This is a genomic window from Acidovorax sp. GW823-FHT02H02 (assembly GCF_058797075.1).
This window is the reverse complement of sequence record NZ_JBXAJH010000019.1, coordinates 1-96,799: the sequence shown is the minus strand read 5'-3', so window position 1 is coordinate 96,799 and position 96,799 is coordinate 1. Positions and strand designations below refer to the sequence as shown.

The following is a 96,799-nucleotide window of genomic DNA, read 5'->3' as shown; positions in this document are numbered from 1 at the left end:
GTGTGAAAGTAGGTCATCGTCAGGCTCTTACAGCCCAGTAACGCCCCGCTCAAATTTTGAGTGGGGCGTTTCTGCTTGCGGGCAGCAAACATATGCGTGTCTTATGGAGGCGGGAAACTGTCCGCACACGGTAATGCAACTTCAAGATATTTTGTATTCACAAGGGTTTGGTACCCGTCGTGTTTGTGCGGGCCTGGTTCAGCATGGCTGGGTGGAGACGGCACGCCTGGATCAAGGCGCTTCTTTTAGCCCCTGTACGGATGCGTCGCTGGATTTCGATACCGCTGATCTGCGTTTGCGGATTCAAGGTGTGGAGTGGCAGTACCACGCCAAAGCGTATGTGATGCTGCACAAGCCTGCAGGCACCGAATGCTCGCAGAAACCGTCCACTTACCCCAGTATCTACACCTTGCTACCAGCGCCACTGCGGCAGAGACCTTGCAAGAGTGCTATCCAAGGTGTGCAGGCAGTCGGTCGTCTTGACCAAGACACGACGGGTCTGCTGTTGCTCAGTGACGATGGGCAATTCATTCATCGCATGAGTTCGCCAAAAAAGCATGTCCCGAAGGTATACCGGGTAACGGCCAAGCATCCGGTGGACGAATTGCAAATTGCAAAATTGCTGGAAGGCGTGGTGCTCGACGATGATCCCAAACCCGTGCGGGCCGCCGCGTGCACCGTCGTGGACAGCCATAGCCTTGATCTCACCCTGACGGAAGGCAAGTACCACCAGGTCAAGCGCATGCTGGCTGCTGTGGGCAATCGGGTGGAGCAATTGCATCGCTCGCGCATTGGAGCGCTGGATCTTCCCTCTGATCTTGCACCCGGTCAGTGGAAATGGTTGTCGGATGAGGATTTGTTGAGGCTGACCTCCTTGCCTTGAACTCGTGTCTGCAGGACAACGTCAGGTGAGACGGTCATTTCGTTTGCTGGTTTTCTGCCGAGGTTGCCCAATTCATGCGTGGCCAGTACGCGCATTTTTTACGCCTTGGGTTGAATACATGGGGTTGCGCAGCGCTAAACTTCCTCGCAGCTTTGAAAGTGGGTTCCTGTGAAGATTTTTTCTTATGTGTGCGGTTGCGCCACGTTGGCATGGTTCACCTTGTCTTTCGCCCATGCTGCAACGCCTGCCCCTCCCCCTGTTTTTGTCCTGAATTCGCTGGAGGCCAATGTCAGCGTGATCGATCCTGTGACCTGGACTGAAACCGTGCGGATTCCCACAGGAAAGGAGCCGCACCATCTGTACCTGACCCCGGACGAAAAATCGCTGATTGTTGCCAATGCCCTGGGCGACACCCTGACCTTTGTGGATCCGAGAACGGCGCAGGTGCAGCGCACGGTCCGGGGCATCGTCGATCCCTACCATCTGCGCTTCACGCCCGACATGAAGTGGCTCATCACGGCGGCCAACCGGCTCAATCATGTGGACTTTTACCGTTGGGACGGAAGCGAGCCTGTGCTGGTGAAACGCGTGGCCACGTCTCGCACACCCAGCCATATGTGGATAGACAGCCGCAGCGCCACGGTTTATGTGTCGATGCAGGACAGCGATGAGCTCGTAGCGATGGACATCGCAACGCAAACGATCAAATGGCGTACGAAAACGGGTGCCATGCCCGCAGATGTGTATGGCAGCGGTGACGATCGGCGTCTTTTTGTCGGGCTGACGGGCAGCGACGGCGTCGAGGTGTTCGATATTTCCGGGCGCGAGCCGCGCAGCATCAAAAAAATCACCACCGGCAATGGCGCCCATGCGTTCCGGGCTGCGGGAGATGGCCGCCACCTCTATGTCAGCAACCGCGTGGCCAATTCCATCAGCAAGATCGACATGGGCACGCAAGAAGTGGTAGCAACCTATCCCGTGCCAGGAGGGCCCGACTGCATGGATGTGTCGGCCGACGGCCGCTGGATTTATGTGAGCTCGCGCTGGGCGCGCAAGCTTTCGGTGGTGGATACCCAGGCCGGCAAGGTGGTGCGGCAAGTGGCCGTGGGGAAATCGCCCCATGGCGTATGGACCTTGCAGCACGCACCGCGGTGACGTGATGTGCGGCGTGGTCATGCGGTGGTTGGGAAGGGCGTTGAATGCCTCTATTTTGATAGCTTTTAGCGCTTTACCTATAAACGCCAACGCTCAAAATGACTGCAAAAAACCGCTCTATCTCACCTTCGACACGGGCCACATGGAGGTGGCTCCATTGATTGCGGATGTGCTGCAACGCCAGCAGGTAAAGGTGACCTTTTTTGCCGCGCAGGAACCCACCAAGCAGGGCGATGGCAGTCTCGGATCGCACTGGGCTGCATGGTGGCGCGCCCGGGGGGGCGAAGGCCACGCCTTTGCCTCCCACACCTGGAACCACGTTTACTGGCGTGCCGACCTGGGCGATGCGGCCGCGCCTGCGTTTCGCGTGCGACCCTCGGCCGGTCCGCGCCAGGGACAGGAGTTCACCATGGGGGCGCCAGAGTATTGCGAAGAGCTGGCCCGTGCCGCGGATCGGCTGCAGGCCCTCACGGGCCAGAAGCCATTGCCCCTGTTTCGGGCACCGGGTGGCAAGACATCGCCCCAGCTGCTCGCCAGTGCCAAGGCGTGCGGCTACACCCATGTGGGCTGGGCGCCGGCGGGGTTTCTGGGGGATGAGTTGCCCAGCGAAAAATTCAGCAATGACGCACTGCTGCGCAAGGCCCTGCAAGGCATACGCAGTGGAGACATCCTGATGGCGCATCTGGGCATCTGGTCACGCAAGGACGCTTGGGCCCCTGCTGTGCTGGAGCCCTTGATCGTGGGCCTGAAGGCGAAGGGTTTTTGTTTTCGCACCTTGCGGGAGCACCCGGATTACGCGCTCGGGCAGGTGCGCTGACCTGGGCGCTGTCGCAGCATTTGCTCAGAACCATGCGCAGAACAACTACTGAGGGGTGAAATGATGGAGTGGTGGGCCGATGCCTTCGATGGGGTGCAGCAGGGCTTGTTCGAGTCCACGCTGCAGCCTTTGCTCTTTGCGTTGGGACTGGGCAATCTGCTGGAAAACGGGTACGAGGCCACGGGCTGGCTGCTGGTGGGCCTGCTTCAGCTCGTGGTCATTGTGGCGGTATTCGGTCCCTTGCAGCGCTGGCGTCCCGTGGAGCCCATCACCGACCGGGCGACCATTCGTACCGACATGCTCTACACCTTGCTGCACCGGCTGGGGCTGTTTCGGGTGCTTCTGTTCTTTGCCATTGCCCCATTGATGGACATGCTGTTTGGCGCGCTCCGGGTGGTCGGTATCAGCACGCTGCAGCTCGATGGCCTGTGGCCCGGGGTGACGGACATGCCATGGGTCAGCCTGCTGCTTTATCTGGTGGTTTTCGACTTCGTGGACTACTGGTTGCACCGGGGTCAGCACCATTTCGAGTGGTGGTGGCGGCTGCACTCCCTGCACCATGCGCAGCGCCAGATGACCATGTGGAGCGACAACCGCAACCACCTGCTCGACGACGTGCTCCGAGACACGCTTCTCGTGATCGTTGCACAGGCCATCGGTGTCGCACCGGGGCAATTCATTGCCATCGTGGCGATCACGCAGCTCAGCGAGAGTTTCCAGCACGCCAACCTGCGCATCTGGTTTGGCCGCTGGGGTGAACGGCTGTGGATCAGTCCCCGGTTTCATCGTCGGCACCACGCCATTGGTTTTGGTCACGAAACCAGGCCTGCGTTGCCGCCATCCACCCCGCGGGCCGACACGGCCCAAGGTCAGCTGCCGCCCGCGGTGCGCAAGGAGGTGTTGGGCGGGCATAACTTCGGCGTGCTGTTGCCGTGGTGGGACATGTTGTTTGGCACCGCTGATTTCGATCTCCGATACGATCCCACGGGTGTCAGGGACCAGGTGGAGCCCGATCCGCAGGGCCGCCTGCGCGACTACGGCAGGGGTTTCTGGTCACAGCAATGGCGCGGCCTGCTGCGGCTGGTCGGAAAGGCCTGAATCCGCGTTCAGACCACCGGTTGAACCGATTTTTGGGCAGTCAAGGTATGCTTGCCAACATGGGACTCCTGGTCGATTCTTTCTGGCGCGCGGCGGTGTATTGCCTGCGCCCCCGTGTGATCCTGCTGTCGATGGTGCCATTGCTGCTGATCGGGGTTTTGGGTGGCGCCTTGGGCTATTTCTATTGGGATGGCGCTGTACGGGGCATGCGTACATTGCTGGAGTCTTCGGCGCTGCTGGCAACCCTCTGGGGCTGGCTGCATGCCTGGGGCATCGGCGACGCGACTGCGGTGATGGCGCCGCTCCTGGTGATTCTGGCCGCCACGCCGGTGCTGGTCATGATCTCTCTGCTGGCGGTCGCCCTGCTGACGACGCCCGCCCTGGTCACCCTGGTCGCACAGCGTCGGTTTCCCCATCTTGAGCGCAAGCAGGGCGGCTCTTTCTGGGCCAGCGCCATGTGGTCATTGGGCTCCACCTTGTTGGCGCTGATTGCCCTGGTGGTGTCGGTGCCGCTGTGGCTGGTGCCACCCTTGGTGCTCGTGCTGCCGCCGCTGATCTGGGGTTGGCTGAGCTACCGCGTCATGGCGTTCGATGCCTTGGCCGAGCATGCCAGCAAGGAAGAGCGGCGGGAGATTCTGCGCAGCCACCGAGCCCGCCTGCTGGGAATCGGTGTGTTGACCGGCTATCTGGGCGCAGCGCCTAGCCTCGTATGGGCGTCCGGAGTGGTTTTTGCTGCTGCATTTTTCATACTGGTGCCGCTGGCGATCTGGATCTACACACTCGTTTTTGCCTTCTCGTCCCTGTGGTTTGCCCACTATTGCCTTGCCGCTTTGGAGCGCCTGCGATCCGAGGGCCGTGCGCCGTCGCCTCCGGCGGCGTCTGGCGGAGGTCAGGCTGCCCTGGCCATTGCCGCCACGCCGGATGCGCCCCCCGGCACCTTCATTTCGGAGCACAAATTGCCATGAGTTCGCATATCGGTCTGATCATCGTGGGTGACGAAATTCTTTCCGGCAAGCGTGCCGACAAGCACATGCCCAAGGTGATCGAGTTGCTGTCTGCGCGCGGGCTGGCCTTGTCCTATGCCGACTATGTGGGCGACAGCCCCGAGCGCATCACCAGCACCTTGCGGCGTGCATTCTCTACGGCCGATATCGTTTTCTCGTGCGGCGGCATCGGCGCCACGCCCGATGACCACACGCGCCAGTGCGCGGCGCGGGCGCTGGGTGTTGGGCTGATGCTGCACCCGCGGGCCGAGATCCTGATCCGGGAACGCATGCAAGACACCGCACGCGAGCAGGGCGTGCCCTACGAGGCAGACCGGCCAGACAACGTTCAGCGGCTCAACATGGGCGTGTTTCCAGAAGGTGCGCGCATCGTGCCCAACCCCTACAACAAGATCCCAGGCTTCAGCTGCCATGGAACCGGCGGCGGGGCCGTGCATTTTGTGCCAGGCTTTCCGGTGATGGCGTGGCCCATGATCGAATGGGTCCTGGACCACGAATACCCGCATCTTTTCAATCGGTCCCCCCAGACAGAGCAGTCCGTCATTGTCTTTGGCGCCATGGAGGCGGCGTTGACGCCGCTGATGGAGCGCATCGAGCTGAAGCACCCCGGAATCCGGGTCTTCAGCCTGCCCAGCGTCGATCATCCACAATATGGGCGCCACATAGAATTGGGCGTGAAGGGGCCTGTTGCAGCGGTTCCCGCCGCTTGGGCGGACTTGCAAGCAGAATTGCACAATGTTGGTGCAAATTGTGGCCCCGAATTGGTGCGAAATTTGCGTTGAGCGTATTGCGAATGCTGATGCGCACATTTTTGGTGATGCTGCGTGCCGAGGATTCTTGGGTTTTGCCCTGAATGCTCCGTCCGAGTGCAGGCATTGCACTTGCCTGGCACGCAAACTGCTTTTCGTTTGGCAGATTTTTTAACAAGCGCTTTACCCAGGAGAACCTGATGGCCAAGACCGTTGCAGACGTGATGAAGCTGGTGAAGGAAAACGAAGTCAAATTCGTGGATTTCCGCTTTACCGATACCCGTGGCAAGCAGCACCACACCACGGTGCCCGTCTCGCATTTTGACGAAGACAAGTTCGTTTCGGGCCATGCCTTTGATGGCTCTTCGATTGCCGGATGGAAGGGCATCGAAGCCTCCGACATGCAGCTGATTCCTGATCCGAATTCGGCCAATATCGATCCGTTTTTCGAAGAAACGACGCTGATCCTGACCTGCGACGTGATCGAGCCCAGCGATGGCAAGTCGTATGACCGCGACCCCCGTTCGGTTGCCAAGCGCGCCGAAGCCTATCTCAAGGCCTCTGGCCTGGGCGATACCGCATTCTTTGGTCCCGAGCCCGAATTCTTCATTTTCGATGGCGTGCGTTGGAGCACCGAACCCAACCATACCTTCTACGAAATCGAAGAGTACGAAGCACCCTGGAACACCGGCTCCAAGCTCGAAGGCGGCAACCGCGGCCACCGTCCCACCCTCAAGGGCGGCTACTTCCCCGTGCCGCCCGTCGACAGCACGCAGGACATGCGCGCCGAGATGTCGCTGATTCTCGAATCCCTGGGCATTCCGGTCGAAGTGTTCCACCACGAAGTGGCGGGTGCCGGCCAGAACGAAATCGGCACGCGTTTCAGCACCCTGGTCGAGCGCGCCGACTGGACCATGCTGCAAAAGTATGTGATCCACAACGTGGCCAACGCCTACGGCAAGACCGCCACCTTCATGCCCAAGCCCTACCATGGTGACAACGGTTCCGGCATGCACGTTCACCAGTCGGTCTGGAAGGATGGCAAGAACCTGTTTGCGGGCGACGGCTACGCCGGTCTGTCGGACTTCGCGCTGTACTACATCGGCGGCATCATCAAGCACGCCCGTGCACTGAACGCCATCACCAACCCCGGCACCAACAGCTACAAGCGCCTGGTGCCGCACTTCGAAGCGCCGGTGAAGCTGGCCTACTCGGCCAAGAACCGTTCCGCCTCGATCCGCATTCCTTACGTGGCCAACCCCAAGGGCCGCCGCGTGGAAGCCCGCTTCCCCGATCCACTGATGAACCCCTACCTGGGCTTTGCTGCCCTGCTGATGGCGGGTCTGGACGGCGTGGAAAACAAGATCCATCCCGGCGAAGCTGCCACCAAGGATCTGTACCATCTGCCTCCCGAAGAGGACAAGCTGGTGCCCACCGTGTGCCACAGCCTCGACCAGGCGCTGGAAGCGCTGGACAAGGATCGCGGCTTCCTGACCAAGGGCGGCGTGTTTTCTGACAGCATGATCGACGCCTACATTGACCTGAAGATGGGTGAAGTCACGCGTTTTCGCATGGCGGTTCATCCGGTCGAGTACGACATGTACTACTCGCTGTAATCGCCTGCCCGCAGGCCATTGCATCCCAAGGCGGCGCGAGCCGCCTTTTTTCTTGGAGCGGGTGATGCCAGAGGGCATGAGCGGGAGCTCCGCCTTCATCGGTGGCATCCTTCCACAATAGCCCGTGGGTCAGCGGGTGGTGAATTGGCGATGTATTGTGATTAGGGGATACTCAACAGCACACCCCTGCATTGCATGTGCGAGAGACCTCATGAATAAATCGCTCACTATCCTCCTGGTTTTTACCGTCATGGCGCCCGCGGCCTGGGCTCAAGACCGCATCTACCGTTGCGGCAATGAATACACCAATAACGCCGCCCAGGCCAAGGAGCGCGGCTGCAAGCTGGTCGAAGGCGGCAATGTGACGGTGGTGCAGGGCAGCCGCCCCAAGACTTCGGGCGCTGTCACGCCGACCACCACCACGGCCTCACCGGCCGGAGCACCACGCGTGGACAACAACGATCAGCGCGCCCGCGATGCCGATGCCCGTGCCATTCTGGAGTCCGAGCTGCGCAAGGCCGAGGCACGCCACGCCGAGCTGCTGAAGGAATACAACGACGGCGCGCCCGTGCGCAGTGCGCTGGAGCTGCGCAATCCCCAGGTTTACATGGAGCGCACGGCCGAACTCAAGGCGAGTGTTGCGCGCAGCGAGAGCGACCTGGCCGGAATTCGGCGCGAACTGGCCCGCCTCGCCCCCGCCACCAGTGCGAAGTAAACAGGGTGGAGCACTCGGTGCGTGATTCACGGGTGGCAGAAACGGAGCGCTTTCACTCACTGGACCTCATGTCCACCCTGGTGGCGGTGCTGCGCTCGGACGGTGCCGTGCAGTTTGCCAATGCGGCCCTGGAAAACACGCTGGGCCTGTCGCGGCGCACGCTGGAAGGCGTGGATTTTTCGACCTTTTTTACCGACCCCACCCTGCTGCAGATGGCATTGTCCGGTGCGCGTGGCAAGGATTTTGCCGCGCTGCGTTACGAGGCCAGCTTGAAGCGCCTGCACCAGGACCCTGTGCCCGTGCATGTCAATGTGGCCGATGCCGAACAGGTGGGTGAAATCCTGGTGGAGCTGTGGCCGCTGGAGCAACACGCCCGCCAGGACCGTGAAGAGCGATTGCTGGACCAGGCCCAGGCCAACAAGGAGCTGATCCGCAATCTGGCCCACGAGATCAAGAATCCCCTGGGTGGTATTCGGGGCGCTGCGCAATTGCTGGAGATGGAGCTCGAAAGCCGCGAGCTCCACGAATACACCCAGGTCATCATCCATGAGGCCGATCGCCTGCAAAGCCTGGTGGACCGGCTGCTGGCGCCGCACCGGCACCCGCATCTGGTGGGTGACGTGAACATCCACGAGGTGTGCGAGCGCGTGCGTTCGCTGGTGCTGGTGGAGCATCCGCAAGGCCTCAAGGTGCTGCGCGATTACGACACCTCGATCCCCGAGTTCCGCGGCGACCGTGCCCAGCTCATCCAGGCCTTGCTGAACATCGTGCAGAACGCCGCGCAGGCACTGGCAGAACGCATTGCGGCGGGCGATGCCGTGATCACGTTGCGCACCCGCGTGGCCCGCCAGGTCACGTTTGGCCGCCAGCGCTATCGGCTGGCACTGGAATTGCATGTCATCGACAACGGACCGGGCGTACCCGATACCATCAAAGAGCGGATTTTTTACCCGCTGGTGTCGGGACGGGACGGGGGATCAGGGCTGGGGCTCACGCTGGCGCAAACCTTCGTGCAGCGCCACCACGGGTTGATCGAATGCGACAGCGTACCGGGTCGCACCGACTTCCGCATCCTGATTCCCTTGCCCTGAGGTCCCCTGACACGCAACCACAGTGAAGGTATAAAAACACATGAAGCCGATCTGGATAGTAGATGACGACCCCTCGATCCGCTTCGTCCTGGAAAAGGCGCTGGCCCGCGAGAACCTGCCCACGCGCAGTTTCACGCACCCCCGCGAGGTGCTGGATGCCCTGGCAGATGTCACCGTTGGTGACTCCGCACGCCAGAGCCCCCAGGTCCTGGTGAGCGACATCCGCATGCCCGGGGGGTCGGGCCTGCAACTGCTGGAAAAAGTGCGCGAACTGCAGCCCGGCCTGCCCGTCATCATCATGACGGCGTACTCCGACCTGGACAGCGCCGTGTCGGCCTTCCAGCGTGGAGCGTTCGAATACCTGCCCAAGCCGTTCGACCTGCCCAAGGCGGTCGAGCTGATCCGCCGCGCGGTCGAAGAGAGCCAGCGCGAGGAAGTGACGGAAGAGCGCCAGGCCGAAACACCCGAAATGCTGGGCCAGGCACCCGCGATGCAGGATGTGTTCCGTGCCATCGGCCGGCTCAGCCAGAGCCAGGTCACGGTCCTGATCACGGGCGAATCCGGCTCGGGCAAGGAACTGGTGGCGCGTGCGCTGCACAAGCACTCGCCGGTCGCAGACGGCCCCTTTGTCGCCATCAACACAGCCGCCATCCCCAAGGATCTGCTGGAGTCCGAACTCTTCGGCCACGAACGCGGCGCCTTCACCGGCGCACAGACGCAGCGGCGCGGCCGCTTCGAGCAGGCCGAAGGTGGCACGCTGTTTCTCGACGAAATCGGCGACATGCCGTTTGATCTGCAGACGCGCCTGCTGCGCGTGCTGTCGGATGGTCAGTTCTACCGCGTGGGCGGCCATGCGGCCGTGAAGGCCCATGTGCGTGTGATTGCCGCCACCCACCAGAACCTGGAGCAGCGCGTCAAGGAAGGCGGCTTCCGCGAAGACCTGTTCCACCGCCTCAACGTGATTCGCCTGCGCCTGCCCGCGCTGCGCGAGCGGCACGAAGACGTGCCCATGCTCACGCGCCACTTCCTGCAGCAAAGCGCGCGCCAGTTGGGCGTGGAGCCCAAGCGCATTGCCGATTCGGCGCTGGCGCGGCTGGAGCAGTTTGCGTTTCCGGGCAATGTGCGGCAACTGGAGAACATCTGCCATTGGCTCACGGTGATGGCACCTGCCCAGGTGATCTCGCTGCAGGACTTGCCGCCCGAAGTGCTGGAAGCGCCGGTCTACCAGCCGCCCGTGCGGGCCGGTGGGGGCGAACTGTCTGTGGGGAAGATGGCAGCGCCGCTTGCCCCCCTGGTTTCCATGCCGTCATCCGAGATGGTGGAGGGCATGCACCCGGCGGTTGCCGTGCCTGCCGTCGCGCTGGTCCCGGGGGCTTACATGGCGGCAGGTGCAGCGATGTCTGCCCCCGCAGTGTCTTCCTGGCCGGCGGCCGATGCCGATGTCGACGCAACCGCTGCCGCGGACGCCGTGGGTGTCCGCGGCTGGGAGCAGGCACTGGAAGCCGAGGTGCAAACGCTGCTGGCTGGTGGCCAGTCAGACGTGTGGGATGTACTGACGCGGCGTTTCGAGTCGCGCCTGATCCGCACCGCCCTCCTGGCCACCCATGGCCGCCGCATGGAGGCCGCGCAGCGCCTGGGCATTGGGCGTAACACCATTACCCGCAAGATCCAGGAGCTGGGTCTGGAGTGAATCGGGCGCTAACGCCCTTCCACTCTGCACGGGATGCTATTAAAAGTGAATCAACCCGACGATCGCGACGCGCGCGCGGCCATCGGGTTGTTGCATGGGGTGAGGGATTCTTTACAAATCTTCATAAATATTTACAAACAGGCAAAATACCGGGTCGTTCCACAGCTTGCAGGACTCCCGGTGTCTTCTTCCACGCTTGTTTCGTCGCCCTCCACCGTACCTGTACCGGCTGCCCAAGTTTGGGCGCTGCGCTTTCCTGTGCTCGATGGGGCCGGGGTGGCCCTGTTGATGGCGGTATATGGTGCAGTCTGGGTGACCGCCTACTGGATGGCGACGCTGTCGCCGCCGGTGGACAACGTGGAGCAACTGGTCTGGCTGCGTTCGCTGGAGTGGGGCTACTTCAAGCATCCGCCGTTGCCCACATGGGTGCTGGGCGCCACAGCGGCAATTTTCGGCGCCACGGTGGAGCTCACCTACGTGATGGGCGCGCTGTTCACCCTCGGGGCGCTGGCGTTGTTCTGGCGCCAACTGCGCGCCATGCGTGGTGGTCGTTACGCGACGCTCGCCCTGCTGGCGGCGTTGTGCATTACCTTCTACTGCGGCCGCGTCTACTACTACAACCACAACGTGGTGATGATGCTGTGGGTATCGCTAGCGGCGGGCCTGAGCTGGCGGCTCACCTGGCGGCCCTCGCTGCTGGGCTGGGTGGCGATGGGCGTGGTCGCGGGGCTGGGCATGCTGGCCAAGTATCAATTCATCGTCGCGTTGGCCGTTGTGGGCATCTGGTGGCTGCGCCTGCGCGGCTGGCGCCACCTCGTCCATCGGGTGGGCGCGCCGTTGGCGGCGGCGGTGGCCTTGCTGGTTTGCGCGCCCCACCTGCACTGGCTGGCAACGCACGACTGGATGCCTCTCGGCTATGCCAACGCCAGCTCCCTGGGCCATGACCTGAGCCTGCCCCATCGCTTGCTCCATACGGCGCAGTTCTCGGCCGACTGGTTGCTCAACCGCGCCCTGCCGGCCTGGCTGGTGCTGGGCTGTGCCGTGTGGTGGGCACGGCGCCAGGGAGAGGCGCCCCAGCGGGGCGAGGAGGCGGCGCCTGGCGCCGGCTACGCCCAGCTGTCACGCCAGTTCCTGCTGCTGTGGGGCTTTTTGCCGCTCGCCCTGATGGCGCTGATGGGGGTAGTCGGCGGCGCCAAGCTGCATCTCCATTGGGGCACGGCGTTCATGCTGTGGAGCGTGCCGGCGGTGATGGAGTGGTTGGCCGCGCGCGCGGCCTGGACCTCCCTGCGCACCGTGCGGGCGGCGTGGGCGGGGTTCGCAGTGGTGCAGGCGCTGCTCATGGCGCAGTCGTGGATGGCCTTGCCCCGGGGGCCGCGCGGCTACAAATCCGACCACACCGACTACTTCCCCTCCGAGCGCGTGGCCGACATCATTGCTCGGCAGGCGCATGCGGTGCTGGGCGGTCCCATCGACATCGTCAGTGGCCAGCAGGCGCTGGCGGGCGCGGTTGCCGTGCGATTGGCCGAACGGCCGCGCGTTCTGATCCTGGGTGAGCTCAAGTACAGCCCGTGGATTCAGCCCGAAGAGCTGGAAACCGCACGCGTGATCGAAGTATTTTCCGCCCCCGGCAAGCTGCCGCTAGGCGCTTACCGCGCCGTGGGCCAACTGGCATGGCGGCCCGGAGTGTCGGCGCTGTCCATGCGCGACCAGGGTGACTGGCTGCGCGCGTCGCAGGAAGAGGCAGTGGACGAGCCCGAGGGGCTGGACGCGTCCGACCGCCGCTGAGCGGCCGAAGACGAAGCGGCGCCGCTCAGAGCGTGCTTACGCTCTTACAGTGTCACGACCACCGGTGCGTGGTCGCTGGGCTGCGGGTTCTTGCGCGGGGCACGGTCCACCACGCAGGCGGTCACGGTGGACTTGAGGGCATCGCTGACCAGAATGTGGTCGATGCGCAGGCCCCGGTTCTTCTGGAAGCCCAGCATGCGGTAATCCCACCATGAGTAGCTTTTTTCGGGCTGCTCGAACAGGCGAAACGCGTCGGTCAGGCCCAGGGCCAGCAGGGCCTGGAAGTGGTTGCGCTCTTCGGTGGTGTGGTGAATGGTCTCGCGCAGGCCCACGGGGTCGTAGGAGTCGCGGTCTTCCGGCGCCACGTTGAAGTCGCCCACCAGCATCAGGCGGGGGTGGGCCGCCATCTCGGCACGCACCATGTCCTGCAGGGCCTGCAGCCAGCGCATCTTGTAGGCGAACTTTTCCGAACCTGGCTCCTGGCCGTTCACGAAATAGCCGTTGAGCAGGCGCAGGGGGCCCGTCGGTGTATCCAGCGTGGCCGCGATAACGCGGGCCTGCTCATCCCCGAACCCGGGGATGTTGCGCACCACATCGCGCAGCGGGTGGCGGCTCAGGATCGCAACGCCGTTGTAGGTCTTTTGCCCGAATGCCACGGTTTCATAGCCAGCCTCTTTCAGCGCATCGTGCGGAAACTTGTCGTCGGTGAGCTTGAGCTCCTGCAGGCATAGCGCATCGACCGGATGGGCGGCCAGCCAGGCCAGCACCTGGGGCAGGCGCACGCTGAGGGAGTTGATGTTCCAGGTGGCAATCTTCATGAGTTTGTCTAACTTATTGATTTATAAGGTAAAAATTGATTATCAAGACCTGGAAAATTGGGCTAGCTACCAGCCTAGCTACCAGCAAAAGGGGTGGTAGGAACCAACCGTTCCCTCTTGTGTGTCATGAAGAGTCATAGTATGCAACTTCATCCCAAGGCCAAAGCCGGACATCGCGGGCCTCTGTCGCGAGAGGAGGAGTTCAAGCCCGGAAAGAACACACCCTGGCTGCAGACGCCCGCTGACCTGATCGGCCCGCTGTACTTCGGCGCCGAGGACGAAACCATCCCGCCGTTTCTTCTGGCAAGCTTCGACGGCCAGCCGCCACGTCGCCGTGAATGTGGCGCGGTGCTCCTGTCTTCGAACATCGCCGACGTCTACGAAGACGGCGCCTACGAGCGCTATGGATGCGTGCTCGAGGTGTGGCTCCACAAGCGCACACGGTGGCGCTACCGCCCAGATGTCGAGCAGCCCGGTGGTCTTCAAGGCAGCGAGCCTGCAGTTTGGCGCCGCCCAGAGGATCAGAATTCCCTCGACGCGATCCGTGCCGGATCGGGTGAGCAGTGGTACGTGTGGAATCCCAGAGCCGTTTCCATCGTGCGGCGCCTTGCCTATCACGAAGCAATCCCGCTGCTGTGCGTCGCCCTGGATGAGGCGGGGCCCGCGGCCAGCTTCAATGGGCTTGTTGTTCATGATTACTCATGCATCTGGTGGGGGCGCATTCAGGGCAGTCCTCGGCTTTCGGTTCTCGCCTATCGGCAGCAGCTTGAACGCGTACTGCGACGCTATGTGGGGCGTAAGCGATCGCTTCGGCTACGAGACGCGGCTGAGCCCATGGGTGCTGCGCGCCGCGCGGTACGTGCGCGGGAACCAAGCCCTTCGGCTCGAGGGAGCTCCGGCCGAAAAGTTGAGCATTCTTGAGGGGTCCTTCGGCATCTCGAGACCGAAATGCGGTGGCGGGTGCCGTGCTCGAGCGGTGCGGCCGGTGCCTAGCTCTTCGGCGTCGAGAGCTCCTTCGCGACAAACAGAGGTGTCACTCCCAGGGTCAGCGCGCCGTGAGTATATCGTTTTGGTAGAGATGGGCTGTTTTTCTAGGAGAATTGCCGAACCTATAGCGAAATTGCATCCCATGCCTGACACCCTATTGGGCTTCCACCGGCTTGCCGAGCTCTACGGCATCCAACTGGTACAGCCGCTTTTCTCCCGCAGCCGCCTGGGGCCGGTGCGCCAGCGCGAAGCGGCGGATGGACGGGAGACGCGAACCTGGACCGCCGCGTATCAGCCCGCGGACAACTTCCGCGGGCACTTCGAGTTCGGTTTGAAGTACGAGCGGCTGAGCTTTGAGTTCTTCTCGCGGCTGTTCCAGCGGGTCGATCCTCAGGACGTGGTGGCGTGGGTGAAGGATGAGCCCACGGGGAGCTATGCACGGCGCGCCGCGTTCTTCTACGAGTGGTTCACCGGCCGGCAGCTTGCTGTGCCGGACACGGCGCCCAACGTGGGATACGTGGACGCGATCGATGCCGCACAGTATCTGGTCGCCCAGCGGCCGGATCGCGTCCGGCGCTGGCGTATCAACGACAACCTGCCGGGCTCGCGCGACTTCTGCCCCGTGGTGTACTTGGGACCGCAGGAGCAGCGCGAATGGCTCTACGACGTGGCGGCGGGCGTCCAGTTGCTCGACGACACCTACGGGCCGGAGTTACTGCTGCGCAGCGCGGCCTGGCTGACGTTTAAGGAATCGCGGGCGAGTTTCGCCATCGAACACGAGGCGGACAAGCAGGATCGGGTGAAGCGCTTCGCGGCGGCCATCGGTACGTACAGCGGCCACATGGACGATCCGATGGCGCCCGAGCAATTGCTCACGCTGCAGCAGGCCGTGCTCGGTGAGGCCGCGTTGCGCGTCGGCATTCGCCAGTCGCCGGTGTTCGTCGGCGAGCGCGGCTTCGTGAGCGAGATCGTCCACTACATTGCCCCGTCCGAGGAACTTGTGGTTGGTATGCTCGATGCGCTGCGCTGCTTCGAGAACCGCACGCGGGGCGCAAACCCGGTAGCGCGCGCGGCGGCAGTGTCATTCGCATTCGTCTACCTGCATCCGCTCGCCGATGGCAATGGGCGCATCCACCGCTTTCTTGTCAATCACCTACTCGCGGCGGACAAGGTGGTGCCCGCCAACATCATCGTGCCGGTCTCGGCGACGATCGCCGGCTCGGCCAAGGGGCGCGCCGGCTATGACCAGGCCCTGGAGGGCTTCTCCCGGCCCTTCATGCAGGTCTATGTCGATGCCTACCGCTTCGGATCGAAGCGGCTGTGCCCCGATGGCGTCGAGACCAATTTCGAGTTCCTTCGGACCGAGGACGCGCAGCATGCGTGGCGCTACCTCGACCTGACCGAGCAGGCGCGCTACCTGAGCAGCGTGCTGCGCCAGACGGTCGAGCAGGAGATGGCGCAGGAGGCACTGGTCCTGCGCCAGTACGACGAGGCGCGCACGGCGATCAAGGACTTTTTGGAGATGCCGGACCAGGACGCGGACCGCATCATCCGGTCGCTCAAGGAAGGGGACTGGCAGGTGAGCAACAAGCTGCGCAAGACGCTGCCCCAGATCTTCGCGGAGGACGGTGCCTTCTATGCGAGGCATGCGCAGATCATCGCAGCGGTGCGCTCCGTCTTCGAGGGCGAATCGCCGGAGGCAGAGAAGGCCTAGTCGTGCCTCGCGTGCTCCTGCCCATCGCGTCCGCACCGGCGTTACGATGAAGGCCGAGGTCAGAGGAGGGTTGGCGTGATGCCACTACCGGATAGAAAATCAGGCGTGGTCAACGTGCCCGACGTCCAGATGCGCGTGCTCCCGTTGGGCGAGCGTCATTTCGTGCCGCGCGTGAGCAGAAACGTGCGGTTGCTCGGAGTCGTTCGACGAGGCTTGGAAACGGGCGCTCTCGCCTGGTTGCCAGACGGGCGCTACGCGCAGGTCAACGGCGACATTGTTCAGCCCTTGGATCCGGTGGAGGTCGAGGCCGCGCTGCAGTGCGCAGGGATCGCCGTTCCCGGTGCCGCGCGGGCGGCACGGCGGCCCGATTCCGCGTCGGAACGACCGATGTCCGGCACGCCTACGGTGGTGATCAAGCGGCGCCGCACGATCCGGCTTCCCGATGAAGGGCACGGCACAGGGGCTTAGTTGCGGCATGGGCGGTGTCGGCTTGGGGAAGCGACGCCAGAGGGGGTTGGACAGAAATGCAATTCTGCAGCCATGGCGTGTCCTCGCCATTCGCGCTGGGCGGCACCGACTCGACACTGTGACCGCGCGCGGGCTTGCGCCTCGTCTGCGCAAGCCCGCGTAAAGGCGAAGATCAGCCGAGTAACTCCAGCACATGCTCTTCCGGGCTCGGCCCTACCGACAGGCGGAAGGTGCGACCCACCATCACTGGAAACCGTTCCAGGTTGAGCCGTTCCAGCATCGCGCGCAGCGTGGACACGGGGTCGCTGGCGCGCATGCGATGGATGAGTTCGGCCAGCATGGCCGTATCGGCCTCCATGTCGTCCTCGTGCCAGTGGCCATCCGAATCCACAAAGTCCGATGCCTGCTGAACCGCGCAGCCAGAGCATTCGCCGGCGGGAATGAAAAGCGTCCCTTCATGGGCGAGGCCATCCTCTTCGAGCTCCACGGTCTCGCCGCCGGCCTCGAGGCGCACGCGTTCGCACAGAACCACGTCGGCCCATAGCCAGCGTCCCTCCAGCCGCGTGCGGAGTGTCTCGCCCACGGCCCGCACGCTGACGTCGCGGGCCGACAATTCGCGCACGTGGGCATGGACCCAGTGGCCCGGACCCAGGACATGCGCGTCGAAGACGACCATCTTCAACGACCATGCAAGCATCCAATCGGCCATCGATTCATCGGATGGCGCGTCGAGGCTCACCAGGCGGAGCCGGCCCGATTCGACCTCCTCGCGCGTCGGGGCCGAGGCCAGCGGCTCCATGAAGTCGCGGGAAGGGAACGCCTCCTGGACAGGGTACGTGATCGTGTCGCAGAGTACCCGCGGCAGCACCGGCACGTCGTCCAGAAGATCGAGGTGCTTCCACATGTGCATCGCCCCGTAGAACGTCTCGACGAACTCGGCAGCGGGAAGACTGCCTTTCCTGTGCAGGAGAATCCGCCGCCACAGGTGCGTGACCGCCTCGTCGACCGCCTTGAGCTGTGTGTCCTCATCGATCAGCCTGTCGCGGTCAGGCAGGCGAGCGAGGTGTCGAGCCGGGTCCAAATGGACCACGTTCGAATCGTCGTGCTCGTCCAAGTGGCTGGGCCGGCGGTTCACGCAGAAGCCCTGCAAGTAGACGCGCGTGCGCACCGAGCATCTGCCGTCGACGGACCCCGACAGGCGCACGGCACCGACAGGCGTGTCGTGGAACCCATCGCCGTTGCTGGCGTCGGTCGCGTCCGGTCTCGGGATCAGCCGCCCATTGAACTCGACGGGCACCGGGAAGCCTCGGCACATCGGGCCGATGCGCCGGTGCAGCCCTTCCAGGTCCACGCCGTACAGTTCGACGATGGTCCCGGGATGCACGCCGACAGCGCTCGGCCTCACTGGAACGGACGCGTGCGCCAGCGCTGCCGCCGTGTCGATGTCCGCTTCGAGGCCCCCGCTCGTGACGATGCAGCGCGTGGAGGCATAGAGGCACTTCGAGAAGCCGACCCCGAACGGCTGCTCCTGCCGCTGCAGGTCTTGGTCCCAGCCGGACTCGTGGAAGGTCAGCAGCTTCTGGAAGTCGCCGAGGCCTCGGCCGTTGTCGCGCACGCGCAGCGTGCGGCTCGGCTCGTCATGGCTCACCTCGATCAGTGTCGCGCCCGCGCGGCGGGCGTTCTGCAACAGTTCCGAGACGAGGGTGAAGCGGTCTGTGAAGGCATAGCGCTGGTTGCGCAGTGCGCCTTCGCTGTTGATGCGAACTTGGATCTCCATGGGTTTCTCCATCGGAAAGAAAGGCCACGGGCGACGAGGGCAGCCGTGGCGCGAGGAAGGGCCCGCGAGGAGCGGAAACTCTGCGGGTGCGATTCGAAGGACCGCGAATGTGCGGCCTGGGAGACGAACGACGCCGCGCGAGCCGGCGCCGCGGCCGGCTGGCTGGGAGCGCCAAGGCGCCCCGGACTCGCTCGCGTCACGTTCAGAAGAAAGGAAGTGCGTCGTCCCCGAGGGAGACGACGCACCATGGCCCTCGCGGCGCGATCAATGCGGCGCCGGCGCCACCATCGACTGCAGCCGGTCGATGACCCCAGGCTCGACGAAGACGCAGGCCTGCTTGTCAGGGATCGGCACATCGAAGATCTGCGAAAACACCGGCCGCCGCAGGTGGGCCAGCCGGCCCGTTCGGTACGCCTGCTCGGGCTTCAGGCGTCCGTCCGCCGGCGGGCCGCTGCGCTCTGGATCGCACTCGACCAGCGCGACGTAGCCGTCATCGAACAGCTTCTGGTGCTCGGGGCACAGGCCCCAGCCCGTGGTCGTGTGAGGCTCCATGCTCGCGCGCAAGCGCTTGTCCAGCAGGATGGCGCCGGTGTCGAACGTCGTGCCGCACACCAGGCAGGCGTGCTGCTCGAGAGAAACGTGGGACTTCTCGCTCATGATGCGCTCCGGCCGCAGGAATGCAACTGGCTGGAAGCGGCATCCCCGCGGCGCTTTGCCGCAGTCGTCCCCTCGGAGCGCTTCAGATGGCTCCGGAAAAGATGGGAACGGGTCTTGTGCGCGGGCCGTTGGCCCGTGAATGTGGTGAACATGCTCATCTCCAAAATGAGTGAGACGAGAGATGCCCTCGCCCCGCGGGGAAGGGATCCCCCGTCGGGTTGGTCTGCAGGCCGCAAGGGCCTCGGTTTTCGTGGCGGCGCGATTCGCGCCACCACCGTTGCACCGGCGTGGGCCTGTGCACGTTCAACGCGGCACGCGGTGGAAGCGCGGCGTCGTCAAGCATGCGAGGCGCAGCGCGATGAAGCCCGCCTCTCAGGTGCTCCGTAAGAGACGTTCCGGGGCAGTGGTGCCTCGGGCGGCGACGCCGCAGAGAGGTCGCTGCGGTTCGCCAGCAAGCTGCAGGCAAACGCGCGCGGCCTGCGCGGATGCGCGATCGAAGCGCTCATGCTTGTTGTCTGCGCTGCATCTGCGGCAACCGAGAGTGCAGCGGGACGCGAGGGCGGGTTTCGACCGCGACGCCAGCCGAGCAGGCTGGACTCCATACGCCCGTCGCGGGGGATGGAGGCTGGGCGGACCACGATGTCCGCTGAACGCAGGCACAGTATGGTCCCGCAGAGGCTGCGGGTCATGGCAGTTGCCTTTGCGGCCACACCGAAACGACGGAACTCGCCGCGCATTCGGCAGGAGAGGCGGCGGCGCTGGTTCAACGTGACAGCTGCGGCGTGGGATCATCGATCGCGCAAGGATGGGCGTGGAGACGCCTGACAGCGCCAGCGCGCGGCGCTCCCATGTCGGGGGTACCGTCGCACCGCAAAGGGGAAATACGTCCTATCTATAGTTTGCAGGTTTGCCCTGCATGCTGAGGTGGAGGCCTTGCCGCGATGCGGCCGGCTCCCGTTGGGCCATCGTTGCCGAGGGCTCCAACCGCTCGGCGGGAACCGCCTGCGGTGGCCGGGGCCTGGCGGCCGCGCCCTCCACCTTGCGATCCCTCGGGCGGTCCGGGCCCGGAGGGTCGGGGCCGCCATCGCGGCGTACCTGTTCATGTGCTGCACGAACGAAGGTTCGGGGCAGCGGGGAGTGAATCGATGATCGAAAGGAAGGAATCTGCGGTGCCGCCCTCAGGTTGGGAGTACGGCCATCGGCTGCGCGAGCCTGGATGCGACCAGCGGCGCTGCAGCGAACTGCTGAGCGCGCAGGCACGGGAGATCGAGCGCCTAAGCCGCGAGGCCGTGAAGCTGCGCGCTGCGGTCATCATTCGTGAGACCGCCTTGATGTGGGAGCGCGAGGACCGGGCGGCGCTCGTCCAGGCGGCTCCGGGCCTGCCTCGCAGGGTGACGCTCGCCAGGCATGTGGAAGCGTTGCTGGCGCGCGTTCAGGAACTGATGCGCGAGCGGGCGCGCTGGCAGCGGCCTCAGGATGGCAAGGGCGAGGGAGCGCTCGCCGCCGCTGGCATGGTGTCACAGGACACGTTTGGCGATGCGGGACTGGCGGCCGAAGGCGGCGCGGCCGTGCTCGAGGCCAGTCTCAGGGCGGCGGACCTCGTGATATGCCAGACGGGCTGCCTCAGCCACGGCGCCTACTGGCGGGTCCAGGACCACTGCAAGCGGACTGGCAAGGCTTGTGTGATGGTGGAGCGTCCTCAGGAACTGCGCATCGTGCGCATCGGCAAGGATGGGGATGGCGAGAGCCGTTCAGGAGCCGTACGGGTTCTGTAGTTGCCCGGCCATCGCCTTCGGCCATGTGCTGATTGCGCGGCGCAGTCGCCGCCGGCAGATCAGTCGATCACGCTGAGCAGAGAGGGATTCTGCGCCAGCAGCCCCCGCACACGCTGCAGGGCGATGGTGACGTCTTCCCGCGACGGGACCGCGCCGGTGGCGATGCGCACGGCGTTGGGCGCCGAGGCCGGGTCGAGCGAGAAGACCTTGGCCGGCGCCACCACCACGCCCGCTCGCCGCAGCCGCATCGCGAAGTCCGACGCGTCCCAGGGGACGGGCAGCGGCAGCCAGAAGAACAGCGCCTCGTCCGGTACGTGCGCGGCGTGTTCCCCCAGCAGCTGCCGGGCCAGCCCCTGGCGCTCCTGCGCCTCCGTGCGGACCTGCTTGATCAGTTTGGCCATCTGGCCATGGCGGATCAGGTGCGTGGCCAGCGCCGCCTCCAGCGGCGGGACTGTCTGCATGGTGGCGCGCAGGATCTCCGCGAGGCGCTCGGCCTTCTCGGCATCCGGCGCCACGACGTAGGCGACGCGCAGGCTGGGCGAGATGAGCTTTGCCAGCCCGAAGACCGAATAGGTGAGTTCCGGGGCCAGCGTGCCCAGCAGCGGGGGCGGGTCGCGGTGCAGGCCGCCGTAGGCATCGTCCTCCACGAGGGTGAGGCCGCGCCGGCGCGCGACCTCGACGAGCGCGCGGCGCCTGCGCAGGCCCATCACCGCGCCGCTCGGGTTCTGCAGCGTCGGCACGCAGTACAGCACCGTGGCCTGCGACGCCTGCGCCGCGGCGTCCAGGGCGTCCGGCAGGATGCCTTCGGCGTCCAGCGCGACCGGCACGAGTTCGATGCCCAGCACCGTGGCCAGGGTGCGCATGGTCGGCCAGCACATCGCTTCCACCAGCAGCCGGCCGCCGGTTCCCACGAGGCTGGACAGCAAGCCGATCAGTGCGTTGCGCGCGCCCGAGGCCATGGCCAGGCGGCCGCCCACCTCCAGGTCGAAGCGCGGCTGCAGCCAGTCGCGGCCGGCCGCGAGGTCCAGCGCCGGCACCGTGCCGGCGCGACGTGCCAGGAAGTCAAAGCTGCGGTCGCCGGTCAGCCGCGCCACCGCGGCCGCCAGCGTCGATGCGATCTCCAGGTTCGGCGGCCACGTGGAAGTGAGGTCGATAGGCTCGCGCACCCCCTCCTCGGGCGCCGGCTCGGCGACGGTGCGCGCGAAGCCCTTTTCCGCCGCCACGAAGGTGCCCTGCCCATGGCGCGACTGCACGAGGCCGATGCGCTTGGCCTCATCGTAGGCGCGCGTGACGGTCGTGAAGTTAACGCCCAGCTGCCGGGCCATGTCGCGCTGGGAAGGCAGCGGCGCTCCGGGCGAAAGCCTTCCCTCCCGGACCTCTTGGGCCAGCAGTTCAACGATGCGCAGATACAGCGGGCCGCCCATCGCTTCGATGGCGGCCTGCCAGCGCGCGGACTTCTCCTCTCCGCCTGCTTGCGGTCTACGTACAGATGACATACACTTCTTGTGCGATATAAGTGAACTGTACGGGAAATCTCCATACAGTTTGATCTCATGGGTGTCAGCGGACAAAGGAGCCAAGTATGAGTGAAGCGGGTGCGGTGGTGGTCGGCAGCGGAATCATGGGGCGGGACATCGCCGCGATCTTCCTGAATGCGGGTTGGCAGACGCAGGTCGTGGCGCCCGCGTCCGGGGAGTGGGACGCGGTGCGGCGCCACGTGGCCCAGTCGGTGTCCCAGATGGGCGGGCAACTGTATGGCGACCTGTTGCACCTGCGGCCGGCGCTGGATGCGGTGGACTGGTCCGGCGTGGAAATCGTCATCGAGTCCGTGACCGAACGGCTCGAGGTCAAGCAGGGGGTGTTCGCGCAGCTCGACGCGATGGTGCCCCGGCACGTGCCCATCGGTTCCAACAGCAGCGGCATGCGCATCACGGACATCGCCCGCGCCTGCAGCAGCCGGGAGCGCATGGCCAACGCGCACTTCTTCCTGCCCGCCCACCTCGTGCCGCTCGTGGAAATCGCGCGGGGCGAATTCACACGGGGCGAGACGATGGACCGCCTGATGCGGATCTTCTCGGACGTCGGGCGGATCCCCGTGCGCGTCAACCGGGACGTGCCGGGCTTCCTAGCCAACCGCATCCAGCACGCGCTGATGCGAGAGGCGTTCTCGGTCATCGACGAGGGCCTCGCGACGCCCGAGGACGTTGACGCAGCGGTGCGCTTCGGCTTCGGCTTCCGGTACGTGGCGGCGGGGCCGATCCTGCAGAAGGAGTTCGCGGGACTGGACACGCAGTTTGCGGCGGCCTCGTCGATCTACCCGACCCTGTGCAACGACAGCGTGCCCAGCCGCACGCTGCGCGAGAAGGTGGCCGATGGCCGCTTCGGCACCAAGAGCGGGCACGGCTTCTGGCGCTGGACGGACGAGCAGATCGCGCGCGAGCGGTCGCGCTACGAACAGGTGCTGCTGCAGGCACAGCGGCTGCTCGCGCCCTCGGCGCTGCCGGGCACGGCGGAGCCGGGCGAGGGCGGGGCGGCCCCGGCCGCATGGGCGCCGGCGGCGGCACAAGAAGTGGTGGGGAGCGGCACGCCATGACGACCCCCGTGATCCCGGAGACGGAGCGCTCCCCGGTCGACGTGCAGGCCATCCACCGGGCCGCCCAGCGGCTGCAAGGATGGGCCGTCACCACGCCGCTGTTGCGCTGCGATGAACTGGACGCGCATGCCGGCGGGCGCGTCTACCTCAAGGCCGAGAACCTCCAGCGCAGCGGTTCGTTCAAGTTCCGCGGCGCCTGCAACCGCATCCTGGCCTTGACGCCTGGCGCGCGCGCGCGCGGCGTGGTGGCCTACTCCTCGGGCAACCATGCCCTCGCGGTCTCGCAGGCGGGCCGGATGCTGGACGTGGCCGCCACGGTCATCATGCCGGCCGACGCGCCGGCCATCAAGATCGAGGGCTGCCGCGCGAGCGGCGCGACGGTGCTGTTGTACGACCGCGAACACGAGGACCGCGAAGCCATCGGCCGGCGGCTCGTGGTGGAGCAAGGCCTGACGCTGGTGCCGCCCTTCGACGATGCGCTGGTCATGGCGGGCGCAGGCACCGGCGCGCTGGAGGCCGTCGCGCAGATGCAGGGGCAGCGCGTGGACACGGCGCTGGTGTGCTGCAGCGGCGGCGGCCTCGCGGCGGGGTGGACCCTGGCGCTGCGCGCGGCATGGCCCGATGCCCGCATCGTGGTGGTCGAGCCCGAGGGATTCGACGACACGGGGCGCTCGCTCCGGTCGGACAGTGCGCAGACCAATGCGCGCAGGTCCGGCTCCATCCAGGACGCGCTGCTCGCTCCTGCGCCGGGCCAACTGACCCTGCCGGTGCTGCGGACCCACGCGGCGCAGGGCGTCACCGTCTCGGACGCCGAGGCGCTGGAGGCCATGTTCTTCGCCTTCGCCGCGCTCAAGCTCGTGCTCGAGCCGGGCGGGGCCGCACCGCTCGCGGCCGTGCTGGCGCGCAAGGTCGCGCTCGAGGGCCGCAACACCCTGGTGGTCTGCTCGGGCGGCAACGTCGATCCGGCGGTGTTCGCGCGCTGCCTGTCCCTGGGCACGGAGCGGGGAGGACGGGCATGACGACCGCAGCGACCCGCTCGCCCGAGCAGCGCGTGCGCGAGCTTGGCCTGGCGATCCCGGAGGACGTCGCGCCGGCCGCCCACTACGAATTGGTGACCGTGCACGGCGGCCTGCTGTACCTAAGCGGACAGCTGCCGCGCGTGGACGGCCGCGTCGCGGTGACCGGCTGCGTCGGCGGCGGCGTCAGCCTGGAGCAGGCGCGCGAGGGTGCGCGCCTGTGCACGCTGCGCGCCATGGCCGTGCTGCGGCAGGCGCTCGGCTCGCTGGACCGCGTCGAGCGCGTCCTCAAGCTGCAGGTCTTCGTGCACAGCGACCCCGCCTTCACGCGGCACAGCGATGTGGCCGACGCGGCCTCCGACCTGTTGGTCGAACTCTTCGGGTCCGCCGGCCGCGCCGCGCGCACCGCCATCGGCGCCGCCCAGCTTCCTCAGGGCGCCAGCGTCGAGCTCGATCTGATCGTCGCCTCCACGGCGGCGGTCCCGTCTTCCAAGGAGCCTTCTCACCATGCCATCCACCGCTGAAGCCTTCATGGCCCCCGGACCGACAGCCGGGGCCGCCCCGGAGTCCCTGACCCCGCCGTCCGGTGCCTGGACGCCTGACGAGCGCCTGCGATGGCAGGCCCGCTTCGACGCCTTCAAGGCACGCGGCCTGCGCATCGACATGACGCGCGGCAAGCCCTGCACCGAGCAGGTGGCGCTGTCGGACGCGATGCTCGACTGGCCCGGCGTCGGTGGCCACCGGACGCAGGAGGGGGGCGATGCGCGCAACTACTACGGCAGCCCGCTGGGCCTGCTGGAAGCGCGCACGCTCTTCGCGCCCATGCTCGATGCGCCGCCCGAGCAGGTCGCGGTGGCCAACAATTCCAGCCTCGCGCTGATGCACGACACGCTCGTGTACGCCCTGCTGCACGGGGTGCCGGGCGGCGCGGCGCCCTGGCATGGCCAGGGGGCGAGGTTCCTCTGCCCGGTTCCGGGCTACGACCGGCACTTCGCGATCTGCGAGGCCTACGGCATCGAGATGGTGCCGGTGCCCCTCACGGGGCACGGGCCCGACATGGATGCCGTCGAGGCGCTGGTCCGCGACCCGCGGGTCAAGGGCATGTGGTGCGTGCCGGTCTACAGCAACCCCACGGGCGAGACCTACGCGCCCGAGGTCGTCGAGCGGCTGGCGCGCATGGCGACCGGCGCGCCGGACTTCCGGATCTTCTGGGACAACGCCTATGCCGTGCACCATCTCACCGACGTGGAGGAATCGGTGCCGGGCATCCTCGCGCTGTGCGCGCAGGCCGGCCACGCGGATCGGCCGCTGGTCTTCGGGTCGACGTCCAAGATCACCTTCGCGGGCGGCGGCCTGGGCCTGCTGGCGGCCTCGCCGGCCAACCTCGCCTGGTACGCCCGGCATGCGGGCGTCCGCTCGATCGGGCCCGACAAGCTCAACCAGCTGCGCCACGTGCGGCTGCTGCGCGACCACGCCGGGCTGCGCGCGCACATGGCCCGCCATCGCGCCATCCTCGGGCCCAAGTTCGCCTTGGTCGAAGCCTGCCTGCGGCGCGAGCTGGCGGGCCGCGGGCTCGCCAACTGGACCACGCCGCGTGGCGGCTACTTCGTGAGCCTGCAGGTACGCGACGGCAGCGCCCGGCGCGTCGTGGCGCTTGCCCAGGAACTGGGCATCGCGCTGGTGCCGGCGGGCAAGGCCTTTCCCCTCGGGCACGACCCGCGCGACAGCCATCTGCGCCTGGCGCCGAGCTTTCCGGGCCTGCAGGAGCTGGAGCAGGCGATGGAAGGCATCTGCCTGAGCGTCCTGCTCGCCACGACCGAGGAGGTGCTGCCATGAAGGGCCACCTGATCGCCTTCGCTGACTACTTGGCGCGCACCGCCCAGCCCGTGGGCCGGCCCGCCATCTGGCGCAAGCCCGATGTGGGCGCGGCCCTGGCGGCCCAGCCGAGCAGCCCGCAGCGGCTCACGCGGGCCATGGCGCTCACGCGCAGCGACGAGCCCGGGGCCTTCGCCCTGAACGGCAGCATCTCCCTGATCGTCCAGGCTCTGGGGCCCGGCGAGCGCGGACGCATGCACAGCCATTCGTTCTGGCACCTGTACTTCGTGCTCAAGGGGCAGGGCGCCTCGGAGATCGCCGGCGAGCGCATCACCTGGTCGGACGGCGACAGCTTCTACGTGCCGGCCTGGGTCGCGCACGACCTGCAGAACCTCAGCGACACCGAGGACGCCATCGTCTATTCCGCGCAGAACCTGCCCGAGCAGGCCTTCAGCGGCGCCCTCATGCGCAGGGAGCCAGGCGGCGGCTACGCGCACATCGCCTCGGATCTTCCCGCGGAGGCCGCCAGGGACTGAGCGGCGCGGCGCCCGCGCATGCCTCGCTTCCGCCCTTCCTCACGCCGTCCCTTTCCCATCCCTCAACCCGTTTCAGGAGTTCCCATGCATCTCGCCCGATTCCTGCGCGCGGCCACGGCCGCCCTCGGCCTGTTCGCCGCGCTCGCCACGCATGCCCAGTCGCTCGGCGACCGGCCGGTGCGTCTCATCGTTCCCTTCGCCCCCGGGGGCGCCACGGACATCGTGGCGCGCGCGGTTTCGGACGCGCTGGGGCGCGAGCTCGGCCAGCCCGTCATCGTCGAGAACCGCCCGGGCGCGGGCGGCTCCGTCGGCGCGAACTTCGTCTCCAAGGCGCCGCCCGACGGCACCGTGCTGGGCCTGGCCACCGTCTCCACGATGGCGACCAATCCGGCCATCAACCCGAAGAACCCGTACGACCCGGTCACGGGCTTCACGCCGGTCATCACGCTCGCCACCGTGCCCGTGGTGCTCGCCGTCAACGCCGCCAGGCTGCCGGTGAACAGCCTCGAGGAGCTGGTCGCACGGCTCAAGCGCTGCCCGGTGCCCTGTACCTTCGCGTCGGCGGGCACGGGCGGCGTCGGCCACCTGGACGGCGAGCTGTTCAAGGCGGTGTCCGGCACCGACCTGGTCCACGTGCCCTACAAGGGCGCGGGCCCCGCCATCTCGGACCTGCTGGCGGGGCAGGTGGACATGATGTTCGACAACCTGCCGTCGATGCTCCCGCACATCCAGTCGGGTGCGCTGCGCGGCATTGCCGTCATGAGCGCGCAGCGCAGTCCCAGCCTGCCGCAGGTGCCCACGTTCACCGAGGCCGGCATGCCCGCGCTCGACAACACGGCGTGGATGGGGCTGGTCGCCCCGCCCAAGCTGCCGCAGGCGCTCCACGACAAGCTCCAGGCCGCGGCGGCGCGCGCGCTGGAGGATCCGGTCGTGCGCCAGCGCTTCGAGAAGGCCGGCATCCGGCCCGTCGGCGGCACCTCGGCCGCGTTCGCGGCGCTGATCGAGCGCGAACTGGCCGTGCGCCGCAAGATCGTCGCGGAACGCCAGCTCAAACTCGAGCCGTGAGCATGCCCATGGTCCACGCTGGCCCCGTGCGGGCCTATCCGCTGCCGCGCGACTTCCGGGTGGGCATGTCCGAGCTGCGGCCGGCCTTCGCGGGGCTCAGGAGCCCGGAGTGCATCCTCGCGAACCACGAAGGCGCGTTCCTGATGTCGGACCGGCGCGGGGGATTCACCGCCATCGCGCCGGACGGCCGCGCCCGGCTCGTCCGGGGCGCCACGCTGGCGGGTGGACCGCTGCACGCCAACGGCATCGCGCTGCGCGGCAACGGCTGCGTGCTGGTCGCGCACCTGGGCGACACCGACGGCGGCGTCTACGAGCTGGGCGCGGACGGACCGGCCGTCCCTGTCGTCACGGCGTTGGAGGGACGGCCGCTGCCGCCGACCAACTTCGTGCTGGAGGACGCCGAGGGCAGGGTGTGGTTCACGGTCAGCACGCGGCGCATCCCGCGCATGGCGGCCTGGTACCCGGACGTGGCGGACGGCTACATCGCGGTGCACGACGAACGGGGAACGCGCATCGTGGCCGACGGGCTCGGCTACGCGAACGAACTGGCGTTCTCGCCGGACGGGCGATTCGTCTACGTCAACGAGACCCATGCCCGGCGCCTGTCGCGGTTCCGGCTGCGGCCCGGGCCGCGGCTTACCGATCGCGAGACGGTGTGCGAGTTCGAGCCCGGCGACCAGCCCGACGGCGTGTGCTTCGATGCCTTCGGCGGCGCCTGGCTGACCTGCATCGTGAGCAACAAGGTCTACGTGGTGCGGCCGGACGGCGAGCGCCAGCTCGTGCTGGCCGACACCGACAACGCTCACGTGCGGCGCTACGTCAGCGACCTGGAGGCGCGGTGCCTGCAGCGCGACAGCATCTGGACCTGCGGCAGCAGCGGGCTTGGGAACGTCTCGAGCCTGTGCTTCGCAGGACCGGAGCGCCGGACCGTGTACCTCGGGTCCCTGCTGGGCGAGCGCGTGCTGAGCTTCGACAGCCCGGTGCCCGGCATGGCGCCGCTGCACTGGCAGCGCCGCTACGCCGCGGGTGTCGGACCGGGCGCCTAGCGCCCTGGGCGACGCGCGGCAAGGAAATCCCTGTCCCGCAGCGGCCCGAGCCGGGCCTTGCCTTCATGTTCACCATCACCCCATTGGAGAGACACACCATGCCACGTCTTCTGCACTCCCTCGCCGCCATGCTGGCGGCCCTGGCCACGCTGCTTCCGGCGGCAGCCAGCCGCGCCGAACAGCCCTGGCCCCGGGACACCATCCGCGTCGTCGTGCCGTTCGCGCCGGGCGGGCTCACCGATGTGATCGGGCGCACACTGGCCCAGGAGCTGGCTGTCTCGCTGAAGGTCCCCGTGATCGTCGAAAACAAGTCCGGCGCGTTCGGCCTCGTTGGCACCGAGCACGTGGCGCTCGCCAAGCCGGACGGCAACACGCTGCTCGTCGGCGGCGGCATCGTGGCGCTGGCGGATGCCCTGTACCCGAAGCTGCGCTTCGATCCGCGCAAGGACCTGACACCGGTCTCGATGATCGAGCGCAACGGCCTGCTGCTGGTCGCGACGAATGCCGACGAGCGCTGGCGCACGGCCGGCCTGCCGGACGTGCTGGCCCGGGCGAAGGAACGCCCGGGGAGCGTCGCGGTGGCGAGCTTCGGCTCGGGCAGCATCAGCCACATGGCGCTGGAGGCGCTCAAGACCGCCAGCGGCGCGGACCTGCTGCACGTTCCCTACCGCGGCACTGCGCCAGCCCTGCCCGACCTCATCGGCGGCCAGGTGCCGCTGATGCTCGACAACAGCGTGACGGCGCTGCCCCAGGTCCAGGCGGGAAAGATCCGCGCAATCGCCTACACGGGCAGCCAGCGGCTGCCCCAGCTGCCGGATGTGCCGACGTTCGTGGAGATGGGCATGCCGTCGATGCAGATCTACAACTTCTTCGGGCTGTACGTGCCGGCGGGCACGCCGGCGCCCATCGCCGAGCGGCTGAACGCGGAGGTCAACCGGATCTTCCGGGAGCCGAAGGTGATCGCCCGGTTCGCGGAGATGGGCGCGGAACTGTACCCCGGGACGGCGCGCGATTTCGCGCGTTTCCTGGAAGGGGAGCGCTCGCGGTGGGGCCAGCTCATCCGCACGCGCGGGATCCGGCCGGAATGAACCTGCCGAGCGGGGAATGGGCGAATTCACGTTCGGTGTCGCCTTCCGGGGCGGGATGCTGCATGCCACGGCAAGCTGGGATGCGGCGCGCTGTTCCCCGCAGGACTACGCGCTGTTCCTGCACGGCGGCGGAGCCGCCACCAGCGCCGACGGCACCCGCTATCTGCGCGAGGCGCTGGCGCGCGAGGGCGTGGCCTGCGCGGCCTTTGATTTCTCGGGCCATGGGCGCAGCGGAGGGCGGCTCGCGGACGCGACGCTGCGCCAGCGGCAGGAGGAAGTGGCGTGCGTCGTCGAGGCGCTGAGGCCGTCGCGGGCCCGCGCGCTCATCGCCACCAGCATGGCCGGGCACACGGCCTGCCGCGTGCTCGACGCAGTTCGGCCCAAGGCCCTCGTGCTCTTCTGTCCCGCGGCGTACGAGGCGCGCGCCGAGGACGCGCGCTTCGGCACGGCGTTCCGCGAAGTCATCCGCGCCACCCGCACGTTCGCCGATTCGCCGGCCCTCGATGCCCTGGGAAGGTACGCAGGGCGCGTGCTCGTCGTCTATGGCACGGCGGACGAGGTCATCCCTGAGGCCGTGCGGGACGGCTATGCGCAAGCCGCCGCCCATGCGCGCAGCGCCGAGCTCGTGCGCCTGGAGGGTGCGAGCCACCGGCTGCACGACTGGCTGGCCGGCCGGGCATCAGCCCGGCGGGACCTGGTGTCCCGGCTGCTTCCCCTGCTCGCCTGACGCGCAGCCCGGCCCGGCGGCGTGCGCGGGTGGCTCGCGAAACGGCAGGACCGGCAGCCGTGTCGCGGCCAGCGACGCCAGGCCCAGGATTGCCGCGAAGGCGGCGAAGAGGATGCCGAGCGTCTGCGGGCCGACGACGGGACCATTGGCCTGCACCGCGAGACCGTCCGCGCAGGCCGCGCATGGTCCCGGCATCTGAGGCACCAGGGCGCTGGAGGCGGCGACGCCGATGGCCGCGCCGACCGCCCGCGCGAACATCTGCAGGGCGGTGGCGATGCCGATCTCGCTCGGCGGGACGGCGTTCTGGGAGGCCAGCGTCATGGGCGGCTGGCTGGCGCCGATGCCCAGCCCCAGCAGCAGCATCCAGGCCACCGCCGTCCAGGCGGCCGAGCGGCCGGGCGCCCAGGCCTGGGCGCCCGCCGCGATCGTCGCCAGCAGCAGTCCCGCGAGCGCAGCCGGCTTGTAGCGGCCGCTGCGGCGCATGTACTGCCCCGACAGGAAGGCGCCCAGCACCACGCCGGCCAGGGGCACCGCGAGCGCGGTTCCCGCGCTCGAGCCGCTCATGGCGTGGATGCCCTGAAGGTAGACCGGTGCCTGCATGTACAGCGCCCCGTGGACCATCGCGACAAGCAGGCCGACGGCAGATGCCACCGCGACGACGCGGTGGCGCCGCACGGAGGCGGGCACCAGCGGGTAGCGGGCCAGGGTCTGCCAGCCCAGGAAGGCACCGGCGAGCGCGGCGGCCGCCCCGAGCAGCGCCAGGGTGGGGGGCTGCATCCAGCCGATGCGACGACCCGACCAGGACAGCGCGAGCAGCAGGCAGGCGGTGGCACCGGACATCAGTGCGACGCCGAGCGGATCGAGGCCGCCCCGCCGTCCGGCCGCGGGCCGGCCGTCGAGGGTGCGCCAGCACAGCGCCGCTGCGGTCGCGATCAGCGGCACCTGCAGCCAGTAGATCCAGCGCCAAGACGCATGGGCCGACAGCAGCGCGCCGGCGAGTGGCCCCGCGAGGCCGGCCAGTGCGTGGGTACAGGAGATGTAGGCCTGGTAGCGGCCACGCTCGCGCGCCGTCAGGATGTCCGCGACGATGGCGTTGGGCAAGGCGACCAGCGCGCCGCCGCCCAGCCCCTGGACGCTGCGCCCCGCGACCAGCGTCCCGAGCGAAGCGGCCCATCCGCACACCAGGGCGCCAGCCAGGAACAGCCCGAGCGCGCCGAGCAGCACGCTGCGCCGTCCGTAGAGGTCGCTCAGCCGCCCGGCGAGCGGAGCACTTGCCGTGGCGCTCAGCAGATAGGCCGTCACGACCCAGACGACCTCGTCGCGGGCATCGAAGGTCCGGGCCATGGCGCCCAGCGCGGGCGCGACGAGCGCCTGGTCCGCCGCCCCCAGCAGCATGACCGGCACGAGCGCCCAGAACACCGCGTGGACCTGGCGCGCCGCGACGCCCCCGGGCGATCCTGTGCGTGCCGTCCTGGCGGGATGGGGAGGGCTTCGAGGCCGCTTCGGTGCCACGGCTCACGCGCCCACGGCGCGCCGGAGGCTCGCCGCGGTACGTCGGAGTTCCGACAGGAACCGCCTGCGGATCCCCGTCGCGGCCCGGCGGCAGGCGGGCGTCATGGTGCGGGCCGGTCTGCGGCTTGCAGGGTGCGGGCACTGGCGCCTGTGGTCTGCCGCGCGATGTCCGAGAGCATCTCGAGGATGCAGCGCTGCGCATCCTCGGTTTGCCGCGACGGGATGTGCGGGCGCGGCAGCGCATGGGTGTAGAAATGCGGACCCTCGGCAGGGTAGCCGAGCACCCAGATGTCGGGCCGTGCCGTGCCGTCGGCGCCGATGGGATGCATCGCTGCGTCAATGTCGATACCGCTCGGGTGGTAGTCGCCGTTGCGGAAAGGGCGAATCAGCCCGCGCGCGAGGAGGTGGGACGTCAGCGTGGAGGCGTCGGTCAGCGGCGAGTAGGCATCCAGCCGGGCGATCACAAGGACGTCGGCCTCGCTGCTGTGCGTGCCGGCGGGGTAGGGCGCCTCGATCCGGAACCGCGCCAGACCGTCGTCGGCGACCACCCGCGCGCCCGGCCCGCCCACGATGTCGATCAGCCCCGCCTGCCGCAACGCCAGGTACTCGGCGTTGCGCTGGCGCGGCGGACCGAAGGCCACGCGGTTGGTGGCCGCGTTGAAGTCCTGCACGAAGAAGCGATGCGATGCGGGCGTGAGCCCGCCGTGCTCCACGGCCGCGCGCAAGGCTTCGCGCGTGTCGCGCAGGACATCGGTGGCGGCCTTCACGGCGCTGCCCCGGTTGCCCTTGGCGGCCTCGAGGAGGTCCTGCTCGACGAGGCCGTGCACGAAGGCCTGGAACGCATCGAACGAGGCAAAGGAGTTCCGCTTCAGCGGCCAGAGAATGGACTCCAGGGCCAGCAGCTCGTCCGGCGTCGGCTCGAAGCCCTCGCCGGGGCCTGGTGCGTCCCCTTCGGCGTCTTGCCCGGCACAGCGGTACGCGTACGCCATTTCCCGAAGGACGAGCGGCAGCACGTCTGCCTGGAAGTCAAGGCGCGGGTCGCCCGTGGCGGCGAGCACGGCCTGCCTCGTGCGGGCCACGGTCTCCGCAGTGAAGAAGCGGGCCTGGTGGCGGCCGGTCAGTCCCTTCTGGTTGACGCCCCGCGCCGCGAAGGGCAGGCTGTTGCGGGAGAACAGCAGCAGGCGGGGCTCCCGGCCGGAGGGCAGGTAGCGCAGCGCACCTGGGGCCTGAAGGTAGCGACCGCCGCGTCCCAGCGTCAGGGCCGACACGACGTCGTGCGCGGTCAGGCCCAGCCCCTGGACGGCCACGGTGGCGGCCGCCGGGATGCTGTCCAGCGTCTCGATGGGGTAGGGCGAGGCGAAGTACGCAAGGCGGCCGTTGCGCGGAGCGTGGCGCGCGGCGAAGTCCGCGAACGAGCGGTCCTCTTCGGTCGGCTGGCGGCGGCCGTGGCCCGTGGTCAGGAAGAGATAGCGGGCCGGGTGCTCCCCGCCGTCGGCGCACACCACCCGGTGGCCCTCGGCCTGAGGAATCACGTCCCTCACGCGCTGGCGGTGGTGGGCCACGGTGACGTGTGCCGGCAGCATACCGGCGATGCGCCGGTAGGCCCAGGCGAGGTATTCGCCGAGCAGGCTGCGCGGCAGGTGGTCGGCCTGGGTGATCGGCACGCCCGATCCGGGCGCCTCGCGATGGAAGCGGTTGCCATGCCGCCGGTAGCCCGCGCCGTGCGCCCACTCGACCAGCGAGATGCCGCCCTGGCCTCCCGCCTTGCTCGCGGGTGCGAAGACGGTGACCTGCGAGGCCACGGTGTTGATGAGCAGGTGATCGGGCTGGGCGGAGCGGTGGCAGCCTTCCCCGGCCACGCCGTCGTCGTAGACGTCGATCCGGACAGGGGTCGCAGCGGGGAGCCTGTGTGCATGCTCCAGAACCCGCTCGAGCACGGTGAGCCCGCGCGGGCCCATGCCGATGATGGCCATCCGTATCGCTTGCATGGTCGATGTCTCCTCGTGTGGCGCCGTGGTCCGTGGGTCCGGCGGGTATGCCCGCGGGCTCAATGCACCGCGGAAGCGATCGGAATGGAGCGCGCGCCCTCGTGGCGGATGGGACCGTCCGTTGCGTCCTCTTCCTCGAAGAAGAAGCGGCGCGCGCCGAAGGCCGGGCGCAGCTGGTCGAGCCAGCCCGCCTGGTCGTCGAAGCCGGCATAGAAGGGCCTTCGCACCCAGAGCGGATTGCGCGCCTGCAGGAACTGCAGCGCGAACACCTTCTCACCGGCGAGCTCGACCACGCCGTCGATCATCACCTTGCCAGGGAATGCGCTCATCGATGGGCCGCGCACCGTGCGCGCGAGGCCGGAGACCGAGCGGTAGGCGCGCTGGAAGATGTCGTAGGCGCGCGCGAGGGGAAGCTTGAAGTAGTCGCTGGGGCCGGTGTCGCGCTCGACGAACATGTAGTACGGCGTCGCGCCCAGCCTCACGCCGGTGGTCCAGAGCTCGCTCCAGCAGGCCGGGTCCTCGTTGACGTGGCGGATGAGCGGCGCCTGCATCCGCAAGGTCGCTCCCGTGCCGATGATGCGCCGGACCGCCTGCTGCGCGACCGGGTGCTGCAGCTCGCGCGGATGGTTGTAGTGCCCCATCACGGCGAGATTGCGTCCGGCGGACACGATGCGCTCGAACAGACGCATCAGCTCGTCGGCGTCCTTGTCGCTGACGAAGCGCTGCGGCCAGTAGGCCACGGCCTTGGTCCCGATGCGGATGTTTTGCACGTGCGCCAGCTCGGGCGCCAGCAACGGCTCAAGGTACTCCGACAGCGAGCGCGCGTTCATCACGAGAGGATCGCCGCCGGTGATCAGCACGTCGGTGACTTCGGGGTGGCGGCGCAGGTAGGCGACCAGTTCCTGCGACTCCTTGGCATCAAACTTGAGTTCCTCCATGCCGACGAACTGCGGCCATCGGAAGCAGAACGTGCAGTAGGCGTGGCATGTCTGCCCCGCGCTCGGGAAGAACAGGACGGTCTCGCGGTACTTGTGCTGCAGGCCGCGCAGCGCGACACCGTCCAGCATGGGGATGTTGTGCGTCATCTGCCCGGCCGGGTGCGGATTCATCCGCATGCGGATCGACCGGACCACCGGATCGATCGCGGCGTCGGGCTCGCCGTTGGAGACCATGCGATGCAAGAGCGAGAACTCACTCTCGAACAACATGTCCCTGTGCGGGAAGGTCAGCCGGTAGATCGGATCGTCCGGAATGTTGTCCCAGTCGATCAGCTGGTCGAGGACATAGGCGTTGACGCGGAAAGGGAGCACCCGCGCCACGATGTCGATCGCCAGCCGCTGTTCGCCGGACAGGGCTTCCCATTGCGGCGCTTGCCGGATCGTGAGACGTGTGTAGGGCTTGTACCTGGCTGCGGCGGGGACTTGTTGCATGGCTGCTCCCTGGTTGAAGGTCTGCGGACGGCGTGGGCCGTGCATGGAAATCCGGAAGGGTCCATGCGTCGCGGTGCATTGGGAACAATCTATCGGCGCGGGGCGCCGAGATAAAGCCAGCAGCAGCTGTTTCAGAGATAGCGGCTCGTTGTCCAGCATGCGCCAGCACCTCGATCTCGCCGCCGTGGAGACCTTTGTTCTGGTGGCCGAGCTGCACAGCTTCACGCTGGCCTCCGAGGCCCTGGGCATGACGCAGGCCGGTGTCAGCGCCCAGGTGCGCCGGCTCGAGGCCGCGATGGGCAGGCGCCTCATCGATAGGACGCCCAGGCACGTGCGCCTGTCCACCGAGGGCGAGGCCTTCCTACCACTGGCGCAGGATCTGCTGGCCGCGCAGCAGAGCGCGTTGGAAGGGGTGAAGGTGCCGGGCCGCGAGCTCAACATCGCGATCAGCGATCACGTCGCGGGGCCGGAGCTGCCCGAGATCATCGCGCGCGTGAACGCACACGATCCTGGCTTGCTCCTGAAGGTGCGCGTCGACTTCTCGAGCGAGGTGCGCAAGGCCTTCGAGCAGGGCGATCTGGACGTGGCGGTGATCCGGCAAGGCGCGCGGCGCGATGGCGATCTGCTCTTCGAGGACTGCTACGGCTGGTACGCCAGCCGCACGGCGCGACTCGCGGGCAAGCCTCTGCCGTTGATCACCGTGGTGGAGACCTGTGGCGTGCGCGCCCTCGCCATCCGTCTGCTTGTTCGCTCCAACGTGCCGTGGGTCGATGCGTTCCGCGGGGGAGGGGTGGCGACCGCCATCTCCGCGGCGGCTGCGGGAATCGGTGTGCTCCCACTTCCCCGCCGCCTCGCGACGGCGGGGCTCGTGGAGGTTGGCGAAGCCCTCGGACTGCCGGCTCTCCCGCCGGCCAAGGTCGCCATGCTGTCGCGCAGCGTCGACGGCTCCACGAAGGGCACGGTACGCACCTTGCGTTCCGCGTTCCGTGCGTCGGTGGGGTGCCGGTGACCCCGCCCGCGATGGCCACCGGCAGTGCCATCGGTGGGGGCCTGGGCATGGCTGCATGCCAGACCGAGCACCACGCCGGCGACGCCGAACGGTGCAAACGCCTCCTGGCCGGCGTGGGGAGCTGTGCGCAGGTGCGGGCCTGCCGGCCTCGGCCGGGAAGCCGACGGCTCACGCGCCTGCGGCCCGTACGGCGCGTTCCCTGGGATGTGGCGTTTTTGGATAACAGAAGTTTGCACGATAACTTCTTAGATGTTATTGTGCGAAAAGAGAGTTATGATGCAAGGGCAATGGAGAATTTCGAGGCAGAAGTGCGGGCGTACCTGCAGCAGGTCCTGGGCCTTCGCATCCAGGACGCAACGCCGTGGGCGGGTGCCGACGAGCTGCCGTATTTCCTGCGCGACGCCTTCCGTTTCAGCGAAATGGTCCTGCTGGGACAGGGCGTCGTGCTGGCCTTCGCGCCATCCGCGCAACGGCCGCCGCTCAGCGAGATCCGCAGGTGGATGGACAAGGTCCGGGCGGTATCGGGCAAGCCGGTGATCTACGGTACGGACGCGTTGGCATCGTACGAACGCAAGCGCCTGATCGAACACCGGGTGCCGTTCGTCGTGCCCGGCAACCAACTCTACCTTCCCGACCTCGGGCTGGATCTGCGCGAGTACTTCCGGCAGCGTGCTCCGGCGGCTGAAGAGGCACTGAGCCCTTCCGCTCAGGCCGTGCTGATCAGCGTATTGTTGAGACAGCCCTGGCAGGCCGAATGGCAAGCCTCGGCCATCGGGAGCGCACTGGGCTACACGGCCATGACGATGTCGCGGGTGGTCAGGGAACTCGCCAAAACCGGGCTGGCGAAGCCGTACGCCGTCGGGCGGTCGCGCTGGCTGCGGATGGATTCGCACCCGCGGCAGATCTGGGAGCGGGCAGCGCCGCTTATGCGCACACCCGTGAAGAGAACCGTGTGGGTGCCCGGGAGCGCAAACGCCGTCGGGCAGCTTCGGCTCGCCGGCCTCAGCGCCCTGTCGCGCCATACCCTCGTGGCTGAGCCAACCACTGTCGTGTACGCGGCTGGGCCGGCAGAGTGGAAGGCCGCCAGCAAGGTCGGCATGCAGGTGCTGCCCGAGCCGACGCCAGCCGCGCACGAGTGGCAGCTGTGGGCCTACAGCCCCGCTCTGGGGCCGGAACGGGCGACCGTGGATCCGCTGTCGCTGATCCTGAGCTTGCAGGACAGCACGGACGACCGGGTCCGAATGGCGCTGGATGAACTGAAGGAGCAACTGCCATGGTGAGGGGCCTGGATCTCTTCCGGCACTGGTTCGAGGAGCATGCAGACCAATATGTCCTGATTGGCGGCACGGCCGCCACGCTGACCATGGAGGACGCCGGCCTCCCATTCCGCGCCACCAAGGACCTGGATGTCGTTCTCCACGTCGAGGCGCTGACGCCTGCCTTTGGCGCGGCGTTCTGGAGCTTCGTGGAGGCCGGGGGATACGGGATCCGGCAGGCCAGCGAGACCGGCAAGCCGGTGTTCTATCGCTTCCAGAAGCCGGCCGACGAGCGCTTTCCGGCCATGGTCGAACTCTTCGCGCGCGCACCGGAGGGACTGGAGCCGGCCGCGGGCAGCCGCCTGACGCCGATTCCGATGGAAGAGGCCGTGTCGAGCCTGTCGGCCATTCTGCTGGACGAGGACTACTACGAGTTCATCCTGTCCGGCCGCCGCGAAGTGGACGGCCTGCCATGGGTCGGTGAAGACCGGTTGATCCCGCTGAAGGCCATCGCGTGGCTGGAGTTGAGCCTGCGCAAGGAGCAGGGCGCCAATGTCGATGGCAGGGACATCCGCAAGCACCTCAATGACGTGCTGCGCCTGTCCCAACTGCTGGCACCAGCGACGCGCATCCCTTTGGCGCCCAGGATCGGGGACGACCTCCGCCGGTTTCTCGATCGCGTCGTGACCGACGATTCGATCGATCCCAAGGCCCTGCAGCTGGGCGACGTGACGGTTCACGAGCTCGCGGCGCGCATAGCGCGAGCGTATGAGCTGGATCAACGAGACGGGGTGTCTGGATGATCGAACTCCGTCAGGCCATGAGGTTTCGCTCGGCGTCCGACTAGCGCACGCATCGTGAGAGGGTAGAAGGTGGCGAGAGGTCCAGAGTCTTGCCTGGCAGCAGATGCATTGCACCAATCGATTCGAATCGCTAAGGTTGAGACCATTCAGAGAGGCTCGTATGCGGAAAATCGTCTTCGTCGTCTTCTTGCTGCTTGGCATTGGGGCGGGATTTCTGCCAGCTCGCAACGATGACTGGGGGCTGCGGATCGTGATGATGGCTGTCGGCGCTCTGTTCGGTGGAGCGATCGGTGGCGCGCTGTCGCAGTTCGGGAAGCGACGGCAGCGGCCTCGCCAGCTTCGGAACACCGAGGAGGCTGATTCAATCGCCGGCTCCGACATGATGGGCCGCGAAGCTGCCTTCAACTATTGGCGAGATGAAGGTCATTTACCCTTCACGAAGCCCCCGCGCCCTGAGCATGGGTCCCATATGTTGGATGCCGATAAGAACATCTAACCTAGCTATTTCTTCAAGACGTCCTTTATCGCTCGCGTCGCGTTATCGACGAGCGGTGCAGCGTCCTCTTTGACCTGCTTGCCCGCCTGCAACACCAGGGAGCGTTCGGATGCAAGGGTGCCGTCGGCCGTGCTCGTGATCTGTGCCTTTCGGTCGAATTCGCCTTGGTCGGCTGACGTGAGCGCCCTGATGCGCTCTCCTTCCTCGCGAACCGTGCTCCGCAGCGACGATGGCGTGTTCGCTACAGACGCTGTCGACGTCGCCGACCCTCCGAAACCTATCACCTCCCCTTGATTTGATAGGTGACGTCCGGCAAGGTCAGGGGCTAGTGCAGGATCGCTGGAGTTCTGCATATGCTGTGCTCGAACATCGCTGAAGGCCGTGGGCACCCCTGTGCCATCCGAGAAAACGCGATTCGGCCGCAGGGACTGCCGCGCCAGTTCCGCCTCCATCAGGATGCGCGCAGAGGCGCTGTTACCGCCGTACTGTTCAGCGTAGCGGGTGAACATTGCAAGGTTGTGAGGATCCTGAGCGATGTCGATGGAGATGGTCTCCCCCCTTTCATAGGCCGTCGAGACGCGCTCGGCGAAGGCACTTCGCTCCGATAGGCTGGCGTCGGCGCGCTCCGACCTGGCTGTGCTCGTCGCAAGGCGGGCCGCGAGATCCTGTCCCTCACGCGCATCGCTGGCAACCACCGTCATGAAGCTCCTGTCTCTGGAGACTCGATCGCCAAACTGCTTGAAGTCGGCCAACTGCTCCGCGGTCATTGAGCCAAGGGCCTTTTGCTCGGCCGAGGAGAGGCTCGAACTGTAGTTCTTATCCACGGCGCCCCCAACGCCGAGACGAGCAGAGGCCCCAAAGGCAATGCGCGCCGCCTGGGCCTGTGTTAGGCCTGTTGTGTCCGCCACGCTCTTGCTGACCTGGTCGAGCCGGTGGAGCGTCTCGCCGAACTGTTCGAAGCTGCTCGACGTGGAGCCGCTGCTGCTGCGCGAAGAGTTCAGCTTGGCCATGCCCTTGGTGAAGGCTTCCGCGAGGACGGCCGAGCGCTCGGAGCTGGCCGCGATGGCCTCGCCGCGCGCAGCATCCACCTGATGGCTCGCCTCCTGAACGTCCTGCTCCGACACCCGCATGGAGACTACCCTCGACGCGAAGCCCTGGTTGCGCAGCAGGCTGACCGCGGTCCTTCCGGTGAGCGCGTTCGACGAGAAGGTATTGCCGCTGAGGTCGTGCTGCCAGCTGCCCATGAAGGCCGAGGTGCGTTGCGGCGCGAGCTGCATCTGGTCCATGGAGATGTTGCCCAGCGAGGTGTTCCCGACGGTCGAAGCAGCGGTCGCGCCCGAGAGGCTGGCCTGAAGGCCCGACAGGCCGCCCACGAGCGCGGTGCCGAAGTTCTCCATGCGCTTGAGCGCGGCCCAGGCGACGAACGGGATGCTCATCGCCAGGTAGCCGACGATCGCCTCGCCGGAGAGCGCGCGCGAGTAGATGACGGAGGAGGTCTGGAGGGTCAGTGCCCGTGCGCCCGTGCCGAGGTCCGCCGCGGCGGCCAGGTCGTAGGCCGCATAAATGGAGGCCATGTAGTTCAGCACGGCGTAGAGAGGCGGCCACAACTGGATCCATATGAGGATCGTTGCGTAGCCTTTGATGGCCAGCATGGTCTCGCGCCCGCTGGTCAGCATCAGCAGCAGCACCATGAGCGGGAACAGGACGTAGGTCAGCGCTTCGATGACGTTGCGAAACACCGGCAGCGCCTGCTCGGCCACCTTGCCGTAGTTGAGCCACGAGGCGTTCATCTGCGCCACGGCCTGGGCGCGGCCCACGGCCAGCACCATCGCGGCAGGATCGTTGACCTTCTGCCCGATGATCTTACCCGTGTCCTCCAGTGCGTTGAGCATGGCGTTTTGCCGGATGATGTCGGCGGCGGTCGCCGAGGCATCGGCGATGCTGTTCTTGAGGTAAGCCTGTTGGACTTGCCCCGCGATGGCCGCCGCCGCCGCGGTCGCGGGGAGCGTGGGATTGAGCTGGAATGCCAGGCGTCCCTGGATCCGTTGGAGCTGTGCGGGCAGCCGTCCGTTGAGGCTCTGGTAGACGTTCGGGCAGGTGTCCACCCCCACATTGCCGTTCGCGCCGGTGAGCGTGCTGAAGCGCGCTGGGTTGGGTGAACCCATGAGCGCCCAGACGTCACCCGACGCAGAGAACGCGGCAGGGTCGAGCGTGCCGTCGATGAGGTCGTAGGTCGTGCAGTTGTGGATGAAGTTGATCAGGTCGGTGCGGAAGTCAGGGCTCTGGAACACCACGTTGCCGGTCTCCCGCACGAGGCGATTGCCGAACATCAGGCCGTTGCGCTGGTACGCCAGTTCCTCCGGCAGCGCCCCGGGGCCGGGGATCTGCTGGAACGCCGTCTCGAAGAGTCCCGTGATCGTGTGCCCGACGGTGCTGGTCATGCTGCCCAGCAGCGCCACGCCGAACGGCACGTTGTCCACGACACGGACCGCGGAGCCACCGGTCTTGTCCACGATCCCCACGGTCACCTTCGGCACGATCAGGATGCTGAAGACCAGCATCACGGAGGCCAGCCACTTCCACCCCTCGAGCTTTTCCGGGGCGAAGGCGTAGGCGATGAGCGCGGTGACGAAGCCGCAGAAGGCCACCAGCGCCACGGCCGATGCGTAGTCGCCGGACGAGTGGACGGCCGCGGTGGCGTTGAAGATCCCGAACAGGCTGTCCGCGTTCTGGTAGGCGTAGATCTCCCACATGGTGCTGCCGCCCCATCGCCACTACCGGGTCACGTAGGCGGCCTGCTGGCCGAGCATGTCCATCACGTGCTGGGGCATGCTGGAGCGCAACTGGCGCTCCAGCTGTTCGAGGTGGCTGGCCACGGCACGGTATGAGCCGACCTTCTGGTACAGCAGGCTCTTTTCCTGGCTGAGCAGCAGCAGGATCGCCTGTGCGCGCTGGCGGATCTGGTTGGCCTGCTCGCGCTGGGTTTGCTGGAGCGTGTAGTCCTTGGCCAGCGCTGCCATGCCCACGCGCAGGTTGCGCTCCAGGAAGACATAGGCGTAATCGGCCGCGATCACGTCGCGGTACTGGCCGATCAGGCTGTCGGCCAGGCCCGAGCCGGGAATGCTGGTGCCGACCGAGAGCATCTTGTAGACCGGCTCCGTGGTCTGGTTGACGAAGCCGACCTCGGCCGAGTTGTTGGGGATGGGCGTGCGCGTCGCGATCTTGTCGGCGATCGAGCGCATCATGGCCTCGACCTTGGCGGTGAAGGGCACATGGTTGTAGGCGGTGTTGAGCGAGACGACGTCGCACGCCGTGTAGTCGTTGCAGCGCAGCAGGTGCTGGATGACGTTGTCGCCCGTGCCGGCGGCCTGGCCGTAGAGCAGCTGGCTGATCGAGGTGAGCGTCGGCGCGACCGGCTCCGGGTCGCGGCCGGACTCTTCGGGATAGTAGATGACGGTGCCGACCATGCTCATGATCAGTTCCCGCCCCGCGTCGTCGAGCGCGGCGCCGGTGTACTGCAGGGCCTTCCAGGTGAGGTTGCCCACGAACGGCGCCTTGTTGCGCACGTTGGCATCGCCCGAGGAACGCGCGGAGGACAGGATGCTGGGCCGGTCCGTGCCGCAGCGCTTGCGCGCCGCGTCCCGGTCGCTTTCCAGGCCCATTTCCATCGCGAGGTCCGCGCAGGTCTCCTGCGAGCTGTAGCCCACGGCCTCGGCCGCGGTGCTGACAATCGCCTTGGCGGTCTCGCAGGAGTTGATCCGCGCGTTGTTGATCCATGTCTCCAGGCCCTTGGCCCACTTGGTCAAACCGCCGAGCAAGGGAGACACGGCCTCCAGCGCGAGCTGGAAGGCGATGCCGGGCAAGGCGGCCGTAATGTTTCTCAACATGGCTTTGAATTCCTGCGCGGAGATGTGGCTGAAGCTGCCCCCGAAGACGTCGATCCCGCCGCAGCCCGCCTTGGCCGACGGGAACTGGATGGCGGCGAGCTGGTAGACCTTGTTGGGGGAGCGCATCATGAGGTTGCCGCCCGTGTAGGTGTTGTAGGTCTGGCCCCGGAAAGCGCCCGGTGCGGTGTAGTTGCCGATGGCGCCGAGGTTGGCGAACATGTCGTTCACCTCGCTGTTGAGGTCGGCCCGCGCGGACTGGCCCGTGGACAGCATCGCCAGGGACACGGCCAACGCGATGGCCCTGCTGCGGTGGATGGAGCGCGAGGGGGATGGCACGGGAACCTCCTAGGGCAGGGCCAGGTGCTGCGTTGCGCCCGGCAACATGGCTTCGCCCGCGGGCGACGTGACGATGGAGATGCGCTCCAGCAACTGCGACTCGGAGAGAACGCCGGAGCCGATCTGGGTGATCTTTCCGGAGGCGGGGTGGGCCAGGAACACGGCCGGCACCTGGGCGACGCGCAGCGCGGTGGCGATGCCGTTGTCGGGACGCGCGCGCGGGAATGCCGGCATGGGACCGCCGTCGACGCTCACCGCCTCGACCCGGATGCCGTGGCGTGCCTCGAAGGCCTGGAGGGTCGGGGCGAAGGCGTGGCAGTAGGGGCAGTCGCTGCGATAAAAGAAGATGAGGACGTGGTCGGCGCCCAGGGCGGCCACGGAGCCGGAGCGCTCGGCCCGCTGCTGCTGGTCAAAGACCTCCAGCGCCTGCGCGTTGACCGGGCGGCCCTGCAAGGTCGGGTCGAGCGCCGGGGTGGCCCAGGCGATGCGCTGGGCCATGTCGGCGAAGTAGGAGGCGCGGTCCACCACCTGCATCTCCAGCTCCATGTAGCGCCGCACGTTGGTCTCGGTCGGACGCATGATCGCGATGTTGCGCAGGTCTTCCAGCGCCTTCTGCAGCCGTTCGAACTCCACGAGCTCGGGCGGCCGGGGCGGCGCCAGCGGCCGTGCGGGCATGGGCGGGGCGGGGCGGGCGGAGGGCTCGCGCTCTTCGGCGGGAGGGTCTTCGTAGAAGTGCCAGCCGCGCCAGGCGTCCGACCAGTACGGGCGCGGCTCATCCTGGAGGGATGCGGCGGCGCCGTTCGCTGCCGCCGCCGTGCCGCCGAGCAGCATCAGTGCCAGGAGCAGCAGCCGCTGACGCGGGCAAGGAGCGTGGCCGGTCCTCATGGTGCCCTCACCGCAGCGACTTCGGCGGCAAGCCGTCGAGGCAGTAGTTGATGCCGAACTCGATGGTCTGCCTGCGCGGCGCGGCCACGTCGGGCAGCTTCACGCCTTCCTGCCAGAACAGCACCTTCAGCCGGCTGCAGCCCGGTTCGCGATAGCGCTTCTCGGTCGACACATCGATGTAGATGGGCGAGGTGGCCTCGAAGCGCTGGGTGATCGCGTCGGCGATCTCGCCGACGAGGACGCCATGCGCCATGCCGTCCGCGGACTGCAGCGCCGCCAGCAGGACGGGGCGGGCGTCCGCCACGGGGGTGCGGAACGTCTCGGCGCGTGGCTGCGCCATCAGAAGCGGGAAGAGGGCGGCGCCCGCGAAGGCGGCGGCCCGGCGCGCGGCGCAGTTCATTGGCACCTCCCTTCGCCGTAGTAGCAGTTGCTGGCGCGACCGGCGGCGCCGCTCTGCATCGCGCCGACGTTGGGCATGTTCGGGACGATCGAGGCATAGAACTCAGTGAGGTCCATGCGCGCGAAGTCCAGGGCCTGCAACTGCGCGATCGTGAAGCCCGAGCAGTCAGGCGCCTCGGCCGTTCCCCACCACTTCATGACCTGCAGGCGACCCTGCTCGTTGATGATCCGGGCCAGCACGGAGTTGAAGCAGCACTTGCTCGTCGTGTGCGTGATGCAGGAGACGCACTTGCCCAGGATCCGGATGCAAGAGGAGCAGTACGTGCCGACCGTGTGGCACAGGCGGGCGCCTTCCTTCATGGCGAGCTTGCCTTCCTCTTCGTCGCAGGACATGGCGGCCATCACGACGTAGATCACGATCGCGATGACGAGGCTCCATGGGTCGAAGGCCACGACCACGCTCTCGCCCGCGTAGAGCACCGAGGAACCGGCGGGCAGCGCGGTTCCGTTCACGGCGACCGTGACGCCGTAGGTGGTGAAACTGCCGGAGAAGCCGCCGCCCAGGAGCAAGGCCTGCATGCCCTGGTACAGGAACTGGCGGTTGCCGGCGTTCATCAGGGCGTCGAAGACCAGGCGCGAGCCCACGCCGAACATGCTCTGGTTGCTCATGCCCTTGCCCGCGCCGTCCGACATGCAGCAGTTCTTCAGCAGCCGGTCCCTGCAGCGGTTGGCCTCGCCCCGGAACACCTGCAGGTTGTCGGTGTCGAGGTAGACCCCGGCCTCGCGCCCGGCTTCCAGGAAGGACATGGCGCGGGCGAAATCCGCGTCGTTGGTGTAGGTGGTGTTGAAGCAGCTGCCGGCAATGCAGAAGACGTCCTTCGGGCAGTTGCGTGCCGTGACCGCGGAGCCCGGGGCGACCGGGCAGCTGTAGGTGTTCTCGGTGATCTCGCACAGCCCCGTGGCCGGGTTCGGCTGGCGGCAGGTGGTGCCAGTGGGCGTGCAGCCCGCGGTGGCCAGGGGCGCGCATTCGTCCGTGGGCGCGCCGTACTGGCAGGAGAGCGAGGTCTCGTAGCGCCAGCAGGAGCGGGTGACCGGCGCGCCGTCGATCTCCTTGGTGGCTGGCCCATCGACGCAGCGCGCCGCGCCGGTGACGGCGCAGCGTCCTTCTGCGTCCAGCGCCGGGCACTGGTCGTCCCACTGGTCGGTCTCGATGACGGTCGTGTGCGGCCGCTCGTAGCCCAGCGTCATCTGCGGGATGTACCCGTACAGCGGGTTGAGCCGGAAGCCCACCACGGGGCGGCTGCCGGCCGGCCGCCAGTAGGACCCCTGGAGGGTGCGCGTGATGTCCTCGCCCGGCGCGTCCTCGGGGTCCTCGCTGGGGGCGTAGCAGCGTCCCTCCTCGAGGTAGGTGGTCTGAACATCCCCGGCATCGCCTGCGGCGCCGGTCGTGTGGCCGATCCGGTCGCCGCTTTGCGTGCCGGCGGGGCAGGCGCCATAGATCTCCAGGAAGGGCCGTTCGGTCGTGCATTGCATGTCCCCCGAATCGCCGCCGCCACCCGTGCAGACCTGCCGGTATTCCTGGGCCACATAGCCGGTGACCCGGCAGTCGTCGCCATTGCAGCGGTTGTTGGCGACCCAGAGGCCGTTTCTGCCGCCGCCCATCGGATCCCCGCCGGGCAGCGGCGCCACGATCTGCGGGAACACGTACGCGCTGGTCATGTCGACGTCGAAGAAGGCCACCGGCGCGCCGCCCGCGGTCACGCGCATGCGCTGCTGCGAGGCTGGCTGGTCCGGCTTGCACTGCACGCCGAGGCCGATCGCTCCCGCGGTTCCCTGGGCAAACCACTCCCCGGGCGGGCAACTGCTGGTGCGCGAGACCGCCACGGACAGCGTGCGCGCGCAGGACAGCGCGGAAGCGCCGGAATACTGCCGGCACACGCGGGTCTCCGTGGCCGGCGTGGCCACCGTGTCGACCTGGCAGCCGGCGTAGAAGCTGGCAATGTCCTCTAGCTGGGTGGACGGGTTGGACGCGATGCGGCGGGCATCCAGCACGGCGGGGTCGTACGGAGACACCGGCTCGCGCGGCGTGTGGGCCGAGGCCCGGGCACCCAGCAGCGCCTGGCACACGGGGTCGTTCGGAGTCATCGCGCAGCCCGCTAGCCGGGCGCTGGTCTGCCCCGAGAGGTTGGGCTGCCCGTAGTAGAGCCGCTCGGGCGGCGCGTTCGTGTAGCCCGGCACCACGGCGGAGGCGTCCGGGGCATTGATCGCGCCGCGGATGACGGGATTCGCGGCCTGGCCCGCAGCCGTGCCCTCGGCGTGCGCGCCGGTCTGCGCCGCGGTCTGGGTGGTTACGAAGCAGGCGAGCGTGGCCCAGACCACGGCCCGGCGCAGGAGGAGGGAGAGCGTGAGAAGCATGGTGGCGCTACTCCTTCAGCCGCCGCAGAAAGCCCGCCGCGTCGCCCTGGAACGCCGGCGCAGCGCGCACCATGTGCTCCAGCGCATAGTCCAGGCTCACGTCGCCGGCCGCGCGCAGGAAGGCCTCGGGCGGCGCGCAGGTGCCGCTGGCGCACGAGACCGGGCGCGTGCCGTCGCGCACCAGCACGAAGCTGGGCACGCGCTCGATCGAGAACCGGTCGTAGGCCTGCGGGTCGATCTGCACCGCCACCTGGCGCGTGCCGATGAGCGGCTGCACCTGCGCCACGGTCTCGCGCAGCGACCCCTGTGCGAGTCCGCGCAGGATCACGGAGGCGCGCGCGCGCGCGGCCTGGTCGATCAGCCGCTGCAGCGCAGGGCGCGGCATGGACAGGCTCACGAAGACCATCAGCCCAGGCCCCTGCGCCAGCCCTTCCGCGGCCTGCATGGCGCCCGCCTGCGCGGCATAGCCCCGCGCCAGGGCCTCGAGGTCGATCGGCATGTTCGTCGCGGGCCGGGGCAGCGCATCGATGGCGGGGGCCGGCGCCGGGGGCGCCGCCTTCAGCTCCGCTTCTGCGGGCATGCGGTGCTTGCGCCGGGCCTGATCGATGTCCTGCTCGGTGACGGTGGGCTGCTCGCGGCGCACCCGCTCGAGGTCTGCATCGGTGATGGCGGGCGCGGCCGGACCCACGACTGGCCCGGCGGCAGGGGATGCCGCCGCGTGGACGGCGAGCACGAACGCCAGGACGAGCTTCCGCCCGCGGAGAAGGTCAGTAGCCCACACAGCAGTTCCTCTTGCGAAACAGGATGAAGGCGAAGTCCTCGCCCTGAACGGGGTACTCCTTGCCGGCGCCCCAGGTGACGGTCTGGCGCCCGAACGGCTGGCAGCACTTGCCGGCCTCCTTCGACGTGGCCGGGATCGGGTAGGTGAGCTGGGTCTTGTAGGCGGCCTTGTCCATGACCGGCAGGAAGTACGGCCCGCACAGGCCGGCCTGGCCGTGCCAGCCCCAGGCGATGAGTTCCCGGTGCATCTTGGCCGTCAGCCGCTGGGCCATCAGCGCCGCCGTGCGTACCCCGCCCATGTGGTACGGCACGTGGCCGTTCATCGGGTAGAGGCCGCCCTGGCAGCCCGCGCACCAGAACATCTCGCGGATGCCAAAGCCCATCGAGGCGGCGACGCAGTCGGCGGCGCAGGCCGCGACCGCCACGGGGTTGGCGAACAGCACCGCGTCGGGATTGATGATCAGCGTGAGCTCGTCGTCGGCCCAGAGCGGGTCGACCTCGGTGAGGTATGCAAGGTCGAAGCTGCCCTTCTCCAGGCAGGGGAAGTCGGTCACCACCTCGAGGTAGTAGAGGATGGGGTTCACGTAGAAGTGGGCCTGGTAGAACGATCCGCCGTCGCCGTCGCCCTCGGGACGCGTGAAGCGCGCGGCCTCCGGCGCGGGGATGCCCGGGTCGAGGTCGATGCCGCCCAGCGAGGCCAGGCAGAAGGGCTTGCGCACCGCCTCGACGTGGCGGGCCGGTTCCCAGAAGCCGATCGACAGGCCGATCACCGGGTTGACGCCGCAGGTGCACAGCGGGCTGCCTGGGTTGTCGATGTCCTCCTGCGAACCGAAGTCGCCGATGCGCGCGCCCCCGATGCTCAGGGGCAGGATGCAGCTCCAGCAGATGTCGGTGATCGGGTTGGGAAACCTGCCGGTGCAGGTGGTCGCGCCCGCGGCCGCGCAGCCTCCCGCCAGGAGGAGCCCGGCCAGCCAACGGAGCGTGTGGGTGAGCAGGCGCGGTTTCATCGCTCCACCTCCATCTCGTCGATGCGCAGCCGCTTGCCCTCCTGGGACACCAAGGCGGGCACCTGCGTGATCCCCAGGCGCCGCGTGAGCATCCCCTGCTGGTCGTAGTAGACCGGGACGCGCCAGGCCTTCATGAGATCGAGGTAGGAGCCTGCGGTCAGGATGGGCTTGACCTTGCCCTGGTAGTGGGCGACCAGCTGGTGCGCGCGACGCACTTGACGGGCGTCGCGCGCGTCGAAGAACAGCAGGTGGCGCGACAGGGAGACGATGTCCAGGGGATTGGCCTGCGTGCCGGCGGCGAAGAGAAGCTCGCCGTGCGCGCCCAGGATGTTGCGGTCGAGCGTGTAGGTGGGGTCGAAGTAGAAGGAGCGCGGAAACGCCGTGGTCCGCACGCCGGGGACCGGCACCGGGTTCCTCACCGTGTCGGTGCCGCGTGCCCGCGCCTCCTGCTCGACGCGCGCCAGCTCGCCCGAGCGCTCCTTCTCGCGCAGCCGTTCCTCGATCATGCGCAGCAGGTGCGGCTCGGTGATCCCGTACGTCGGCCCCAGCGCGCCGAGGTCCGTGGCGCGGGCGGTCGTGCCGCCACTGGCCAGCACGACGAGCAGGGCGGCCGACAAGCAGCCGCCGGGTCTCATCGCCCGGCTCCACGAGGGCAGGGGACCTGGGCCACCAGCCGGTCGCGCGCGGCCTTGTCCTGCAGCTGGGCAGCGCGCATCAGGCCCATGAGCGCCGGGTGTCCCTCGCCTTCGGAGATGGCCTGGCGCAGTTCTGCCGTGGTCGGCGCGCGGCCGCAGCGCAGTTGCACGGCCGCGATGTAGGTGCGTGCGCCCTGTTCGGCCGACGGAGCGATCTGCCGCAGCAGGCCGAGGTAGTCGGTGATCGGCATGTCGCCCTGGGCGGTGGCCACGGTGGATGCGCCGAGCGGACCGAACGCCGGGCTGGTTTGGGCGGGCGCGGCGCTTGCGGCCAAGCCCATCACGGCCAGCAGCGCGATCAGGTTGGCGCGATGGACAGTGTGGAATGCGGGAGGCATGGTCCGGTTCCTCAGAAGATCGGCATCACGACGCCTACCACCTGCTCGTCGCGCACCAGGCCACTCTCGGCGTAGCGCGAGTCGAAACTGTGGAGGCCGATGCCCTGCACGTAGTAGTGGCCCGGAGGAATGACCACCGGCGCGATGGGCGCGAGCGGGTGCCCGTCGTAGGCGTGGGTCTTGGCCCGGCCCACGGCCTCGCCGTTGACGAAGACCGTGCGGTCGGAGACCGTCACGATGTCGCCGGGCAGGCCCCGCACGCGCTTGAAGAACGGCTGGCCGCGCAGGCCCCGGTAGTGCGCCTGAGCCTCGCCCGCGAACGCGAACACAATCAGGTCGCCGCGCCGTATGGGCTGCTGGTGGAACTGCATGAGTGCCACGTGGTACGGCAGGCTCGGCGTCCAGTTGACGAGCAGGGGCACGCGCGGCGTCGGGTCCAAGAACAGGCGCACGTAGGCGAAACCCCAGACCGCGAACACCGGCAGGTAGAGGTACCAGCGCCGGCGCATGTGGCGCAGGAAGTCGATGAAGGATCGGGTGCGCTGGCGCCACCAGCCCGGCGCCAGTGCTGCGTCATCGGAGACGGTGTCCACGGTCATGGCTGTTCCACCTTCCGGCGCAATGCCGGCGTCAGGTCGCGGCTGTTCGGCGCTCCCGCGATCGCGCTCTTGATCACCACCAGGCAGCCGCATTCGCGAGGCAGCTCGTCCAGCGCCGCGGGCAGCCGCTGCGAGAAGCGGCGCGCGAGCGCGAGCGCCCTTTCGCGCTCGGCCTCTGTGCCGCCGCTGGTGAGCAACTGCGTGAATTCGGCTTCCTTCGTGCGGTAGACCTCGGAGAGATCCACCACGCCCACCACCAGGGCGGGGCGCAGCACCCAGCGGTCGTAGGCGGCGAGACCCGCGGCGAGCAGCAGCGCAGCGACCAGTGCATGCAGCAAAACGGCCTTCATAGCGCATGCCCCCGCTGGCGCAGCAGCTCGGTGATCGCCTCGTCGATCGACAGGCCCTGGGCGCGCAGTGCGTCGATGGGGGCGTTGTCCTCCAGCTTGTTCGAGAACAGAAGGTGCGTGGCCGGGTCCAGGATGTTGCGCGCCACCCCTTCGCCGACGGGCGAGGAGATGTAGACCTCCGAGAACGCGCCGGCCTCGGTGCGCAGCGAGTTGAGCAGGCGCTTCTTGGGCTCGTCCATCGACAGGCGGGCCTTGCGGTCCAGCATCTCGATCGATTCGGGCTTCTGGCGCAGCAGGAAGACCCAGTCCGAGCAGGCGAACGCCGCCTCCATCTGGGCCGACCCGTAGTAATCGTCGGCGCTCTGCGTGGCCGTGCCGAGGGCGCCGCCATACTTGCGCGCACGCCGGGCTGCCTCCTCGACCACAGCGGCCTTGATCGGGTCGTCGGCGCCGATGTCGCCCAACTGCTGCTTCAGCTCATCGATGAAGAGCACCTTGCGCCGGTTGCGCGTGAGGTACATCTCCCCCGTGATCTGGTGCAGCAGGAGGATGTTGACGACCGCGTGCAGGTCCGGGCGGCGCTTGAGTTCCTCATTCTCGATGACGATGAAATCGTTGCTGAAATCGACGTTGGCCCGGCCCTCGAAGAAGCGCTCGTACTGCCCACCCTTGGCATAGGGATTGAGCATGATGGCGAGATCCCGGATGCGCGGATCTCCCCGGACGCCCAGCTCCTCGATGGTCCCGGTCTTGAAGGCGTCGCGCAGGCCCGTGATCGTGAGGTCCCTGCCGTGCTCGCGCCAGAGCTTGAGGATCATGGCCGAGATGGCCTTGCGCTGGACCTCGTCCAGCGAATGCTGCATCGAGCACATCTTGCTGATGCCCGGCACCAGCATGTCGATGTCCTCGTTGATGTCGTGCACGATGGTGAACGGGTTCAGGCAGATGTCCACATCGGGCCGGAATTCGATGTACGTTCCCTTGGCCTTGCGGCAGAGCTTCTCGAAGCTGCGCCCGAGGTCCAGCATCCAGACCTTGGCGCCAATCGCGCGGTAGGACCACGCGAGCTCGTTCATCAGCACGGACTTGCCGCTGCCCGGCGCGCCGATGATCGCGAAGTTGTAGTTGCCGAGATCGTTGTCGAAGAGGTCCAGCGTCATGATCTGGCCGCGCCGGCCGCCGAACACCAGGGCCGGGGTGCGGGTGCCGCGCCATTCCGCGATCAACGGCGCCATGTGGATCGCGTTGGCCATGGTCTTGCGCGTGACGCGGCGCATCTTGGACAGGTCCTTGTGCATGCGCGGCGTCAGCGTCATGGGCAGGCTCGCGAGCAGGGCCTGGCGGTGCATGTAGGCGTCGGCGTTGAGCTGGAATCCGCGCGCGCGCCAGATCGCATTGGCTGCCTCGTGCGCCGAGGCGGCCTTGTCCGGCTGGGTGAAGATCGCGAGCTGGTGGTACAGGCTCACGAGATTGCCGCCGGTGTCCAGCGCATTGGCCGCCGCGGACCAGTCGTCGAGCTTCTTCCTCACATCCGGCATCACGTCGGCCATCCTGCTCTTGGCGTTCTGCGTGGCGCGCACGTGGTTCGCCGTGACCACCGACTTAGTGACGTTCGGATCGAGGATGTGCACCCCCAGCGTGATCAGGAACGGCGCGCTGTACTGCAGGGCCGGCTGCATCAGGTCACCAATGAGCGAACCCATCTGCCACAACGCGAACCGCTCGGGGAACGACTTGATGGAGTAGAAGCGCGCTTCCAGCATTTCCTCGCTCGTGCCCTTCCAGAACGTGATGCCCGACGGATGCGGATCCTGGACGGTGTCGAAGTCCACGATCTGGTCGCGGATCTCGCGCCCGTCGTCGTAATGCAGCCAGCGGTCGTCGTCGGCGTTCAGGTCCTCGGCGTCCGAATGGGCGATCCGGTCCGGGTTGGTGAACAGGGCGCACCAGTTGATCAGGTCGGCCGCGTCGCACACGCGGTTGGGCAGCATGGCCGAGCGCAGGGTCGCGGCCATCGAGTCGCGCAGCGTCAGCAGCGCGTCGCGGCGGTTGAGGTCCGCGGCGCTGCCCGGGAAGGACACGCTCAGCATGAGCCGGAAGTCCCGCAAGGTGTAGTGGAAGCCTGCGGTGAGCGAGGCCTTCGTGCCGCGCAGCAGGTGCTGCACGCGCTGGCGCGCGAGCCTGCGGAACAGGTTCTCGTTGGGCACCGGCCGGCCAAAGGGCCGCGCCTTCTCGGCCTGGTCCTCGTCCTCGATACGCAGGTTGGTGTACTGGCGCAGCTGCTGGCGGATGTGCGGCGAGGCGAACAGGTGGAACTGCAGGCCGGTGCCGGGCGGGCAGTTGGCGTACAGCGAGACCAGCACCTCGGACATGCGCTCGTCGGCGCCCGACTGCGGCATCACCTCGAGAAGGAAGCCCATCCCTTCGCGATTGACGAAGATCTTCTCCTCGGCCAGGTAGGCGGAATAGGGCAGCCAGCTCGCGAACTGCTCGGCCGGGATGTCGGCCGGCATCCCGAAGGGAAACAGGGGGGCGGCGTGGCGTTCGCCGTGACGTGCTTCGGTGGAAGGCAGGCGCATGGCGGCCTCACTGCGGTCGTGGCCCCGTGCCGGCCGGCGGTGGGCGCAGCAGCGGGAAGGAATTGAACGGCGCGGGGCGTTGCAGCGCGCTCTCTGCGGCGCCCGCCGGCCCGGCCTCCGCGGGTATCGGCCCGGCACCCGGCTCGGTGGTGCCGGAGGGGGTTGCGGGCACGGCGGGCGGGGGGCGCAGCGGCGCGTACTGGTCGCGGATGCGCTGGCGCACGTGGTCGATCTGCCAGCGACCGGCATCGACCTGGACGTAGACGAAGCCCTGGTCCCAGAGGTCGCCGTCCGCATCCTCCCACGGCTTGGTCCACAGCCGCAGCACCCGCGCCTCGGATCGCAGCGCCATGCCGGGCACGCCGCCGGCGGCGTCGATCGCGGGCGCGGCGGCCGCGAATGGTTGGCGGGGCGGTGCGGCGGCGGCCGGGACAGCGTCAGGAGCCCTGGCCTTGGCGCGGGAGGTGGACGGCTCGCCCGGCGCGGTGGCGGAGGCCCGCTGGCTCGGCAGGTTCTCGTGCAGGGCGTTGACGTAGGTTCCCGACACCGACTCGCAGGCCACCCCATCGGGGGCCGCGCAGGCGTACTTGGATCCGCCACTAAGCCCCGACATGTTGACGCACCCGGCCAGGGGGATCAGCGCGGCGAACGCACCGAGGTGCAGCGGCCGGGTCCTCATGGCCGTGCGCCCGCCGTGCCGGACTTCGTACCGGCCACCTTCGCGGCCTCCGCGAACCTGGCCTCCAGCGCGGTGCGCCCGATGTAGCCGTCCGTGCGGATGCCGTCGGCCCAGATCAGCGTCGGCGTACCCTGCACGCCCAGGCGGCGGGCCAGCTCGAGGTTGCGCCCGATGGGGTGGTCGCAGTGCGCGTCGGACCGCAGCAGGCTGGCGTCCGCCTGCAGCATCCACTGGCGCCAGGCGCGCTCGCGGTCGGCGGCGCACCAGATCGCGATCGGACGGGCCTCGCCCTGGAAGGGCAGGAGAAAGGTGTAGACCGTGACGTCGTCGATGCTGGCGAGCTCGGGCTCGAGCTGCTTGCAATAGATGCAGTTGGGATCGCTGAAGACCGCGACCTTGCGCCCCCCGTTCCCGTGCACCGTCCGGATCGCGTCGGCCAGCGGCAGCTGCTCCAGGGAGACGGTTGCCACCGTTCGAGACACCGGCTCGGACGGCCCGCCCGGGCCGGTGCTGCGCTGCGCGATCCGCGGGCCCGTGATGTCGCGCATGTCTTGCGTGTCGAAGAGGCGGCCGAAGACGAAGAAGCGCGGGTTGGCCGCCGGCACATAGGCGACGTTGCCGTTCATCCAGACCTCGTAGAGCCCTTCGACGTCGGTACGCGACACCTCGGTGAACTGCGTGCCGGGGTGCGCCTTGCGCAGCGCAGCGAGGAGCCGGGCCTCCTCGGGCGTCGCGGCGTTGCCGGCCGGCAGGGCGGCGAGCAGCGCCGCACACAGTGCGGCCTCAAAAAGCAATGCGGCGGTGCGCGAGCGGCGCAGGCGCACGGGTTCAGTAGTTGCCATCATCGGTGGCCTCCAGGTAGCGGGTTTCGGGGGAGGGGGAGGGGCCGGCGGTGGGCCCGGCCATGGCGGTCATCGGCACGTCGATGCGCACGCCCTTGGTGATCACCACGTCGATCTGGCGGCCGGCGTCCACCTCGATGACGGGGAAGGTGTTCTCGGCCAGCTTGATGTAGTACTGGGCGAGGCGGTCCAGCGCCTTGCCCACGCCCTGGCCCAGTCCAGCGCGGTAGGCGTCCGCGTTGCTGTCGGCGCTGGCGATCGTCCCCAGGGCCGAGGTGCTGTAGGTGGTGTTGGCGGTGGACAGTCCCTGGCCGATGCCGCTGACCACACCTGCCAGCAGGGCGTTGGCGAGCATCTGCCCTTGCTTGGTCACGAGGCGGCCGCGCATGCCGACCTTGCCGTCCTCGCCGTAGACGCTGCCCTGGATGCGCACCTCCAGCGTCGCGCCGTCGGCGCGCACGCAGGACAGGTTCTCGGTGCGCAGGTACGCGCGCTCGGAGCTGATGTCGCCGTAGCCGGCGGCGACCACGAAGCACTCGCGGTACTCGCCACGGAACCGGTTGGGAAGCACCGAGTTGTCCGAGAGACGGATCAGCACGGGATGCGGGTTGCTCTGCGACTGTCCGCCCGTGGGTGCGTCCAGGCCTCCGAGCAGGATTCCCCGCGTGAAGCTCACGGGCAGGAAGGTCGAGACGGTCTTCTGCGTGCTGGAGGACGCGCCTGGCGCGCCGTCTCGGGCAGCCTGTCCATCCCCGCTGCCGGTGGCCACCGCGCGGGACCGGTCCACCAGAGTGACGCGCGAGATGGTCGGCGTGGGAGGCACGGGAGGCGTGGGCGGCTGCAGGCTGGGCGCGCCGGCGGGCATCGCGCCTGCCCCCGCAGCCGACGGCGCCGGGGGCGGCGGCAGGCTCGCAGCAGGCGGCATGGCGACCGGGCTCGCCGGCGCGGGCGGCGGTGGCGGCGGCGCGGGTGGCGCAGGAGGGGGCGCGGCCGGGGGCTGCTGGTTCGCGGTCAGGCGCTTCTCCAACTCCGCGAAGCGCTGCATCGTCCGCCCCTCGAAGGCCTGGCGCTCCTTGTTGAGCCGGTTCTGCTCGTCGCGCTCGGTCTCGTACTGCGCGAGCTTGCGGCCCGCGGTGCCGACCCACTGGTCGAGCGGGTTGACCTGCGCGCCCGGCGGCAGCACGCCGATGTTGGTGACGTCGCCTGGCTGCACCTGGGGAGCGCTGCCGCCGCGCGGCTGCGGCCCCGGCCCGGCGAAGCTGAAGATCAGCCAGAGCAGTCCGATGCCGGCCGCGAGGATTGCGCCCAGCAGGGCGTACTGCCGCTGGCGCGGCGAGAAGCGGTCCATCAGTCCGCGCACGGCGTAGCCGGGCGGGCGGCCGCCCGGGGGCATGGAGGGCGCGTTCATCGTTCGCCTCCCCGCCGGATCACGTAGACGCTGGTGCTCTCGCCCGGCCGCAGGCTGTGGTGCTCGATCGCCACGCCGACGGTCTCGCCGCCGGCGCGGCTGTCGGGGCGGTCGAATTCCTGCTCGGCCAGCACCATCGGCGCCGCGCTGACGTTCTGGAGCAGGTACTTCTCGCCGGTCAGGCCCCGGCCCTCGTACTGGCGCAGCAGCGTGAGGCGTGCCTCGGCCCAGAGCTGGACCGGGCGGGAGCGCTCCTCGACCCGGACGTCCGGCGGCACGCGGTCGGACGCCATGGCCACCAGCAGCGCCTTCATCGCGCGCACGTGGCTGGGCGCGGGGCCCGAGGGGGCGGCCTCGGCGGCGGCCGGGCGCAGCGCGCGCGGCGTCTTGTCGCGGATGACGATGGTGTCTGCGGGCGTGTCCGAGCGGCGCAGCAGCAAGGTGTAGGTGGCGGAGGCCGAGGCCACGAAGAGGTTGATCGGCTGGGCCGCATCGCCGACCGGGCGGATGTAGATTTCGCCCTTGTCGCGATCGCACTCGACGATGACCTCCCCGGCCGGATTGACCGCGGGCGATGAGAACGCACCCGCGGGGGAGAGTCCGGGCGTGGCGGAGGGCGAGCCGGGCGAGGCTGGCGGTGCGGAAGCGGGCATCGGCGGGCCGCCGCAATGGCTGGAATGGATGTTGCCGAACACGTCGGTGATCGGCGTGCCCTCGATGCGGATGCGCGTGGGCTCCTTCAACGACACGATGGCCTCGGCGGCGACGCCGTCGCTCGCCTCGACGACCTGCAGCGCATGGGCATGCAGCCCGAAGGACAGGGCCGTGACGAGGAGGATCCGCCGCGCGGCGGGAGGCAGTCGCTTCCAGCGCTCGCGTGTCGGCGGCAAGGGCACGCGTGCTGGCGCGGTTGCGGCGCGCGCGGCCGGGCCTGCGCCGCCGACGGCGCGGCGGGCCACGGGCAGGCGCAGTGGCGTGCGCGCGGTGTCACTTGACCGCATAGGGCACCTCCTTGAATCCGATGACGTGCATGCGAGCGCCGGCATGACCGAAGTCGATGCGGTAGGCCTTGAGTTCGTTGGCGGTCTCGTAGCCGTTCACGAGGGTGCGCAGGCGTCCGCGCACGACCAGCGACTGCGCTTCCTCGCTGGCCACGAGCTGCTGCGGCGCGAATGCCGTCGCGGCGTTGATGCGCTTGAGGCGCTCCGCCTCGACTTCCTGGCGCGCCTTGAGCGCGCCGTATTGCGCCGGGTCGACGTAGCCGAGCAGGATGTCCTTCTTCCAGTCGATGGAGCTGGGGGTGACGTCCAGGATCAGCCAGGCGACGAAGCTGCCCATCTGCTCGAGGTACTCGCTCGATGCCTGGTCGGCCGTGACCCAGAAGGTCTTGCTCAGCGACGGTGGAACGACCACGGTGCGCACCGTCCCCAGGAGCTGGAGGATGACGATGAGCGCGACGAACAAGCCCGCGGCCAGCGCGCCCACGGCCAGGCCCAGTCCCCGGTTGCGCCGGCGTAGCTCCTTGAGGTCGCCGCTGAGTCGCTCGAAGTCCATGGTGCGCCTCGGCTCAGCCGACCATCCGGCGGAGATGGGACGGCGGCGTCACGCGCATCGACGTCGCCGGGTTGGTCGGCAGGTGCCAGTAGAGCCAGTGGAGGGCGAACGCGGGGTGCTTGTCCGCCTTGAGGCGCGATATCCAGCGCGAGATGGCGAACCCGGCGGCCATGCAGACCGCGAACGCCACCTTGCTCGACGACAGGTAGCCGACGAAGAACATGAACACGATGGGCGCGGCGACGTCCACGTCCCAGAAGCCCAGCTTCCAGCTGTCGTCGAGACGCCGCGGGATGTAGGTGTCCGCTTGCATGGGGGCCTCCGGAATCGGGTGCGCCGGGGCTCAGACGACCGCGCCCATGATCGCGCCGGCGATCACCAAGCCGACCGCCGCGAAAATGGCCAGGCCGACATAAAAAAGGACGGGGCCGAAGTTGCGCAGCGCCGACAGCGAGATCAGCGCGACCACGAAGCCGACGAAGCCCACGAGCGCCTTGATGCCGGGGCCGAGTTCCGCGATCTGCGTCAATGCGCTGGTGAGCGGCCCGGTGATGCCCGTGAAGGCCACCAGGTCGAGTGCATGGCTCGGGAACGCGAGCGCCAGTCCCGCGATGGCGAGCGCCAGCAGACAGACGAAGGCGATCAGCTTGCGCGCGGACGAGCGCCGGGCGGCCGGTGCGGGGGCGGAGAGGATGGCGATGCTCATGAAGAACTCCTTTGGAAATGAAGGACTGAGGGACGGGACGGCCGGATGGCGGGCCGGAGGCGCTCGGGCCGCCGGTAGCTGCCGGAGGTGGAGCCGCTGCGGCGCGGCGCGGTGGAGCCCGCGGGCTCTTCGGGTGGATCCGGGCGAAGGCCGCCGGGGGCCGGCAGCGTCCGGATGGCGTCCGTAGGGCGCGTCCTCATGGGGCGTCCTCCGGATCGGATGCCGAGAGCGTGATCTCGACGCGCCGGTTCGCGAAGCGGCCTTGCGCGGTGTCGTTGCTCGCGGCGTAGCAGCACGCTCCGGCGGCCTCGATGTCCACGGCCGCCGGCCAGCGCGGGAGGCGGTGGCGCAGGTGGTCGCGCACTGCGCGGGCGCGCGCCATTGCCAGCGCGTCGTTCACGGCCTGGGGTCCGGCGCTGTCGGTTCTGCCGACGATGCGAAGCCGGTGCAGCGCTCCGGCCTCCGAGGCCTGGCCGGCAGCGGTGTCCAACTGCGCCCTGGCCGCCTCGTTCAGCCGTGCGTCGCCGAACGGGAAACGCACGGTCACGGCGATGTCGCCGCGCCGCTGCGGCCTGGCTGCGCCTTCGGGCTCATCCGGTCTGTCGGGAGATGCGGGGGACGGCTGCGGCGTGGCCGGGACCGCGGTGCCGGCCTCGTGACCCTTCGATGCGGGAGCTTGCTGCGCGGAAGCTTTGCGCGGCGTCTCCGGCGAGGCGAGGGGCGCAAGCGATGCCGGCCTCGGGCCTTGCTCGGCATCGTGTTGCCGTGCGGGAGCAGCCTGCGCAAGGGTCTTGGGCGTGACGCGGGGGCACGCGTCGTCGCTGCACAGCACGAACGGTGCGAAGCGGGCTGTGTCCATCCGGGGGCCGCTTTCCGCCTGCGCGATGCGCAGCGCACCCGTGTGCGGTGCGGCCGCGGCCGGCGCCGCCGCCGAGGGGGCTGCCGGCGGACGCAGCAGGGCGCAGGCGCAGAGCGCGAGTGCGCCCATGCAGCCGGCGATCCAGGTCCCGCACCTCATGGCGCCACCCTCGGGCTGATCCGCACGTGGTAGCGCACGGAGGCCGCCGGGCGGGCCGCCGCTGCGACCGCCGTGCCTGTGCCCGTGCGCGTGCCGCCAGCGGCGGGACCGCGGGACGGGGACGATTGCGCAGCGACGGCGGCAGCCGGCATGGCGGCCGGTGTCTGCGGCAGCCGGCGGTAGACCTTCCACGCATACTCCGAACGGGCCCGGGCGCATGCCTCGCCCTTGAGTTGCGAGCACGCGGCGTTGTAGGCGCCTACCGCGTTCCACGTGACGCCGTGGCGCGCGAACGCATCGGCGAGCAGCCAGGCGCCGACCTGCAGGTTGGTGCAGGGGTCGTACAGATGCGCCTCGGTGATCCCATGGCGCGCGAGCTTCGGGAGGTGCGAGCTGTTGATCTGCATCAGCCCGATGTCCCGCGTGCCGGTGCGTGCCTGGTGCGTGTTGTTGACCGCGCGCGGATTGAGCCCGGACTCGACGCGGGCCACGGCATAGAGAAGGTGGGCGGAGATGCCGTAGCGTTGCGCCGCGACGTCCCAGCACGCGCTCGCCGTGCCCGGCGCGGCGTGCAGCAAGAGTGCGGCGATGAACGGTAGAGATCGCATGACTTGTCCCATGGATGGCGGTCCGCGCCCCGGGAACCGGAGGCGGAGGCGCGACCGGCGGGGCCGGGCAAGGTCGGATGCGGGTGGTCAGGATGCGGCGGTGCAGCCTGGCGGAGGGTCGGGCCGGCGGCGGGTCGCGCAGCCGGTCGGGGTCGGTGGCGCGGGGTCAGCGCTCTGCGTGTGCGGCGTGGGCCGAGGCCCCGCTCGCGCGCTCGGCCATGTTCAACCGGGCCTGGCGCAGAAGTCGGGCGCCGCTTTCATCGATGCGGCGTGCCTGCGCGACGCAGGCGGTGGTGAGCTGGTCGAGCTGGAAGTTCGGGTTCGGATGGCGGTTCGCCGGTGAGCGCTGCAGCTCGCGCAACTGCTCGTACTGCGCGCGCCACATCGATTCGCGCCGGCGCGCCGTGGTGGGAGGACGCAGGACCAGCTGGGTGCCCAGGAACCGGAAGACCTCCTGCTGGTCTGCCGAATTGGCCAGGCTCAACGAGACGGCGGCGCTGATCAGATCGGGGAAGCGGAAGGTGGGGCAGACGTTCGCCGCACTCTTGAGGATGCTGTACAGCCACGCGTATTCCTCGAGCCACAGCCTCGCCTCGACTATGGTGTCGGCGGGCGCCTGCGGGTTGGCAGGGCGGTGCTGGATCGGTTCGTCGCGCGATGACAGGGCATGGTCCATCTCGATCTCCTGAGCGTTGGCGCGGTCCTGGGACCGCGGCCGCATCGAACACAACTCGGTGCCATGAGCGTACGGGCGGCGGTCCATGCTGTCGCCCTGGAATGCGATGGATATGGGGGGGATTTCGGCGACAGCTCTCGGCAAGCGCGCTCGGACGTTGCCTTGGCGCCGCGCCAGCCCTGGGCTTGCGCGAGAGAGCCGCTAGCATTGGCACATCACAACCTGACTGGGAACGCTCTACATGGCCAAGAACGCTGCACGCACCTATGCCGACATCACCAAAGAGATCGAGTTGCTCCAGAAGGAAGCGCAGGACCTGCGCAAGAAGGAGGTCGCGGAGGTCGTGGCGCGCATCAATGAAGCGATAGCGCACTATGGCCTGCGCCCCAGCGATCTCAAGTTCGGTGGGCAACGCCCGAACGTCAAGGCCCAGGTCGCCGGCACCGCGAAGAAGGCGCCGGACAAGCGCAAGGCGCTGGCAGCGAAATACCGGGACGACAAGGGCAATGCCTGGACCGGCCGCGGGCCGCGTCCGCGCTGGCTGCGCGATGCCCTGGAGCAGGGCAAGGTGCTGGAGGACTTCGCGGTCTGAGGCCTGGAGGAACGGTGCTGGACTTCGGCTGCGCATCCGCCGGTCATGACCGGCGGTGGAAGTGCGCGATCGCGCGGGTGGCCAGGGCGCACACCAGAACGGGCGCTGCGGCCCAGGCGGCCGGATGCAGCGTCCAGGGCCAGACCATCGCCAGCACGCTCGCGCACAGCGTGAAGATCGCGGCGCTCACGCACAGGGCGAACATCTCCGGGTCGTGCTGCCGGAACTCCCTGGACTTGACGGCGCGCTCGAGGAAGGCGTCGGTGGCCAGCGCCAACGCGAGGAGCCAGTACTTGGGCAGCCACTCCAGCAGCATCGCGAGGCGGTAGGAGGCCAGAACGAGCAGCGCGTCGATGGAGCGGAAGTAAGGGTTGTTGAACAGCCGCTGGTTCACCCGCGCCATCTCCCGCCCGACGGCCTGGTCCACGCCCGTGTGCGCGGGGGCGCTTGACGCGGCGGGAACCGGCGAGGCGGCGGCGGCATCGGCCTGCAGCTCCATCATCCTGTCCAGCATGCGCTCGGCCGTGTCGGCTCCCCAGAAGTCGCTGTTTTGCTGATGCTCCTGGCGTAGCTGCTGCATGAAGCGCTCGGGCGGCTGTGCTGAGGGCAGGTACAGGACCAGCAGCAACAGTGCCGTCAGCGAGGCGATGGTGACGACGCGGATCATGATGGCCGTGCGCTACCGCGCCCGTGGTCGGGGTCGATGATCTGGAAGCGCCCCTTGATGCGCCTGCCGCCGGAGACGGATGCGAAGTAGTGCAGATTGGGCAGCTTGCCCAGGATGTCCGCCGGCACGGCTTCTTCCTGGGTCTCGGTGATCTGCGTCGAGTAGGACGACGAGAAGTCGCCGAGGTGTGCGTCGGCACCGTGGTTGAGGCCGACACGAACGGTATGGATGGCCGTGCGGCCGAAGGTCTCGACCACGAACTCCTGGGTCGGGCCGTCCTTGGTGCGCAGCGCGATCAGATTGTTGAGGTTGCCGAGCACCATGCGCGCCGCGTCCTCGCTCCCGAGGCGCCGCGCCAGGTCCGCCAGCGTCTGCATCGCGCAGGTGGTGTAGATGCCTCCCTCGGCGCCCTTGTTGAGAATCTCGATCAGGGGGAGGTTGATCACGTTGGAGACTTCGTCCACGAACAGCGAGATGCGCCGGTAGGCGCCCAGGTTGTAGCGCATGCCGGCGCGCGCGGCGAGGTCCGCGAGCGCGAGCGCTCCGATCGCCGACGCCACGGAGGGATCGGGCAGCGAGTCCACGCACATGTACAGCACGTGGCCCGCCTGCTCGATCTTCTCGAGGTTCATGATGGGGCGCGTGTCGTCGGCATCGAAGGGATCGGGCGAGAGGGTCTTGCCGAGGTCGCCCGAGGTGAGCATGGACAGCACCGGCAGCAGGTTGGCCGTGATCTTCTGGTAGTGCTCGCGGTCGTGCCTGAAGGTCCGCACCTGCGCGTCGATGGTCTTCGTGCGCTGCGCCTCCGGGACATGGTGCTCGTAGTACGAGACAAGCCCGAGCAGTTCGTTGCTCGATGCCTCGGAGGGACGGCGGATGTTCCCGCGCTGCGCGTCGTGCAGCAGCTTCTTCATCTCGGGCACTTCGCGCCAGCCGGGCCCCAGCATGGCGGCATAGTGCCGGCGCAGCGTTGCCTCCAGGATCGGCTCGATGCCGCCCTCGATGTAGCGCGTGAGCTTGAGCAGGTTGGGGCGCTCCTCCAACTCCACGAGGCCCTGGACGACCACGTTCACTGCGTCCCAGCCGAAGGCGCTGAAGGCACCGGCCGTGTCCGGCGGCATGATGGACTGGATGCGGGAGGCGACCTCGCTGGGCTTTTGCCAGTTGAAGGTGAAGTCGATGCGAATCCCCGTCTCGGGGAAGGCGGGATGGAATTCCAGGAAGGTGTCGGGCTCGCGATAGCGCTCGCAGGCCCATTTGACGACGCGCTTGAGGCGGTGGCTGTTCTTGGGGTCGATGACGATGACGACATCGCCGCGCCGCACCGCCTGGGTGATGAGGTTGGCGAGCGCGACGCCTTTGCCGGCCTGCGTCGTCCCGACGAGCAGGGTGCCCCCCTCCATGTTCTGCAGTGGCCGGTACAGCGGCCGCTCCTGCGGCTCGACGCCGTGGATGTACGGCAGGCCGATCTCGGCGTCCGGCTGGGGATCGACGCGGTATCCCAGCAGCTTCAGCAGGGCGGGCGGGACCAGATAGTCCCGGTAGTCGATCTTCGCGAGTTCGTACAGGCGTTGGGAATGGACAGGCTGCCACTCGAAGCCCTGGCCGATGTAGACGCTGTCGGGTCCTGCGAGCAGCCTTTCCAGCTGGGCGGGGACGATGACTTCCATCGCGTGGCCGGAAAGGGAAGCACGGACGACGAGCACGCGCAGGGCCTGCGCCGTTCTGGCAAGCGCGGCGAGAAGGCAGGCGATCGCCATCGGCGCCGCCAGCAGCCATGGCAGCGCCCGTACCGCGGCCTCGAACAGGGTCACGGCGAACGCCAGGTACCACGCCAGGCACGCATAGCCCTCGTAGGCGCGCCGCCAGGGCATCTCGTAGCGGCGTACGAGCATCTCAGCGATTCCCGCTGCCTGCGTCCGCCGCGGGCTCCATTCCCGAGACGAAGGGCGGCGCGATGGTCAGGCCCAGGCATGCCTCGCCGCCGAACACCCAGGTCGAGGTGGGCGCCGGTCCGTCGCCGCCGCCCGCCAGCATGCGTGCTTCGCGCAGCGCGCGCAGCGCCAGCGACGGCTCGACATGTCGGCGTTCGAATTCCGCGAGCGCCACGAACAGGCCGGCGGGCGTCGCTGCGGCCATCGGAGCGGCGCTGCCGGTGTTCAGGGCGTCGACGATGTCGACGAGGGCCGCGCGCACGTGCGGAGCCAGGCGCATCGGGGCGTGCAAGGCCAGGGAGGGCGCGACGGGAGGGTCCGCTTGCGCCGCGGAGGAGGCGTCGCTCGCAGATGCGCCCTGGACGGTCGACTGGGGGCCCCCGGTGTCCGCCGCCCGTTCGCCGGTCTCGGGCGCTGGCGTCCCTGGGCCTGCGGCGCCGAGGGCGCTGACCGGCAACTCGAGCTGGTGCGGCTCGGCCCTTGGAGACGCCGCGGGTAGCGGGCCGGGCGCGCGGGAATGCGCGGGCGTGGGCGTGGGCGTGGGCGCGGCACTGCCCTCCGGGGCGGCCCCGAGCTCGGCGGCGAGCGCGTCTGCCAGCGGTTCGGGCCTGGGTTCGAGGCCGGCCAGCACGGCAGCGGCCGCGGCGAGCTTGACCGCTTCCAGCGGTGTCTTGGCGCCGGGGGGCGCGATCGTCCAGAGCGGCTTGCCGTCGGCGCGCGTTTCGAAGACGCCTGCGCCGAGCAGCACCTCCAGCATCGTCTCGGGCGCCTTCGGGACGCCTGGCAGTTGGTCGGCTTCGAGCAGCTTGCGGACGTCAGCGGCCGCGTTCGGCCAGACGAGGAACAGCCCGTCGCGGCCGTACCAGACGCGGGAACGCTCGCTGTTCGGCAGCCAGGCGGGATGGGTCGCAACGAGGCGGCGCAGCGCATCCACGAGATAGCGCTCCAGGTGCGATCCGAGCTGGGGCTTGCCGTAGCGGTCGGCGCTGGCCTTGAGGAACCGGTCGATGACCAGGGCCGCGGAGCGGCGGACCAGCTCGGCCAGGATGTTGTGCTCGCGGTACAGCGGCATCCCCGACAGGCTTGCCATCATGTGCGGGACCACCACCGTGTTGCCCTGGGCCAGATGCTGCAGCGTCTCCACCGGCACGATCTGGGGCAGGACGAACAGCGAGAGGCCGGGGCTGTCGGGGGCGTTCGGGATCCACTTGAGGTAGTAGCGCGTCACGGCATGCTGCGACAGCCACGGGTGCAGGCCGAGCAGATAGGGCTGCCACTCGCTGCCCGCGTGGTCGGTCACGATCACCTGGCCCAGCGTGCGGTGGACTTCAGCGCACAGGCCTGCGATGAACGTGGCCAGGCGCCAGCGCGGCTCCAGGTGCCGGCGCGTCGTGATCGTGGCCCGGCCCGAGAAGATGTGTGCGTCCGTTCCCTGGAGCGCGAAGAAGGCCGTTTCCAGTCCCACTTGCAGAAGGCCGCCCGGCACATTGAAGTAGTTGGCGGGCGTGGCTGGCAGTAGGTGCACGAACGCCGCATAGCGGCGCACGAGCGGCAGCACATCGCGCTCGAAGGTCGGGCGATCGGTGCCGTAGCAGATCTTGATGCGCGACAGCAGATTCGCGTGCGCCGCCAGCAGTTCGTCGAGTCCAAGCGCCGGGAAGCCCGGATCCACCGCGGGGTAGGCGAAGGCGGCTGGCGCCTGCGGTGGCACGGCTGCGGGACTCTCCGGCGCGGCATCGCCGGGCTGCCCCGCAGGGGCTTCTCTTGGTGGAAATGCGTCGACGGGCTGCATGGCCGGTCCTCCGTCCGTGTGCGTGTCCTTCCTCTGTACGGGGGTGGTGCCGGCAACCGGCGAGGTGGGCGCGCGGGCGGATCCGCCGCGGCAGGGTCAGTCGCGCGAGGTGTGCAGCCGTGCGTTCGGAGCGAGGCGCCACTGCAGGCAGGCCGGGTCCGGCAGCGGTGGCGTGGGAAAGCTCATCTGCACCCGCGGGTCGCGGGGAAAGCGGACCATCAGCTTGCAGAAGGGGCAGTTGCCGGCCGCGTGCGCGGCGGCGCCCGCCTCGGCAAGGTGTTCGCTGCCGCAGACGGCACAGGTGACCAGGGAGAAGCAGACCTCCTTGGCATTCCAGATGCCGTCGAGGTGCCGCGCCAGGTCGAAAGCCCGATCGAAGCTGAGCCGGGGCGTGCGCCGGCAGATGCCGCGATAGTGGCGGTACGCGCCCAGCAACGCCTGGGCCGGGTCGAAGTCGAGGCCGCGCAGGCGCCGGTAGAGGCTTGCGAAGACCGATGCCTCCGTGCGGTCCAGCAGCGTGCCGCCGTGGTACCACTCCGGCGTCTCGGGCGAGCGCCCGCGCGGCGGCACGCAGTGGTCGGCATGGAGCAGGCGCAGGATCTGGCGCTGGTGGAGTCCGCTCACGATCTCGATCGTGCGCAGGCGCGCGCCGAGCTGCGCGCATTCCCTGGCGAGCCCGAGCCGCTGGAGCTGGCGCTCCGCGTGGCGTACCGGAGCGGTCGGCAAGGGGGGCGGCGGCACCATGTCGCAGTCACATGCAGGGCGCCTGCTCGGCGGCCGCCACCGGAGCAGCGGGCAGGATCGGCGCAGGCGGATGGACGGCGCAGAGGGCGCCGGCGAGTGGCAGGGGCGAGCGCAGAAGGGTGAACAGGTCGGCGCGCGGAGCGAACAGGGTCTCGTTGCCAACGTTGGCCACGATGGCGAGAATCTGTGTGCTGGACAGTGAGGCGAGGTATCGGGCGTCGGGCTCGCGCAGTCCAAACAGCCCGCAGGCCAGGGTGGGGTCGCGGCTGATGCTGTCGCGCATCGTCAGCAAGAGCGTGAGGTTGGAAAGCTGGACCTCCGAGAGATCGATGGCGACCATGGGTACCTCCTCCTTGGTGTGCCCCCTGGGGGCGAGGTGACGTGCCGTGCTCGGCGCCGATTGGCTGCAGGCAGGTTCGCGCCAGGTTCCGCCTGCATGCGCGTGCAGGCAGGTTAGAGCTTATGCTCTGAAGTGTGATTTTTTCAATAGAAATTGCTCTAAATTGTTTCGACAGGTACCGATGTGGCCTGGAAACCGGCAGATTCGGGGTGGCGGCGGACGATGGAGCGGTTGACGGTCACGAAATCGTGGCAAAGCTGGGTGGCATGGCAAAGAGCGAAATGAACAAGACATCGAGGACCAAATCCCGGGAACTGGAAGTGCAGGCAGCGGATGGGCGCGCCGACGAGGACGCGGCGCTGTCCGTCAGCCTGAAGGCCCGGCTGCTAGAGCGCCTGCGCGATGCCCGGATCCCGGAAGGGCACAAGCAGGCCGTGCACCTGGCGGAGATCACCGGCCGGGCCTACCAGACCACGCGCCGCTGGATCGACTGCACGGCGCCGGGATTGCCGGACCTCGCCTCTTTCAAGCTGCTGTGCACGGGCATGGACGGCGACCCCTCGTGGCTGTTGGGGCTGCTGGGCGAGAAGCGGTCCCTGCGCCAGGCCCTGGCCCCGACGGAACCCGCCGCCGCGCCGGACGGCGAGCCGGAGGAGTGGGTGCAGGATGTGGCGAGCGAGGTGCGCGACCAGATGTATGGCTGCTGCGCCAGGCGGATGCACGGCGACGATATGGAGCCGGACATCGCAGATGGCGACACGCTGTTCGTCGATTTCGCGGTCACCGAGTTCCGCGGCAACGGGAACTATCTGATCGCCTGCGACGGGCGCGAACTCGTGCGCACGCTCGAATACCGGCCGGGCACGGGCCTGGTGCTGGGCTGTGCCAACACCCGGTATCCGGAGACGGTCATCAAGGACGCCGCCGAAAGCACCCGGCGTCAGCTCAAGGTGCTCGGACGGGTCGAGGGCGTCATCCAGGTCCGCAAGTTCTGGAGGGGCTCGGCGCGGCAGGCGCCGCGCTGACCGCACACCGCCGACTGCGGCGAGGGGCCCCATCCCCGGGGCCGGGGATGGGGCCATGCCCGTGCGCCGCTGCGGTTCAGCTTGCTGCGGCGAGGCCTTCCCACTCGCGGGCCGGCAGCTCGATGAGCTTGCCCCCCAGTTCCTCGAACACGGTGGCCCGGTCGTAGTCCGGGATCTCCTGGCTGAAGTGCGTCACGGCATTCACCAGCCCGTAGCCGGAGAGCTCGCCGCCGCTGACCAGATGGCGCAGCACGCCGGCGCGCTCCCCATCGCTGAGCTCGTAGCGGTTGGCCAGCACCTGCACGCTCTTTGCGGGGTCGCCGCGCAGCTGGATGCCCTGGGTCCGTTGCATCTTGCGGGCCGCTTCCAGGAAGGTCGTTTCGGCCACCACGTCCTGGATGACGTCGCGCACCTTGAGGAAGAACGCCCGGTCGTCTGCGAGGAGCGTGTCTTCCTTGTAGACCTGGACGGCATTGTCCTCCGCGCCCAGTGCCCGCCCGATGTGGGTCTTGCGCAGCGCGCGCTCGGGAACGATCAGCCCGTTGCTGCACAGGACGCGGTACAGCAGCGGCTGCACCGACAGCGTGCCGTGCCCGACCTCGGAGTTGGTGATCGCGATGCCCGCCTGCACGATGTCGCCGGGTGCCATCGTGTAGGCCAGCGGCGGAACCACGACCTTGATGTACATCCTCGTGGGCGTGAGCTCCATCGACTCGAAGCGCACGTCGGGCAGGCCGCCCAGGATCGGGATCACCGCGTTGGCCAGGTCGTAGTTGTCCAACCGCCGGTAGCGGTCGGACAGGAAGGCGCGGGCCTGGCCATCCAGGGTTCGCACCATCTTGTGTCCTTCGTCGCACTGCAGCCAGGTGTTGACGTTGCGATCCAGCAGGTCCTGCTGCTCCGTGCGCATGCGCTCGAAGTACGCATAGGGAATGTTCAGCTTGCCGGCCAGTTGGCGGCGCGCGAGCTCGGTGACGGCGAAGCGGCCGCCATCGGGATGGTCGATGACCAGGCGCGTCTCGCCCTGTCCGTCGGTCTCGTGCCGCATCGCCGACGGGGGCAGCACCAGGTCCTTCTTGGTCTCGAGCTGGCGCGTCAGTTCGCGAGCAAGCTCCTCGAGGGTTCGTCCATTGCGCATTTGAATCTCCAAAGACAAATGCGGGGACGCGCCTCCCCTCGGGGAACGGTCCCCGCGGGGTGGTGAACGAAGCGGCGTTCGCCGCTTCACGGTGCGCGCGACGGATGCCGCGTGCCAACTCCAGGGCTGCCTTCGCCGCGCGATGCGCGGCTTGGTCTGGCAGCTACCAGCGGAGCGATGCTCCGGGAGATGCTCCAATGCCTTGTCGCTGACCTCGCCTGTGGCGAAAGTCACCGAGAAGGCGGGTCCGACCTCCGGTCGGACCCGTCCGGGATGGCCCGGGAAGGCGGCGCCTTCGCCGGGACCCCGCCGTCACGCGGCGCGTCTCATCTTTTGCACGATGGACCACCAGACCTCGGCCCAGTCGGCGCCCGGCTTGCGCGGGATGTGGACCTCGACCTCGCGCGCGGGGCCGTGCCGTGCCTCCTTGCGCAGGCGGCGCGCCAGGAAGTAGGAACTGGCCTCCCCGTCGAAGTCGGCGTCAGCGTCGTTGTCGCCGAAGATCAGCACCCGCCGCACGGTGTCCGGCAGCCAGATCCTCTCCAGGTTGCCCGCGCTCAGGCCGGGCCAGACCGGGATGTCCTTGAGCAGGTGCACCGCGATCGCGTTCTCGATGCCCTCGGTGAGGCCGAGCACCTCCGTGGGCTCGAACAGGCGGATGGCCGCGCCGTTGATGCCCGCGGTCAGGACCTTCTTGGCATCGGGCAGGGCCGCCTTGCGCCCGCCGCTCAGGTAGGTGCGGTGCAGCGACACCAGCTGGCCGTCCGGCCCGTCGATGCGCGCGAGCATCGCGGCGTACTCGGCCACGCGGCGGGTCTTGCCGTCGGCACCGCGCTCGTAGTAGCCCAGGCGCGGGTGGTAGCGCAGCGCGCTCGGATAGACGTCCATCCCGAGCCCGCGGCCGCAGAGATAGCGGTCCACCTCGTCGCCCCGCCGGATCTGCAGGCCTTCGTCCCAGATGCGGCGCGCGAGCAGCAGCATGCGCTCGGCGCCGGCCGGCTGCGCGTGGGACGCGGTCGCGGCGGGCAGGCCGCCGACGCACTCGTTGACCTTCTTGAGCGTGGTGACGAAGTCCCAGCCTTTGAGAGCCTGCAGCAGCTTGAAGCCACCGCCCGGCCCGCAAGAATCCCGGTTGCGGCAGTGGTAGTTGCCTTCGCCGTATCGGTCCGTGTACTGGAACCGGTCCGTGCCGCCGCACAGGGGGCACGGCAGGTTCTTGTGCTTGAGGATGCGCTCGTCCACGCCCAGGCAGCGCAGGATCTCGTCCCAGCGGCCGTGGGCGCGTGCCTTGACGTCCTCGATGCGCAGCTCGTATTCCGTCTCCGTCATGGCGACGTCCTGTGCGTTCCGGGCGGCCGCGCGCGTGCGGGCTGCCCAAGTGGTTCTATGCGATGCATGTTTTTCCTCCAATGGATGTGGCGCCCGCGCAGGCGGCCCCGGGGACCGGACCTCCCGCGCGGCAATGGCGCTGGCCTAACGGCCGATCTCGAACGTGAACAGCAGGCCGGCCTGCAGCGCCCGCGACACCGGGTGGTCCGGCCAGTCGGCGGCGCTCACGTACCGCGTGTCGGCAGCCATGGCCTCGCCGTCCTGCGAACGCAGCAGGTAGCCGCTGGGCCGCAGTGCGATGCGGTAGGACTGGATGCGCGAGCCGAGGACCACGAAGGTCCGGCCGGCGATGCCCGTGACGATCTCGCTTTCCTTGATGAGGAACTCGAGTTCCGCGGTGTCGCAGACCGGCACCAGCGGCCGGGAGCGCGCGAAGGTGGCTGCCTGTGTCATGGCTCCACCCCCTGTCCGGAGGTTTCCCTGGCGGGGAGGTCTGCGCACCGGCGCCGGGCCGGGCCCGCGCCGGGGAACGGCGCGGCAGCCGAGGCCGTGCACCGGGACTCGGCGCGGGCGGCCCGCGCTGCCTCGTCGTCCCATCGCGCGGCGACGCCGTAGGCGGCCAGCACGAGCACGAGGCACAGCATGATTTCGAATGAAGACATGGCATCTCCTTGGGTTGCGGAGCCCGCGTCCGCGGGCTCCAGGAAGAGGGGGATCAGGCGAAGAGGTCGCCCTGGAACGAGAGCCACTTGATCTGCTCGTTGATCCACTGGGGGTTCCGGGCGAGCCGAGCCTCGATCCAGCCCGGGTTGCTTGCGAACGCCTCCGCCACCCAGCGCGGGTAGCGTGCGAGCGACTCCATCAGCCACCCCTTCACGTTGCGCGCGATGTGATCGCGGATCTCCTCGCTGTCCACCCGGCCGCAATAGGCGATGGGCGAGAGCGGGCTGCAGCCCACCACGCGCAGGCAGTTGACGAACGAGAAGGGGAGGCGGTCCTTTTCCGGGTCGGTAAAGATCCAGCCCAGGGTCGCGAGCTTCTCGTCCAGCGGCGTTCTCGTGTTCGCCAGATCGCGCACGTCCTTGAGCAGGCGCCAATGGAGATACACGATCTCTTCCACCGTCCATTCGTGCGCGTCGTCGTCGCCGTCGGGATCGATGTCGGACCAGTCGGGCGCCCCGACGATCGAGGCACCCGCCAGCGCGGTGCTGGGGAGGATGTAGAAGACGTCCGCGGACGCTGGCGCGCGCGGGCGGCGGGATGCAATGCTTGTCGGCATGGCTGACTCCAGGAAGGGAGGAGGCAGCCCAATCCCCGTGAGGGGCGGGTGCCCCTCGGGGTGAATACTCTCGGCATGGCGCCGAGGCTCGCGGGTCAATGGACCCAGGCTGGTTTGTAGGTAGGCGGGTGATCCGCCGTGATCGGTGTGCCAGCTACCGGTCGGAAAGAGCTTTCGGCGCAAGGCCAGGCGCTTGCCTCGAAAGCCTGTTCCTGCCGGTGCCGCGGACGTGCGCGCGGCCAATGCTCCAGGGCTCGCAGTCGGGATCCGTCCGGTCGGGGTGTCCGCCGGGCCGGGCCCGCGGGCCAGCTACCGTTGGACAGCACCGTAGCGGGACGGCGGGGCGGGGTCAAGGCGCCCGGCGCCGCCCGCGCGGGCTGTCGCCGAAATGCGCCGGATTCGGGTTGGATTTCGGGTGGCGGCGCGCGCGGCGGGCGCCGAAGATCGGCCGCAGGAACCGAAGCACCGGAGGCGGCGATGGCTGATATCCAGATCGTGAAGACGGACCAGGGCGCGGTCAACGCCCGCATCCTGGCGCGGGAGGCCAAGGCCGACTTCCGCAGGGTCGAGGCGGCGAGCCTGAAGGTCCGCACGCATTTCACGAGCGCGGAGGCCAAGCGGTTGTTCGTGCGCATGTTCAACACGCTGCAGCTCAACGCCCACTTCATTTCCGTGATCGCGCGCACGCGCATCGACCACCAGGACGTCGAGAGGGAGGAGACCTCGCTGCGCGCCGACATCGACGCGGTCAAGAACAGGCTCAACCAGGCGCTCGACGGCGCGGAGGCCCTCTTCAAGGCCCATGGGATCAGCAGCTTCGCGACCTATGACACGCAGCCGCTGGAGATCGAGGTCGGCATCCTGTCCTCGAGCGGGCGGCGGTACCTCGAGGTGCTCAACCAGCTCGACCAGCTGATGCCCTTGCTGCAGACGCTGGAGATCCATGAGGTCATCAGCACCCAGGAGCTGGACATCCAGCGCGCCGCGCTGAAGCGCCAGATCAAGGACATCGCCAATTCGGCGCGCCGGCAGGCCACCGGTCTGCGCAGGCGCATGAATGCAATGGGGGCGCGTGATGGAGATCTGGGCGAGGTGGCCCCTCGGCCGGTTGCGCCAGCGGCCGGCGAACCGCGCATGGACGATGCCGCCGCGCTCGACGTCGGCAATGCCAGCCAGTCCGGGGGCGAGCCCGATCCCATCCTCCCGGCGGCGGAACCAGGGAGCGGGGCTGACGCTGCGCACGAGGCCATGGAGCACGCCATGGGTCCGTCCGTACTCAAGCGTGTGCGCCGCAAGCCGGCAGCCCCGGAAGCGAACGGGGAGGCTGGCAGTCAGCCCGGCGCCCAGCCGGGGGGCGACACGGCTGCCCTATCGGGTACCCCGCCGACTGCGGACGCAGGCGCGCCGGTGGATCCCCCGGCCGAGGTGGTGCCGCGGGAATAGTGCAGCGATCACGAACGGCAACGAGGCGGCGCAATCGCGTCCGCATCGCCGCGGACAAGCGCGCAGACCCTTGAAGGGACCGAACGAGGATGGGGCACAGCGCCATCGGCCCAGAGGCTGGGCGGCGGTCCACAGCGGGCCGGTGGAGGCGAAAAAAACCGGCCCAGATGGGCCGGTCTTTCTGCGGTGCGGCTGGGTTCAGTAGCGACCACCGCCGTAGCCGCCATCGCCGTAGCCGACATCCGAACGGCCGGCTGCACGGTAGCCCTGGGCACCATGGCCACCCGCACCACGACCCTCTTCGCGGGGGCGAGCCAGGTTGACGACGATCGAGCGTCCATCGACGGACCTGCCGTGCAAAGCGCTGATGGCGGCCTGGGCGTTCTCGGCGGAAGCCATCTCGACAAAGCCGAAGCCCTTGGAACGGCCGGTCTCACGGTCCGTCATGACCTTGGCGGAGGCGACGCTGCCGAACTCGGCAAAGTTGCTCTGCAGGCTGGAATCGGTGACGGAGTAGGGGAGGTTGCCTACATAGATCTTGCTGGACATGGAAAAGCCTTTATTCATGGGGCGCGCGCAAGGGCGCGCCGTTTGCGCTAGGGATGTGCATGTGGAGGCCACATGCGGACGGATGGAAGGGACGCGGTGGGGCGCAGTTGCTCAGCACGCCGGAGGGTGCTGCATGCACGTTTGCAGCCAGCCTTGGGTGACTGCGAAGATTCGCGCGGCTTCGCGAGAGGCAAAGGCTCTGTCAAAGCGGAACACTCGACAGTAGCTGCCGTTGCCTTGAGAGCGTTGGACCGAGACGGAGGCGCGGAAGCGGCCACAGTCGGTCTGGTGTGTCGCGGGCGAAACGACGTACTTGCCCATGGGAATGGCGGTATTTGGAATCGGGTTCAGTCGGCAACGCAGGCTGGAATGGACCTGCATGAGCATGGAGAAACGGGATAGGCTGCAGCTCTACAGACCCACCGGGCGGCAATAGCCGCAAAAGCTAGCCGCGCGGGACGATGTGGCGCCTTCGGCGGGCGTTGTCGTGGCTGCTGGGAACAGCCAGTTGAACTGGTTTGAGTATATCTCGATTCGTATGGACGAGAAGCTTGATATTCTTTTTGGTTTTATAAAAGCCCTGCCGCACCGATGCGCTCGGATTCCTTCGGCTCCGCGCGCGAGATGCCTGCCGCCGCTGTCTTTCGAGCCTGCCGCATTCTCCCCAGGCGAGGGCGAGGGAACGACTGCGCCGACACGAGACAAGGTCCGCTGCGGGAAGTCACTCCGACTTGTCTCCCGCGGCGTGGCATTCGGTGCTAGGACGTGGCGCCGCGGCCCGGCACCCTATGCCTCTTGGCGCAGGCGCGATATGGTTCCGGCAGCCCGCATGCGCCCGTGTTCTCCGCGGTGACTTCGGGCGGGGACAGCTGGATCTCCTCGACCCTCCAGCCCTGGAGCTGCTTGCGAATTCTCTTCCTCGCGCCTGCCCGCCGCCGGATGGTCTGCCGTCGCTCGCCGCGGTGACCAGAGGCGTCCGCCGAGCGCGGCCATGAACTTGTCGATCGCCACACCGTCCAGGGGACGTCCACGGTGTGCGCCAGCGTGTTGCGTCCCTAGCGTGGGTGTCATCCTGACCTAGCCCCACGTGAACGAGCGGGTCGGCCACCGACCGGCCTTGCCGGTGTAGGAGTCGAACCATGACCTACCCATCCGAACGTCCTGCCGTGCTGCCCGAGACGGGGTTTCTGCGCGAACGCCAGGTGCTGGTGTTCGTGCCCATCTCGAAGTCGACCCTGTGGCGCCGCGTCGACAGCGGCAGCTTCCCTGCGCCCGTGAAGCTGTCGCCCCGGGTCACCGCGTGGCGGGCCGAGGACGTGCGCCGCTGGATCGCGGACCAAGGAAGCCAGCATCCGCGCTCCCCGGCGTAGCGTCCCGCGAGCGCACGGCGCCGGTCGACCGCGAAGGAGCGGCCTGCGCGCGCATGCGCTCGGGTGGATCCGGAGGCACAGGTGCCCCGCCGTCCCGCACGTACGCGGCATCGCCATGGAAGCGTGGCCTGGCCCCGCTGCGCGCGCGGCCGCAAGGAAGGGACCCGCTGCACGCATTGCCGCTGCCCGTGCGGGGCCAACACTGAAACGCCGCAAGGAGGCTGGCATATGGCGTTTTCGATGGATGACCTGTTATGGATGGGCAAGGTGCTGCAGGCGGCGGGACAGGCCGAGCTGATGCCGCGCTTCAACCGCCTCGCGCCGGACCAGATAGCGCGCAAGACCTCGGCATTCGACGTGGTCACGCTGGCGGATGAACGCTCCGAGGCGGCGATCGCCAGCGACCTGGCGCGCCGGTTCCCGGGCGCGCTCATCGTGGGCGAGGAAGCGGCCGGCCGCGACCCGGAACTGCTGGAGCGCATCGGCGGCCGCGACCTGGCCTTCGTGGTCGATCCGCTCGACGGCACCCGCAATTTCGCCAGCGGTCTTCCGCTGTTCGGCGTCATGGCCGCTGCGGTGGTGCGCGGAGAGATCATGGCCGGCGCGATCCACGATCCGGTGACCGGCAGCACGGCCTACGCGTTCAGGAGCGGCGGCGCATGGCTCGAACATGAAGGCGGCGGGCGCCGCATCGATCTGCGGGTGGCTGCACCGGTGCCCCCGGACCAGATGGACGGCGTCATCGGCACCAACTTCCTGCCCGAGCCGCTGCGCACGCGCGTGAACCAGCGCCTGTCCTCGCTGTCGACCACCTGCTGGCTGCGTTGCGCGGCGCACGAGTACCGGCTTGCGGCGGCCGGGCAGGTCCACGCGCTGTTCTACAACAAGCTGATGCCCTGGGACCACGCCGCGGGCTGGCTGCTGCACCGCGAAGCCGGCGGGCACAGCGCGCATTTCGATGGCTCGCCTTTTCTCCCCGCGCACATGTCAGGCGGGCTGATCTGCGCGCCCGATGCGCGGAGCTGGCGGGACCTGAAGGCGGCGCTGCTGGATTGAGCAGGACGGGGTGGGCTGGGCCTCTCGCGGCCCGGCCGCCGCCGGGGCTGGCACGCGCCCGCCCGTCAGCGAATGGAGCGGCGCAGCGTCTGGGACGGCGCTTCGCCGAACTTGTGCTTGTAGGCGGCGGTGAAGTGGCCCAGGTGCGTGAATCCCCAGCGCATCGCCACCCCGGTGACCGTCTCGTCGCGGGAAGCCCCCTCGAGCAGTTCGGCGCGAACGCGTTGGAGGCGGATCGACTTCAGGAACGCCGCGGGGCTCGTGTCGCGGAAATTCTTGAAGCCGGAATAGAGAGCGCTGATGCTCACGCCCGCGTGTTCCGCGACGTCCGCGATGCTGACCTGCTCGCCTGCATGGGCGTGGATGTACTCCTCGGCGCGGCGCACGTAGTAGGGGGCCATCGGCGGCGTCGGGCGCCGCAGTTCGTCGCTGAGGCTGTTCGACTGTCCGAACAGCAGGGCGCTGACCAGCATCTGCTCCAGGTTGGATCGCGCCGCCGGCGACGCCAGCATGCCGCTGTCGTGGGCCGCCTCGCTCACCAGAAGCTCGATCAGGCGGCGCCAGGGCTCGATCTGGGAACCATCGAGCGCCATCCTGGGGGCGAACTTCACCGGCTTCGACAGGTCCCGTCCGAGATGCTGTCCGCAATGCCGCTCCAGCAGGGAGCGGTCGATCTGCACGATGATCTGGTCGCACCCCTTGTGCCCCAGCAGGTGCAGCGGCTCGGTGGGCGTGACCACGGTGCCCACGCCCGGGCTGGAATCGACGGTGGTGTCTCCGCAGCGCACGACGCACGAGCCCGAGATCGGCATCTGAACCAGGTAGGCGTTCTCCATGCGTCCGGGGCGGACCTCCACGGCGGCGCCGTAGCTGAGGCGGTGCAGCGAAATCGATCCCAGCGTGACGCGGTACATGCGCGTGTCCACGGCGTCCCCGGTGTCCAGGACCCGGAGCTCGTGCGGCGAAAGCACCTCGCCGACGCGGCTGCGGGCCTCGTCGGGGTCGTGCGTTTGAAACAGCTGGCGCGACAGCAGTGCCTGGGACCGGAAGGTCTCCGCAAACCCGGAACTTGGCATCCCTTGTCTCCTTGTCGGTCGACCCGTGCGGCGCATCGACGCGCGTCCGGGCATCTTCTCGTCAGCACCTTCCGCCCGCCGGCTGCCTTGCGTGGCTCGCCCAAGGCACCGGCTTCAATGCAGGCGAACCCAAAAAAATGATCATGATTGAAAATGATCTAGCTCATATCAATCCAAAATACCATGAAGCGCGGGGAAGTGGCATCGGGACATCCCGCAGCCCCCGAGGGGGCGGTTGCCGCAGCCCTGCCGGTAGTGAAGCCGGACTCCGCCCGCTTGTGGCGGCAGCGTGCCGGGCAAGGCACTCTCCGGCCGAGCGGGCGCCCGGGAAGGAGGAGGAGCCGCTGCGCGGCGGGTGCCCTGGCTTCCTGCCCGGATCGAGGCCCGACGCGCTCCGCGGCCGGCGCGCCCCGCGCGCTGGCACACGGCACATGCGATGTGCCATGGACGGGGCCGAGGAACCCGACACACATCAAGAAGATGTAGACCCGGGATAGCCGCTGCAAAAAGCGGATGGCGTGCTGGAGGGGGTGCTGAGATGCTATGCACCAAGAGACAACTCCGCTTGCGAAGGACCGGGCCGCGAAAGCAAAAGAGCCCGGCCGCGCATGACCTCACTCGGTCCTGAGTCCCGCCCGGCCCCGCCGCAGGCGGAGGAGTCTCCCGTACTCCACGTCCTTAGAAGGTGCCGAGAATGCCAAATACTGATTCCGAATTGATCCAGCGCGCGAGAGAGATCGCTCCGCGCATCCGAGCCCGTGCTGCCGAGGCGGCGGTCCGGCGCAAGCCGCACGACGATTCCATCCAGGAACTGATCGAGACGGGTATCGTGCAGATGTTCGTGCCCAAGCGCTGGGGCGGCGCCGAAGCGAGCCTGTCCACCGCGCTGGAGGTGATCGAGATCATCAGCGAGGCCTGCCCTTCGACGGGCTGGATCGCCGCCTTCTACATCATGCACAACATCTATGTGCCGAAGTTCCCGGAGCGGGCGCACGAGGAGCTGTTCGGGAAGAAGGGCTATGTGCTGCTGCCGGCGGCCTCGGCCCCCAACATGAAGGCGCGCAAGGTGGACGGCGGCTGGGAGTTGAGCGGGCGGGCGCTGTGGGGGTCGGGTGTGATGCATGCCGACTGGGTCATGATCGGCGGCATGGCCGAGGATGGCCAGCAGCGCGGCTTTCTGCTGCCCGTGGCGCAGGTCCAGGTCGAGGACAACTGGCACTTCGCCGGCATGTCGGGAACCGGCAGCAACGACTACGTCGCCACCAATGTGTTCGTGCCGGACCACCGTTCGGCCGCCATGGGCGAGTTCTACGAAGGTCCGACGGCGGGGTCCCGCCTTTACGACAACCCGCTGTACTCGATTCCCTTCTTCGTGCTGGTGTACTGCACCTTCGCTCCGGTGATCGTCGGGTGCCTGAAGGGGGCCTTGCGGGCCTACGAGGAAACCGTCGAGCGCCGGGTCCGCAACTTCACCGGGGCGGTGGTTAAGGAGCAGCAGCATGCCCAGATCATGCTGGGCGAGTTCCAGATCGCCACCCGTGCCGCCGACGAGCTGGCGCGTGCCGTCTACGGCCACGCCGCCGAGATCCTGGCCGGCCGTCCATTCACCGTGGACGAGCGTTTGAAGCTGAAGGGGCTGACGGCCTTCATCTCGAAGCACAGCCGGGAAACCGTGAACGCCATGATGGGCGCCTCGGGGGCGTCCAGCTTCCACAACGACCAGGCGCTGCAGCGCATCTGGCGTGATCTCAACACCGTGTCGGTCCATGCATTCGTCGACTGGGACGCGACCCGCGAACTGCACGGCAAACACCACCTCGGCCTGCCGCTGACCTACCCGCTCTTCTGAGCCCCGGGCGAGGGCGGGCGACCTTGCGGCGGGATGGCTCCGCCCTCCCGTCGCCGCGTCCCGCCGCGCGCTCGGCAGTGCCAGGCGCGAGTCGTTGAACCAGATTGAAAAAGGAATCCGAGATGTCAAACAACGCTGTACTGAATCCCTCGCCGAAGGCGAGCGCCACCGCCGCCGCGGCGCCATCGCACGCCGAGCTCCTGGAGCGCGCCCGCCGGATCAGCCGCAAGGCGGAGGCGCGCGCCGAGCAGACGGACCGCGAGCGCTGCATTCCGCGCGAGACCATCGCCGAGCTCTACGATGCGGACCTGATGCGGCTCGTGCAGCCGCCGCAGTGGGGCGGACTGGGCCGCAGCTTCCACGAACTGTACGAACTGGTTTACGAGCTCGCGCGCGGCTGCGGCTCGACCGGCTGGATCTACTGCGTGCTGGCGGGCCACTCCGTCGTGGTGGGCACCTTCCCCGCCGAAGCGCAGGCCGCGGTCTGGGGCGATGACAGGAAGGCCCTGGTTTCCTCCGCATTCGCTCCCACGCTGCAGGCGAGGAAGGTCGATGGGGGCTACGAGATCAGCGGCAAGTCGCCCTTCTCGAGCGGCACCGACCATGCGAGCTGGGCCTTGCTCGGCGGCGTGGTCCTCGACGAGAAGGGGGCACCGGCGCGCAAGCTGTTCCTGGTCCCCCGCAGCGACTATGCGATCCACGACGACTGGTTCGTGATGGGCCTCGCGGGCACCGGCAGCAAGACACTGGAGGTCGCCGGGGCCTTCGTGCCCGAGGTGCGCGTGGTCGACCTGCAAGACTTCTTCAGCGGCCTGGCGCCGCACAGCCTCCAGAGCGCGATGGTTGGCGCGGCGCGCGGCGGCATCGACAGTTTCGTGGAGAGCATCCGCAACAGCCCCGGCAAGTTCGGCGGGCGGCCGCCGGCGGAGCTGGAGCTGTTCCAGACGGTGGTCGGCAGCGCGGTCGGGGACGTGACCTATGCCTGGGAACTGCTCCAGAAGATCACGTGCGAGTGCGAGCCCATCGTGCTGAGCGGGCAGGCGATGCCGCCCGAGCAGATCCTGCGCAACCGCTCGGCAACCTCCACGATTTCCAGGCTGTGCCTCGGCGCGCTCGAGCGGGTATTCGAGCTCAGCGGGGGCCAGGGGATCTACAACAACCGCCTGTCACGCGCGCTGCGCGACGTCCGGGCGGCGGCCAACCACGCTGCGCTCAATGCGACGCTGGCGGGCAAGGATGCCGGCCTGCTGGCCCTCAAGCGCGGTTAGCCCCTGAAGACAACCCGGCCGCGCGGCCGGCCCTGCCGTCGCACATGGCGTCGGCCCGTGCCGCTGGCGCCCCCACCCACAAGAGCTCCCAAGATGACCCAATTGATTGAAATCGCCAAGCCCCCGGAAATCCCGGACCGGCTCAAGCGCGTGCTGCGCTTCACCCCCGCGCCCGTGAGCATCGTCACCAGCTTCGACGAGTTCGGAGAGCCGGTCGGGCTGGCCATGTCGGCCATCATGCCCGTGGCCCTCGAACCCTGCTCGATGGCCATCTCGATCAACCGCGACGGATCGGCGTACCGGCATGTCCGCGCGGCCGGCCTGTTCTGCGTGAACCTGCTCAACAGCGCCACGGAGCCGCACTTCCGGCCCTTCTGCGACCCCAGGCTGCGGGAGCAGCGCTTCAAGGACCCGGCATGGAAGGTCCACGAGGGGCTCTGGTATCTCGACGACGCGCCGGCGAGCATCTTCTGCAGGATCGAGCAGGTCGCGCAGTACGGAACGCACGACGTGGTCATCGGCAAGGTGTTCGACATGTTCTCGTCCGGCGACCAGGACATCCTCGGCTGGGGCGACGGCTCGCTGGGACGCCTCCTGCCAGTCACGCCCCATTGAGCCTCGCCGGAGACAAGCCATCATGAAGCTGTACGAAGTACCCTGGTCCATCCATCCCCGCCGCGTCGGCGTCTACCTTGCCGAGAAGGGCATCGAGGGCATCGAACGCGTGCAGGTCGCCCCGCCGCCGGACAGGACGCGGCGCATCATCGAAGGCGTGACGATCGCCGGCACCGTCCCGGCGCTCGACATCGGCGACGGGCAGGTCATCGGCTCCTCGCTCGCCATCCTGGAGTACCTGGAGGAACGCTTCCCTTCGCCCGACCTGATCGGCGCGACCCCGGTGGAGCGCGCGCGCACGCGGGAGTTCATCACCGTCATCGAGGAGGCCACCGTCTATCTGCGGATCTGGGCCTTCAACGGCAGCCGGCTGTTCGCGGCCGAGGTGGCGCAGGACAAGGCGGTCGCGCGGGCCGGGATGGCGGCATGGCTCGGCAAGCTGCAGCTGCTCGAGCGCATGGTGGCGGACCGGGGCGGGGCGTTCCTGACCGGCGATCGTCTGACCACCGCCGATTGCGTCGGCTTTGCCTTGCTGCAGACCACGACCGAGCTGTTCGGCGTCCCGATCCCGGAGGACTGCCCCAGCCTCCAGGGCTGGTATCGGCGCTTCTCCGCACGCCCGAGCGCAGCGGTGCCCGACTTCCCGCCGGTGCTCGGGCTGAGCCGGGGGCTGGTCCAGCAGACGCAGGAAGGCTGACCGGTGTCCGCACGGTCCGCCCGGATCCATCGCAAGAACATGAACGGAGTATCCATGGAGACATTCAGCGTCTGGGGAGCAGCGACTGCGAGGGTCGTCGTCGCCCTGTTCTACCTGGTCACGGCCCTCGGCCTGGCGAAGGACTTCAAGATGGTCACGGGACTCATGGCGGCCAAGGGCGTGCCGGTGCCGGGACCGCTGCTCATCGTCACGATCCTGGTCTGGGTCGCCGGCGGCGGCGCGCTGATCCTGGGCCGGGGCATCGTGCCTGCGGCGCTGGTCCTGCTCGTCCTGACCGCCATCATCACCCCGCTGAACCATAACTTCTGGGCCGCGCCGGCCCAAGAGCGCGCGAACGAGGTCCAGCATTTCGCGAACAACATCGCGATCATGGCCGGGCTGCTCGCGATTGCCGCGGCGGCGTCCGCACGGCCGCTGTAGGTGCGCGTGCGGCACGCAGAACCATGAGGCAGCCACCATGAGCACTCACCACATTGCCAGCGCCCAGCTGGGTCGCGGCGCACCGGCCCGGAGCGCAGGTGCCGCGTTCGCGGACCGCTGGATCTTCGTCTTCATGGCCGCGCTGTTCGTGGCCACGGCCCTGGCGGGCTTCGTCCCCAGCTCGATCGCCAAGCTCGCTTCCGTGCGCGCGGGCGAGCAGGGGCCGATGCCGCCCGTGCTGCACGTCCATGCCGTGTTGATGGGCGGCTGGCTGGCCCTTCTGCTCGTGCAGTCCGTCCTCGTGGCCACGGGCGCGCCCTGGCTGCACCGGCGGCTCGGCATGCTGGCCTTGCTGGTGGCTCCCGCCATGGTCCTCAGCGGCGTCCTGCTCGTGCCCGTCGTCGACCGGCCGATCCACCAGATGCTGGCGGCGCCCCCGGCCGGCACCGAACCCGCCCTTCTGCAACTGCTGCAGGCGTGGATCCCGAACCGGCCCCTGTCGCAGATCCGCGCCGGCGTCGTGTTTGCCGTGCTGATCGCCTGGGCCCTGTGGGTGCGAACCGGTGATCCGCAGACACACAAGCGCCTCCTGGTCCTGGCCACGGTCTGGCCCTTGGGCGCGGGCATCGACCGCATCCCGCTGCCTGGCACCTACCCGGAAAGCCCGGCCGCGTCCGACCTGTACACGCTGCTGTGGGTGGCGCCGCTGTTCGTCTACGACCTGGTCCGGCACCGCAGGGTCCCGCGCGCCTGGTGGATCTGGCTCGCGGTGTGTCTTCCGCTGTCGGCGGCCGTGCACCTGCTATGGGGCTCGGCCTGGTGGATGGCCCACGGGCCGGAGATCCTGGGCCTGCGCTGACCGGGCCCCAAGACCGCCGCCAGCACCCGGGGGCGCGGTGGCCACGTTCATCGCCGCGGCCGGGCCGGCCTGACGGCACCATTCTTCCGAGGAGCATCATTCCCATGAACATCACGACCGAGCAGATCTTCACCGAGGCGCGAAGCCAGAACGGCTTCCTCGACGCGCCGGTGCCCGACGCGATGCTGCGTTCCCTCTACGACCTCATGAAATGGGGGCCGACGTCCGTCAACTGCCAGCCGGCGCGCGTCGTCTTCGTGCGTTCGGAAGCGGAGAAGGCCAGGCTCGTGGAATGCGTGAGCCCGGCCAACCAGCCCAAGGTGCGTTCCGCGCCCGTGACGGCGATCATCGGCATGGACATGGCGTTCCACGAGCAGTTGCCCAGGCTGGTGCCGCACGTCGACGCGCGCAGCTGGTTCGCGGGCAACGCGCCCATGATCGAAGCCACGGCGTTTCGCAATTCGTCGATGCAGGCCGCCTACCTGATCATCGCGGCCCGGGCGCTCGGACTGGACTGTGGCCCGATGAGCGGCTTCGATGCCGACCAGGTCGACGCGCAGTTCTGGCCCGGCACGCAGGTCAGGACGAACGTGCTCTGCACGTTGGGCAAGGGCGACCCGTCCAAGGTCCATCCGCGGCTGCCGCGCCTCGCCTTCGACGAGGTCTGCCGGCTCGCCTGAAGGGCAGGCTTCGCCCGGCGCGGGTCTGCTGTCCCGGACCCGCGCGGGCCTCGCGCGGGCCTTGACCTGGGTCAATGGGACGGCCACGGGCTGTCCTCGGCGACGCGGTGTCCGCCGGCCGGCTTGGCGGGTTTCCGCTTCGGGCGCAAGGCGCTGCGATGGACAGCGCGGGCCTGCTCCCGAAATCGCCCCCAATTGGGAGCAATTTCGGGCTGGCGCCAGCGGGCGCGAATCCGGAGCATCGGGCTCAGATGGAAGCTGGGCGGATGGCTCGATATGGATTCGGAACGGTTGGAACTCTCCACCATGCTGCTGCTTGCCGTGCTCGGGGGCATGACCTACGAGGCGGTGGCCCGCGAGCATGGCATGACGCGCACCGGGGTCGAGCGGCGCGTCAAGGCGCTCGTGCTCCGGCTGGTCCGCGAGATCGGCGTCGAGGGCCTCAACGAGAGCCGCGCGGTGTTCGTGCGCACGCTGCGCGCGCACCGGCTGGCCATCGAGTCGGCCCTGCAGCGGTATGGGCCCATGGCGCCGGCCGGGAAGACGGATGCGCCCGTGATCCTCTCGGACGAGGACATCCAGGCCGCCATGCGGCGCGCGCGGCTGCACACGGCGACACCCGAGCGGGACGTGGCCATGGTGTGGATCCTGCTCGCGACCGGAGCGCGGCCCCTCGAGGTCGCGCGCATGCAGGTGCGGGACTACCTGAACGACGATGGCACCGTCAGGCTGCATTCCGAGGTCCGCGCCGAGGTGGCGGTGAACCGCCGCAGCCGCCCCCTGTACTTCACCAGCGTGCCGGCGCGCGAGGCCATCGACGCCTATCTCGCGGTGCGGGCCCCGGGATCCGCCGGGGCCCAGCCGCTGGCTTACCGGGGGCTGGACCCGGTGCAGGCACTCTTCCTGACGCAGGAAGGCGCTGCCTTTCCGATAGAGCGCATTCCGACCGCATCGGGCATGCGCTACCTCTGCGAGGAGATCCACTATGCCTATCGCAAGATCTTCCGGCGGATCGGCATCCCCGGCCTGTCGGCGCAGAACGTGCGCCACACGGTGATGCACCGCCTGGTGCGCCGGGGCGCGGACGAGGAGCAGATCGGCGAGCTGCTGGGGATCCGCGACGTGCGGCCGCCCCGGTGCCCGCGGCCGAGCCTGGAGCAGCTCATGGAGGGGCTGGTCTAGGGGGCGTGCTCGCTGCCCGGCAAGTCCCGGTTGCTCGCGGAGCGTTCACCTACGCCGCGGGGCCCGGCGCCCTGCGGCATGGCAGGAGGGTGGGGTCCGGCCTGCAGGAGTGCCGACGGCGCATGCGGGCAGCGTGACGACTGAGACCAGGATCGGACCGGGGACCGATGGCGGTCGCACCGGGGTGCGATTTGCCATGGCGAGGCGCGGCCGTTCGCACAACGGTCGAACTTTGCGTGAACATGGCAGTCCCACCGTCCCGGGAGTGCATGACGATGCTTCGTTGCGGCAACCAGATACGCCTGACCCGGCGCGAGGCCGAGGTCTTCAAAGAGATCACCGACTTCGAGCCGGCGGACATCCGCACGCTCGCCGATCTCGAGCGCTATGTCGCGCAATGCAAGGGCTACTACCATGGAACGTCGTATGCCACTGCCTTTCTGCACTGGCTCATCGACGGACAGCTCGACGCATGCGTCGGGCGTCCGGATGCGCGCCAGGGCGGCCGCTGAGGCGGTAGCGGCGTCGGCGGCGTCCGGCTGAAGGACGGGGCCTCACATTCCGGCCCGCGGCCATGGCGAACCGGGGGTATCCGGGAGGCGGTCAGCGCGCGCGAATGTCACTTATAGAGGGTGCACTCATAGCGAGTGCGCTTATAGCGAGTGCTCTCATATCGAGTAGCTCCATAGCAAGTGATCCGATAGCGTACGGATCAAAGGAGTGCTATGGAACTGGAATACGACCCCCTCGTGTGCTTTGGGCGCCACCTGGCAGCGACGCGCCGCAACGCCGGGGTGTCGCAGGAGGCGCTGGCCTACGACAGCGGCATGTCGAGGAGCTACCTCAGCGAGATCGAACGAGGCTTGCGCAACGTGGCGCTGCGCAACATCTGCGTGCTTGCAGAGACCTTGAGGGTTCCCCCGTCGGCGCTGCTGGAGTTTGACCGCACACCCTCCGCCGACAAGGCGCGGCGCAGTCCCAAGCAGCGCAGTGGCGCGCGGCTGGGCGACGAGGTGGCCACGAAAGGCGGGAGAACGGGGTTGGAGCGCGGAAAGAAGGGCAGGGCGGGGTGAGTGCGGCGTTTGTTGGCGCGCCAGCCCGCTGTCCAGTCGGGGCCGGGCGAGCGCCGATGCGCCCGTGCGCGCCGCATGGGCGGCGCGCAGGGCGTTCGGTCTCTGGCGGGCGGCGGGCTCAGCCTGCCGCCGATGGCCGCACCGCCGGGGCGGTGTCCTCTGCGGCGAGCGCGTGCGTGCCCGTGTCGGTCTTGTCCGCGGCCTTGCGGGCGCGTTCCCTGAAGGACTTCTCTGCCTGGGCGTAGGCGTCACTCTCCATCAGGCGCCTGACCTGGGGCGCTGCGGGCTCTTCTTCCATTTCCGGCAGGCAGGCCACGGCGACGTTGCGGCCTTGGCCCAGCGTCTCGGCGACCGCCCTCGGGAACGAAATGAACACGGCCCGCAGCAGGCTGCGCACGGCCCTGCCGATGCGGCGGTTGCGTGTCTCGCGGCTTTCATGGAGCCGGATGCAGCGCTGGCAGCACAGGTACAGGCCGCGATGGCGGCGCCGGAGCGTCTCGTCGCGTTCGAGTTCCGTCAGGATCTCCGCGGCGAGGGTCTCATCGCGGCGCACTTCGGGGTAGAACTCCACCCAGATCTTCTCTTCCTGCCGCTCGATGGTTTCGAGCCGGTGACGGGCAGGGGACTTCTCTTGGGGCATGGCTAAGCCTCCCGTGGTTGGTGTTGAACATCGGAGGACGCAGGGCCGCCCGGCGTGGCCGCGGAGGATCGCGAACGGCGCGGCGGCGGCGCCGTGCGTGCAGCGGGCTGCAGGCTTCAGCGCCGGAAACCCGAACGCGCCTGTTCGGCGATCCTCATCCATCGGCTGGCGATCCGTTCAAGGTACGCCAGGTCATCTGGTTCGATGTCGCCCAGCCTGCGCCGCTGGACGATCACGGCCCTCACGAGCCCCGGGTCGTCCTTCGCGAGCTGGACGACCGTGGCTGCGATCTGCCTGCGGTAGCGGTCGATCATGCGATCAGGCCTGGGCCGTGGCAGACTCGGCCTGGTCTTGCCGGGGAGCTTGCGCCGCCGTGCCGGACCAGGGCTTGAACAACATCGGAATCCGGCGGGGGGCCGGGAGCTGCGCGGCGCGCGACCCGGATCCGCCCAACAGCACGCACACGGCGCGCTGGGCTCTCATCACATTCGTGATCATGGTGTCCTCCTTCCATGAAAAAAGGGGGACACCGCTCCCCATGCCGGGGAAACATGTTCCCCGTCTGGGATGCCTCAGCGGGGCCGAGGCGCTTTGCGGCGATACCTGGCGGCACGCCATGAACGCCTGCGCCCTGGCGGGTGCGGCACTCGCTCTGGGCCGCATGGCGCAGCGACCGAAGCCGCTGCCCCATCCGGCACGCAGTGGCGCGCCTCAAGGAGAGGACGCGCCACGGTTCGCGGTCCGGCGCAAGGCCGGACCGGGTCTCTGGTCATTCGCATGACCGGGCCGGACGGATCCGGCGCACTGCAAGGCGAGTAACGATCGCGACGCCAGCGAGGCTGGACTTCATTGGGCCTGCGTGCAGGCCCCGATGAAGGCTGGGTGGACTCGATGCCCACGGGTAGCCATGGCACTATCGGTCCGCTTGGCCGCAGGCCGCAAGCGGGGCGCGGACACGCGCCACGTTTCCGTTCCGAAGGGCACGCGGCAGCAAGCGCTTCGGGGTGGCGACGAGCGACGCACCGTGCGGCGGCCGGGCGGGGGACCCGGACCCGCGGACGGACGGACCCACGGGCCGCCGGGTCCCGCCAGCCCATGCGCCGGTCCTGGAGGGGCTGGCAACGCGCCTGCGCCAGGCCGGGCCGCGGGGCGATACGATGCGCGGGGCCGGGCCCGCCCCGCATTCTTCCACTCCATGTCTCGCGAGCGATATGCCACAGGCGCTGCACTATCCCACCATCGAATTCAACGATCTCGACGCGCTCAAGCGCTCGCTGCTGGTCTGGGACCGCGTGCACCGCATCGTTCCCGGCGGATACGTCCCGCAGGACCCGCCGGAGGTGGCGACGGCGGTGGCCGAAGGGGTCATCCTGAACCTGGCCGTCGATGCCGCGGAGAAGTCGAGCGCGGCCCACCGCTTCCTGGACTTCTACGCGCTGCGGGAGTCCCAGCGGACCCGCCTGGCCTGGCCCGCCGGCTTCTCTTCCGAGGCGTTCACCCGCATCAATCCGGACAAGATCGACGCCAAGCTCCTGCCGCTGTTCGAGCAGCTGGCGCAGCGCCTGACCGCCGACGGCTTCCTCGAGGTGCCCCACGAGCATGCCGGCGGCTACATGTTCTACCTGGCGGCCTCGGTGGCGCAGCGCCGCGCGCTGGAGCTGACCACGGACTCCTCCGACTGCTGGGCCGTCGGGACCTATTTCGCGAACGACGGGGCCTTCACCGAGGCGGTTTCCGACGAGCGTGCCGACGCCTACCTCGCGAACCTGGCGGTCGTCGATCTTCTTCCCAGGGACCTCGCCGAGGTGCCCATCGACACCATCCTGCGCTACCGCGAGGACACGGTGGAGCTCCGGCATGCGTTTCAACGGGAGCTGCAGCAGCTGCAGGCGGAGATCTCCCGCTGCAAGAACAAGCAGCACGCCCGCTACATCGTGGCGGACTTCGTGCGGCGCTTCGAGCGGGCGAAGGCGGAGTACCGGGCGTCGCTGGGCTTCTTCCGGAAGGAGGGCGTATACAGCATCCTGTCCGTGGGGCTGCCCGTCGCGGCTGCCTTCCTCTCGCTCCCGGGGCTCGGGGGCGGCGGTCCGTACACGCCGTTCGGGCTGGGCGTGGGCACGCTGGCGGGCGCCGTGGCGGCCCTCGCGACGCGTGAACTGGTCCGCAAGCCGAAGTCGGTGGGGTCGTACCTGGTCGACGCCGAGCGGCTGACCCGCACGCCGAGCCTGCTGCTGCACCGCAAGTTCGAGGAGTTCATGAACGACTAGGGTCCCGCCGCCCTTGCTTCCGGTCGGCGGGGGCGGAGGGTAGGGGCGCGGCACAGGCGCCGCTAGGCCGGGGCCGGGGCCGGGGGCGGGGGCTGGTCGATGCGTTGCGCGTAGCGAAAGCTCAGGCTTTGCTGCTCTCCCGACACGGCGGCCGTTCCGCTGAGGTCGCGCACGCGGGCCTGGCTGCGGCCGTAGGCCTGGACATGGCCGGCCGTCCCGCCAATGTGCGGAAAGAAGGGGACCTCGCAATGGCCTTGCTCGATGAGCGCGCGGTCCTGGTCGTGCATCGGGAGCACGATCTGGTGCAGCACGTTGGAGAACTGCAGCACGAAGATCAGGTAGGGGCAGTCGGCATGGCCGGGGCGCCGGCGCAGCAGGGCGTACTGGAACTGGTCATTGGGCATCGGGCCCGGAAGAAACTGCTCCAGCAGCCGCAGCGGGCGGTAGGGATAGCTTTCGAAGGTGTGCGCGGGCGCCAGGATCCAGCGTTTCAGGTGATCGCATTCACCCGCCTCGGGCTCGGGCATGACGGCCAGCGCCATCTTGACGAGGCATTTGAAGACGCCCATGGGCACGTAGGGCTGGCGCTCGAGCTGCAGCGTGACGGTGCGCGTCTCCTCGTCCAGGCGGTGGCGCGGGTCCTTCTCTCCGAGGCGGATCGCCAGGTTCCGAGGGCCCCGCGCGTCGATGCGCATCTGGTGGTCGCGGGACTTGAACGAAGGCAGCCCCTTGCCCGTGACGCGCCCGGTGGCGCGCATGGGCAAGGTCCACTTGGCGTAGTCGTCCTCGACCATGCGCGCGAAGTGCCGGTTGCACGCGTCGCACTCCCGGCGGTCGATCAGGGCCTTGTTGCCGATCTGCTCCGGAAACGCATGGGCCTTGTCCCGGAAGGACGTCTCGGGGTCGGTCCTGCCGCAGTAGCGGCACCGCCGCGGCGAGAGATCGCCGCCGAGGTACTGCGGCCTGGACGTGGAGCGCAGGAGGCCATGCGCGATTTCGTCGTAGCGCTCGTCATACCACCGGGCCGCGGCTTCGTTCTCCCTGGTCGCGGCGGAAGCGTCCCCGCTCTCCTCGCGCAGCACGATGGCGGCGGAGTCCGGGTGGCGCGCGAGGTACGTGGCCAGGCATTCGGCGGTGCGCGGCACGAACACGACGTCGGTGAGGCCCGCCGTGGCCGCGAGTTCCTCCAGCAGATCCGGGTCCACGCCGGCGGCGAGCAGCGGTCCCGGCAGCCGGCCGACGCGGATCCGCTCCGTGACCAGGTAGAGCACGTGCCCCTCGAGGTCGCAGCGGTTGTCGCGCTCGAGCAGCCCGAGCGCGTCGGCGTCGCAGAGCCCGTCCAGCAGTTCCCGCAGGGTCTTCTTGCACGGGGCCGCGATGCCCATGTCGATGGCTCCGCGCTGGGCGAGCAGGTAGGAGCAGGTCAGCCACCCGGCGGCCAGCGCCGCGGGCTGCTCCGAGAGCGCGGGCGTGTGGATGCGGCGGGCGGCCGCCGTCGGGCGGCCTGGGGCGGGGCTGGGCGATGAAGGCATGGAGCGGAATCCGGGATGCGCCGCGCAGACCAGCTGCTCTTGCACCGTTCCTTCCGGCGCACCCCCTTTTGCGCCTATCGTAGCGCGGCTGTCGTGCTCCGCCGGGATGCGCGGGCCGCGGTGGCGGCGTGTGCCGGTCGCCGGACGCCGCGGACAGCGGGCCTGGCGCCGGGCGGACAGCGACATGGCGCCGATATCGCCTCGATTTCAGCGGCATTCCGGCTTGCGCCGCGCCGCATGGCGGCCGACGATGGGGCAAGCCATCCCTTCGCCCATGGACATCCAGCGGTTCGCCATCGCCGGCAGCGAATTCGATGCGGACGATCCCCGTCTGCAGGAGGCGCTCGCGCTGGCCTACGAGTCGCCGCAGCGGCCGCGGTGCCTGTGCTGTCCCGAAGGGGTGGAGATGTATGTCGCGCGCCACCGACAGTTCGTGCTCAAGCGCATGCCGGGCTCGGGAGGGCGGCACCATCCCGGATGCCCGTCCTACGAGCCCGATGCGCACCAGTCCGGCCTCGGCGAGCTCCTGGGCGAGGCCGTCGTCGAGTCCAGCCCGGGATGCTTCGAACTGCGCGTGAGCTTCCCCTGGAGCCGCGTGGCGGGCCGCGCGGTGCCGCGCGGCGAGGCGCAGGATACCGCCGAGGTGGCCGTCGGGCGGCGGCGCATGACCCTGCGGGCGCTGATGCACTTCCTGTTCCAGAGCGCGGGCTTCAACCGCTGGTCGCCCGCCATGGAGGGCAAGCGCAACCAGGGCGTCCTGCACAAGTACCTGCTGGAGGCCTCCGAGAGCATCACCATCCGGGGCGTGGCGCTGGCCGAGCGGCTGTACGTGCCCGAGCCGTTCTCGGAGAGCGGGCGCGAGGAGGCCGCGCGGCGGCGCAGGGAGAAGCTGGCCGTGCTGCATCCACGCGAGGGGCAGAGCCCCCTCGCGCTCGTGCTCGGTGAATTCAAGGCGTGCGACGCGACGGCGCTCGGCCGCCGGCTCTGGATCAAGCATGCGCCGGATGCCCCCCTGCTGGTGGCGACCCGGACCTGGGAACGCATCGAGCGTGCGTTCGCCCCGTTGTTCGAGGCCTGCGACGCCGACACCGGCAGACGGGTCCACCTCGTCATCGCGGCGCTGATCCGGGCGCGGCGCGAGCACACCTACGAGGTCGACGCGGCGAGCCTGATGCTCACCAGCGAGCAGTGGATTCCCGTGGAGGGCGTGCACGAGCTGGGCCTGCTGCATGCCCTCGTCGCGCAGCGCCGGCGCTTCGTCAAGCCGCTGCGCTACGACGCCCGGACGGCGGCCGCCTTCCCCAATGCGCTGCTGCTGGACGCCGGCGGCCAGCCCCTGCCGCTGCACGTGGTCAGTGCCTTCATGCCGGCGAAGGACCGCGCGACGAAGGAGAAGATGGCGCAGGCCGCGGGTGCGTGGATCTGGCGCCTCGACGAGCCCATGCCCGCGTTGCCAGAGGCGCGTTTGGCGCCGCCGGGGGGCGGCATGCGGGCGCTGCGCGGGGCGGGGCCGTGAACGGAGGGCAGGCGGGCCGGACGGCCTGGGTCCATGGGCCTACTTGCGCGGGAGCATGCCGGAGACGATCAGCGTCAGCGCGGCGCGCAGGTCGCGCAGCCCGCGCGCCATGCTGGGATGCGGGTGGGAGCGCAGCCACAGGTCCAGCTCTCCGTAGAACACGGAGCGCACGACGCGCGTCGCGAGCATCGGGTCCACGGTGCTGGCGAGCTCGCCCGAACGGATCGCGGCCTCGAACAGGTTGCTGAGCTCCCGCTGCACGATCTCCTTGCGCCGGTCCACGCTCACGCTTTGCGGCGTCGGGCCGATGTCCGCGTTGCCGCGCTCATGCAGCTTCAGCAGGCCGATCGGGGCCTCGGTGCTGAAGAAGCGCAGGAAGGGCTCGTACCAGCGCAGCAGCCGGTCGATCAGCGGGCCGGGCTTCTTGACCGCCGCCGAGGATTCGGCGAGGACGTCGTCCATGTCCTCGTTGAACACGAGAAACAGCAGATCGCGCTTGTCCTGCGCGTAGAGGAAGACCGTCGCGTGCGAGACCTCCGCGAGCTGGGCGATCTCCCGCGTGGTCGCGCCGTCGAAGCCCTTCGAGATGAACACGCTGCGCGCCGCGGTCTTGATGCGATGCAGCTTGTCCTGCTTGTGGCGTTCGCGCAGCCCGGCGGGCTTGTGGGGCTGCGGCTTGACGCCCGGCGCCTTTGCGCCGCGACGCTGTGCCTTTGCCGGTGACCTGGAGGGAGCGGGATTGGAGGAAGCCATGTTCTGTGGTGGAGCCGGCCGGGTGGGGCCATGACTGGGGTGGGAAAACGGTCCAAGGGGCCTGGGCCGGCAAGGCCCGCCGGCCGCGGGCGGTGGCGACCCCTCTAGGCGATCGCCCGCTCGCGCGCGCGGTCCTCGCCGAAGAGGTCGAAGACCACGCCGCGCAGCCACTGGTTGACGGGGGAGCGGTGCACCTTCGCATGCCAGAAGGCATTGATCGAGATCTCGGGCAGGGCCACGGGATGCGGCCGGGACGTCAGGCCGAACGGCTCGGCGAGCCGGTCGGCGAGCTTGTCCGGCACGGTGGCGATCAGGTCGGTGCGCTGCAGGATGTGGCCGACGCTCACGAAATGGGGGATGGTCAGGCGCGTGGTGCGGTCGACGCCGGCCCGGCGGATCAGCTCGTCCACCGTGCCGTGGCCGGTCCCTGCCGAGACGATCACGAGGTGCTGGGCGGCCTTGATGTCGGCCAGCGACAGCCGCTTCCGGTCCAGTGCGTGGCCCTGGCGGAACAGGCAGACATAGTGCTGCCGGAACAGCCGCCGCTGGAAGAAGCCCGCCTTGAGCTGGGGCAGGAGACCGATGGCGAGATCCACCTTCCCGGACTCCATGTCGTCGCGCAGGTTGACGGCGGTGTTGCGTACCGTGTTCAGTGTGGCGCCCGGCGCTTCGCGGGTCAGGCGCTCCACCAGCGCGGGAAGGAAGACGATCTCGCCGATGTCGGTCATCCCGATCGTGACCGGACGGTTCAGCTTCGCCGGGTCGAAGTCATTCTGCTGGTTGATGCCGCTGTGGATCATCGCCAGGGCGTAGCCGACCGGCTCGGCCAACTGCTCGGCGAAGGGCGTGGGGACCATCCCGGAGGAAGTGCGCAGGAACAGTTCGTCCCCGAACAGCCGGCGCAGCTTGGCCAGGGAGTTGCTGACGGCGGGCTGGGTGAGGTTGAGGTTGTCCGCGACCTTGGAGACCCGCCGCTCCACCATGAGCTGGTGAAACAGCACCAGCTGGTTCAGGTCGATGTCAGAGAGCTCCAAGGGATGTCCTCTCCACCGGGGTCGTGATGGACGCGGGCCTGCGCGCGGGCCGCGCGGCGCAACCCGTCCCGGCCCGCGTTCCGGCAGCCCCATGCTTCGGGCCGCCACTGTTTCTGCTGCTCAAGATGCTGTCTCCGTTGTGGACCCCAGGGGCCCTTATCACATGAACTGACTAGGATTATAAATAACCATGCTCATGTAAAGGATGAATCGGGCTGGGCGGAAGTTTTTGCGGCGTGCGCATCGGGGCGCAGGGCAGGGCGGGGCCGGCGGGGCCGGACAACGCAGAGTGATGGCGCGCAAAGGGCCTGGATGCGCGCAGCGGCGCGGGCTGGCGCGGGACGGCGGGTGGCCTTGCATCGCCCTGCGGCGGGGAGAGCCGGTGCCGCGCAGGCGGGTTCCGGGGGCGGAAGCGGGGCAACATCATTCGGAGTGATGTTGCACATTCAAGCGATTCTATTGGCTGATCTGCTGCGGGAGTCAATCATGGCGTTTGTTCGGTGCATAACAAAAAGCCAGCCCCACGCAGCATGGAAGTCCTCGTTCAGCCCCTCAATCGTGTCGTCCAGGTCGAGCCTGGGGCGAACCTCCTCGACGCCTTGCGACGGATAGGAAATTCAACCGCATGAGGCCAAGTATGGCACGAGTTTTGGGCCTCGAAACACGTTCGGCCAAGGAAGGTTGAGCGCTCGCTTGCCGCTCAATGGCAAGAGCTTGGGAGGCAGTATGCATTTGGGCCTGGCGCGCGCGCAGCTGCTTCCCCGCAGCGATGGATACCGCCGCTTCACTGGGTCACCAATTGACGCGCTGGTCTACCTCGTCGGGTTGAGCTGCCAGATCCCAATCCGGCTCGCCTTGCGCACCATCATCCACCGGCGCGTCGCAGCCCTCCCACAGCGGTGGCCCGCGTGCCGGGGTGATGTGCGGGGGGGCAGACTCCACCCCGATGTGGTTCAGGATGTGGCGGATTTCGGCGCTGTGGGTGATGAAGGCAATGATGCGCATCTGCCCACCGCACATGGGGCACAGCAGCGGAAATGCCTCGTAGATGCGGGCAATCAGCACCGCCCACAAGTAATGCGCCGCTCGCTTCGGGCGTGCTTCAGGTTCGGGTGTGGGTGTGGCCGCGTTGCCCGGCGCCGCCACCCCAGGTACGCCCGCGCCAGGTTGTGCAGTCTCCACCGTGGCTGGTTGCGACGCAGCAGGCTGAGCCAGCGCCGTTACCGCCGCTCTCAGCGGCGAGTTTGGTGCCAGCACACCAAAGTAGCGGTGCCGGTGGGTGCGTGGCGGTGGCACCAGCGCGGCGATGCGGTCGATCAGTTCCAGCGGTGTGAGGTGCAGCTCATCTGCCTTGGCACCACGCTTGTCACTGGTGGGCTCGCTGCGCTGTTTGGCACAGCGGTACACCAGTTTGCTTCCCTCTTTGCGTAGGCGCTCCATGGAAAACGGTGGACGCGCGCAATAGCGCAGCAGCCGCTCCAGCGCAGCGCGGTCGTGGGCTTCGATGCAGACACCGGCGTCCACCGAGAAGCCGCTGTGTTTGTAGCCCAGCATGTCTTTGGCGTCACAGTTCTCCAGCAGGCCCCGAGCAACGAAGGCGCGCAGGATGCGTTTTTGCAGTGTGGTCTGCACTGGGGCCACGGTAGCCGCATCGATGCCGGTGGCCGCGTGAAAGATGACACCCGGCGATGAGATTCGAGGGGTCGCATCAGCATCGCCCTCGCCCTCCACTTCCTCAAACACCCCGTCCACCACACAAACGTGGAAGTGGACGTGTTCATTGAGGCTGGAGCCGAATCGGTGAATGAAGGCGATGGCACCGATGTGCAGGCCTGCCTTGTCCATATGGGCCGCACCGGGGCTGTGGGTCTGCAGAGTTTGTGCGATCACCCGCAGAAAGATGCGCAGCACCATGCTCAGCACCGCTCCGTCGCGTTGCATGAAGTACCGCAACCTCTTGGGCACGGAGAGCACCCACTGGCGCACCGGCAGGCGGGGGAAAACGTGGTCGCTCAGGTGTGCCGCCGTCTCCACCATCCGCCGCGTGGTGCACGAGGGGCAGACTCCCCGGCCTTTGCAGGAGAAGGCTACAAAGTAGTCGTGCCCACAGTCGCCGCAGCGAGCGCGGGCAAAGCCATGGGCAAAGATGCCGCACTCAAGATACTTGGCAAACGCTTTGCGCACGAAGGGCTTGGGGGTGTGGTGGTCGCCCTGGCCGTCGAACTGACCCGCGCTGGCCAACTCTAGCCAGGTCTCGTAGTGCTCGGCTACCATTTGGTAGAGCAGCGTGCGTTCGGGGTGGCGTGGGTTGTAGAGCTTGGGCTTGGAAGTGGCTGACATGAATACTGTACAAATGCACAGTATTCTGCGGCGATTGTTTGGGTACGCAAAGCACAAGGCCCGAACCGTCGCCAGTTCGGGCCTTGTCAGGGTAGCTTGGCTGCGGACTTACTTGCGCGCAGGCGGCACATCCGTGCAGCTGCCATGCGCCACTTCCGCCGCCATGCCGATGCTCTCGCCCAGCGTCGGATGCGGGTGGATGGTCTTGCCGATGTCGACAGCGTCCGCACCCATCTCGATGGCCAGGGCGATCTCGCCGATCATGTCGCCCGCATGCGTGCCGACCATGCCGCCGCCCAGGATCTTGCCGTGGCCCCGGCCAGCATGGCCGTCTCCTGATCCTGCTTCGGGGCTGTCGTCGAACAGCAGCTTGGTGACGCCTTCGTCGCGGCCGTTGGCAATGGCGCGGCCCGAGGCCGCCCAGGGGAACAGGCCCTTCTTGACCTTGATGCCCTGCTGCTTGGCCTGGTCTTCGGTCAGGCCCACCCAGGCCACTTCGGGGTCGGTGTAGGCCACGCTGGGGATCACGCGGGCGTTGAAGGCGGCGCTGGCCAGTTCCTTGTTGCCCTGCAATTCGCCGGCGATCACTTCCGCCGCCACATGCGCCTCGTGCACCGCCTTGTGCGCCAGCATGGGCTGGCCCACGATGTCGCCGATGGCGAAGATGTGCGGCACATTGGTGCGCATCTGGATGTCCACGTTGGGGTCTCCTCGTTTTCAGTGCAATAAGTGACGGTACGAAAAGCTAGCACTGGCGCGGAGGTGGTGTTGGTAGATCG

94 protein-coding genes and 1 pseudogene are annotated in these 96,799 nt (G+C 68.5%); 45 read left to right on the top strand and 50 right to left on the bottom strand.

The features are described 5' to 3' along the window. The first annotated feature begins 133 nt into the window (after positions 1-133). The 11 genes from AC1RDS_RS18230 (at position 134) to AC1RDS_RS18180 (ending at position 12,603) form a co-directional block, all read left to right on the top strand. Positions 134-883: a 16S rRNA pseudouridine(516) synthase gene (locus AC1RDS_RS18230; protein WP_092700064.1), complete on the top strand. Its 750-nt coding sequence runs from the start codon at positions 134-136 to the stop codon at positions 881-883. Between the two features lie 168 nt (positions 884-1,051). Further along, positions 1,052-2,038 (top strand): YncE family protein, encoded by a 987-nt coding sequence (locus AC1RDS_RS18225; protein WP_425285668.1) that lies wholly within the window; start codon positions 1,052-1,054, stop codon positions 2,036-2,038. 19 nt (positions 2,039-2,057) lie between these two features. Continuing rightward, positions 2,058-2,855, top strand: a complete 798-nt coding sequence (locus AC1RDS_RS18220) for a polysaccharide deacetylase family protein (protein ID WP_244273721.1) — start codon at positions 2,058-2,060, stop codon at positions 2,853-2,855. A gap of 63 nt (positions 2,856-2,918) precedes the next feature. Beyond that, positions 2,919-3,953, top strand: coding sequence for a sterol desaturase family protein (locus AC1RDS_RS18215; protein WP_348682319.1), 1,035 nt, complete (start codon positions 2,919-2,921; stop codon positions 3,951-3,953). Positions 3,954-4,012: 59 nt separating this feature from the next. Then, positions 4,013-4,918 (top strand): EI24 domain-containing protein, encoded by a 906-nt coding sequence (locus tag AC1RDS_RS18210; RefSeq protein ID WP_348707653.1) that lies wholly within the window; start codon positions 4,013-4,015, stop codon positions 4,916-4,918. Continuing rightward, positions 4,915-5,739, top strand: a complete 825-nt coding sequence (locus tag AC1RDS_RS18205; RefSeq protein WP_348682308.1) for a competence/damage-inducible protein A — start codon at positions 4,915-4,917, stop codon at positions 5,737-5,739. The genes AC1RDS_RS18210 and AC1RDS_RS18205 overlap by 4 nt, the downstream gene beginning before the upstream one ends. Positions 5,740-5,906: 167 nt before the next feature. Next, positions 5,907-7,322 (top strand): type I glutamate--ammonia ligase, encoded by a 1,416-nt coding sequence (glnA, locus tag AC1RDS_RS18200; RefSeq protein WP_026436822.1) that lies wholly within the window; start codon positions 5,907-5,909, stop codon positions 7,320-7,322. A 211-nt stretch (positions 7,323-7,533) separates the two neighbouring features. After that, on the top strand, positions 7,534-8,037 hold the full coding sequence (locus tag AC1RDS_RS18195; protein WP_092700050.1) for a hypothetical protein: 504 nt from the start codon (positions 7,534-7,536) through the stop codon (positions 8,035-8,037). 68 nt (positions 8,038-8,105) lie between these two features. Continuing rightward, positions 8,106-9,128 carry a nitrogen regulation protein NR(II) gene (glnL, locus tag AC1RDS_RS18190; RefSeq protein WP_348682309.1) on the top strand — a complete coding sequence of 341 codons (1,023 nt, stop codon included), beginning with the start codon at positions 8,106-8,108 and terminating at the stop codon, positions 9,126-9,128. A 40-nt stretch (positions 9,129-9,168) separates the two neighbouring features. Beyond that, a complete protein-coding gene (ntrC, locus tag AC1RDS_RS18185) occupies positions 9,169-10,818 on the top strand; it encodes a nitrogen regulation protein NR(I) (RefSeq protein ID WP_348682310.1) in 1,650 nt (549 codons plus the stop codon). Between the two features lie 180 nt (positions 10,819-10,998). Then, complete coding sequence (locus AC1RDS_RS18180; RefSeq protein WP_244273720.1) at positions 10,999-12,603, top strand: ArnT family glycosyltransferase; 1,605 nt, start codon at positions 10,999-11,001, stop codon at positions 12,601-12,603. A gap of 44 nt (positions 12,604-12,647) precedes the next feature. On the opposite strand, the gene xth is transcribed toward AC1RDS_RS18180, so the two are convergent. After that, complete coding sequence (gene xth, locus AC1RDS_RS18175) at positions 12,648-13,421, bottom strand: exodeoxyribonuclease III (RefSeq protein ID WP_492227200.1); 774 nt, start codon at positions 13,419-13,421, stop codon at positions 12,648-12,650. A gap of 141 nt (positions 13,422-13,562) precedes the next feature. Between xth and AC1RDS_RS18170 the strand changes: the two genes are divergently transcribed. From AC1RDS_RS18170 to AC1RDS_RS18160, 3 genes are all read left to right on the top strand, one after another. Next, positions 13,563-14,342 (top strand): hypothetical protein, encoded by a 780-nt coding sequence (locus AC1RDS_RS18170; RefSeq protein ID WP_139222798.1) that lies wholly within the window; start codon positions 13,563-13,565, stop codon positions 14,340-14,342. A 208-nt stretch (positions 14,343-14,550) separates the two neighbouring features. Then, a complete protein-coding gene (locus tag AC1RDS_RS18165; RefSeq protein WP_059400239.1) occupies positions 14,551-16,122 on the top strand; it encodes a Fic family protein in 1,572 nt (523 codons plus the stop codon). Between the two features lie 105 nt (positions 16,123-16,227). Beyond that, complete coding sequence (locus tag AC1RDS_RS18160) at positions 16,228-16,590, top strand: hypothetical protein (protein WP_059400240.1); 363 nt, start codon at positions 16,228-16,230, stop codon at positions 16,588-16,590. A 172-nt stretch (positions 16,591-16,762) separates the two neighbouring features. On the opposite strand, the gene AC1RDS_RS18155 is transcribed toward AC1RDS_RS18160, so the two are convergent. Beyond that, positions 16,763-18,367, bottom strand: coding sequence for an ATP-binding protein (locus AC1RDS_RS18155; RefSeq protein ID WP_139222799.1), 1,605 nt, complete (start codon positions 18,365-18,367; stop codon positions 16,763-16,765). A 264-nt stretch (positions 18,368-18,631) separates the two neighbouring features. Next, a complete protein-coding gene (locus AC1RDS_RS18150; RefSeq protein ID WP_059400242.1) occupies positions 18,632-19,024 on the bottom strand; it encodes a hypothetical protein in 393 nt (130 codons plus the stop codon). Positions 19,025-20,169: 1,145 nt separating this feature from the next. Here AC1RDS_RS18150 and AC1RDS_RS18145 point away from each other — a divergent pair. Beyond that, positions 20,170-20,799 carry a DUF2325 domain-containing protein gene (locus AC1RDS_RS18145; protein WP_059400243.1) on the top strand — a complete coding sequence of 210 codons (630 nt, stop codon included), beginning with the start codon at positions 20,170-20,172 and terminating at the stop codon, positions 20,797-20,799. Between the two features lie 59 nt (positions 20,800-20,858). On the opposite strand, the gene AC1RDS_RS18140 is transcribed toward AC1RDS_RS18145, so the two are convergent. After that, on the bottom strand, positions 20,859-22,295 hold the full coding sequence (locus AC1RDS_RS18140) for an aminotransferase-like domain-containing protein (RefSeq protein ID WP_082136751.1): 1,437 nt from the start codon (positions 22,293-22,295) through the stop codon (positions 20,859-20,861). A gap of 86 nt (positions 22,296-22,381) precedes the next feature. Between AC1RDS_RS18140 and AC1RDS_RS18135 the strand changes: the two genes are divergently transcribed. From AC1RDS_RS18135 to AC1RDS_RS18095, 9 genes are all read left to right on the top strand, one after another. After that, entirely contained in the window at positions 22,382-23,392 is a 1,011-nt protein-coding gene (locus tag AC1RDS_RS18135) for a 3-hydroxyacyl-CoA dehydrogenase family protein (RefSeq protein WP_063840187.1), read from the top strand. Then, positions 23,389-24,411: a threonine ammonia-lyase gene (locus AC1RDS_RS18130; RefSeq protein ID WP_092939576.1), complete on the top strand. Its 1,023-nt coding sequence runs from the start codon at positions 23,389-23,391 to the stop codon at positions 24,409-24,411. Before AC1RDS_RS18135 ends, AC1RDS_RS18130 begins: the two co-directional genes overlap by 4 nt. Then, the gene (locus AC1RDS_RS18125) at positions 24,408-24,932 is read left to right on the top strand and encodes a RidA family protein (RefSeq protein ID WP_059400246.1); all 525 of its coding nucleotides are present in this window, start codon (positions 24,408-24,410) and stop codon (positions 24,930-24,932) included. Before AC1RDS_RS18130 ends, AC1RDS_RS18125 begins: the two co-directional genes overlap by 4 nt. Then, positions 24,916-26,244 (top strand): aspartate aminotransferase type Ic, encoded by a 1,329-nt coding sequence (locus tag AC1RDS_RS18120; RefSeq protein ID WP_242455306.1) that lies wholly within the window; start codon positions 24,916-24,918, stop codon positions 26,242-26,244. Before AC1RDS_RS18125 ends, AC1RDS_RS18120 begins: the two co-directional genes overlap by 17 nt. Further along, positions 26,241-26,759 (top strand): cupin domain-containing protein, encoded by a 519-nt coding sequence (locus AC1RDS_RS18115; RefSeq protein ID WP_059400247.1) that lies wholly within the window; start codon positions 26,241-26,243, stop codon positions 26,757-26,759. Before AC1RDS_RS18120 ends, AC1RDS_RS18115 begins: the two co-directional genes overlap by 4 nt. Positions 26,760-26,843: 84 nt before the next feature. Further along, complete coding sequence (locus AC1RDS_RS18110) at positions 26,844-27,824, top strand: Bug family tripartite tricarboxylate transporter substrate binding protein (RefSeq protein WP_059400248.1); 981 nt, start codon at positions 26,844-26,846, stop codon at positions 27,822-27,824. A 2-nt stretch (positions 27,825-27,826) separates the two neighbouring features. Then, entirely contained in the window at positions 27,827-28,870 is a 1,044-nt protein-coding gene (locus tag AC1RDS_RS18105) for an SMP-30/gluconolactonase/LRE family protein (protein ID WP_242455307.1), read from the top strand. Between the two features lie 98 nt (positions 28,871-28,968). Then, positions 28,969-29,958, top strand: coding sequence for a Bug family tripartite tricarboxylate transporter substrate binding protein (locus AC1RDS_RS18100; RefSeq protein WP_059400249.1), 990 nt, complete (start codon positions 28,969-28,971; stop codon positions 29,956-29,958). A gap of 16 nt (positions 29,959-29,974) precedes the next feature. Further along, on the top strand, positions 29,975-30,685 hold the full coding sequence (locus AC1RDS_RS18095) for an alpha/beta hydrolase (RefSeq protein WP_082136753.1): 711 nt from the start codon (positions 29,975-29,977) through the stop codon (positions 30,683-30,685). On the opposite strand, the gene AC1RDS_RS18090 is transcribed toward AC1RDS_RS18095, so the two are convergent. From AC1RDS_RS18090 to AC1RDS_RS18080, 3 genes are all read right to left on the bottom strand, one after another. After that, entirely contained in the window at positions 30,638-32,104 is a 1,467-nt protein-coding gene (locus AC1RDS_RS18090; RefSeq protein ID WP_162015736.1) for an MFS transporter, read from the bottom strand. The genes AC1RDS_RS18095 and AC1RDS_RS18090 overlap by 48 nt on opposite strands. A gap of 194 nt (positions 32,105-32,298) precedes the next feature. After that, a complete protein-coding gene (locus tag AC1RDS_RS18085; RefSeq protein WP_063840188.1) occupies positions 32,299-34,185 on the bottom strand; it encodes an FAD/NAD(P)-binding protein in 1,887 nt (628 codons plus the stop codon). A gap of 59 nt (positions 34,186-34,244) precedes the next feature. Beyond that, complete coding sequence (locus AC1RDS_RS18080; RefSeq protein ID WP_059400441.1) at positions 34,245-35,615, bottom strand: KamA family radical SAM protein; 1,371 nt, start codon at positions 35,613-35,615, stop codon at positions 34,245-34,247. Positions 35,616-35,772: 157 nt separating this feature from the next. On the opposite strand from AC1RDS_RS18080, the gene AC1RDS_RS18075 reads away from it, so the two are divergent. The 4 genes from AC1RDS_RS18075 (at position 35,773) to AC1RDS_RS18060 (ending at position 39,179) form a co-directional block, all read left to right on the top strand. Next, complete coding sequence (locus AC1RDS_RS18075) at positions 35,773-36,624, top strand: LysR family transcriptional regulator (protein WP_059400252.1); 852 nt, start codon at positions 35,773-35,775, stop codon at positions 36,622-36,624. A gap of 287 nt (positions 36,625-36,911) precedes the next feature. Further along, positions 36,912-37,904, top strand: coding sequence for a hypothetical protein (locus AC1RDS_RS18070; RefSeq protein WP_059400253.1), 993 nt, complete (start codon positions 36,912-36,914; stop codon positions 37,902-37,904). Then, complete coding sequence (locus tag AC1RDS_RS18065; RefSeq protein WP_059400254.1) at positions 37,898-38,683, top strand: hypothetical protein; 786 nt, start codon at positions 37,898-37,900, stop codon at positions 38,681-38,683. The genes AC1RDS_RS18070 and AC1RDS_RS18065 overlap by 7 nt, the downstream gene beginning before the upstream one ends. 160 nt (positions 38,684-38,843) lie before the next feature. After that, a complete protein-coding gene (locus tag AC1RDS_RS18060; RefSeq protein ID WP_059400255.1) occupies positions 38,844-39,179 on the top strand; it encodes a hypothetical protein in 336 nt (111 codons plus the stop codon). Between the two features lie 5 nt (positions 39,180-39,184). On the opposite strand, the gene AC1RDS_RS18055 is transcribed toward AC1RDS_RS18060, so the two are convergent. The 22 genes from AC1RDS_RS18055 to AC1RDS_RS17950 all read right to left on the bottom strand — a co-directional run bounded on the left by AC1RDS_RS18055 (position 39,185) and on the right by AC1RDS_RS17950 (position 60,940). Beyond that, entirely contained in the window at positions 39,185-41,932 is a 2,748-nt protein-coding gene (locus AC1RDS_RS18055; RefSeq protein ID WP_059400256.1) for a conjugal transfer protein TraG N-terminal domain-containing protein, read from the bottom strand. Positions 41,933-41,953: 21 nt separating this feature from the next. Then, positions 41,954-43,402: a conjugal transfer protein TraH gene (locus AC1RDS_RS18050; protein WP_059400257.1), complete on the bottom strand. Its 1,449-nt coding sequence runs from the start codon at positions 43,400-43,402 to the stop codon at positions 41,954-41,956. Between the two features lie 9 nt (positions 43,403-43,411). After that, complete coding sequence (gene traF / locus AC1RDS_RS18045; RefSeq protein WP_059400258.1) at positions 43,412-44,287, bottom strand: conjugal transfer protein TraF; 876 nt, start codon at positions 44,285-44,287, stop codon at positions 43,412-43,414. Between the two features lie 7 nt (positions 44,288-44,294). Beyond that, positions 44,295-44,687 carry a hypothetical protein gene (locus AC1RDS_RS18040; RefSeq protein ID WP_059400259.1) on the bottom strand — a complete coding sequence of 131 codons (393 nt, stop codon included), beginning with the start codon at positions 44,685-44,687 and terminating at the stop codon, positions 44,295-44,297. Continuing rightward, positions 44,684-47,101 (bottom strand): type-F conjugative transfer system mating-pair stabilization protein TraN, encoded by a 2,418-nt coding sequence (gene traN / locus AC1RDS_RS18035; protein WP_059400260.1) that lies wholly within the window; start codon positions 47,099-47,101, stop codon positions 44,684-44,686. The genes AC1RDS_RS18040 and traN overlap by 4 nt, the downstream gene beginning before the upstream one ends. Positions 47,102-47,108: 7 nt before the next feature. After that, positions 47,109-47,834 carry a type-F conjugative transfer system pilin assembly protein TrbC gene (gene trbC, locus AC1RDS_RS18030; RefSeq protein ID WP_242455308.1) on the bottom strand — a complete coding sequence of 242 codons (726 nt, stop codon included), beginning with the start codon at positions 47,832-47,834 and terminating at the stop codon, positions 47,109-47,111. Between the two features lie 34 nt (positions 47,835-47,868). After that, positions 47,869-48,888: a TraU family protein gene (locus AC1RDS_RS18025; protein ID WP_059400262.1), complete on the bottom strand. Its 1,020-nt coding sequence runs from the start codon at positions 48,886-48,888 to the stop codon at positions 47,869-47,871. Next, positions 48,885-49,505 carry a type-F conjugative transfer system protein TraW gene (traW, locus tag AC1RDS_RS18020; RefSeq protein ID WP_242455309.1) on the bottom strand — a complete coding sequence of 207 codons (621 nt, stop codon included), beginning with the start codon at positions 49,503-49,505 and terminating at the stop codon, positions 48,885-48,887. The genes AC1RDS_RS18025 and traW overlap by 4 nt, the downstream gene beginning before the upstream one ends. Before the next feature lie 14 nt (positions 49,506-49,519). Then, positions 49,520-49,921 (bottom strand): hypothetical protein, encoded by a 402-nt coding sequence (locus AC1RDS_RS18015; RefSeq protein ID WP_059400264.1) that lies wholly within the window; start codon positions 49,919-49,921, stop codon positions 49,520-49,522. Between the two features lie 11 nt (positions 49,922-49,932). Continuing rightward, positions 49,933-50,520 carry a conjugative transfer signal peptidase TraF gene (gene traF / locus AC1RDS_RS18010; protein WP_059400265.1) on the bottom strand — a complete coding sequence of 196 codons (588 nt, stop codon included), beginning with the start codon at positions 50,518-50,520 and terminating at the stop codon, positions 49,933-49,935. Beyond that, complete coding sequence (locus AC1RDS_RS18005) at positions 50,517-50,870, bottom strand: hypothetical protein (RefSeq protein ID WP_059400266.1); 354 nt, start codon at positions 50,868-50,870, stop codon at positions 50,517-50,519. The genes traF (AC1RDS_RS18010) and AC1RDS_RS18005 overlap by 4 nt, the downstream gene beginning before the upstream one ends. Beyond that, positions 50,867-53,449: a type IV secretion system protein TraC gene (gene traC, locus AC1RDS_RS18000; RefSeq protein ID WP_059400267.1), complete on the bottom strand. Its 2,583-nt coding sequence runs from the start codon at positions 53,447-53,449 to the stop codon at positions 50,867-50,869. Before traC ends, AC1RDS_RS18005 begins: the two co-directional genes overlap by 4 nt. Positions 53,450-53,456: 7 nt before the next feature. Then, complete coding sequence (locus tag AC1RDS_RS17995; RefSeq protein WP_059400268.1) at positions 53,457-54,128, bottom strand: TraV family lipoprotein; 672 nt, start codon at positions 54,126-54,128, stop codon at positions 53,457-53,459. Further along, positions 54,125-54,970: a DsbC family protein gene (locus tag AC1RDS_RS17990; protein WP_484653664.1), complete on the bottom strand. Its 846-nt coding sequence runs from the start codon at positions 54,968-54,970 to the stop codon at positions 54,125-54,127. The genes AC1RDS_RS17995 and AC1RDS_RS17990 overlap by 4 nt, the downstream gene beginning before the upstream one ends. Continuing rightward, on the bottom strand, positions 54,957-56,378 hold the full coding sequence (locus tag AC1RDS_RS17985) for a TraB/VirB10 family protein (RefSeq protein ID WP_059400270.1): 1,422 nt from the start codon (positions 56,376-56,378) through the stop codon (positions 54,957-54,959). The genes AC1RDS_RS17990 and AC1RDS_RS17985 overlap by 14 nt, the downstream gene beginning before the upstream one ends. Further along, the gene (locus AC1RDS_RS17980) at positions 56,375-57,379 is read right to left on the bottom strand and encodes a type-F conjugative transfer system secretin TraK (protein WP_059400271.1); all 1,005 of its coding nucleotides are present in this window, start codon (positions 57,377-57,379) and stop codon (positions 56,375-56,377) included. The genes AC1RDS_RS17985 and AC1RDS_RS17980 overlap by 4 nt, the downstream gene beginning before the upstream one ends. Beyond that, positions 57,366-57,932: a type IV conjugative transfer system protein TraE gene (traE, locus tag AC1RDS_RS17975; RefSeq protein ID WP_059400272.1), complete on the bottom strand. Its 567-nt coding sequence runs from the start codon at positions 57,930-57,932 to the stop codon at positions 57,366-57,368. Before traE ends, AC1RDS_RS17980 begins: the two co-directional genes overlap by 14 nt. Positions 57,933-57,945: 13 nt before the next feature. Next, positions 57,946-58,245, bottom strand: a complete 300-nt coding sequence (gene traL, locus AC1RDS_RS17970; protein WP_059400273.1) for a type IV conjugative transfer system protein TraL — start codon at positions 58,243-58,245, stop codon at positions 57,946-57,948. 30 nt (positions 58,246-58,275) lie between these two features. Beyond that, entirely contained in the window at positions 58,276-58,638 is a 363-nt protein-coding gene (locus AC1RDS_RS17965) for a hypothetical protein (protein ID WP_059400274.1), read from the bottom strand. Positions 58,639-58,834: 196 nt separating this feature from the next. Continuing rightward, positions 58,835-59,626, bottom strand: coding sequence for an OmpA family protein (locus tag AC1RDS_RS17960; protein ID WP_059400275.1), 792 nt, complete (start codon positions 59,624-59,626; stop codon positions 58,835-58,837). Positions 59,627-59,652: 26 nt separating this feature from the next. Next, positions 59,653-60,264: a lytic transglycosylase domain-containing protein gene (locus AC1RDS_RS17955; protein WP_082136755.1), complete on the bottom strand. Its 612-nt coding sequence runs from the start codon at positions 60,262-60,264 to the stop codon at positions 59,653-59,655. Positions 60,265-60,430: 166 nt separating this feature from the next. After that, on the bottom strand, positions 60,431-60,940 hold the full coding sequence (locus AC1RDS_RS17950) for a hypothetical protein (RefSeq protein WP_059400442.1): 510 nt from the start codon (positions 60,938-60,940) through the stop codon (positions 60,431-60,433). Between the two features lie 241 nt (positions 60,941-61,181). On the opposite strand from AC1RDS_RS17950, the gene AC1RDS_RS17945 reads away from it, so the two are divergent. Further along, the gene (locus AC1RDS_RS17945; protein WP_059400276.1) at positions 61,182-61,532 is read left to right on the top strand and encodes an H-NS histone family protein; all 351 of its coding nucleotides are present in this window, start codon (positions 61,182-61,184) and stop codon (positions 61,530-61,532) included. 43 nt (positions 61,533-61,575) lie between these two features. Here the strand turns inward: AC1RDS_RS17945 and AC1RDS_RS17940 are convergent, their stop codons facing one another. From AC1RDS_RS17940 to AC1RDS_RS17920, 5 genes are all read right to left on the bottom strand, one after another. Further along, a complete protein-coding gene (locus AC1RDS_RS17940; protein ID WP_059400277.1) occupies positions 61,576-62,199 on the bottom strand; it encodes an IncC plasmid conjugative DNA transfer DtrJ family protein in 624 nt (207 codons plus the stop codon). Then, positions 62,196-64,094, bottom strand: a complete 1,899-nt coding sequence (gene traD, locus AC1RDS_RS17935) for a conjugative transfer system coupling protein TraD (RefSeq protein WP_059400278.1) — start codon at positions 64,092-64,094, stop codon at positions 62,196-62,198. Before traD ends, AC1RDS_RS17940 begins: the two co-directional genes overlap by 4 nt. A gap of 1 nt (position 64,095) precedes the next feature. Next, positions 64,096-65,925: a MobH family relaxase gene (gene mobH, locus AC1RDS_RS17930; protein WP_082136756.1), complete on the bottom strand. Its 1,830-nt coding sequence runs from the start codon at positions 65,923-65,925 to the stop codon at positions 64,096-64,098. A 96-nt stretch (positions 65,926-66,021) separates the two neighbouring features. Beyond that, positions 66,022-66,669 carry a FlhC family transcriptional regulator gene (locus AC1RDS_RS17925; protein WP_059400280.1) on the bottom strand — a complete coding sequence of 216 codons (648 nt, stop codon included), beginning with the start codon at positions 66,667-66,669 and terminating at the stop codon, positions 66,022-66,024. A gap of 7 nt (positions 66,670-66,676) precedes the next feature. Beyond that, positions 66,677-67,009, bottom strand: coding sequence for a hypothetical protein (locus tag AC1RDS_RS17920; protein WP_059400281.1), 333 nt, complete (start codon positions 67,007-67,009; stop codon positions 66,677-66,679). Positions 67,010-67,275: 266 nt separating this feature from the next. Here AC1RDS_RS17920 and AC1RDS_RS17915 point away from each other — a divergent pair, with 266 nt between their 5' ends. Beyond that, positions 67,276-68,034: a S24 family peptidase gene (locus AC1RDS_RS17915; RefSeq protein ID WP_162015738.1), complete on the top strand. Its 759-nt coding sequence runs from the start codon at positions 67,276-67,278 to the stop codon at positions 68,032-68,034. A gap of 76 nt (positions 68,035-68,110) precedes the next feature. Here the strand turns inward: AC1RDS_RS17915 and AC1RDS_RS17910 are convergent, their stop codons facing one another. From AC1RDS_RS17910 to AC1RDS_RS17890, 5 genes are all read right to left on the bottom strand, one after another. Beyond that, positions 68,111-69,172, bottom strand: coding sequence for a DUF932 domain-containing protein (locus AC1RDS_RS17910; RefSeq protein WP_059400283.1), 1,062 nt, complete (start codon positions 69,170-69,172; stop codon positions 68,111-68,113). A 312-nt stretch (positions 69,173-69,484) separates the two neighbouring features. Beyond that, entirely contained in the window at positions 69,485-70,501 is a 1,017-nt protein-coding gene (locus AC1RDS_RS17905) for a DUF7146 domain-containing protein (RefSeq protein ID WP_059400284.1), read from the bottom strand. A 144-nt stretch (positions 70,502-70,645) separates the two neighbouring features. Beyond that, complete coding sequence (locus AC1RDS_RS17900) at positions 70,646-70,954, bottom strand: hypothetical protein (RefSeq protein WP_059400285.1); 309 nt, start codon at positions 70,952-70,954, stop codon at positions 70,646-70,648. Beyond that, on the bottom strand, positions 70,951-71,163 hold the full coding sequence (locus AC1RDS_RS17895; RefSeq protein WP_059400286.1) for a hypothetical protein: 213 nt from the start codon (positions 71,161-71,163) through the stop codon (positions 70,951-70,953). The genes AC1RDS_RS17900 and AC1RDS_RS17895 overlap by 4 nt, the downstream gene beginning before the upstream one ends. Positions 71,164-71,216: 53 nt before the next feature. Then, positions 71,217-71,780 carry a hypothetical protein gene (locus AC1RDS_RS17890; RefSeq protein WP_059400287.1) on the bottom strand — a complete coding sequence of 188 codons (564 nt, stop codon included), beginning with the start codon at positions 71,778-71,780 and terminating at the stop codon, positions 71,217-71,219. 477 nt (positions 71,781-72,257) lie between these two features. Here AC1RDS_RS17890 and AC1RDS_RS17885 point away from each other — a divergent pair, with 477 nt between their 5' ends. Further along, complete coding sequence (locus AC1RDS_RS17885; RefSeq protein WP_242455310.1) at positions 72,258-73,223, top strand: DUF1845 domain-containing protein; 966 nt, start codon at positions 72,258-72,260, stop codon at positions 73,221-73,223. A gap of 198 nt (positions 73,224-73,421) precedes the next feature. Here AC1RDS_RS17885 and rbp read toward each other — a convergent pair whose 3' ends face one another. After that, complete coding sequence (gene rbp, locus AC1RDS_RS17880; protein WP_059400288.1) at positions 73,422-73,772, bottom strand: RNA-binding regulator; 351 nt, start codon at positions 73,770-73,772, stop codon at positions 73,422-73,424. Positions 73,773-73,883: 111 nt separating this feature from the next. After that, positions 73,884-74,093, bottom strand: a complete 210-nt coding sequence (locus tag AC1RDS_RS17875; protein ID WP_082136757.1) for a hypothetical protein — start codon at positions 74,091-74,093, stop codon at positions 73,884-73,886. Between the two features lie 818 nt (positions 74,094-74,911). Between AC1RDS_RS17875 and AC1RDS_RS17870 the strand changes: the two genes are divergently transcribed. Continuing rightward, entirely contained in the window at positions 74,912-75,142 is a 231-nt protein-coding gene (locus tag AC1RDS_RS17870; protein WP_059400289.1) for a helix-turn-helix transcriptional regulator, read from the top strand. Positions 75,143-75,370: 228 nt separating this feature from the next. Next, the gene (locus tag AC1RDS_RS17865; protein ID WP_059400290.1) at positions 75,371-76,198 is read left to right on the top strand and encodes an inositol monophosphatase family protein; all 828 of its coding nucleotides are present in this window, start codon (positions 75,371-75,373) and stop codon (positions 76,196-76,198) included. 65 nt (positions 76,199-76,263) lie between these two features. On the opposite strand, the gene AC1RDS_RS17860 is transcribed toward AC1RDS_RS17865, so the two are convergent. Next, entirely contained in the window at positions 76,264-77,274 is a 1,011-nt protein-coding gene (locus AC1RDS_RS17860) for an AraC family transcriptional regulator (protein ID WP_059400291.1), read from the bottom strand. 694 nt (positions 77,275-77,968) lie between these two features. Here AC1RDS_RS17860 and AC1RDS_RS17855 point away from each other — a divergent pair. From AC1RDS_RS17855 to AC1RDS_RS17810, 10 genes are all read left to right on the top strand, one after another. Beyond that, positions 77,969-79,123 (top strand): acyl-CoA dehydrogenase family protein, encoded by a 1,155-nt coding sequence (locus AC1RDS_RS17855; RefSeq protein ID WP_082136759.1) that lies wholly within the window; start codon positions 77,969-77,971, stop codon positions 79,121-79,123. A gap of 122 nt (positions 79,124-79,245) precedes the next feature. After that, positions 79,246-80,391 (top strand): acyl-CoA dehydrogenase family protein, encoded by a 1,146-nt coding sequence (locus tag AC1RDS_RS17850; protein WP_059400293.1) that lies wholly within the window; start codon positions 79,246-79,248, stop codon positions 80,389-80,391. Between the two features lie 93 nt (positions 80,392-80,484). Then, positions 80,485-81,006 carry a flavin reductase family protein gene (locus tag AC1RDS_RS17845; protein WP_059400294.1) on the top strand — a complete coding sequence of 174 codons (522 nt, stop codon included), beginning with the start codon at positions 80,485-80,487 and terminating at the stop codon, positions 81,004-81,006. Between the two features lie 22 nt (positions 81,007-81,028). Next, complete coding sequence (locus AC1RDS_RS17840; RefSeq protein ID WP_059400295.1) at positions 81,029-81,703, top strand: glutathione S-transferase family protein; 675 nt, start codon at positions 81,029-81,031, stop codon at positions 81,701-81,703. A gap of 54 nt (positions 81,704-81,757) precedes the next feature. Beyond that, the gene (locus AC1RDS_RS17835) at positions 81,758-82,144 is read left to right on the top strand and encodes a DoxX family protein (protein ID WP_059400296.1); all 387 of its coding nucleotides are present in this window, start codon (positions 81,758-81,760) and stop codon (positions 82,142-82,144) included. A gap of 37 nt (positions 82,145-82,181) precedes the next feature. Continuing rightward, positions 82,182-83,003: a hypothetical protein gene (locus AC1RDS_RS17830; protein WP_059400297.1), complete on the top strand. Its 822-nt coding sequence runs from the start codon at positions 82,182-82,184 to the stop codon at positions 83,001-83,003. A gap of 104 nt (positions 83,004-83,107) precedes the next feature. Beyond that, the gene (locus AC1RDS_RS17825; protein ID WP_059400298.1) at positions 83,108-83,683 is read left to right on the top strand and encodes a malonic semialdehyde reductase; all 576 of its coding nucleotides are present in this window, start codon (positions 83,108-83,110) and stop codon (positions 83,681-83,683) included. Between the two features lie 306 nt (positions 83,684-83,989). Then, positions 83,990-84,865 carry a tyrosine-type recombinase/integrase gene (locus AC1RDS_RS17820; protein WP_059400299.1) on the top strand — a complete coding sequence of 292 codons (876 nt, stop codon included), beginning with the start codon at positions 83,990-83,992 and terminating at the stop codon, positions 84,863-84,865. 269 nt (positions 84,866-85,134) lie between these two features. Beyond that, positions 85,135-85,377, top strand: coding sequence for a hypothetical protein (locus AC1RDS_RS17815; protein WP_242455311.1), 243 nt, complete (start codon positions 85,135-85,137; stop codon positions 85,375-85,377). Positions 85,378-85,590: 213 nt separating this feature from the next. Further along, positions 85,591-85,938, top strand: a complete 348-nt coding sequence (locus AC1RDS_RS17810; RefSeq protein ID WP_082136761.1) for a helix-turn-helix domain-containing protein — start codon at positions 85,591-85,593, stop codon at positions 85,936-85,938. A 118-nt stretch (positions 85,939-86,056) separates the two neighbouring features. Here the strand turns inward: AC1RDS_RS17810 and AC1RDS_RS17805 are convergent, their stop codons facing one another. The 3 genes from AC1RDS_RS17805 to AC1RDS_RS17795 all read right to left on the bottom strand — a co-directional run bounded on the left by AC1RDS_RS17805 (position 86,057) and on the right by AC1RDS_RS17795 (position 87,076). Continuing rightward, positions 86,057-86,578, bottom strand: coding sequence for a hypothetical protein (locus tag AC1RDS_RS17805; RefSeq protein ID WP_059400300.1), 522 nt, complete (start codon positions 86,576-86,578; stop codon positions 86,057-86,059). 116 nt (positions 86,579-86,694) lie between these two features. After that, a complete protein-coding gene (locus AC1RDS_RS17800) occupies positions 86,695-86,892 on the bottom strand; it encodes a hypothetical protein (protein WP_059400301.1) in 198 nt (65 codons plus the stop codon). Positions 86,893-86,896: 4 nt separating this feature from the next. Next, entirely contained in the window at positions 86,897-87,076 is a 180-nt protein-coding gene (locus tag AC1RDS_RS17795) for a hypothetical protein (RefSeq protein ID WP_139222803.1), read from the bottom strand. A gap of 713 nt (positions 87,077-87,789) precedes the next feature. Between AC1RDS_RS17795 and AC1RDS_RS17790 the strand changes: the two genes are divergently transcribed. Further along, positions 87,790-88,845 (top strand): DUF6236 family protein, encoded by a 1,056-nt coding sequence (locus tag AC1RDS_RS17790; RefSeq protein WP_059400303.1) that lies wholly within the window; start codon positions 87,790-87,792, stop codon positions 88,843-88,845. Positions 88,846-88,907: 62 nt separating this feature from the next. On the opposite strand, the gene AC1RDS_RS17785 is transcribed toward AC1RDS_RS17790, so the two are convergent. Beyond that, positions 88,908-90,377 carry an HNH endonuclease gene (locus AC1RDS_RS17785; RefSeq protein WP_092939579.1) on the bottom strand — a complete coding sequence of 490 codons (1,470 nt, stop codon included), beginning with the start codon at positions 90,375-90,377 and terminating at the stop codon, positions 88,908-88,910. A 274-nt stretch (positions 90,378-90,651) separates the two neighbouring features. On the opposite strand from AC1RDS_RS17785, the gene AC1RDS_RS17780 reads away from it, so the two are divergent. Continuing rightward, on the top strand, positions 90,652-91,893 hold the full coding sequence (locus AC1RDS_RS17780; protein WP_059400444.1) for a DUF1173 family protein: 1,242 nt from the start codon (positions 90,652-90,654) through the stop codon (positions 91,891-91,893). A 39-nt stretch (positions 91,894-91,932) separates the two neighbouring features. Here AC1RDS_RS17780 and AC1RDS_RS17775 read toward each other — a convergent pair whose 3' ends face one another. The 4 genes and pseudogenes from AC1RDS_RS17775 to AC1RDS_RS17760 all read right to left on the bottom strand — a co-directional run. Further along, complete coding sequence (locus AC1RDS_RS17775) at positions 91,933-92,646, bottom strand: TetR/AcrR family transcriptional regulator (protein WP_059400305.1); 714 nt, start codon at positions 92,644-92,646, stop codon at positions 91,933-91,935. Between the two features lie 104 nt (positions 92,647-92,750). Next, complete coding sequence (locus AC1RDS_RS17770) at positions 92,751-93,680, bottom strand: LysR family transcriptional regulator (RefSeq protein WP_059400306.1); 930 nt, start codon at positions 93,678-93,680, stop codon at positions 92,751-92,753. 792 nt (positions 93,681-94,472) lie between these two features. After that, the gene (locus AC1RDS_RS17765) at positions 94,473-96,020 is read right to left on the bottom strand and encodes an IS91-like element ISCR8/ISPps1 family transposase (protein ID WP_011117152.1); all 1,548 of its coding nucleotides are present in this window, start codon (positions 96,018-96,020) and stop codon (positions 94,473-94,475) included. A 108-nt stretch (positions 96,021-96,128) separates the two neighbouring features. Further along, positions 96,129-96,734: pseudogene (locus AC1RDS_RS17760) on the bottom strand (oxidoreductase dimerization domain-containing protein); the annotation flags it as partial. Between the last annotated feature and the right edge of the window lie 65 nt (positions 96,735-96,799).

What these genes read in the sequence shown, in the direction of transcription:
- glnL (WP_348682309.1), top strand. Translation starts at nt 8,106, where the DNA reads ATGTCCACCCTGGTGGCGGTGCTGCGCTCGGACGGTGCCGTGCAGTTT.
- xth (WP_492227200.1), bottom strand. Translation starts at nt 13,421, where the DNA reads ATGAAGATTGCCACCTGGAACATCAACTCCCTCAGCGTGCGCCTGCCC.
- AC1RDS_RS18095 (WP_082136753.1), top strand. Translation starts at nt 29,975, where the DNA reads ATGGGCGAATTCACGTTCGGTGTCGCCTTCCGGGGCGGGATGCTGCAT.
- AC1RDS_RS17985 (WP_059400270.1), bottom strand. Translation starts at nt 56,378, where the DNA reads ATGAACGCGCCCTCCATGCCCCCGGGCGGCCGCCCGCCCGGCTACGCC.
- AC1RDS_RS17820 (WP_059400299.1), top strand. Translation starts at nt 83,990, where the DNA reads ATGCTGCTGCTTGCCGTGCTCGGGGGCATGACCTACGAGGCGGTGGCC.
- AC1RDS_RS17990 (WP_484653664.1), bottom strand. Translation starts at nt 54,970, where the DNA reads ATGGCAACTACTGAACCCGTGCGCCTGCGCCGCTCGCGCACCGCCGCA.
- AC1RDS_RS17950 (WP_059400442.1), bottom strand. Translation starts at nt 60,940, where the DNA reads ATGGACCATGCCCTGTCATCGCGCGACGAACCGATCCAGCACCGCCCT.
- traN (WP_059400260.1), bottom strand. Translation starts at nt 47,101, where the DNA reads ATGCTTCTCACGCTCTCCCTCCTCCTGCGCCGGGCCGTGGTCTGGGCC.
- AC1RDS_RS18170 (WP_139222798.1), top strand. Translation starts at nt 13,563, where the DNA reads ATGCAACTTCATCCCAAGGCCAAAGCCGGACATCGCGGGCCTCTGTCG.
- AC1RDS_RS18215 (WP_348682319.1), top strand. Translation starts at nt 2,919, where the DNA reads ATGGAGTGGTGGGCCGATGCCTTCGATGGGGTGCAGCAGGGCTTGTTC.
- glnA (WP_026436822.1), top strand. Translation starts at nt 5,907, where the DNA reads ATGGCCAAGACCGTTGCAGACGTGATGAAGCTGGTGAAGGAAAACGAA.
- AC1RDS_RS18040 (WP_059400259.1), bottom strand. Translation starts at nt 44,687, where the DNA reads ATGAACTGCGCCGCGCGCCGGGCCGCCGCCTTCGCGGGCGCCGCCCTC.
- AC1RDS_RS18115 (WP_059400247.1), top strand. Translation starts at nt 26,241, where the DNA reads ATGAAGGGCCACCTGATCGCCTTCGCTGACTACTTGGCGCGCACCGCC.
- traD (WP_059400278.1), bottom strand. Translation starts at nt 64,094, where the DNA reads ATGCTCGTACGCCGCTACGAGATGCCCTGGCGGCGCGCCTACGAGGGC.
- AC1RDS_RS18220 (WP_244273721.1), top strand. Translation starts at nt 2,058, where the DNA reads ATGCGGTGGTTGGGAAGGGCGTTGAATGCCTCTATTTTGATAGCTTTT.
- AC1RDS_RS17900 (WP_059400285.1), bottom strand. Translation starts at nt 70,954, where the DNA reads ATGACACAGGCAGCCACCTTCGCGCGCTCCCGGCCGCTGGTGCCGGTC.
- AC1RDS_RS18205 (WP_348682308.1), top strand. Translation starts at nt 4,915, where the DNA reads ATGAGTTCGCATATCGGTCTGATCATCGTGGGTGACGAAATTCTTTCC.
- AC1RDS_RS17780 (WP_059400444.1), top strand. Translation starts at nt 90,652, where the DNA reads ATGGACATCCAGCGGTTCGCCATCGCCGGCAGCGAATTCGATGCGGAC.
- AC1RDS_RS17800 (WP_059400301.1), bottom strand. Translation starts at nt 86,892, where the DNA reads ATGATCGACCGCTACCGCAGGCAGATCGCAGCCACGGTCGTCCAGCTC.
- AC1RDS_RS17940 (WP_059400277.1), bottom strand. Translation starts at nt 62,199, where the DNA reads ATGATCCGCGTCGTCACCATCGCCTCGCTGACGGCACTGTTGCTGCTG.
- AC1RDS_RS18100 (WP_059400249.1), top strand. Translation starts at nt 28,969, where the DNA reads ATGCCACGTCTTCTGCACTCCCTCGCCGCCATGCTGGCGGCCCTGGCC.
- AC1RDS_RS17885 (WP_242455310.1), top strand. Translation starts at nt 72,258, where the DNA reads ATGGCTGATATCCAGATCGTGAAGACGGACCAGGGCGCGGTCAACGCC.
- AC1RDS_RS18155 (WP_139222799.1), bottom strand. Translation starts at nt 18,367, where the DNA reads ATGGAGATCCAAGTTCGCATCAACAGCGAAGGCGCACTGCGCAACCAG.
- AC1RDS_RS17840 (WP_059400295.1), top strand. Translation starts at nt 81,029, where the DNA reads ATGAAGCTGTACGAAGTACCCTGGTCCATCCATCCCCGCCGCGTCGGC.
- AC1RDS_RS18130 (WP_092939576.1), top strand. Translation starts at nt 23,389, where the DNA reads ATGACGACCCCCGTGATCCCGGAGACGGAGCGCTCCCCGGTCGACGTG.
- AC1RDS_RS17830 (WP_059400297.1), top strand. Translation starts at nt 82,182, where the DNA reads ATGAGCACTCACCACATTGCCAGCGCCCAGCTGGGTCGCGGCGCACCG.
- traF (WP_059400258.1), bottom strand. Translation starts at nt 44,287, where the DNA reads ATGAGGACCGGCCACGCTCCTTGCCCGCGTCAGCGGCTGCTGCTCCTG.
- AC1RDS_RS18080 (WP_059400441.1), bottom strand. Translation starts at nt 35,615, where the DNA reads ATGCAACAAGTCCCCGCCGCAGCCAGGTACAAGCCCTACACACGTCTC.
- traF (WP_059400265.1), bottom strand. Translation starts at nt 50,520, where the DNA reads ATGACCGTGGACACCGTCTCCGATGACGCAGCACTGGCGCCGGGCTGG.
- AC1RDS_RS17790 (WP_059400303.1), top strand. Translation starts at nt 87,790, where the DNA reads ATGCCACAGGCGCTGCACTATCCCACCATCGAATTCAACGATCTCGAC.
- AC1RDS_RS17905 (WP_059400284.1), bottom strand. Translation starts at nt 70,501, where the DNA reads ATGACGGAGACGGAATACGAGCTGCGCATCGAGGACGTCAAGGCACGC.
- AC1RDS_RS17945 (WP_059400276.1), top strand. Translation starts at nt 61,182, where the DNA reads ATGGCCAAGAACGCTGCACGCACCTATGCCGACATCACCAAAGAGATC.
- AC1RDS_RS18195 (WP_092700050.1), top strand. Translation starts at nt 7,534, where the DNA reads ATGAATAAATCGCTCACTATCCTCCTGGTTTTTACCGTCATGGCGCCC.
- AC1RDS_RS17955 (WP_082136755.1), bottom strand. Translation starts at nt 60,264, where the DNA reads ATGCGATCTCTACCGTTCATCGCCGCACTCTTGCTGCACGCCGCGCCG.
- AC1RDS_RS18055 (WP_059400256.1), bottom strand. Translation starts at nt 41,932, where the DNA reads ATGTGGGAGATCTACGCCTACCAGAACGCGGACAGCCTGTTCGGGATC.
- AC1RDS_RS18025 (WP_059400262.1), bottom strand. Translation starts at nt 48,888, where the DNA reads ATGAAACCGCGCCTGCTCACCCACACGCTCCGTTGGCTGGCCGGGCTC.
- AC1RDS_RS17980 (WP_059400271.1), bottom strand. Translation starts at nt 57,379, where the DNA reads ATGCGGTCAAGTGACACCGCGCGCACGCCACTGCGCCTGCCCGTGGCC.
- AC1RDS_RS18085 (WP_063840188.1), bottom strand. Translation starts at nt 34,185, where the DNA reads ATGCAAGCGATACGGATGGCCATCATCGGCATGGGCCCGCGCGGGCTC.
- AC1RDS_RS17835 (WP_059400296.1), top strand. Translation starts at nt 81,758, where the DNA reads ATGGAGACATTCAGCGTCTGGGGAGCAGCGACTGCGAGGGTCGTCGTC.
- AC1RDS_RS17890 (WP_059400287.1), bottom strand. Translation starts at nt 71,780, where the DNA reads ATGCCGACAAGCATTGCATCCCGCCGCCCGCGCGCGCCAGCGTCCGCG.
- AC1RDS_RS18070 (WP_059400253.1), top strand. Translation starts at nt 36,912, where the DNA reads ATGGAGAATTTCGAGGCAGAAGTGCGGGCGTACCTGCAGCAGGTCCTG.
- AC1RDS_RS18120 (WP_242455306.1), top strand. Translation starts at nt 24,916, where the DNA reads ATGCCATCCACCGCTGAAGCCTTCATGGCCCCCGGACCGACAGCCGGG.
- AC1RDS_RS17825 (WP_059400298.1), top strand. Translation starts at nt 83,108, where the DNA reads ATGAACATCACGACCGAGCAGATCTTCACCGAGGCGCGAAGCCAGAAC.
- traL (WP_059400273.1), bottom strand. Translation starts at nt 58,245, where the DNA reads ATGCAAGCGGACACCTACATCCCGCGGCGTCTCGACGACAGCTGGAAG.
- AC1RDS_RS17915 (WP_162015738.1), top strand. Translation starts at nt 67,276, where the DNA reads ATGGCAAAGAGCGAAATGAACAAGACATCGAGGACCAAATCCCGGGAA.
- traE (WP_059400272.1), bottom strand. Translation starts at nt 57,932, where the DNA reads ATGGACTTCGAGCGACTCAGCGGCGACCTCAAGGAGCTACGCCGGCGC.
- traC (WP_059400267.1), bottom strand. Translation starts at nt 53,449, where the DNA reads ATGCGCCTGCCTTCCACCGAAGCACGTCACGGCGAACGCCACGCCGCC.
- AC1RDS_RS17895 (WP_059400286.1), bottom strand. Translation starts at nt 71,163, where the DNA reads ATGTCTTCATTCGAAATCATGCTGTGCCTCGTGCTCGTGCTGGCCGCC.
- AC1RDS_RS17870 (WP_059400289.1), top strand. Translation starts at nt 74,912, where the DNA reads ATGACCTACCCATCCGAACGTCCTGCCGTGCTGCCCGAGACGGGGTTT.
- AC1RDS_RS17995 (WP_059400268.1), bottom strand. Translation starts at nt 54,128, where the DNA reads ATGAGGACCCGGCCGCTGCACCTCGGTGCGTTCGCCGCGCTGATCCCC.
- AC1RDS_RS17910 (WP_059400283.1), bottom strand. Translation starts at nt 69,172, where the DNA reads ATGCGCAATGGACGAACCCTCGAGGAGCTTGCTCGCGAACTGACGCGC.
- AC1RDS_RS18105 (WP_242455307.1), top strand. Translation starts at nt 27,827, where the DNA reads ATGCCCATGGTCCACGCTGGCCCCGTGCGGGCCTATCCGCTGCCGCGC.
- AC1RDS_RS18110 (WP_059400248.1), top strand. Translation starts at nt 26,844, where the DNA reads ATGCATCTCGCCCGATTCCTGCGCGCGGCCACGGCCGCCCTCGGCCTG.
- AC1RDS_RS17775 (WP_059400305.1), bottom strand. Translation starts at nt 92,646, where the DNA reads ATGGCTTCCTCCAATCCCGCTCCCTCCAGGTCACCGGCAAAGGCACAG.
- AC1RDS_RS18075 (WP_059400252.1), top strand. Translation starts at nt 35,773, where the DNA reads ATGCGCCAGCACCTCGATCTCGCCGCCGTGGAGACCTTTGTTCTGGTG.
- AC1RDS_RS17860 (WP_059400291.1), bottom strand. Translation starts at nt 77,274, where the DNA reads ATGCCAAGTTCCGGGTTTGCGGAGACCTTCCGGTCCCAGGCACTGCTG.
- mobH (WP_082136756.1), bottom strand. Translation starts at nt 65,925, where the DNA reads ATGCAGCCCGTCGACGCATTTCCACCAAGAGAAGCCCCTGCGGGGCAG.
- AC1RDS_RS18150 (WP_059400242.1), bottom strand. Translation starts at nt 19,024, where the DNA reads ATGAGCGAGAAGTCCCACGTTTCTCTCGAGCAGCACGCCTGCCTGGTG.
- AC1RDS_RS17815 (WP_242455311.1), top strand. Translation starts at nt 85,135, where the DNA reads ATGACGATGCTTCGTTGCGGCAACCAGATACGCCTGACCCGGCGCGAG.
- AC1RDS_RS17795 (WP_139222803.1), bottom strand. Translation starts at nt 87,076, where the DNA reads ATGATCACGAATGTGATGAGAGCCCAGCGCGCCGTGTGCGTGCTGTTG.
- AC1RDS_RS18005 (WP_059400266.1), bottom strand. Translation starts at nt 50,870, where the DNA reads ATGAAGGCCGTTTTGCTGCATGCACTGGTCGCTGCGCTGCTGCTCGCC.
- AC1RDS_RS17765 (WP_011117152.1), bottom strand. Translation starts at nt 96,020, where the DNA reads ATGTCAGCCACTTCCAAGCCCAAGCTCTACAACCCACGCCACCCCGAA.
- rbp (WP_059400288.1), bottom strand. Translation starts at nt 73,772, where the DNA reads ATGTCCAGCAAGATCTATGTAGGCAACCTCCCCTACTCCGTCACCGAT.
- AC1RDS_RS17865 (WP_059400290.1), top strand. Translation starts at nt 75,371, where the DNA reads ATGGCGTTTTCGATGGATGACCTGTTATGGATGGGCAAGGTGCTGCAG.
- AC1RDS_RS17965 (WP_059400274.1), bottom strand. Translation starts at nt 58,638, where the DNA reads ATGAGCATCGCCATCCTCTCCGCCCCCGCACCGGCCGCCCGGCGCTCG.
- AC1RDS_RS17845 (WP_059400294.1), top strand. Translation starts at nt 80,485, where the DNA reads ATGACCCAATTGATTGAAATCGCCAAGCCCCCGGAAATCCCGGACCGG.
- ntrC (WP_348682310.1), top strand. Translation starts at nt 9,169, where the DNA reads ATGAAGCCGATCTGGATAGTAGATGACGACCCCTCGATCCGCTTCGTC.
- AC1RDS_RS17855 (WP_082136759.1), top strand. Translation starts at nt 77,969, where the DNA reads ATGCCAAATACTGATTCCGAATTGATCCAGCGCGCGAGAGAGATCGCT.
- AC1RDS_RS18210 (WP_348707653.1), top strand. Translation starts at nt 4,013, where the DNA reads ATGGGACTCCTGGTCGATTCTTTCTGGCGCGCGGCGGTGTATTGCCTG.
- AC1RDS_RS18140 (WP_082136751.1), bottom strand. Translation starts at nt 22,295, where the DNA reads ATGTCATCTGTACGTAGACCGCAAGCAGGCGGAGAGGAGAAGTCCGCG.
- AC1RDS_RS18015 (WP_059400264.1), bottom strand. Translation starts at nt 49,921, where the DNA reads ATGCCTCCCGCATTCCACACTGTCCATCGCGCCAACCTGATCGCGCTG.
- AC1RDS_RS18060 (WP_059400255.1), top strand. Translation starts at nt 38,844, where the DNA reads ATGCGGAAAATCGTCTTCGTCGTCTTCTTGCTGCTTGGCATTGGGGCG.
- AC1RDS_RS17810 (WP_082136761.1), top strand. Translation starts at nt 85,591, where the DNA reads ATGGAACTGGAATACGACCCCCTCGTGTGCTTTGGGCGCCACCTGGCA.
- AC1RDS_RS17875 (WP_082136757.1), bottom strand. Translation starts at nt 74,093, where the DNA reads ATGGGCAAGTACGTCGTTTCGCCCGCGACACACCAGACCGACTGTGGC.
- AC1RDS_RS17920 (WP_059400281.1), bottom strand. Translation starts at nt 67,009, where the DNA reads ATGGTCGCCATCGATCTCTCGGAGGTCCAGCTTTCCAACCTCACGCTC.
- AC1RDS_RS18230 (WP_092700064.1), top strand. Translation starts at nt 134, where the DNA reads ATGCAACTTCAAGATATTTTGTATTCACAAGGGTTTGGTACCCGTCGT.
- AC1RDS_RS17805 (WP_059400300.1), bottom strand. Translation starts at nt 86,578, where the DNA reads ATGCCCCAAGAGAAGTCCCCTGCCCGTCACCGGCTCGAAACCATCGAG.
- AC1RDS_RS18125 (WP_059400246.1), top strand. Translation starts at nt 24,408, where the DNA reads ATGACGACCGCAGCGACCCGCTCGCCCGAGCAGCGCGTGCGCGAGCTT.
- AC1RDS_RS17785 (WP_092939579.1), bottom strand. Translation starts at nt 90,377, where the DNA reads ATGCCTTCATCGCCCAGCCCCGCCCCAGGCCGCCCGACGGCGGCCGCC.
- AC1RDS_RS18145 (WP_059400243.1), top strand. Translation starts at nt 20,170, where the DNA reads ATGATCGAAAGGAAGGAATCTGCGGTGCCGCCCTCAGGTTGGGAGTAC.
- AC1RDS_RS17960 (WP_059400275.1), bottom strand. Translation starts at nt 59,626, where the DNA reads ATGGGCGCACTCGCGCTCTGCGCCTGCGCCCTGCTGCGTCCGCCGGCA.
- AC1RDS_RS18135 (WP_063840187.1), top strand. Translation starts at nt 22,382, where the DNA reads ATGAGTGAAGCGGGTGCGGTGGTGGTCGGCAGCGGAATCATGGGGCGG.
- AC1RDS_RS17850 (WP_059400293.1), top strand. Translation starts at nt 79,246, where the DNA reads ATGTCAAACAACGCTGTACTGAATCCCTCGCCGAAGGCGAGCGCCACC.
- AC1RDS_RS17925 (WP_059400280.1), bottom strand. Translation starts at nt 66,669, where the DNA reads ATGGTGCCGCCGCCCCCCTTGCCGACCGCTCCGGTACGCCACGCGGAG.
- AC1RDS_RS18065 (WP_059400254.1), top strand. Translation starts at nt 37,898, where the DNA reads ATGGTGAGGGGCCTGGATCTCTTCCGGCACTGGTTCGAGGAGCATGCA.
- AC1RDS_RS18165 (WP_059400239.1), top strand. Translation starts at nt 14,551, where the DNA reads ATGCCTGACACCCTATTGGGCTTCCACCGGCTTGCCGAGCTCTACGGC.